This is a genomic window from Streptomyces sp. NBC_00390 (assembly GCF_036057275.1).
In the GTDB taxonomy this organism is placed as follows: Bacteria; Actinomycetota; Actinomycetes; order Streptomycetales; family Streptomycetaceae; genus Streptomyces.
In genome coordinates this window covers 7,607,505-7,722,847 of the sequence record NZ_CP107945.1, presented here as the reverse complement: position 1 = coordinate 7,722,847, position 115,343 = coordinate 7,607,505, and the positions used below count along the sequence as shown (strand labels likewise).

Below are 115,343 nucleotides of genomic sequence, written 5' to 3'. Positions count from 1 at the left end.
TTCTGTTCGAAGGCGGGGAACAGCCGTTCGTGGAGCGTTTCGATGATGAGGTCTGCGGGTTCCTTGTCGGCGGGCTTGCCTTCCGTCCCGACGAGGGATACGGCGGCGTGGTAGTGCCTGCCTTCGGCGAGGCGTCCGGCAAGGTAGGTCTCGTGGACGGCCTTGGCCGCGGCGTCGGCGTCGTCCGCGAGAGGTGGGGTGGCGTTGCCGGTGATCCATAGCTGGACGGTGACTCCGCCGAATATGGGGCGGAAGCCAAGGCGGCTGCCGTCGATGTGGAGGAGGTGCGCGGCGCCGTCGGCGGGGGCGTCGGCATCGATGTTCCATCCGCTTCCGAGAGTTCTGGCGACGGTTAGGCCGGTCTCCTTGACGGCTGCGTCGGTGATCAGCATGTGTGCCTCCAAGAGGTCGTTGCGGTCTTGCTGGCCAGCTCCGTGTGAACGTTGAGCTGGCCGAGGGCGGGGTTGGAGCTGGTGACCCTGCCTTCTTCGCCGGGCTGGAGCTCGGTCGGCAGGGTGGTTGTAGGTCTGGTCGGGTTGCGGGTTAGCGGCCTCCGCAGCCGGCGTGGCCGCAGCAGCCGCAGAAGCCGCCGCGGTTGCATGCACAGGGGCAGGGCGTGCGGTTCATGTGGTTCCTTTGGTCGCGAGGCTCCCCCGATTCACGCTTTAATTTTATATGCATTCCAGGAAGGGGGCAAGATTACACGAGAAGAACTCCCCCACCCTGTCGTCTATTTGTGCACGTCAGCTCCTTGCTTGATGTCCGCGAGCAGAGTCTGAACCTTGCGCACGGCAGCAAGGACGGCGGCCTGCCCTCGGAGCTGATCGCGGCGCTCGTACGCCTCGCGCTGTTCCTTCAGGGCCTCACCGATGGGGTCGACCTGGTGCAGCGTGTCTCCGCATGCGACCACCACGTTCGGCCCAAGGCCCCAGAGGATTGCGTTGGCTGCGGCGCCGGCAGCCGCCACGGGATCGATGTCCGTCATCGCCCAGCCGAAGTCCGCAGGGTCGAGTTCGCGCTCACGCAGCAATTGAGCCGCCGCGCGGAACATGCCGCCAGTTCCGCTCGTCGGATCGTTGAAGGTCATCCCCGGTTTCGGGTCCATGTCGTCGAGCAGGAACCGGGCCATCATCTCGCTGACCTCGGGCGGTGTATGGAACTCCGCGAGCGCGTCCTTTGCACCCGTCGACCGCATGAACGTCACGAGCGTGCCGAGGATGTCGGTGGACGAGTTGAAGTACGGATCAGCACCGCTGGTCAGATGGAGCAGCCCGTTGGTGATCGCCTCATGCACTACGGCGCGCACCGCTCGCGCTCGTGTCCGGCTGGGTCTCTCGTCCTGGATCCACGCATGCAGGGGACTGGCTCGGTCGATGAGGTCGGGGCGCCGGATCCACCAGTAGGCCCAGCACTCATCAAACGCGGCCAAGAGGTCTTTGTCTCCGAGGCCCAGCCACCAGTCGGCCAGGAGCGGAGCGTCGGGCCCCTTGAGTGGCCATAGCGCGAGGGCCGCGACGACGCCGACGGGTATCTGGATGCTTTCGCCTCCATGCTCGCCGTGCCAGGCGGTGCTGATCTCGGCCGCGATCTGGAGACATTGCTTGTGCGGGTTGCCGCCCAGCGGGCGGTAGGTGCGCGGCTTCGCTGCCGTGGACACCGCCTTGTTTTGCTGGGGTGCGACCGGGTGGATGGTGACTGGTGCGGGCGCCGGCGGAAGGTCTGCTATGCGCGTGTTCGATCTTGCCGTGAAGGTGGCGGGCACCTTGCGCTTGTCGGCTGCGCCGAACAGGTCGAGCTGTTCCACGACTGTGCTCCGTTCGGTATGCGCTCGGTGGCTGTGGCCCCGGCTCGTTGAGCCAGGGGCCACAGCCGGTGGTCATTTCTGTGTGCGGTCAGCTCTTGAGCAGGAGGTGCAGTTCGCCGGGTCGCTGCGCTTCGACGAGTGCGGCGTGCCCGATCATCGGGCGGAGCTCTTCGACAGTGGTGTGGGCGAGCAGGTCGGCCAGAGTGAGGTCGCGCATGTGGTGCGATCGGAACGGATAGCCGAGGCTCAGGTGGTAGGCGGCGCGCAGGACAACGCGGTCGGCTTGCTCGCCGGTGAGGCCGCACGGGGTCATGAGGCTGAAGAGAACTTCGGCGTTGCCGAACGGGGCGGTGGCCGGGACTGCGGCGAGAGCTTCTGCGGCGGTCACTACCTCCTGCCGCAGGTGCTTCCTCCACATCAGGTTGGCCTCGGCCGCACGCCCGGCGCAGTGCAGGGCGGTGTAGAGGTACAGCACGTGGAAGCGGTCGGTGGTGAAGAGGGTGCTGAGGTATTCCGTACGGCTGATTCCGGCGGCCCCGACTGCGCCGCGGCTGGCTTGCCGGACGGCGTGGCGGACGGCATGCGTGAGTCCGTGGCGCGCCTGGTCTGGGGACAGGCCGTGCTGCTTGCGGGCGTTCTCGTAGAAGCTGTCCCAGCGGGTGTTCATGACCGGCTCCAAGAGGTCGTGTGACTGAGGTTGGCCCTGCTCGGGCGATTGCGAATGGCGGATATGGACGGTCAGTCGGGGCTCGGATAGGCGGCCTGGAAGTCGGCCAGGTGCTGGGCCACGTGGTCCATGAGGGTGCGGATGGTCTTGATGTCGCCGCGCAGGAACAGGGCGGTGTCGAGGAGTTCGGCGTAGGCCCAGTGGTGCAGGACCTGCCGGTACTGGTCGAGGCTCAGCGCGGTGAGGGTGCTGGAGCGCAAGGCCCAGGCCGCCGTGCCGGCGCTGTCGAGGAGGTGCTTGGCGGAGTGGAGTTCGTCTGCGCTGGGTGCACGGGTCAGGAGGATGAGAATGACGGCGCTGATGTGGTGGCCGGGTATGTCCAGTTGGGCGGGGTCTCGGGGTACAGCCATGGCGTGCTCCTTGGATGCAAGGGAGAAGGCGCCCCCTTGGCTTAATTTTTATAGGCAGTCGGGATGGGGGTCGCCACGGAGAAAATTGAGCTGCGATCTACTCTGTTTCAGAACTCGGGAGTTGCGGTCACTGGAGTTCGCCGGCAGTGCGCGGAACGCTCCCGCGCGGGTTGGCGGGCAGGATGATGGCGCGGTCGCGCTCGTCCGGCAGCGGGTGCACGTAGTAGAAGCCGGCCGGGTGCCGGTAAATGTCTGCGAGCTTGGCCAGTTGGTTGGCGTCTCGCAGGACGGCGTTCCACTGAGGGCCCGGCCATACGCCGATCTCGGCGAAGTCGTGGATGCGCAGCCCATCACGGTCGTGCATGTGCCACAGCTGGAAGTTGGGCTTCTCCGCGTACGTGAGAGTGAGCGTGCGCACGCGCGGGTCAACCTCCCTCGCAGCGAGGGTCAGGCGGCCGAGCAGTGCTCTCGCGAGCCGTCTGGCGGCATCGCAGACCGCGCGGTCGCGGCGGCCGCAGGGGTCCTCCGGTCGGTCCATCAGCGTGTCCCTTCGATGGTTGGAATCCGTCCGCCGGGCTGGCGCCGGATATGGATGCCGAGTGGGGGCAGCCGCGTTCACGGCCGCCCGCACGCGTGCGCTTCGGCGTTGAGGAGGCGATCGCGCAGTCGGGCAGCCGCATCGCTGCAGGCGCTGCTCACTGCGCTCCCGGCGATCCAATGGACCCGGCGGCCAGGAACGCTGGCCGCCGGGCAGGGGGTGGGGCTACGGGTTGAGGCGCTCACGCAGGGCGATGAGGATGTTGATCGCGGCGTCCAGGTCGATGCCGCTGTGCGGGCTCGTGGTGACCGAGTCCGCAATGGGGGCGACTACCGCAACTGCCAGGTCCAGGGCCTCATCCGGGAGCAGGGAGGCCAGCACGTCCCCGTCCATGTGCGGAGCCGTCTTCTCGAGGCCCGTCTCGACGGCCTCGTGGATCACCCGCGCGACGGCGTCCACTTCGCCGGACGTGAGGGCGTCGATCTTGGAGACGCGAGCGTGGATGCCGGCGAGCGTGTAGACGTGCAGATCCTTCACGGTGACTCCTTGTGTACGGGCGGGGTCTTTCCCCTCCCTCCGTGCTTTAATTCTATATGCATTAGGGAGGGGGTCAAGATCGACAGGAAAATTCTCGAAACTATTTCCGCAGGTCAGACGGCATGTAGGGGCACAAGCTCCCGTATGTGCAGGACGAGCCTGTTCCCGGCGACGACGTGCCCGATGCGCATGTCCGGACCGATGAGTCGCGTGTGGTCGTCGTCGTGCAGGATCCCGCGGTCCACAAGCCCGTCGACGCACGCCTTGAAGGAGGGGTACCAGTTGGCCGCGTCTCGTCGTTGCTTGTCCTTGGGGTGCAGGACACCGATGATGTGCGCGCGTTCCAGAGGCGGTATCCGCTGGGCGGAGGCCCACGCCGCGCGCCGCAGTACCTTCGTGATCTCCGCCCGCGTGTGATGGTGCAACCGCTGGTTGGCGTTCAACAGGAGCAGTCTGGGCGGCAGTGCCACGGTGTAGCGTCGGCCGGGCATGGCTCCCGGAAGGGACGTCATCGCGTCGAACCAGTCCGCTGGCGGCCGCTCGTCCGTCGTCTCAATCGGCGGGGTGGGAACCGGCGGTCGGCCGTTCTCCAGGGCTTGGCTGGTGCCGCGCTCGGTGCCGCGCTCGGTGCCGGAACCGCGCGCCCTCACGCCTTCTCCCTCGCCGGCGGGTAGCCGATGAGTTCGATGGGTGTGACTGCGAAGGCGCCGAACGTCTTGCGGTGTGCTGGTTGCGAATCGATGAGGCGCGTGTGGGAGTCGGGGTTGTCGCTGCCGATGATGTTCGCCCAGCGTTCGTACACGCGGTCGGCGGGCTCGTGCAGGTGTAGGCGCACGCCGAGGCCGCGGTCCTCGCCGTCGGCGTAGATGGTGCCGATCTCGACGCCCGGTGCGGCAAGAGCAGGGTGGGCCTGGGCTATGAGTGCGACGGCGGCAAGCGGGGCGAGCACGTCGCGCATCGTCCGTTCGCTGGTGTGTGCGGGCATGAGTCCTCTGGTCACGTGAAGTCGGGGAGTTCGAGCTGTTGCCCGCCGACGAGTACGGGCGCTTTCGGCTTGATCGAGTCGAGGTATCTGGCGTGGAAGGGATCGCAGTTCTCGCATTGCTGCTCGACGGCCCTGCGATGGGCTCGCGCTCCTGCGGCGGTTCCGCATGCCTTGCGGATGACGGGAGCGGGCAGTTCCGTTGGCTTGGCGGCGTGGACCTGGTCGATGATCAGGCCGTCGAACCAGAGTCGGCCGCCGCACACTCCGGTGAATCCGCTCTTGTGCGGCATCACGTGGGCTATGCACTGGGCGCGCAGAGGGCATGGCGCGCACAGATGCAGTACCGGTCCGCATTGCTCGCGCGCGTGGCGTTCGGTGGGCGGGTCGTCTGCCGGTGCGAGCCCTGGAAGGTTGCGGCAGGGGGCGTCGGTGAGGCTGAGTGTGGTCATGGTTCTCCTTGGCCCCGGTCACAGCACCGGCTTGAGGCGCTCGCCGATCCACCGGGCGACGTTGCACGAGACCGCGTTGCCTGCCTGCATCGTCTGCTCGGCCTGGTTGCCGTAGACGACGTACTTCTCCGGGAACCGCTGGCCGAGCAGCTGCTCGCGCGGCTTGAGCATCCGGAAGTAGCAGTCCTCGATGGCCGGGGTGCTGCGCAGGACTGCGGCCGAGTCGCGGGTCGAGAGGGCGTGTACGGGGTCTGCGGCGGTCTTGGGGGTGGTCTTTCGATACGGGATGACGAGGGTGTTGCGGACGGTCTCCTGTGAGGGTGTGCCGTCGGGGACGACCAGGCCGTGGTGGTTGCCCTTGGCCGTGATTCCGCTCATGGGGTTGGTGACCGGGCTGGTGGTGGAGTTTCGCCGGAACTCGACGATGAAGGGGTCTGCGGTGACGAGGGCTTCGCTCTCGCGGGTCAGGCGGGTGCGCATGGGTACGTCGACCGGGGTCGGTTCGGTGTTCCAGCTGCCGCCGGTGGGGACGAGCAGGGCGTCGCCTTGCTTCGCTGTGCGAGTGGGAAGTGGCCGGTCCTCGACCGCGTAGGCGCGGTCGGTTCCGTCTTTGCCGTGGGTGAGGGTGATGGAGCTGGGGCGGTGCGGGAACTTGGCCAGCCCGGAGCGGATGCGGTCCATGGTGGTGGGGACGAGCGGCTTCTTGCGGTCTCCGATGCGCGTACCGATGTCCTTCCAGTTGATGATGTCGGCGGCCGGTCGGACGTACGGCTCAACGACGATCCGGCCGCAGCGGGTCTGCGGGCAGCGGTAGTCGTAGTCCCGCCGGTACTTGCCGATGCGGGTCTTGTCGTTGAACCAACTCTGTACGGCGGGGACGTCCTGCCCACAGGCCGGGCAGTGCGCGAGGGGACGTGGTGCCAGGTCGGGCTGGCGCATTGTCCTGCGTGTGAAAACGCAGTACAGGCGGTCACGCCACTGCGGGGCTCGTGGGTTGACGTCGTCGCCGATGTGGGCGCTGCTGACGCTGACGATCTGGACGCGGTAGCCCAGCTTGTCCATGGCGTCGAGCCAGACGGGGAAGAGGAGCCAGTCGGTGGCGAACTCGATGACGTTCTCGACGATGATCGCCTTGAACCGCTTGGCTTCGGCGGCCCGCACGACGCACCAGCCGGTTACACGCGTGCGCTCGAAGGCATCCTTGGTCAGAGCCTGCCACTCCTCCCACGTCTCGTCCGAGTCCAGCTCATCGAGGAGGTCGAGTTGCTTGCTCTCCCGTCGGCGTCCGCCCGCAGGGCTGATCTCGGTGCAGATGACGGAGGCCCACAGCACGTCAGCCTTCGGCAGGTGGCGCATGGGCAAGCCGGATATGTCGATGCAGGCGTGGTCAGCGTCTCTGTGGTTGGCCGCGTGGGTGTCGATGGCGAGTTGCCAGTGATTGATGCCCAGGATCAGCTCGTATCCGGCTTCAACGAGGCCGGTGCTGCTCCCGCCGGCGCCGCACAGCAGGTCGATCACTTTGATCACGATGGAGCTCCAAGAGGTCTGCACTGCGTCCCGGCCCCGCAATTCGGGGGCCGGGACGCAGTAGTGGGTCAGTGGACGCGAATGCCGCCGAGGTCGCGGGCGCGGCGCATGAACGCGGTCCAGCGCCCCCACGTCAGGTCGCCGACGGGCATCTCCGCGATGTCGTAGTGCGGGTGTGCCTCGTACGCGGTGAGCGCGGCGCCGAGTTCCGCAGGAGTGATCAGACGGCCCTCGTTGTAGCGGAGCTTGAAACCGGGGATGCCCGCGGGCTCAGGCTCGGCCCAGTCGCGCGCCTCAATGAGGGCGGCACGGAGCTTGTCGAGGGCCGCCTTCTGCTCGGCAGTGGCCTCGTCGCCCAGGTACAGCTCCTCGCCGGTCAGGCCGAAGTCGGCCATCCTGGGCCAGGCAGGGGCGGGGACGTCGGTGACCATGCCGAAGTTGGTCATGGCGTCGATAACCGTGGCGCCTTGGAATGCCCCGAGGCGGAAGTAGTTCTCGATACCCTCGAGCGGGCTGCCTTCGGGGTTCTGGGCGTAGATGTCGAAACCCATGGGTGTCTCCAAGAGGTGGTAGCGCGGCCTGTGTTGAGGCCGGCGGGAAGTCAGTGGGCGGCGTGTTGGCCGTGGTGCTGACCGCAGTGGGTGCAGCGCGGGCGCCGGAGGCGCATCTCGGTTCGCAGGTCGTGCAGGAGGACAGCGCCGAACCCGGCGGCCCAGACGGAGGCGCCGACCAGGACCCATGCGATGGCGGTCACGTCGTGCTCACGTCGCGGGCGGGACGGTCGCCGCGCCTGGGGCGGTCGGTCATGCCGGGACCTCCCCCTCGTCCTGGAGGAAGACGGTGAGGACTGCGCCCTCGCGCTCCCACACGGTCAGCGGCCAGTCCGTTCCGCCCTGCTCGTGAATGCAGCGCCAGCCGCTCTGCATGAGCGCGTAGGTCTCGTAGCCGTACTGCTTCACGGCCTCGTGGGAGTTGTCGAACGGTCCGACGAGGACCTTGCCGTGCTGCCGGTGATCCTTGCCGACGCCGAACTGGCGGACCGAGCTGAGGGTGATGAGCGGCGGCCGGAGGTTCCGCGCGGTGACGAAGGCCGAGATGGCGAGGAACAGGGGAACGATGTTGTTGCCGTTCGCGGCCTGCTCGCCGTCCGGGGTGGAGTCGTAGACGATCTCGTCCACGGTGGGGGTGTCCTCGTGGTGGCGTGCGACGAGGAAGCCCTGCAAGTCGCTGGGGTCCGTCGGCAGGTCGCCGACGGACGAGATCCACAGGTGTGATCCGTCCTTGAGCGCCACCACGATTCCGAACTCGCCACCTCCGCCGGTTTCGACGTCGGTGACGAGGTGCAGCCGACGCAGAGGGGTGATGACGGGCTCGTAGGTGTGCCACAGCTTGCGCCAGAGCGGATCGCCCGTCCGGTTGTGGTCGGGCATGGGGGCGAGCTGGGCGTTCGGGTGCGTCACGTGATCTCTCCAAGAGGTCATGTTCGTCAACTCTACAGAGTTGGGATCTATCTCAACAGATGGCTGTGCGCGCTACGGAAGAGCCGGTCGGGTGACAGGGTGGCCGCTCTCCACCGCGCGCTCTCCGCGAGCAATGACCGCCAGGCGGGTCAGCTCTTCGGCGCGCGCCTCCAGGGCGATGGCGAGGGTACGCGCCTCATGGGCCACCTTTCGCGCCTGCATGAGGGCGTGATGGGTGACGTGGGGGTCGAAGTGGAGCTCGGCGCCCCCGATTTCGTCGAGGAGCTGATTCACGAGGTTGTCACGGGCATGCTCGCTGTCGCCGAGGCCGTCGAGGTGGCGTTCACGTTCGGCCGCCTTGTCGAGTTCGGCGATGGTGGTCAGCATGTCGCCGACGCCTTCGGAGTCCTCGTAGTACAGGTCGGCGAGCTCCCGCAGGAGCGAGTGAGCCTGCTCGCCACCGTCCAGGACCGCACAGCCTCCGCGTCGTCGCCGCAGCTTGGGCAAGTACCCCATTTCCTACCTCCGTTCATGGGCGGGGTGCACCCCTTCCCTCATGCTTTAATTTTATATGCATTCTTGGAGATGATCAAGAGCCTGGGGAACTTTATAAAGTTGTGACCTATCTTTTGGGCTTGCGGATGCCTTCCCTCGTCCTGCGGGCGGCCTCCGCCGTGGCCTCGGATCGCTGCTGAACCTGCTGACGGCGTTCTTCTCTCTCGGCATGCCAGGCCTGCCAGAACTGCCCGTGCTCCTCATGCTCTTCGGCCTTGCGCGTAGCCGTCTCCCGGGCGCGCTCCGCGCGGGGGTTCGTGCCGCAGCCCCGGCAGGACGCTGCTGGCTTCCCTCTATGCCGCGTGCATCCGGCTCCATCGTTCGGCGCGCCGGACGGCTTGAGCGGCGAAGCGGCAGCGGGCTCCCCTGCGGCGTCAGCCGCGGGGGTAGGGGGGAAAGGAAGAGAGAAGGAAGGAACAGGAAAGGAAGGGGTTCCATCGGTGAAACCCTCTGGGTTCCCCGTGTGAAACCCACTGGGTTCCACAGATGAAACCCGGCAGTCGGCCTCTGCAGGGTTCCCCGCGTGGAACCCTGCGCCTTCCTGGCAGTTTTCGACCTCTCGCCGGCGGGCTGTCTCTCGCTCCTCGAGGTCCGCCTGTGTCATGGCGGGTGTGGCCGGGGCGGCCCTCCGCACGTCCGTACGGGCCTTGCGTGGGTTCTTCGGCGCCGCTTCGCGCGCGGCCAGTCGCTCCTTCAGCTCCGGCGTCGTGGGCGTTCTGGGCACCGACTTCGGAAAGATCCTGTAGACGGCAGCCCGGCCCGCCTTCCCGGTGTGCACGCGCTCCACCAACCCCTTGCGGACGAGTTCGGTGATGATCGTGATGGCGCGCTTGGCCGTGACGCCGACCCACGCTGCCAGCCGGGCGAGGCCAGGACGGGCGAGACGCGTCTCGTCATCGGCCGAGTCGCAGAGCTTCATCAGCGCCAGCTTCTGACCCTGGTTGACTTCGTCGTGAGGCAGGTAAGCGGCGGCAATCATGAGTTGAATGGACATGGCTCCCCCTGGAGCGGCGTTCGGGCAGGTCGGAGCGCCCTGCCCGGTGGCGGCCGGGCAGGGGCGGGAGAAAGGCTGCGGCTACGCGGCGGCGGGCGAGACGCGGATGATCCGTGCCGTCTTCTTGCCGGTTTTCCTCATGGGGACGGCGAGGCTGGCCGCCTTGAGGTTCTTGATCATCTTGTCGGCGTCGGGCGCCATGGGAACGGGGATGTCTGCCAGTTCGTGCAGGTCGACCATGGCTTGCACGTCTGGCTCTTCCGCATCGTTCTCCCCGCCCCACGACAACTCGTTGGGCCCGTAGATGCCTGCGGGCGACTGGTCGAGCTTCTTGCGGGCCAGCTTCTTGATCTTGTCGCCACTGCTGGTCAGTTCGTGCCCGCGCACGTAGTCGATGAGGGCCTGTGCACGGTCCCCGTCGTCGTGGATCAGCGCGGCCTGCACCGGCACCCCCGGCGCCGTTCCAGGCCAGCACGCGGTGAGGAAGGGGCAGTGGTCGCAGATCGGAGCCAGACCGGGGCCGTCGAAGTCCCGCTTCATCTCTTCGGGGTGGCCGGTCTCGCGCACCCGGTCCACCCACCAGCGGGCCTCGACAGCGCGCTGGGGGTCGTAGTCGATCTCCTGGATGTGCTCGGAGCCGTTGTCGCGGTTGATGAAGCGGAAGCGGATGCGGCGCACGTTGAGCGGCCCGAGACGGGCCAGGTATCGCTGACCGGGCACGTCTTGAAATCCGCGGTCAGCGAGCAGTCCGGCGTACAGATGAACCTGGCGCAGCTCGGCTTCGGTGGCCCCGTATCGCACCACTCTGTCCCACAGGTAGGTGGACTTGGTCTTGATGTCCTCGACCGTCAGCACGTCGGATGGGACCGTGGGACGGTGCCGCTTGGGCAGGCGCGCGGCTGTCGCGTCGTCGATCTGGACGACGTCGACGTGACCTCTGATGGTGTCGTCCTGGACGCTGCGTTCCACAAGCCATCCGTACTCGGTCCGGGCGGACTCAAGCAGGCCCATGTGGATGTATGTCCCGAGGATTGCTGCCTTGGCGTCCGGTCGATCGGTGCGCGGGGTGCCATGGAGGATGTAGGCGGCACGTCGACCGCACACGGTGTCGGACGCACCGAGCTGGGTCTGCTGCGATCGAGGCCGGCGGGCGTCGACGTCGTGCGCCGCGGTCCATATGGAGAGTGAGCGTTCGAGGATTGTGGACATGATTGTGCTCCAAGAAGTGTGGTGGCCGGGCGGTCGGCATGCGGGACGGCCCAGCGGGGGTCACTGTTCGGCGTCGGCGTCCTGCTCGGCTGCTTTGCGTGCAGCAGCGGCGCGCAACTTGTCGGCGTCCGACCTGGGCTTGTCGCCCATCTCCTGGGGCGCTGCCTCGAGTTCGGCTGCTCTGCGCTCGGCGGCGGCGCGGACCGTCAGAATCTCTTCGTGGCTGAGCTGGTTCGCCGGATCTGGGACGGCTCGCCAGATGGCTGCCAGGGCCTGCGAGTTGCTCTCGCCCTCGATGCGCTTCAGCCACGGTCCGACGCGGTCTCCGGCCAGTTCGGGCATGACGCGCGGCTGAGATGCCTGCGAGCAGCCCAGGCCGTTGAAGATCAGGTCCTCAATGGAGAAGTTCTTCAGGCGCAGGGGCTTTCTCGGCTCGACACGCAGCCGCAGTGAGCGCACTTTGATGACTTGCGGATCCTCGTCGCGCTTCATGCGCACCCATACGGTGGAGTCGAAGCCGAGGTCCTTCTGCGCGGAGACCTTCCACTCGGTCACTGCCCGCCCACGGTTGTCCTTCAGGGGCTGTCCGTTGTCGTCGGAGGCGCTGATCTGCTTGCCGCGGGCCAGCACGATGGCGATACCGGGCAGGGTGCGCAGCAGGTACATGACGCGGTTCCAACGCTCGGTGGCGTCGTTCCAGAGGTTCCGGCCGATGTCGTACGCCGCGTCGGGGTCTTCCTGGAGCAGGGCCTGGTTCTTCCTGGTGCGGCGGCCGCGCTCGTAGGTCCAGTTGCTGAGCATCCGCCACAGTGCGGATGCGGAGTCGATGACGAGGACTACGGGCGGCTCGCCGGCGGCAGCGGCGCGGCGGGCTTCGGCGTGGACTGCCTCGATCTGTTCGAGGATGTCGCGGTAGGTGCCGTCGTGCTCGATGATCAGGTAGTCCGCGCCGTCGATGGCGGCGTACTCGTCGGCCGACCCTTCGTCGAGGTCGATCCAGTACGTCTGGCCGACCTTGTCACTGGCGCTGAACTGGGCGGCGCTGAAGGTTTTGCCCGCTCCCTCCTCGCCTTCGAGGAGGACGAGCGGCCAGGGCACGATGCCAGTCGGCTTACGGGTCTTCAGCTTCGGGGCGGGCGGGCGGGTGCCGCTCGCGGCTTGCGTCACGGTCTTGCTCCAAGAGGTCGTTTCAGTCCGTTCGCAGGGCGCGGACTTCGAACAGGGGTGACCACTCCGGGTGTTCGTCGACGAGGAGCCGGACGTACCGGGAGCGGAAGTTGTTGTTCAGGCGGAATTCGTCACCGCGGGTGGCTTCGCCGTAGCGGTAGCGCAGGAGCTCGAAGAGCATTCCGATGCCGACGCGATTCCAGCCGTGCTGTGCACAGTCGGCCGTCATGCGTTCCAGCTCGCGGTGGACCCAGGGGTTGAGGGCGTGGAAGTCCTCGAACCGCTGCTGGATCGACTGGGCGTGTCCAGTCGCGGGCTGCCTGACTCGCGGAATGTCTCCGATGCCGAACAACGGCGGTTGTTCCAGAACCGACATGCGCCCCCCTCCGATGCACAACTCTTAAGAGTTGGAATCTATCTTTGGAGAGAGTGGAATGTCGACCACGGAGCGGCGCGGTGGAGCCCGAGGGGGACCGCCGAGGGCGCGCCGAGATGCAGCGGCGAGGCGAACTGCCGACCGCACCATCCCTCCCCCCACTCGAACCCCATCACCCTTCCCAATGCTCTAATTCTATATGCAAAAGGGGGACGAGTCAATCCGCACGCCGCTCTGACCTGCAGCTACGCGGTCTTCTTCGCTGCGGGGCCTCGAGGGATGATTACGGCGCCGGGTCCGGAGTAGGTTCCGGTTCGGAGCGCCTCCAGAACCTGCCCGTCGATCCGCCACGGCACAGACACCGCACCGGCCTGGAGGGCGGGAGCGTCGTCAACGATGCCGTCCAGCAGCCAGATGGGCGTCCCGGAGAGGGAGTAGTCGGCCGGCCGGAACCGGCCGGTCTCCTGCGCCTTGTTCAGCAGCGGCCGGGACGGCAGCCCGAAGAGGCTCACTACCTCTGCTGGTCCGACCAGAGGAGGGAGTTCACTGACGTCGTGAACCCAGTAGCCCGGGCCCTGGGACTTGATCAGGTCCGCGAGGGCCTGCTCATTGACATGCTTGGGGCGCGGCGTCGTCTCACCGAAGCCCTTGACGAAGCTGAGGAGCCAATAGGGCGATCCGCTGATGATCTTGGCGTGGCTGTAGTCGAGGACCCCGTCACGGCTGATCCACTGGCTGACCTGCAACCGCTTGACACCGTAGACGTCCGCGAACTCCTTGCCGCCCGCCAGGTACGGCTTCCTCACCGCCGGCCTCTCCGTACTCGACACCGTCAGCCTGTCCCCTCGCCCGACTCCCCTTGCCTATAGATAGTAACCGGGCTCGCCAGCGGCTTCGGGGCGGCCGGCTGTTGCTACAGTTGGCATTTCCAAGAGGTCGAAGGCCCTCGTCGCGACTTGAGACGGGGGCCTTCTTCCATGTGTCGAGTGGGTCAGTGGGACGGGAGCGGACTCCGGTTGCGCGGGTACTCCGGGGGCCGTGCGAACCCCAGGAGCCAACCGAAGCGCGGCGACAGGTACTTCTCCGCAAGTCGGAAGACGGCGTAGTAGACAAAGATGCACACCGGGGTCAGAACACCGGTGAGGGCCGTCGAATCGAGGCCGAGGCCGTAGCGGGTGGAAAGGGCAAGCAGCCACCCGGCGAGGGCGGGGATGCCCGTGCGGAGCAGCGAGGCGTACAGGTTCACATCATGCCTTTCGGTGGGAATGGTCAGGCGAAGAGGCGTCGCCAGGTCTCGGGGCCGGGGTAGCCGTCGGCGTCGGAGCCGCTCCAGTTCTGGGCGCGCTGGAAGGCCCGCACGTTGAGCCGGTCCGCCTCTCCCCAGCTGCGCGACGGCCCGACCTTGTAGTGGGTGCCGAAGCCCTTCTTCACGAGCTGGTGGCCGAGGCGCAGGATCGAGTCATTGACCTTGCCGGGGCCGAAGGCCGCCTTGCCGGGGAACGGGGGCGCTGTCGGCGTGGGCTTGGGCTTCCCGCCAATAGCGGGCCAATCCGGCATGGGTCCCGGGTCGTTGTGGCTGTTCTCCGGCACCTGGCCGTGGGCGTAGTGGCCACCGCGCGAGGCCCAAACCCGATCGCTACGGTTCGCCTTCCACGTGGGCTTGCCCATCGGCCAGTCGTCGGGGACGCCCCAGCTGCGTGCCCAGGTGAGGACCTTGTCGAGGCCCTTGGCCGGGGTGTCGCGGACCGTGGCGTACGACTTTCCGTTGACGCGGCAGTAGGGGAAGAAGAGCGTCTCAACCTGCAGCAGGACGCGTCCGGCCCGGTTAGTGCGAGTGCCACCCGGGGCGTCCGCGACGCTCTTGCTGCGCGAATTCGCCGGATAGAACTGAGCGATCCGGCCGGTGAACGGATCCCAGAGCAGGTGCGGCGCGGAAGCTCGGCCTGCACCGGTGAAGTAGCGGACCAGAGCGTCGAATGGCACAAGGTCGGCCGGCTTGGCCGCAGTCGCGTTCTTGTCCCAGGTGATGTGCCAGACCACCTTGGGCTGAAACTGAGTGTCGGTTGGTGCTGTGTCGCCAAGCGGATGCCTTTCGGCACCGGGCAGCCACAGATCGGGCATGGCGCGTCCTGCTTCTCCCCCGCGCCTGCTGAGTGTTCCTGCCGTTTGTCGTGTGCCCTATGGACCGCTGCGAGAGGTGAGCCAGACGGTGACGACGGCAACCAATACCGGTGCAATGAACGCGCTGACGGCGAGACGTCGATTGATTGTGCGCGCGGCGGCCTCGGCATCCTGCTGCCGCTCCAGAATCTCCAACCGCTGCTGCACAGCGCGCTGGTCGGCCTGGTAAACGTCCTTCGTGACCATCTTCTCGAGCTGGCTGGCGAAGGCTGCGAAATCCGAGCGCAGGTCCTCGCGGAGCTGCTGCAGTGCGCGGTGAAGCTCCCACAGCGTGGGGTCATTGGGCGTCGGCGCGATCACGTCGTTCCTCCGTGTGGCGTTCCCGCACCGCCGACCAGTTTACGTCGGACGACTGGCAAGCAAGCCGGGCCGAATCCTCTACGGGCAGTTACTCGTCCTAGCCGAGCTCAACAGACATAAACGTCATCGCCACCGTCTACACCCACGTCCGGCTCCGCCTCTAACGCGACGCCGTCGACACCCTCGGCACCGCACTCGACGGCCCGACGATCACCGAGACGGCCAACGGCGATGACGATGAGCCGACACCGGTGCCGCCCTCGTCCGCTGACGTTGCCGTCAACTACTGCCGTCAAGACCCGCTGAAGGCCCACCAAGCCTTGCCTGATGGGCCTTCAGATTTGCACTCATGACATCCAGAAAACCGGGCAGTGCTACCGCAGCGTCACTTATACGCCGAACTCTCTCAGAACACCCGGTCAGAGACCGTCTCAGATCTGACTGCTGGGCACACCAGGATCACGACCTTGCCGAAGAGTCTCTAGTTCACGAATCGGGAATGAGATGCCACCCCAAGCCCTTGAATACGCGTCACTGCCGCCACACTGAACCAGCACTTCGTCAGCCATGAGTACCACGCCGCGGATAAATGATCGGACGTCAACCCGACCGTGCCATCGCAGACTACCGCCGCTCCAGCGGCCGGACTCTGATTCCATGTCCACAAAATGGACGACCTGCAAGTACGCCTCTTCGTCGGCACCTGCAAAGAACAGGCAGGTACCCCCAGGCTCGGCAGGAAGGAAGGCGATTGCCGAGCTCGACCCCAGTCGCAGGTCAATGGCCGCTTGCACTACGGAACCAAGACCATCCCCCACGTATGTGGTGTGCACTTCGATGGCCTCTCGCGGAGAGAGTAGAGCGAGTGTAGCCGAGCCGGGATGACCCATCTTCCAATGAAGTGAAAATTCATCCATTGCCATCACCTTGGATAGGCGGTACGTAGAGTTCCATTTGGATTGAGAATCACTTCGACGCTTGTCTCACCTCGAGAGCCAACGGGATATTCGAAATCCAGGGTGTGAATTGTCCCGTCCCGGGGACGCCCGGTCACCGGATCGGGCCTATTCGGCAGACCTCGAGTTTTGGCGGCATCCTGAATCAATTCTCCAATATCATCCAAATCCATATAATTGGAGAATGTCGTGTTTCCTGGCACCACTCCTGGACTACCATCCACATGCTCATTCAGCACGTGTTGCCAGCCATCCCCCTTAAAGAGATTGCAGTTGCTGTTGTGAACGAGAACCGGGGTCTCGCCCGCCAGCACATAGTACGTGTGGACGCCTTCGATAGTGAGGTTGTACGTCCGGGCGTCGTCCTGGTACTGGCGCGTGGCGGTGACCTCGACCGTGCGGCCCTGTTCGGTGCGGAGAGTCACGCCGGGCTTGAGGTTGCCAGCTTCGATCCAGCGGCTTTCACTGACCGACCAGAAGGGGTGCTCGTGTGTAGCGACCAGCTTCTCTGAACCATCTGGCGTGGTGATCGTGAGCTCGGTGAAGTGCTTGTCGCTGTCGGTGACGATTGTGGCGGTTACTTCATGTTCACTGGTTTCACCGGTTTTGGGGTCCGTAGCCAGGACCTTGTCACCGATTTCGACGTCTTCGATGTTCTTCGTGGAGCCATCGGCAAGGAGGACGGCGGTTCCGGCGAGGAAGCACTGGCAGTCGCCGGGGAGTTTCTTGGTCCTTTTGAGTTTAGTGAGTTTGAGGATCTTGAGGGCCTTGAGAGGCGTCGGGAGGTCAGTTGCTGCCCATGCGCAGCTCGAGAGGCTTTCACCCTTGACGCACTTTTTCCAGTCGTCCACATCGGGCAGGAGAAGGGTCTTTGCGATTTGCCAGGCGTCAAGATCCTCGGCGTACACGAAGCCCGAATTCTTCATCAACTGGGCCACGTTGCACTGGTCAGCGAGATGGCCTCCGCCATATCCGCAGGACGGCGATTCGACGGTAATGACTACAGTGACTGGGCCGTCTCCGCCATTGCCGTTATCGCTACTCCCCTTGTCCTTCCCAGAATCCTTGGGCTCGTCTTCCTTCTTCGGAGGCTTTCGGCAGCTCCGCGGATCTGGTGCTCCACAGTCCTCATACAGTCCGGTCGGATCGGTGAAGGTGATCGGGCTGTTGTTGGAGTACGCGTAGCCATTGATCTGCTGTGGTTCCGCGGGGTTCATGATCGGGTCGACGGAGATGAATCGACCGATGGTGGGGTCGTATTCGCGGGCGCCGAGGTGGGTCAGGCCGGTGGCGTCGGTGGTACCGCCGACGAAGCCTCTGGTGGTGGGCCAAGTGCCGGTGGGAGTTCCACGGCTGGCTCCGAAGGGCAAAGACCGGCGCTGAGTCATGGCCAGGTCTGCGGTCTTGACGGCGATCTGACCGGTGCCGTGGTGGTCGGCGATGGTGATGGCGACGGCGCCGTCATCCGTCTTGACGGCCTGGTGGCCGTTGCCGAGGTCGGTGTAGCGGGTGGCTTTGGCCTTGGTGGCGCCCTTGGTCAGGACGAGTTCGGTGTGGCCGAGGTAAAGGGTGGTCTCGGTGGGAGTACGGGCAATGAGGCGGTTGCCGTCGGAGTCGTAGATGTAGCTGGTGACATCGTCGGGCTTGCCCTCGACGGGCTGGGTGAATTGGGTCAGGTGCCCTTCGGCGTCCCAGTCGAGGCCTTGGGTGTCGCCACCGATCAAACGGGTCTTGGTGTTGCCGGTCTCGTCGTAGCCGTAGGTGGACTTCGAGGTGCCCGACGGGCCGGTCTGGTTCACCTCGGTGACCGCGTGGGGTCGGGTGCTGCCCGCGGGGGGATAGGTGTAGGCGCGCTGGACGTCCTTGGCGCTGTCGCCGGCGGTGTCGTGGAGCGTTTCAGTGAGCCGGTTGCCGGTCTTGTCGTAGGTGTAGGAGTGCCAGTACGGGGCAACTCCGCCGATCGCACCGCCGGAGGGAGTCCCGGAGCAGGTGGTGTCGCCTTCGGTCCACGCGTCGGTCAGGCGTTGCAGGTGGTCGTAGGTGAAGCACTGGTTGTCGGTGCCGGGCCGGGCGACGTCGGTGAGGGAGAGGATGTTGCCGGCCTGGTCGTAGCCGTAGGTGACGTGGCGGTCGACGCCTGCGATGTCCTGGCGGTCCACGCGCGAAGTGGCCAGACGCTGGGTGCCCCACTCGTAGGAGTTGGTGACCTGGGTCACCTTCGCGCCGGCTGCGGTCGAGGCGAACTGCTGCTGGAGCGGCTTGCCGGTCAGTGAGTAGCTTGTGTCCGCCTTGAAGCCGTCGCCGAGCAGGGAGATGGGTCGCAGGGTTGCGTCGTATGTGTACGCATGGGAGCCGCCGGGCAGGGAGCCGGCTGCCGAGTAGGACATGCCGGAGACGAGTCCGGAAGTGCCATAGGTGGTGCCGGTTTGGTAAGTGCCTTGGAGGGCGCCTTCGGCTGCGGGGATGACGACTGAAGTGCGCAGAGGCCGGTAGAGGGAGTCGTACTGGGTGACGTTCGTCGTGTAGCGGGATCCACCGATGATGCGGCTGGCGGAGGCAAGTTGTCCCTTGGCGCCGGCGACGGTGTCGTACGTCCATTCTGCGCGCAGGGTGCCAGAGGCGTCGGTGTCGCGCAGCTGGGTCTGGCGGCCGAGGCCGTCGTAGCTGTGGTGGAGGGTCTTGTTGTTGTCGTCGGTGGTGGTGACGAGCTGGCCGCGGTCGTCGTAGGTGGAGTCGAGTGTTCCCTTGTCCGGGTCCTTCGCCTCGATTTGGCGGCCGAGCTGGTCGTACTTGTAGGTCCAGTTGTTGCCGGCGGAGTCGGTCAGTGTGGAGAGGTGACCGGCCGGTGTGTGGCGGTAGGTGGTGGAGTCGTAGGGGGCGGTGGCGCTGCGGGAGTGGTGCTGACGCAGTTCAGTAGTGCGTCCCCGAGCGTCGGTGAGGGTGGTGGAGGCGGTGCCGCCCTCGGGCGGGATGACGGTGGTGCGGTCGCCGCCGTAGATGGTCTGCGTGACGCCCAGGACTGCGCCGCCGTCGCCGTTGCCGGCGATCTGCTTTGTTTCGGTCTCGCGGCCCAGTCCGTCGTAGCTGTGGCGGGTCTGGGTCTCCACGCTCAGCGCCTGGTCGGGTTCGAACAGGGTTTTACTGGGCGGGGCCGCCGTGTAGTAGGTGGCGAAGGTCTTGATGATCCGGCTGCGTTCGTCGTAGAAGCGGTCGGTCAGCAGGCTTCCCCCATTGGGGCCAGGAGCCTGGGTCTGCCGCTCGCGCAGGAATCCGTCAAGGATGGTGTAGGAGGCGAGCTGCCCGCCCGAGTTGTTGAGCGTCTGGGTGCGGACGGCGACAGCCTTGTTCTCTTCGATGAAGTAGTCGAAGGCGTGCGACGGGGTGAGAGAGGTGGAGCGGTTGGGCAGCCAGACCTTGGAGGACCGTCCGAGGGCGTCGTAGGTCAGCGTGGTGACCCGGTTGTTGGTGTCGGTTTCGGTCAGCGGCAGGCCGCGCAGTGTGTCGAGGGTGACGACAGTGGTCTGGGCTGTGGTGGTGTCCAGCGGCTTGGCGGGCGGGGTCTTCGTGGTGATCTTCGTGGGGAGGCCGGTTGTGGGCTCGAACGTGGTGGTGATGGTGCGGCCGTCACTGCGCGGGGTGCGCACCGGTGTGCCGGTTTGTGTGGCGGTGACGTTGGCGGTGAGGTCGGTGGCGGTCAGCTCACGGCCGTAGGAGTCGACGGTGCTGCCGGTCTCGAGGTAGGTGGCGGTGGTGCCGTTGTGGGACTTGAGCGTGGCGGTCGCCGTTGCGTCGCCCTTGGTGGGTGCGGTGCCGTAGGCGCTGCCGTCGTAGGCGGTGCGGACATCGGAGATGACGTCCTTGGCCCGGTCAGGGGTGGCGTCACAGGCGACCGCAACGGTCTCCACACGGGACGGCAGGGTAAGGAGATTGTCGGTGGTGTTGGTGGCGTAGTTGGTGCGGGTGCACTGGTTGTCCGCGGCGGTTGTGGTGTCGCCGCGGTCGTCGAACTCGATCGCGCGGCCGGCGACGGTGTCGTACGTGGTGGACTTCGACGTGGTCCGCCAAGAGGCGCCGGTGCCGTTGTCCAGTGAGGTGTACGTCGTGGAGCTGGCGGTGCCGGTGAAGTTGGCTGTCACCGTGCCCCACGTGCGTTCCTTCTTCGCGGTCTCGTGGTGCCAGGGACGTTCGATGGTCTTTTCCAGCACCTTGCCGGCGGGCCCGGAGTAGGCGGCGGTCTTGTAGACGAAGCCGGCTGCCGACTCGTGGTCGGTGATCGGGTCGCCTTCGCCTGTGCCGAGTGAGACAGCGACCGTCTTGGTGCCGCCCGAAGGGGTTTTGCGGTCACCGTCCATGCCGCGCAGGAAGTAGCTGTCGGACTGCCCCGTCATCTCGGGGCCCTGGCCACCGGTCTTGACCCGCACGTGCCCGTAGCCGCGCCACTGCGACCAGGTCTTTTCCTTCTCCTTGGTCAGGCCGTCGTCATCGTCGTAGTGCCAGGCCGCATCACCGAGGTACTCGTAGGTGGTGACAGCGTCCGGCGCACCGCCGGTGCGGTCGGTGGCGGTCACCGAGGTAACCACGTACTTGTTGAACCAGTGCTCCTCCGCCGGCTCGGTGTCGGAGCCGCCCAGCATCTGAGGGAAGCAGCGGGTGGTGTTCGTCTCCGGTGTGGGCAGCGCCGAAGGGTTGCATGCTTCGTCGGAGTAGTTGACGTCGATCTGGCCGCCGTATTCGTCGGCGATGCCGGACAGTCGCTCCTTGACGAACGGGGCCCATCCGTCGCCAATCTGGTCCATGCGGTTGACCAGCTGGGTGTAGGAGAGGGTGGTCTTCGGCAGGGTGATCGCGGGGGTGGCGGTGTGGCCAGTGCGCTGGATGGAGTCGAGCAGCAGCTGGTAGTCGACGTCTGCCTGGCCCCAGCGGTGGTCCAGCTTCCAGGAGTCGACCGGGGTATAGGTGGTGCCCTTGAGGACCTGGGTGGTGATCCCGGTCAGGCGCTTACGGGTCCAGAACGTTGCTGCCAGACGGCTTTCATCGCAGTCCTCCGTGGCATCGCAGTTCATGTCCCACGGCGTGTCGTACCAGTAGAAGGAGTCGGTGGCGATCGAGCCGCAGGTGGTCTGACCGTTCGGGATGCAGCGTTCGGCGCTGGTGAAGTCGACCTTGGCCAGTGCCTGGGCGCTGTAGACGGAGCTGGACTTCAGGCCGTACTCAATGCGGTCGAGGGAGCCACCACGGGTGTAACGCGTGTTGTCGGTTGCTTTGAGGTTGCGCCCGTAGGAGTTTTCTTCCTTGTTGTAGTAGTAGGCGATCGCGTTGCCATGAGTGTCGACGGCGTAGTCGAGGTTCCATCGCCAGGCCTGCTGACACCATGAGTCGGCGAACGTCGCACCGTGGCACTTCTCGCCCGCGTCGTCGCCATAGACAGGGACAGTCCAGGTGGAGTCGGTGGCTTCCTTGCCGTCAGCCCAGCCGGGCAGGCGGTGGTAGCCGAAGTAGTAGCGGTTGCCTGACGGGTCGGTCAGCCGCCAGTACTCGCCGTCGTTGTCACCGTTACCCCGATCGGTGGAAGCCAGGCGGGCAATGCGGGTGCCGTCGTCCTTCTTCAGCTTGAACTCGTCGTTGCCTGCCGGGACAAGCTCGCCGCCTTTGCCGTTGAAGGTGATGAAGGCGTTGTCGTAGGCCCAGCACTGATCGGCGGGCTTGTTGCCGTCCGCGTTCTCCACGCCGTCGTCCGCACACGGCTTGTAGCGGCGTTCGATGTAGCCGGGCCACAGGTCGAACCCGTCGCCGACCCAGGAGGACTGGTTGTTGGTCCCACCGGTGCGGCCGTCGATGGCAGCAGACGAATAGGACAGTCCCACCTTGGGGGCCAGGTCGCCTGGCACCTCGGGGACCGGGATGTCGTACGACCACCCGAAATCACCCGAGCTCAGGTCGGTGTTCCATGCGGCCGACGCCGCCAGCGGGGTCGCCTTGTAGTCGCCGCCCTTGCCTTCGTCGCCGGCCACTGCGGCCAGGACCATCGGGCTACCCGCCGTGAGGGAGAGCGCGCGTGCGGTCAGGGTCTGCGCTTCAACATTGTTCTCCGTCGCCACCGGAGTGGCCTTCCGGCACGCAGCCTTGCCAGGTGTGTCGAGCACGCAGGCGGGCAGTTCGACGAGCGTCAGACGGTCGCCGTAGCCGCCGCCGAATGCCTCGGCGAAGGTGGAGTAGTCGACCGAGGCGCCCACCTTGCCGTTTGTGTTCTGTGACGGCTGGAGGGTGAACAGCTGCCCGTGGACACCAGCCTTGCGTGCCGCCGCTTGCGGCAGCACACGCGTGACGACTTGATCAATTGCGCGCTTCGCGTGCTTCTTGGGGGGAGTGATCAGCTTGAGCGGCTGGCCTTTGGCCTTCACCGGGGCACTGGCCTTCGCCGCGGGCGCGGCCAGTTCCACCACCGCGGAACCCGCTTTCGGCCAGGATGCCCTAGGCGCTTGGCGGGGCGTGCGCGGTCCCTTCTCTACGATGCGGGGCGCCACAGCACTGGTCCGCGAACCCTTGACGGGCTTCTCAGAACTCGGGAGCCCGGGAAGTCCGTCACCTGAGGCGGATGCGGCGGTTCCGAAGGCGACCGCCTGCAGCAAGGTGACCACCATGGCCATGGAGGCCCCGAGGGCAACCTTGCGCCGTAGCCTTGCGCCGGGGCGGCGCAGGGGTATGCCGTTCATGCGTGATTCCTATCGTGATCACTGCGCGGGCACGGGCGGTGCCGTCACGCATGCAAGTCTCATTCGGCGACAAGTCGGCTCCGCAGACGGGCTTGTTCACGCCTGCGGAGCCTTCTCATCACGGGTCAGTCGCCGGGCACCTGGGTGGGTACGTCGAACCAGCTGGCTGCCAGCTTTTTGACCTGGTCCTCAGTGAGGGCTCCCTGGAAAGCCCACACGTCGTCCACCAGACCGGAGAAGTACTCGCCTACCCGGCTGCCCGAACCGGAGCGACCAACCTGGAGGGAAGATGCCTTAAAGATGAGAGCGTTCTCCGCCCACGGCACTAGATCCGAGCAGGCAGGATCATCGGCCTGACCGTCGCCGTCGGCATCCGGGCAGGAGATCTCGGACAAAGAGCCGTTGACGTACAGACGGGCTTCCTTGGTGAAACCGTCGTAGACCAGAGCCAGGTGATTCCACTCTTTTGCGGAGTAGAACTCGCCATTATCGGTACGGGTAATGGCCGCGGAGCTGGCGTTGGTGTCGGCGACCGACAGCTGCCAGCGTCCCGGACTGCCTTCCGGGTTGGTCGCATCTGGCACGAAACGTACGGCGAACGCACTCTGGGCGCTGCCCTCCGCGCTGGCGAGCGCCACCGCTCCGTCAGGTATGGCGGCGGCTTGGGCCCATGCGGTTACCGTGAAACTTCCCGAGGTATCGACAGGTACGGTACCGGTCGATGCGTAGGCATCCACTCCGTCGAGCTCCATGGCACCGAAGTCGATCCATGCCATGTCGGACTTCTTCGCCCCGCCGTTGAGGGTGAGCGCGTTGCCCGTGCCCGAATCGTCGGGGGTGGTCGAGGGAACGGTGTCGGTGATCTCCTCGAACTTCCAGCGTGCCTTGACCAACGGGCGCTGCTTGAACAGCTGCTGAACCTCCCCGGCGGATACAGGTCGGTCGAAGAGCTTGACGTCGTCGATCTGGCCGGGGAAGAAGGAGCTCGGCGCGCCGTCGAACGAGCCTGCACCGATCTGCACGGCCCCGCTGGCGTACCAGGTCTGCGGCACCGTCGCCGTTCCAGCCTCGACGCCGTTGACATACAGCGTGAGCCGGTTGGCGACCGTGTCGTGCACGCCTGCGAGATGGACCCATTCTCCCGCTCGTGCAGTGGTGCCGTCTGGCTGCATGGCGCGAATCGGGGTGGCTTCGGGTGTGTCTGCGGAGTACTGGTTGAACACCCACCGGTCGTAGGCGCTCGAGTAATACAGTTCGAAGCCGGATTTGTGCACGCCCGCTTGGGTGGCGATCACTGCTCCGTGGTTGGGCTTGGTCGCGGAGAGCTTCGCCCATGCCGCTACCGAGAAGCCTCGCTGGTTGTTCACCTGCGGCGAGCCTGTGGTCGCGTAGTCGTCGACACCGTCCAGTGTCAGAGCTGCCTTCGTGACACCCGGTTCGCCCGGCTTGGCACCACCCTTGAGTACGGCTGCGTGCACATCCGCCCGGCCCGTGATCTGTGTGGCGTTGGCGGCTTCGTCCATCGGGAACACCGCGCGCGCCGGGCGGCCCGCGCCGATGGGCTGCTTCGCATGCAGCTTTGCCACATCTGCGTCGGAGACGGGCTTGTCGAAGATCCTTACCTCGTCAACGGCGCCGGGAAAGAAGGATCCGGGCGTGCCGCTGTAGGAGCCGGCACCGATCTGCAGACCACGTCGTGCATCCCAGGGGGTGGTGTGGGTGGTGGTACCGACCAGAGTGCCGTCGACGTAGAGCTTGAGGGCGCCAGTGGACGAACTGTAGGTGCCCATCAGGTGGGTCCACACGTTGGCTTGCACCCCGCCGGGCTGGGGCGCCATCGCGCGGACGATGCTCGAGCCTGCGGTGTCGGCGGCGTACTGGTTGAACACCCAGCGGTCGTACGTCTTGGAGTAGTACAGCTCGAATCCGGGACTGTGATTGCCCGGCTGGGCCGCGATGATGGCCGCGCCGTCGGGCATCTTCGACAGCTTCGCCCAAGCCGATACGGAGAAGCCCGTGTCGGTGGCGACCGTGGGGATGTCGGTTCGTGCGTAGTCGTCCACGCCGTCGAACGCGATGGCTGTGCCGATGGCTCCCTCAGTACCGGGTGTCGGCCCACCGAACAGCTCAGCCGTCTGCGCCGGCACGGTGCCCGTGGCTTCGGTGGCACCGGCCGCCTCGTCGAGCGCCCAGCCAGCACGTTCGGGCTGTCCCGCCTTGACCCGGAAACGGTAGCCCGTCGGCGCCGACTTGTTGCCGGCTGCGTCGAGAGAGGAAACGTACAGGGTGTTCAGGCCGATCTTGGCCGGGAGCAGCGGGATCGTCTTGGCTGCGCCGCCGGTCGTGAGGATCTCGTTCTTGGCGGTCGGATCAACGTTGAGCCCGTACCAGTACTTGGTCACTTGGCTGTCGTTCGCCTTGATCTCGAACGTCCCATACTTGCCCATCCCGTCGTACCACGGGTCGTTCGGGTCCTCCGAGTTCGATGCCGGGTACTCGCCCGAGGAGATCGAAGGCGACTTCGGTGCCTGTGTGTCGTAGTAGAAGTAGCAGCCGGTCGCAGCACCGGCGTTCGACCACGGCGAGGACTGAGCACCGTCATAGCTGCGGACGTACCAACTCACCTGCTTGTTCTCCGGAATGGAGGAGGGCAGGCTGACGGTGAAGTCTGAGCCGGACGGCTTGGATATGGTCCTGTCCGGCTTCCACCGCGCGACCATGCCCTGGCCATCTCCGCTGTCCCACGCGGCCTGGAACTGAACAGCGATGCTGTCACCGTCAGGGTCTACGATGTCGTTCGCGCTGATAGTCCCAAGAGAGCGGGTACGGACGGCGTCCTGCGGCTTCTTGCAGACGCCGCCGAACTGCATGGACAGCTGTGACATCTTGATCTGCGGAGGTGGCCGGTTGTACGTCACGCGCAGGAAAGCCTTGTCGGAAAAACGCTTCCACGCGTATCCGTCCGACTCGCTGGCAGCACGCAGACCGAACGTCATCGCATCGTCGCGATCATTCGCAGCCGCCTGCACGGCCGCCTTCACGTCGAACTCCGCATCCCTGGCACCGCAGCCGGTGAAGCCATAGGCAAAGGACTTCGACGCCAGCTCCTTCACCCAAAAGCCCGCGGCGTTCTGCGAGTTCCACGTCGTCGACGAACTGATCGGCTTGGTCTCCCACAGCTCCACCGTTCGGTCCGAGCACGAAGCGGACCAGGTGTTCCGCACGACGAACTCCGCCGACAGGATCGACTTGCCCGCGTACCTGGAGACCGGAATCTGGTAGAAGAGACGCTTCGTGTCATGCGGGGCGCAATAGGACCAGTTGCAGTAGCCAAGACCGGCATCCGAGTCGCCGTTGAACTTCCACTGCGGAGACCCTGCCCAGTACTTCGACGCCATCGTCCAGGCCGTCGCCCGTTCCGAGTACCACTGCGGATCGATGAACACGGGGTAGGTTGTGCCGCTCCCCTTCAACACGTCAGTGTCCGGCGTCAGCACCAGCTCATCGCCGTCAGCCGACACCTCAGCGCCCACCGGGGCAAGCTTGCCCGACTCCCCAGCACCCGGTTCCCCGTCCGACGCTGCTGCGGCGGCCATTCGCCCGGCCTTGAGCGACACTTCGCCGCCACCGGCGCTGGAATCCCACATGAAGGGCTTGGGCGCCTCGAAAACCGTGCCCTGAGCACCTTGGTCAACCGCTTCGAGACCACCCTCGTCCGTGGTCCGTACGTCGAGCCCGTCAGTAGCGAGCTGCAGCCGTAGCTCAGCAAGTGCGGGGTTGTTGGCTGCCTCCGCCGTCTTCACGACCAGCAGCTGAGTGAACCCATCTTCCTGAGCAGTCATGCGCAGGTCGACATCGGGGAGCACCGACTTGTACGTCGCCACCGCGCCATCCAGTTCGGGGGCTGGCAACGTGTCCGGCCAAGACAGGGACATCACCCGTCCAGCCTTCTCCATACTCACGAGCGGTGCAGAGTCACCGCCGCCGGAGAACGCCACCTCAGCAGTGGTCGCCTTGGGAGCGACAACCCCTCGATCAGTCACTGCAAGGCTTGTGTCAACGCGCTTCCAGGCGCCGGCGCCCCGCGTCCAGACCGGGCGGAGGTACTCGCGGGCCTCCAGCTCACCTTCGGGTGTCGCGAACACCTCGCGGCTCTCACCGCGCAGGCCCATGACCTCAACCGCTGTACCCGTCCGCTTGGCCTCGGCCAGGGCCTCGGCCTCGGTCAGCACCTTGTCCCCATCGGGTGCCTGACTGGAGGCATTGGCTGCCTGAACCGTCGGCTGGGGAGCAGCCTGGCCGTCCGGGGAAGGCAGAAGGCCCACTGCGAGGACCGCGCCAAGCGTCACGCCCGCGAACCTGCCCACGCCACGTCTTCGACTCCACATAACCCGCACTCCCACCCCACGACTTGCCCACTCAAACACCACATGGATCACATGAACCACTGGAGTGCGCTGAGTTAACAACGGCGACGGCGGGTAGTCCAGCGTGTCGCACATCACGTGATCGCGGGATGTCCTAATCGCCCATGTCTGCCTGACGAAAGATCCGCAATGTCGTTCCCCCCAGGTCAGGTCGCTGTCATGCACTTCCTTCAGATGTGTAGGGTTGCCGCGGCAAGTACGAGGCGGCCAAAAACCCAGCAGGCTCCGCAAGATGAGGAACAGACGGCAACCCTGAACGGTTCATCGGCTACCGGAACAACGCTTCTGGGCCGCAGCAGCCTCTAGACGAGCCGCGTGACCCGCATGTACGAGCCGGTGGCCAGGCGCGCGGCTGTGGCATGGGAGACGTTTTGAGCCCACGACAGTGCGAGTGTTCCCGCAGTCGTGGTCGTGAGGATGCCGCTCTCCACGGCGTGCGCGAGGTTCGTGGCGTGGTTGCGGGTGCCGTAGACGACTGTTGTGGCGGTGGCATGGACTCCACTTCTGACGGCCAGGTTGTCGGCGTTGCCCTCTGTGGCGGCGCTCCCTGGCCCCAGCACACTTCGGTTTCCGGTTGCTCCAGCGGGAACCGACCAAGTCGTTTTGAATGCGGCGGCCGACAGCGCGGCGTAGTACAGGTGGAATTCCACCAGGTACTTGGCATTCGCCTGGAGCTGCGTGATCAGGTGTGGGTCGGCGACGAGCGCCGTTGCTGATGGCCGGTCGGTGTTGCTGGGTTTGTGGATGGTGACAGGGATGTTCATGCCGGTCACCGGTCCGGCTGTGGACACTCCCCCGGCGGCAGTGACCCGCCCGGCCGCCGAGACAGTGAAGCGGTCCTCGCCCCCGACAGTAAGGCGGGCAAGAGCCCCGGTATGCGTGGCTCTTGCCGTGACGAGCAGGGCTGTCAGTGCCGAGGAAGGCGGCTCGATGAGTACCCGTCCCTCGTCAAACATGTACAGCCCAGGGTCTATCTGGAACAGAGTGGGTGGTTCGGCAGCCTTGTTGTCCGCGACGCCCATCACGACTCGCGCGGGCAGAAGCGCGAGATAGCCGCCGTTGATGACGGAGGTGTCGCTCTCCCGTGTCCGCAGAACGATCCAGCCGTTACTCTCTCCGTCGGCGCCCATGCGGTTGGCCCACCGCCAGTCACTGACCGATCCGTCGGTGAACCGGCCGCTGGAGACGACGAGTCCGGGACGGTTGTCTTCACCAAGGGCGTTCACGCTTCCGACAGTGGAGCCCAGACTGTCGAGGAAATCGATGACGGGAAGCGGCTGGGTGGGGTCGACCAGGATGCGGTAGCCGTTGGCGGCGGTTGCAGCGACAGTTCCGTTCTGGATGTCGACGATGCTTCCGGAACCGCTATCGCTGTGCAGGCTTCCCCCAGTGATGACCTTGCCGGTGATGGCGTCGGCGGCCAGGGCCTCCGCCGTGACGCTGCCCGTGACCAGGTTGTCTGGCCCGACAACGCCGGTGCGGACGGCTTCGATCTGTACGGCGTCCACCTCCATGACGGCAACCGAAACCGCCGACTGGGAGGTGTAGTTCAGCCAGAGGTACGGGACGATGTACCGCACGTCTGCGTGCAGACGTGCGGGCGCTCGCAGGTCGGGGTTGGTGCCGGCGTCGCCGCTCTGCCCGGAGGGGGCGCGGCCTTGGAAATAGCCGACGTAGGTGGTCCATCCGTCGGCTTCGGGGAGCAGTGCGTAGGAGGCTGCTGGGTAGTAATGCGAGTTCGGCGCGTCCTCACCGTTCCGATTCACCAGACGGACGCCGTCAGCTCCGATGCCGAGGACACCGACGTAGACGCTGTCCGGGCCGGTGGCTGCCTGCTTCGTTGCGCGGATGCGGGCGCTGATCCGGTACAGGGTGGAGGGATCGTGGGGCAGGGGTGTGTCGCCCCGGATGCGCACGTAGCCGGTTGCGCGTCCGACGGTGGCTCCGGTCTCGGCGTCGTTCACTCCAGAAGCGTGGGTCCACTCTGCGCCGGGCCCCGTGGCCGTCACTTTCCAGGCTGCGGGATCGCCCATGGAGTCGGTGTATCGCTGGGAGGCGGAGTCGGCGAGGGCTCCGGCCAGCTTGTCCAGTCCCACGGAGGCCGACGCAAGGTCGCCGCCTGTGGTCCTGCGGGGCTTTGCCGCAACGGCTTCGGAGGCCGCGCCCGGCGTGCCGCTGGTGTTCACAGCGACCAGCCGCACCCACAGCCCGTCGTAGTTCGACCGTGCGATGGTCACCGAAGCGCCCGATCCTGCTTCGATAGTTGCAGTCGGCCGGCGTACGTCCGGCTCAGCATCGGCGGCGGCGAGAAGGTGTACTTGGGCCCGGGCAAGGTCCAGGGGCCCGACCTGCGCATCGGTGAACTCGCCGTCCCAGGTGACCTTGAGACCGGCAAGTGCCGGTTCAACCACTGGTGCGGTGGGCGTCGGCGGCGGCGGTCCGTTGACGATCACCACTCCGGTGGTGCCATCGGGCTGCTGTCCGATCACTCCTCGGACGCCGCCGTCGTCGTCGTGGACGTTGATCGCCCCGCCTTCGATGCTGCTGTAGGCGAGCTGCGCGGTGCGGGAGGTGCGGGCCAGCTGCCGCTCGACCTGGGCGAGGCGGGCAGCGAACTGGCTGATGATGTCGGTCACGTCAGCCTCCGTACGTAAAGCGGTCGGCGCGCTGGAGGTGGACGACGGCTTGCTCCTGGGTCTCACCGCTGGACGGTTTGATCCGCCAGCCGACGATCCGGGCCCAGCCGTCGAAGTCGGTCCACTGGTCGTGCAGGCGCAGCCGTACCTCGTCGCCGATCTGGAAGCTGCCGATGGGGGCTGCCGGGTGATCGCGCAGCACCACCTCGGTCACCTCACCGATCACTTGGCGGGCGGTCCGCTCGGTTCGGGCACGCACCGCGAGGCGGTCGTTGCCCTTCTCCGATGGGATCTCCATCACGTGCTCAAGACGGAGGCGCCCGTCTCGAACCGCGTCGACAGCTCGCCGCCGGCTGCGTCCCTCTCCGGCGCCCAGGGCGATGACGACCTGGGAGTAGGAGTCCGCGTCGTACTCGACCGGCACGGCTGAGGCGATGTTGATGCCGCTGGTGAAGGCGATGTCCGTACGCCTCGTGCCGAGGCGAGGCCAGCCGAGCCGAATGCGCGCTGTCGGCTTTCCGTTCGCACCCCAACTGACGGCCTCGGTCCACTCGGGTGCGGACTCGACCGCGGTCATGTCGTCGATGACTGAACCGAGGGTGGGTGCCTCCCACCAGTCGACGGCGTACGGCTCGGCCGGCGTGCCGACTGTCGCTCGCGACGTGGTGGCGTCCACAGCAACGCGCAGGTTGCTGTCGGGCTGCTCCTGGCAGTAGGCCCACACATCCCGGATGACCTTGCACGGGTCCGCGTGCACGTAGGGTCCGCGGCCACCGAGGTTGCCGTGCAGGTCGTGGCGTCGATGAGGGTAGGAGCCGAAACCGGCTGCCTCGATGCGGAGTTGCTGACCTTCCGGGTCGGCTCGCCACACGATGCCGCCCCAGAGCAGGTTGGTGTCCCGCTCGGCGAAGATCAGGGACGTCCCCGGGTCGAGGTGTTCACGCGCCAGGTGCGCGAGACGCGGTTCGACTACGGCCGTGAGGGATCCGGACCCGGACAGCTCGGGCCCGAACTCGACCTGGGAAAGCGGCAGGTCTGGGGCGAGTATGGAGCTCGTGAGGGCATGTTGGGTCAGGTAGCGGTACGAAGGCATCACACGACGCCCTCGGTGAATTCCACATCGAGAATGAGCGTGGTGGCTCCGTCCACGACCAGGTCGCCGCTCTCGCTCTTGTGCATGTACGTGTCGAGCCAGATGGGCACGGTCGTGCCGCGCATGGCAGGAGGGATGAGGAGAGTGTCGGCGAGCACGACCGTGTTCCGGCGGGTGTTGTTGCCTTGGTCGTCATCGATGGCGATGTGCTGACCGGTGACTCCGCCGATGACGTTCCGCATGGCTGCGAACACGTCGGCGCGCTTCAGCCCCAGGCCGGCGACCATGGTGATCAGCTTCGCCTGCGTGGCCCATGGCGGGACGGCGATGTTCCATCGCGCCGCAGTCGGCCAGGTGTGCCATTTGTTGTCGGAGTAGCCCAGCGTCGCGGCGGCCGTGGGGAACGCGGTGAAGAGGCTGCGCGTGCGCCTCGGGTTGGCGATGACCCGGAGATCTTTGATCATCGCCGCGGTGATGGTCGCCGTGTTCGGCGGGATGTCGAGCCGTGCGAGCGGGATGGCGGTCATCCCTGCCGGTGGCGCCGCTGCGTTCGCGGACACCCCGCTGATCACGTGGAAGTAGCCGATGTCCTGCGTCGCCGGGTTGCGTGTCCCCTCGTACTCGGGATCCTCAACGCGCAAGCAGACAAGATCGGACCGGGCGGACGCTCCCGTTGGAGCTATGGGAACAGTGGCGTCTCCTACGTTGTACTGGGTGTAGCTGCCCTGGCCCCAGCTCGCGCCGCGTACGACGGCCGAGCCGTCGCCAACGCGGACGCCGGCGCCTGGAGTCGCAAGTGGGCTGACTCTGAGGTCGTTTCCTTCGGTCACGCCGGAGCTGCCGCGGGCGAGGTCTTGGATCATCATGCGCATCGCCCTGGCGGGGTGGGTGCCGCCGTGGACCATCATCGGGGGCTGGATCAGCGCCATGGGGAACTCCCTTTCACAAGGCGGTGTAGGCGTCGCGCCACGAGACGGCGAGGCGGCAGGTGTTCGTGTAATCGGTGGCTGTCCATCGCAACTCGGAGCGGCCGGGCGGGATCTGGAACAGATCGAGTCGCGAGCTGGTCGACAGGGACGAGTGGGCGTTGCCGCTGCCATTGCGCAGGACCCAGCGCGTGCCTGGCCGGGTGTCGATGTCGACGAACTCGCCCTCACCGAGCGTCATGGACAGCTCCAGCGAGCGCCCCGTCTCCACGATCCACAGGCGCGGGTCGGTGACCGGGCCAGTGATGCGAATGGTCGGGTAGGCGGGCAGGTCGCCACTGTTCGTCACCCAGCCCGGCCGGGTGGCGGGGTTGGCGACGCCCGTGGTGATCGGGGCGGTGAGCGGTGCCGTGAAGCCAGGGACGTTCTGTGAGATGTCCAGCGGCATGATCAGGGTCTGCTGCACGTCGTCGTGGAACCGCGGGTCGGTCGCGGCGAACTCCAGCTCCAGCGGGACCCAGCCGAAGATCGTGCGCGCGGTTGAGATGGCGTCGGCTCTGCGGACTCGCCCGTAGAGTCGGCGCACTTCGCGGCCGGGCCACTTCAGGCGCAGCACCGCGAGGGCTCCAGCTGCCTTGCGTACCGACGTGGCTGCCGCCACTTCGTGCAGCCGTGCCAGCGCGTCTGCCGCAGCGGCCGGGTCGCCGGGCGTCCGGATGGCCGCTTCAATGCGCACGACGCGCCGGCCGTAGTAGTCCACGCCTGGATATGCGCCGTCGTCCACCGGACTGTCCACGTCCTGGGTGCGCAGTTCGGGTGCTCCCAGGCCGGTGACGTCCGAGATCATGTAGGGGGTCTGCGGGCCGAGGAGGAGGCCAGCGAAGTCGATCTGCCAGTTCTGGCTGAGGGTCGCCATCAGATCCGACCTCCTCGCTGCGCATTGCGCAGCCGACGCATGATCTCCGCGCCGAACTCGTCTGCGCTGTCCCTGTCGCTGCGGGCGTTCACGGTGACCGGCATGTTCTCGATGAGGGCCTTCGGCTGCTCGCGGACGACGACGATCTGCACGCTCCCAGCAGGTCGGGCCTCCACCAGGCGCGGAGAGCCAGGGCCTGCGGCGGGGGCGAGCCGGTAGCCGAATCGGCGGGCGACGTCGGCGAGGACGGTGGTGGCTGATCCGCGCTTGCCGATTCCGAGGGGGATGAACGCTTCGCCGCCTGTTGATGGCTCGCTGAAGCGCACGATGCCGTTGCTCGTGGCGTAGAGGCCGGGGGTGAGGATGCCGCCAGACTCGTACGCCAGGCCGCGATTGGCCTTGGTGAGGTCGGAGAGGAACGTCGCGGCCTTGGTACCGAGTGCCTTCCGGATGCGGTCCAGGGCGAGGTTCGCGATCTCGATGACCCGGTCCTCGCTGAGTCCAGTGGTTTCGGCGACCTTGTGGATGCCTGTCTTGTGGTTCTTGACGGCCGAGATGATTGCCACGAGGTCGGGCAGGTCGGCGTCCGGAACGGTGCGACCTGCGGCGCGAGCCTGATCGTTGGCGGCCTTCGCCGTCTTCTTGTCTCGGACCGCCTGGTACGCCAGAGCCTCGGCGTCGGCGTCTCCCTGATTGGCGAGCGTCTTCGCGAGGTCGCCGTACCCGTGGGCAGCGAGCCGAGCCAGATTCTGCTCGAAGGCGGTCTGATCCTTCACAGCCTGCTTGAGCTGACTGGTGTACGAACCGAGAGTGGCTTTCGATGCCTCGGCAAGCTTGCGGAGGTCGGCGGCCATTTGCTTGACGTACGTCGAGCTGCCCGTCGCCATGTTGCGGGTCAGGGTTACACCGTCCTCACCCATGTCGGCTAGCGCGTCCGCCACGTCCTGACCTGCCCGGCGGGCCACGCTTTCCAGGTCCTTGCGCCACTGCCTGGCGATCTTCGACGACCGGTTGAGGTTCTTCGCGAACGCAGCGAGGGAGAACCTGCCCTTCTTGTCCTTGGAGTCGCTGGCGATGCCGGAGAGTGAAAACAGCTCCGGCGCCTCGTATTGGAAGCCGGTGAGGCCACCGCTTGCGTACCAGGCGACTTCACCTCCAAAGCGCCTGACAACCTCCTGGACGATCGCTTTGGAGCGCGGGCGCTTGGATTCTGCGAGAGGTACGTACGCTTCCCCGTGAGTCTCAGGCTCACCCCAGATGCGCCAACTGCCCGCCGGCGCGATCTGGGCGACATGCTCCTCTCGGCGGATACCGCCGTCCGCATAGAAGCTCAGCACGCTGCCGTCTGCTTGCTTGCTCGACCCGTACCGATATCCGCCTGCGTACGGGCCGTACGCCGAGTTCTTGGGCGTGAAGAAGATCGGGACGTTGACCTGCGAGGGCGCGTTCACGCTGACGCTGATGGACTTCTGTCCCGGGATGTTCTGCACTGACAGACCGATCGCGTCGAGCGTGGACTTCACGGCGGCCATGTCGCCGGACAGCAGTGCGGACGTGAGTGCCTGGGCGGCAGCGGTTCCCTTGGTTGCCGCAGCGAGCTGGATCAGGGACAACGCCCCGGACCATTCCTTGTTTGCCTCGCCGCCTGCCTGCCGGAACGCGGAGACGACGTTGGACAGGTCCGGCGCCTCGATAGGCAGGTCCGCGCCGAATGTGTACTGCAACTGTGTCCGGACGGCATCGAGGTCGCCCTTGAGCAGGCTGTTCTTCAGTGCTTCGGCGGCATCCTTTCCTCCGCGTGCAGCGACGTCGGCAACGAGCTTCATGCCCTGCTGCATGGTCGACCGGGCTTCCTGCGGCAGCTGCTTGGCCGCCCGGCCCATGTCGGCGAGTGCCATCTGCTGCATGACCGCGGCCAGCTTGCCGGGGTTGTTCGTCGCCGACGCGTCCGCCCATGCCTGCGCGATCTGCTTGCCGTACCTCTCGGCGATGGAGGGCAGGTGCTCCAGACCGGCGCGGAAAGCAGGGGTGGAGCGGGCCGCACCCTCCTGGATGATGCTCTCCAGCTCATCGGCAACCTTGGTGCTGCCCTTGCCGAGTTGCTTGACCAGCTCATCGAGCATCGGGGAAGCGTCGACACCGAGCGTGGCGAAGTGGTCGACGAGGTCGAGGCGGCCAGCGGCGGCAAGCTGACCGAGGTTCTTCTGCCAGTCTCGCTGGGCTGATAGCTGCTTGCGCAGTTGCTCGAGATAGTCCGCGAGACTGGCCTTGGCCGCGTCAGCGGAGCGGCCAGCCTTACGGTTGGCCTCGGCGACCTGGTCCTGCGCAGCCTTCCACGCCTTCGCCGGGTCCACGATGTCGGCCAGGGCCTTGCCCATGGCTTCCATCTCCTCGGTGAACTTCGGCGCACCGTTCTTGTCCGTGGGGAGTTGAATCGTCAGATCCCACAGTCCGGCCATCTCCAGCCGGTTGCTCTTGATCTTGGAGTTGACGATCTCCATGTTCGCGGCGAGCTCGGACTCCTTCTTCACCGCGTCGCCCCACACCTTGCGCTGCTTCTCCAGCACCTCGCGGGCACGGTCAAAGGAGATGTCGTAGGTGTAGACCCGGCCGGACACCTCCCAGGAAGCCGCCTTTCCGGCCTTCAGCTCGTCCAGAAGGTCCTGGTACTTCCTCCCCCCACTGGTCAGAGCGTCGATGGCCTGCTCGATGCTGACACCGGCGTCCTTCAGCGTCTGCACGTCACCGCTGTCAGTCAGCTGCTCGGTCAACTTGCGAAGACCGGCTCCCTGCTCACCCTCCTCACGTTCGGCGCGCAGCGCCGTGATCAGCTCCTCTGTTGCAGCCTTGGCCTTCTGCTTGGATGCCGAGTAGGCGGCGTAGGCGGCGACTCCGATCGTGAGGACGGCGGCCAGGCCGGCGACGGCAAGTCCGGCACCGGACAACACCGCGGGCAGGATGGCGCCGCCGGTGCGAGCAGCGGCGAGCTGGGTGCGAAACGTGGCGAGCTGTACGCCGAGCTTGGTGAACGCCGCACGGGCCAGCAGTCCAGCAGCAGCCAGCGCGATCAGACCCCCGGCGAACGACTTCACCGGACCCGGCAGGTCATTTATCGCGCCGGCCAGGACGTTCAGGTACTGACCGATGGTCTGCAGGACGGGCAGCAGGGCGCGGCCCATGTCGATGCCGAGCGCGGTGACTTGGTTGCGGAAGAGCGCCCACTGACCGGCAGTGGTGTCCATCTGGATCGCGTACGCCTTCTGCGCGGCGCCCGCCCGCTGCACCTCGATCGAAATTCCCTTGTACGTCGACGCGTAGTTGTCACCGTCGGCAGCCGAGAGAGCGAGCATCGCGCGGGTGGCGCGGATGTCCTTGAACATGTTGGCGATGGCGTCGGCGCTGCCCTTGGTCACGCCGCGCAGCTTGTTGACGACGACGTACAGGCCCTCCTGTCGGATGGCGGATGCGACGGACTCGTAGCCCAGTTCCTTGATGGCGTCGCGCATCTCCCGGGTCGGCTTGACCATCCGGGTCATCATCATGTTCAGCGCCGTGGCGGCCTCGGCGGTCGGGATGCCGGCGAGTGTGATTGCCGCCAGCGCGGAGCTGAGGTCGTCGAACTCGACGCCTGCCGCGGCCGCCATGGGGACGACGTCACCAAGCTGCTGGGCCAGCTCCTCGAAGGAGATGACGCCGAGGTTGACGGTCTGGAACATCGTGTCCATGACGTCGGCGGCCGCTGACGCGGGCATGCCGTACGCCTTCAGCACTCCCAGCAGAGCGCGTGCCGAGGTCTCCGTCGTAGTCAGGCCGGCTGAGGCTCCCTTGGCCGCTACCTGAAGGATGCCCATGGCCTGCGCCCCGTCGAAGCCGGTGGAGACGATCTGATAGAGGCCTTCGGCCAGCTGCTCGGCTGTCTGCGGGAGTTCCGTAGACAGCCGGACGATCTGATCGGTGAACTGCTCGACGTTCTCGCTGGTGATCTGCTGGGAAATCGTCATGACGTTGGCCATCGCCCGCTCCAGCTGGATGGCGTTCGCCACACCGACACCGAGCACGGCCCCGAGAAGAAGCCCGCCCTGAGCGAGAGTCGCTGCACGGGCGTTGGCCGCTGCGGCTACCTGCGCTTCGGCCCGTGCCACCTGCCGCGCCGAGGCTTGAGCGTTACGTGCTGCGGTGCGCTGCGCCTCATCGCGCGCTGCTACAGCGTTCCGGGCCCGTATTTCCGCATCGGCCAGGCCGACGGACGCCCGCTGTGCAAGTCCGCTCGCCCTGGTCGCGGCTTGCTGCGCGGCCATGGCCCTCGCTTGGGCGGCTGCATGTGCCCGGGTGGCACGGTCGGCGGCAGCCTGGGCCGCGGCAGCAGTGCGAGCCGCTGCCTGTGCCCCGCGTCCGGCTGTGGACTGGGCGCGTGCCGCCATGGTCTGTGCCAGAGCCTGAGCGCGAGCCGCCCGTTCTCCAGCCGCCACAGAAGCCGTCTGCGCGCCCTGAGCACGGGTGGCCAGGGAAGAAGCGAGTGCTTGAGCCCGGTTGGCACGAGCGACGACCTGCTGGGCGGCGGCTGCCCGCTGTGTAGCCTGCGCGATCTGTCCCTGCGAGCGAATCGTTTGTGCAGCGGCAGCCGCCTGCGCCTGAGCGAGCGCGCCCGTCGCAGTCCGCAAGGAGCCCAGACGCGCGCCAAGTCCAGCCAAGCCCTGGTCGAAGCCCCGCAGTTGCCCGGCGGCGCCTCGAAGCCCGGCGGTGAGGCCTCCGGTATTGGCCATGAGGTTGACGTAGAGGTTGTATGCGCCAGCCACGGCGTCAGTCCTTCCGGGGCCTGAGCCCGATCTTCATCCCGCGCCCCTCCGGACCCTCCGGAATCTGCTCCCGTTCCATCTCGATGAGCTCGCACCCTGGGCAGCGGTGCGGCTCCGGCACGTACGCGAACCGGTCACCGCCCAGCGCCTCGTCCCACTCGGCCGCGCGGGTACCGCATCCGTCGCAGACCGCTTTGGTGAACGCGAGGTAGGCCAGCGCCTTGGCCCGGTCGAGTGCTGACCACCGGCCCTCCCCTGCGCCCGAGAGTTGGCTGTGGGGAATGCCGTATACCGCGCACAGCTCCATCTCGGCGCGGAATGCGGGGTCGGTGATCAGCCTTTTCCCAGGTCCGCCCGCATGGTCTGGTTCACCAGGAGGGCCGCTGTGAACAGGGCCTTGGCCTCGGAGTCCGGCCACAGGTCCAGCAGTTCCTGTGCGTCGCTCTCCGTCATGCCGGGAACTTCGGTGCCCGCCCCATCACGCTCGATGTGGCATGCGGCGATGAGCGCGGCCGGGAAGGTCTCGACGTTGTACTCCATGCCGGCGTCGGCCTGCGCCTCTGTCGGCGGATGCTCTCGCAGCAGCTGTTCCCAGACCGGGCGGGGAAGAGCCCGGAAGGTGAGGGTCACGGTTGCTTCATCGAGAGCGCGTTGCGCGTCTTCAAGAGCGCCGGCCGCGGCCAGTACTTCGGGACGCGCTTGGACCCACTCATCGCGCTGGTCTTCCGGAACGGCCTGCTCGATCGATGCGCTCTGCGCCTCGGTACGTGCCCGGGCCAGACCGAGCGCGGCCTCGGTGACGTCGGCCTTGAGCACGGGGTCGTCGCAGATGGACAGCGTTCGCTCGGGAAGCTGCCGGGCGCGGAGCTTGGCCATCTTGGCGGACCAGTGCGGGTCTCGGGCGACGGCTTCCGGGGGCGGGGTGATCGTGGACATGCGACTCCCCCTGTCAGCCTGAGGCGGCGGCCGGAACAGCGGCGTCGAGGACGGGCTTGTCGGTGATGCCGAAGCTGACCTTGAACTTGGCGGGCTCGGTGGCGGTCGTGTAGCTGGCAGAGCGGCTTCCGACCCTGACTGGGAAGATGTCCATCGACTTGCTTCCGGCGACATCGCCCTTTCGAAGGATCACGACGTAGCCCTCGACGCCCTTGGACAGAAGCGTCTCCAAGGTGTCATCGACGCGGTCCTCGTAGAACGTGAAGCTGCTGTTGTCGGCCTTGTCCTCGCCGGGGATGTTGCTGGTGAACTCGGAGGACATGTCCGGGGTGTCGATGGGGGCGTTCTCAAGGGCCCAGCCTTCGATATCGCTGATCGCACCGGACAGCGCCGTGGCGTTGGCTTCCGAAAGTTCAGTACGGACAGGGATGTTGGCCGCGGCTGCAATCACCTTGAGAAAGTAGAACTTGGTGACGCCGCGGCGCATGAACCGCTGCTGTGTGGTGCCCATGTCTCTCGCTCTCAGGGGACAAGCTCCGAGAGCGCGCACCGGAGGCCCGTCCCCAACTGGTCGCGCAGATACGACTGATGTATGGGGAATCGGCCCGTACCGGCGTACTTGGTCGGGCGTCCGCGAGGGGCCTCCGCGGTGAGGGTGCGGTGCGGATCAGGTGTTGAGCGTGGTCACTTCGATCACGTACCGCTGTACGTAACTGTATACGCCGCTGGCGACAGCCACGCCTTCCTCCTTGTCCAGGGTGCGCTGCATGACCACGCATCCTGGAACCGTGATCTCCGAGGTGTAGGCACCACTCGTCTTACGCCCGAGCATCACGGAGCGGACCTTGTCAGCCATCCACTCGGCCTGCTCGGCTGTCGCGGCGACGCTGGTCAGCTGTAGCAGCACGCGAGCATCGGCGTCCGCTTCTCCGTAGGGCGGCCCGTCGGTGGTGACACCGAGCGGGTACAGCACGCTGTACGGCACCTGAGCGCCTGATGGGGTGCTGGACACTGTCGGCGCGGTGCCGTACCCGCAGCTGCGGGTGGTAGCAGCAGCCAGCATGCGCTGAACAGCCAGCGACACCTCACGTCCTGATACGGGCATCTATTCCTCCTCGTCGTCACAGATACGGCTGACGGTCGCGTTGGCTTACAGGTCGATCAGGCGGAGTGCAGCACCCCGACGCGGTTTCAGGCGGCATATCCGGCAACGAAGACCCGATGAGCAGAAGCCATAGGCCAACGCCGGGCAGGTGTCGTGAAGCCGGGGATCCACGGAATGCTTGCTGTGTACACGTCGGCAGGGAGGGACGATGGATTCAGGCACTGTGACGCAGCTGATCACTGTCGGAGCCACATTGGGCGGGGTGGTCCTGACTTCGGTAGGCAACGCCTTTCTTGAGCGGCGTCGCGCGCAGGACAGCCGCGAGCTGGAGTCCTTGCGCTCCGCGGCCGGCCATGCAGCGTGGCTCCGCGACGAGCGCCTCAAGGCTTACGCCGGGCTTTCGCTGGCGGGCGAGGAGGCACTGCAGTTCATACGGTCCGACCTGCGGCTCCTTCTCGGCTCGGATGCTGCCAGTCAGCGCGCCGATACGGAGGCTCGCTGGCGCGAGCTGCGCACGCAATTGCGAAAGGCATACAACCAAGTCGCCCTCTTCGGTGCAGAGCCAGCACGGCTGGCCGGTCGGGAGATCTGGCGGACTGCCCGCAACGGCGGCAATGACTTCTGGCGTGATCTGAACGCCGCCCCAGACAGCCGCGGTCTCCTTGAGCAGTACGAGCGGTTGGAGGCGATCGTGAAGGACCTTGGGACCGCAGGCGACCATTATCTCGAGGCCTGCCGCCGAGATCTTCAGAGAAGTGACTGAGTGGGGCTCGGCGTTTTGGGCTCGGTCGCTCACGGGCGGCGCCGAGCCGTGGTGCTGGCATACGTTACCTACGGTCTGATGCAGGTCCTCGTTCAGCAAGCTCACGAGCCGCCCACGAGTGACTCACCGAGAGCCGCCACGAACAGGGGCCGGATCTCCTCCACCGCAGGTCCGACATGGGGGAAGGGGGGCTGGTTGTAGATACGCCCGAGACTGTCAGCGCCGACGAAGCCGTACTCAAGCCGTCTCCCCTGCGGCTTGTTAGTGCCGACTGTCGCCGTGACGGTCACTCCGTCGGTGGCAATCTCGTGGGTCCAGCTGCGCCGGTAGTCACCGGTCGGCGCATTCGGGCCCGGCCTGCCAGAGGCCTTCGCTTTGATCCGGGTCTCCAGCAGCATGGCGTAGTGCTGCACCAGGCCGACCGTCTCCGGCAGTGTTCGCGCCGCACGGACATCCAGTTGGGCAGCTATCTGTGCCGCGTTGCTGTGTGCGCCGGCGCGGAGATGCGCGTTGGGGTTGGGGTTACGGGGTGAGGCCATCGGTCATCTCCTGGGGCTCCTCGAACTCGCCCCGCGCCCACTGCTGCAGCTGGGCGAGCACCGCCGCGGTGTAGCCGTACTGCTGGCCGCTGAGGTCCGAGCGGTTCATCGCGGCCTTCTCCAGCAGCGAGGCGTCGATGGCTGACAGGAACCGAGCAGCGGCCTCGCCCGGCTCGTATGGCTCACCGATGGCGACGCGCGCGTACCCGTTGAAGTCTGCACTGGTCCTGGCCGGTGAAAGCTGGAGCACCACCTGCGCGGGCTGCCCGGCGAGCTGATGCACTGTGTACCCCGACACGTATCGGGAGTAGTCGACGCCGCCGATCGTAAGCGAGCCTGCCGTGCCGCTGGTGGCTATCCGTACGTGCCTTACGTCGGCTGGTCGGGTGTCCGTGATCTTCATACGGCGAGCGTATGCGGGGTGTGGGACATCTCCAGCCGCTATGACGGTGCGGTGATCTCGTCCAGGCGGGTCACTCGCACCAGCTCCACGGTAGAGGCTTCGGAAGGGTCCAGGACTTGCCACGCGCGCCCGAGCGTCGCCGAGTTCTCGGCCCGCGCGGCAAGCACTTCCAATCGGTCGTACCGCGCTGGCACAGGTGCACCAAGCGGAGTCAGCAGCCGGTACCAGGAGACCGTGTCGTCGAGCCACTGTCGGCCGACGATGCCCTCAGCAGTCACCTGGCCGTGCCCGGACAGCACTGCCCCCGGCCCCTGATAGACGACGTCAACCGGCGCGCTGCCGAGCAGCCCTGTTTCCGGGTCCAGTGGCGCGCTGCCTGTAGGTCGGGTGATTCTCACCGTGTCCACGAGCAACTTGGTCTCCAGGTGGGCGCGTACCTCGTCAGGGTCAATGCCCGTAGTCACGGCTTCGCTCCACTCGTCTGCGCCTGCGTGTTCTGGTCGACCCATGTCGTACGGACGACGCTCAGCGTCGAGGTCTCGCTGATGTCAACCACGCGCCAAGTACGGCCGATTGCCGACTCGTCGCCAGACTCGATGACTTTGACGGTGTCCTCGCGCGACGCGACAGGAGCCGGAAGAGGAGTCAGCAGCCGGTAGCGAGACGGGGTGTCGTCGACGTACGCCTGTCCAGCCAGATGAAGAACGACGGACGGTCCACCTGCCGGGAAGATGGCTCCGGGCCCCTCGTACACCTTCACCGGTGGCCCGGGCTCGTACTGGCCAGTGTCAGGGTTGAACACGGGCTCACCCTTTCGCTCAACCCTGACCTTGTTGGTGAGGATCCTTCTCTCGACAATGGCGCTGACGGCCCCCAGGGTCAGCCCTTCAGCAGGCACGCTCATGCGTTCGAGCCTATCCGCGTCCGCTGACACCACGACCTCACGGCAGTACCCCACCAACACTCAGGCGATCCTGCCGAAAGCGACGAAGCCGTCCTGATCACGGGTCTCATCATGCCGGGGAAACGGCACGGCACTTCCGTGACCAGGGCGGGACCTCCCGACGACGCGAGAGCCTGCTTTGAGCTCGATGCCTGCCCGTACGCCGTCCGGCGTGCGGCGCCACCTCGGTTGGGGTGTTGGGCCGCGCCACGAAGTAGACCGGGCACTGAGACTCCGTGAAATCTGATAGTGCACCCGCCAGTCAAGGCAGCCGCGCATATGGGTGAATCGCTGGAGCAGACGTAGTCCGTTGCCGCCATGAGCGCAGCCCTCGTATGCTTTCGAGCAACGCGTCGACGGAGACAAGTAGCTGCGGGATCACGCGAGCCGAGAGAGCTGCCGGAAGCTGGAAAGGCAGCCTTGCGCCCCGGAGTGAAGACCCTCCTGAGTGCAGGGAGGAATGGCCCGATAGGCCTAATGCCCCGCCGGCTGGCCCCCGTCATCGGGCACGAATGAGGCCATCGCGTTCGCGCGGTGGCAAAGGCGTGGTGGCACCGCGAGTACCCTTCTCGCCCACGCTCCCAAGGGATCATGACGACGCCCCTGGGAGGGCTGCGATGATCCACACCACTAGCCGTGTACTGGTCTCCGACCTGCGAGAACATGTTGGCCGTACCGTTTCCGTCTGCGGGTGGGTGAACACGCTCCGCCTGCAGCGCAAGATGCAGTTCGTCATCGTTCGGGACCACACCGGCATGGTGCAGGTGACCCACAAGCGTGACGACGGGCCACTGGAGGCCCAGTTCGAATCCCTGACTCCCGAGTCCGCAGTCAAGATCACTGGCCGTGTCGTCGATGCCGCTCAGGTCAAGCTCGGCGGCCTGGAGATCGTCCCCGAGCGGGTGGAGGTCTTGAACCTGGCCGCTACGCCGCTGCCGATCGACGAGCACACTGGCCTGGAGCAGCGGCTGGACTGGCGCTTCCTGGACGTGCGCCGCCGTCCCGCCACCCAGCTGATGCTCGCCGTGCAGACCACCCTGGAGCAGGGCATGCGCGAGTACGCCTACAAGCTGGGCGCCACGGAGATGCACACCCCCAAGCTGATGGGCACTGCCTCGGAATCCGGCGCGGAGGTCTTCAAGCTCGGCTACTTCGACCGCAGCGCCTATCTGGCGCAGTCGCCGCAGTTCTACAAGCAGATGGCGATCTCGGCCGGGATCGACAAGGTCTTCGAGATCGGGCCGGTCTTCCGGGCCGAGCCGTCGTTCACCTCCCGGCACGCCACCGAGTTCACCGGCGTCGACGTGGAGCTGGCCTGGATCGACGGCGTCGAGGACGTGATGGCGTTCGAGGAGCAGATGCTCGCCCATGCGATCGCCAACGTCGCCGACGCACACGGTGAGGCAATCGCCGAGCATTTCGGCGTGGAGGTCAACGTCCCCACGACACCCTTTCCTCGCATCACGATGGCCGAGGCGCACGAGATCCTGCGCAAGGGTGGCTGGGACCCGGCGGGGGTCAAGGAGGACCTGGACCCGGAGGGCGAGCGGAGCATCTCGGCTCACATCAAGGAGGCCACCGGGCACGAGTTCGCGTTCATCACGCACTACCCGGTGAGCATCCGGCCCTTCTACCACATGCGGCTGGCCGACGACCCGAGCGTGACGTTGAGCTTCGACCTGCTGTGGCAGGGGCTGGAGATCACCACCGGCGCCCAGCGCGAACACCGTTACGACGTGCTGCTGAAGCAGGCCGCCGAGAAGGGCATGAGCCCCGAGCCGCTGCAGGACTACCTGAACGCGTTCCGGTACGGGTGCCCGCCGCACGGCGGGCTCGGCATGGGGATGGGGCGGGTGCTGATGGTGATGCTCGGTCTGGAATCCATCCGCGAGGCCACGTTCCTCTTCCGCGGGCCGAACCGGCTCACCCCGTAACCGGCCGCTGGCTGCGTCCCACGACACGGGCCCAGTGCCTCGTGTCGTGGGACGCGGTCTCAGTAGCGGACATTGCGCAGGTCATGCGTCCACGCTTCGCCCGGGTTCTTGTCCCAGTAGGCGCGCAGGGCCAGCTCCCGCTCACAGAAGCGGCCCTGATGGCACAGGCCACCGTGGGAGAAAGTGACGCTCATGGCAAGCGCCGACCCAGTGGTGACCCAGTGGGGTGTCAGCGCGTGACTCCACAGCTGGTCACCGGGGCGCATGGTGACGGACTGGCGATCGGCCGCATCGTGCTCGGGCGGCTCCTCACCGGTGGTCTCACCGATGACCGCCGCTTCGGCCGACAGGTGCTTGTCAGGGTTGAGGTAGCTGTGGAAGGTCTTGCTGCCGTGGACCTGCCAGACCAAGCCATGCGAGTTGTCGTTGTGGTACGTCGATGAGGCGGCCGCGGACCTCTCGACTCCGCCCGGGCAAGGAACTGCGCGACCCCCGTGCGCGGGCTCGCCAAGGCCCGCATCCGCTCGGCCGCCGGGCACGGGGGCTCGGCACTGGAGCCTCCCGGCGGGGGACGTAGCGCGTCAGTTGATCCTCAAGGTCGGAAGTCGACAGGATCCATCAAGCCGGTGCCCCGGCGTGTCAGTCCTCGTCCCAAGATTCCTCGAGTTCGATGTCCAGAGCTCCGATCCTCATCGGCGGACGGGACGCGGCTGCTCGGACGAGCCAGTCATAGGTGCGGATCTCAATGCGGGTCTCTTCCAAGAGCTCGTTGCGCATCGTCTCGGTTGGCGCAGCGGGGTCGTCCCGCCCAATGATGATGAGTCCGGGAGGATTGAGCCGGATACCTTCGAGCCCTGTACCTCCCCGGTCCTCGGGATCACCGGCTGTGTGGAAGTGCTCTGCGATCCACCGGCGCCAGTCCCGGATCTGCTGAACGGCCTTCCGCAGTGTCGCTGAGGGTTGCCCGTCGTTGAGGACGAGCCGGGCTGTGGGGCTTTCCAGCTCGACGAGCCGCCAGAGCATGCCCATGGACGTGACCCCGCCGATGACGAAGTCCGCCACGAACTTGTCAGCGAACCGCACCTGATGCCTGACGAAGGTGCGGTGATTGCCGCTGACCAGGTGCCCGAGGATCTGCGGGTGTTGCTCCAGGACCACCTGCATCGGCCGTTCGTCGGGAGCCTGGGCGAGAGCATCCTCCAGAGCCCGCAGAGCACCCAGACCGGGCAGGTCTTCCACCCTCCACTTGTTCAGGCGCTCCAGCTCTCCGCGGCCCAGCACATGCACGTTCTTCCGCCGAAGCGCGGTCTGCTGCTTCGACTTGGCGACGGCGTCCGTGTACTCCTGCTCGCCCGCCCGGATGATGCGCTGCACGTGCTGCGGCCACGCCCACTGGCCACCCCCGCCACGGAAGTACAGCCTTCCCGAGGCAGCGATCGAGGAGATCACATCGAAGCGGTCCCCGGGCCCACTGCGGCAGACGGTCACCTCGCCCGGCTCGGGCTTCCAGTGCTCAAGGCTCTCGGCGACACACTGGGCGTGCAGGGCACTGATCCACCCATCGGCGAGCTCACGGTCGACGCCTTCCTCTGGCACGGCAGCGCCGGTCAACTCCGCCAGGTCATTCAGATAGGAGGACTGCCCATAGGTGCACTCGCGTGCCCTGCGTAGCTGCAGCGGTTCCCGTAGATGCATGCGCAGGATGCCCGCTGCCACAGCAGCCGGCGTGTCTACTGCCAGACTCACATCCAGACGGGCAGCGAGCTCCAACTGCGCCGCTGTCGGGGCGGAGCGGTACCGCCTCAGTTCGGCCGCGACCGAGGCCCACCGTGGTGCGGCCACCGTCATCGCTTTCCTACTGTGCGCGCCATCGTCCAGATCACAGTGCTCTTCTTCTCCGGCCAGCAGCTGACTTGTGCCGTGTCCGCTCCGGGTTGTGTGGAAGACACTCTGCGCGAGCGTACCGATACCGCACCCGAGTGCGGCAAGGGTTCGCCAAAGTCGGCATGCGCATCTTTCTCGGTCTAGAGGGTGCGCTGGACTTCACCAACACCGAACCTCTAACCCCCGGCTACCAGACTCCGGCCGCCCTCCGCCGGATCTGCACGAAACGGCTGGAGCCCTGGCTCCGCAACCGCAAGCTCCGCGCCGACCGGCTCGCCGAGACAGCCGTCCAAGCCGCCGGCCGCCAGCACACCAGCCTGCCCGGGGAAGGCTGACCGCCCAGATGGTGCACACACGCTGGCGAAGGAAGTGATGAGCCTCAACCAGCAGGTCGCGGAGGTCGACAAGCTCATCGAGGCCCGGTTTCGCGACCACCGCTCGTTTGACGTGATCACCAGCATGCCGGGCCTTGGCATCATCTTCGGCGCCGAGTTCCTGGCGGCCATCGGGGCGACATGACCGTCTTCGGGACCCCCGACCGCCTCGCCGGCTTCGGCGACGTCGCCCCGGTCCCGCGCGACTCCGGCAAGATCAGCGACAACCTGCGACGCCCTCAGCGATACAACCGCAGACTCCAGCGCGTCTTCTACACCTCCGCGCTGTTCAGCGTCCGAAGGTGCGAGGAATCCCGCCGGTTCTAAGTGCGTTGTGGCAAAGGGAGTCCCTGTTCGATGAGCAGGGGCTTCGTCGTGTGCGGGGCATGATCGCGGAGGGGTAGGGGCAGGCAGCGGACGGCTTGTTGTGGATCGAGGAGGGTGCGATGCCGTCGGTGCTGGGGTTGATGGAACAGCGTGAGGCGCGGGCGAGGCAGGATCTGGAGTCCTGGACGGAGGTCCTGGAGCAGGCTCAGGCGGAGGTGGATGCCGCGCGGGAGCGGGTCGAGCGGGCCCGGGTGGGGCGTGAGGAGCTCGTGTCGGTGCTGGCCGGGGAGGGCGCGGTGAATACGCCGGTTTCCGTGCTGTCCGGTGGTGGGATGGCTGCTGCCGTGGGATCGGGCGGCCCCGGCGCGGGGCATGGCGAGCGGCCGCCGGTGTGGCGGTCGGGCATGGGCGAGGAGGTGCTCAGCGGCCTGTACCGGGAGGTGTTCGCCGCGGTGGTGGCTGCTTCGGGGCCGGTGAACGGGGTGGAGCTGACGCGGGCGGTGGGCCGGGAGGCGGAGATCAAGAACGAGGTGGAGAGGATCCGGCACCGTGCCTACGTGCTGGAGAAGCGGGGCTGGCTGGTGCGGGCGAAGGACGGACGGTTCATGCCCGTGCCCGCAGCAGTCGGGCGGGGCGTTTCTCCGGCCAGCGCGGAGCGTCTGCGGCCAGGCGCCGGGACAGCCTGATCACGGCGGCCCACCACACCATCTGGGCGTGGTGGTCGGGGCGGCGTTCGTGGTCGCGGTTGAGGCGGCGTGAGCGGGCCAGCCAGCTCAGCGTGCGCTCCACGACCCACCTGCGGGCCAGGACGACAAATCCGCGTTGTCCGTCGGAGCGGCGCACGACCTCGGTCCGGACTCCGTGGCGGGCGAACGCCTTCGCCAGCGCCGGACCCTGGTAGGCACTGTCGACCCACACCAGTTTCAGCAGCCGGCCCGGCTGGTCCATGAACGTCTCCAGCAGTGCGGGGGCGGCCTTGGAGTCGTGCACATCGGCCGTGGTCACGGTGACCTCCAGGAGCAGGCCCTCGGTGTCGGTCAGGATGTGACGCTTGCGGCCGTCACGTGACTTGCCGCCGTCGTATCCGCGGCTGTCCTCGCCGACGGTCTCGGAGGCGTCCACCGACTGACTGTCGATGACTCCCGCACTGGGCTCGGCGTTGCGGCCCGAGCGTTCCCTCGCCGAACGTCGCAGGCGTTCGTGCAGTTCACGCACATAGCCGTAGGACCGCCAGCGGCGGAAGAAGTCGTAGACCGCCCGCCAGTACGGGAAGTCGACCGGCATGGCCGTCCACTTCACGCCGTTGTCGACCAGGTAGCGCACCGCGTCGAGTATCTCGCGGTGGCAGTACGCCTCCGGACGCCCGCCCCGCTTCAGCAGCCAGGCCGGAACCGGCATCGCCGAGCCCACTCCGCATCCGTCATGTCACTGGGATAGCAGCCTGCCCGCAGCCCCGGAGCGATCGAACCGAACCGGTGCACGTAGCAGTCACACGCAGGGGTGACCGCGGTGGACGCAGGCACAGTGGTACTGCTCAACTGATCGGGCAACGGGCTTCCTTGGTCGTGCTGGTGTCGTAACCGCGTCACTACCAAGGGGCCCGTTCTTTCATGCCCGCGACCGCACCCGTACCTCTGTCCAGATGATCACCCGCGCCGCACGCCTCGAACGAAATCCGGTTAGCCACAACGCACTAAGACCGCAAACGCACCGAGGGCAAGCGCCACACCCAGGCCGTTCTCGCCCTCGCCCGCCGCCGCGTCAACGTCCTCGGGGCCCTCCTACGCAACGGCTGGCCTATGAGCGCACGCCGTCAGCCGCTCTCGCAGCTTGACAAACGGCATTAGGAGTCGGCGCGACAGGACAACAGGTCCGATCCGTCAAGCAGCCGCGCACGGAATGGGAAGCCTCGCCCTCGGTGATGCAGCGACCCAGATGACTGGGCCTTTATCCTCGCTGGATGCAGCAGCGAGGAATACGGCCTACAGTCCCCTCGGCCACAGGGACGCGACGCCGGATTGGGGAGAAAATTCCGGTTCAGGAAATCATCGACCGCTATGTCATAGCTGGCGAAACCGCCCGGGCGATAGCTGACGATTACGGACTGAATGAGCGATACGTCTTCAGACTCCTTGCGCGCCACGACATACCCCGCCGCGGGACGCGAAAGGTTCTGCCCCTGTCAAACGGGGAGATCGCACGCCGCTACGTTGAGGGGCGGGTGGAGATCCAGGCCATGGCCGCCGAGTTGGGTGTGAGCCGGCACACAATCGCCAAGCGTCTGAACGAGGCCCGCGTGCAGCGTCCCGTGGGCCACCGAGGACGAGACCTCCCGGACGCGGAAATTGCCGCACGGCACGACGCCGGGGAGTCCGCCCGTGCGTTGGCCGCAGAGTTCGGTGTTTCCCATTCGACGATCCTGAAGCGCGTGGCCCGGCACCGGGACGCAGAGCAGCCCCAGCGCACGAACAGTGGTTCACAGTCAAGTCGGTGAGACCGGCGTTCGATCCTCTGGATGGCCTCGCGAGCGGTCACCTGAGGCTGCTCACTGACAACTTTGAGTGATAGATCGAGGTCACCGTTTGGCGCGGTTGCGGATCATGGTTGGGCGTCCGTACACCCGGCGTTTCACCCCGGTCCGAGGGATAGGGTGGAGCCTTCCCACGACTCCTCCGGAGGTGCCGTCCCGGTGACCGACAGCTTTGTTCACCTGCACAATCACACCGAATACTCGATGCTCGACGGTGCGCAGCGGCTGAAGCCGATGTTCACGGAAGTCGAGCGGCAGGGCATGCCCGCGATCGCCATGAGCGATCACGGAAACATGTTCGGCGCGTACGAGTTTCAGCAGGTGGCCAAGAGCTTCGAGGGCGTCAAGCCGATCATCGGTATCGAGGCCTACGTCGCACCGTCCTCGCGACGCAACCGTAAGCAGGAGTTCTGGGGGCCCGGCGGCGTCCGCGCCATGTCGGACGATGGCGAAGGATCGAAGGACGTCTCCGGTGGAGGCCGCTTCACCCACATGACGATGTGGGCACAGAACGTAGAGGGCCTGAAGAACCTGTTCTTCCTCTCGACCGAAGCGTCGTACACGGGCCAGTTCCCAGCGGGCAAGCCGCGTATGGACATGGAGCTGATCTCCGAGCACGCCAGCGGGATCATTGCGACGACCGGCTGCCCTTCGGGGGCGATCCAGACCCGGCTGCGCCTCAACCAGTACGACGAGGCTCGGGCAGTCGCGGGGGCCTACCAAGACATCTTCGGGAAGGAAAACTACTTCCTCGAACTGATGGACCACGGCCTGGACCTGGAGCGCAACGTCCGCGGGGACCTGCTGCGCCTGGCGAAGGATCTCGACATCCCGCTGCTGGCCACAAACGACGCGCACTACGTCCTCGAGGAGCACGCGGACGCGCACGACAACCTGCTGTGCATCGGCGTGGGCAAGAACAAGGACGACCCAAACCGCTTCCGGTTCAACGGCTCCGGCTACTACCTCAAGACCGCAGCCCAGATGCGGGAACTGTTCTCCGAGCTCCCCGACGCGTGCGACAACACCCTGCTGATCGCCGAGCGCATCGAGTCGTACGACAACGTCTTCGAGAACGTAGACGAGATGCCGAACTTCCCTGATGTGCCCGAGGGCGAGACTCAGGAGTCGTGGCTGCGCAAGGAGGTCCTCAAGGGCCTCGCCATGCGCTACGGAGACCCAATCCCGACCGAGGTCCTGGAACGGTTCGAGACCGAGATGTCGGTCATCGGCCCGATGAACTTCTCCAGCTACTTCCTCGTCGTCGCAGACATCTGCAAGTATGCCCGCGACAACAAGATCCCTGTCGGCCCCGGCCGTGGATCAGCAACCGGATCGATCGTCGCGTACGCGACCCGCATCACCGAACTGTGCCCGCTGGAGCACGGTCTGCTCTTCGAGCGGTTCCTGAACCCCGAGCGCATCAACCCGCCGGATGTGGACCTGGACTTCGACGACCGTCAGCGCGACACCATGGTGCGCTACGTCGTCGAAAAGTATGGCGACGAGTACACCGCCATGGTGAACACCTTCGGCAAGCTGAAGGCCAAGAATGCGATCAAGGACACATCGCGGCTCCTGGGCTACCCGTTCTCGCACGGCGAGCGGATCACTAAGGCGCTGCCCGCCGATGTGATGGGCAAGAGCATCCCGATCAGCGGGATCTTCGACGAAAGCCACCCCCGCTACGGTGAGGCCGGCGAAATCCGGGCGCTGTACGAGAACGAGCCGGACGTCAAGAAGGTCGTCGACGGCGCCAAGGGCGTCGAGGGCCTGATCCGCAACACCGGCGTACACGCGGCCGCGGTCATCCTGTCGAAGACGAAGCTCACGGACCGCATCCCGCTCCACATGCGCGCCAAAGACGGCGTAAAGATCACCGGCTTCGACTACCCCAGCTGCGAGGACATGGGGTTGGTCAAGATGGACTTCCTGGGTCTACGAAACCTGGGAGTCATCGACCAGGCCATCCAGAACATCCGCGAGAACCGCGGGATCAACATCACGACCGATCCAGTCCCGCAGGACGGGTCCCAGCCGATCCCGCTGGACGACGCCACCACCTACCAGTTGCTGGCCAGGGGCGACACCTTCGGCGTGTTCCAGCTCGACGGCGGCGGCATGCGCACCCTGCTGAAGCTGATGGAGCCCTCCAGGTTCGAAGACATCGCGGCCGCGCTCGCCCTCTACCGACCCGGTCCCATGGCGGCGAACGCGCACACCAACTATGCGCACCGCAAGACCGGACGCCAGGAGATCGAACCGATCCACCCGGAGCTGAAGGACGCCCTCGAAGGCATCCTCGGCAACACGTTCCACCTGCTCATCTACCAAGAGCAGATCATGGCCATCGCCCGTGAGCTGGCCGGATACACCCTCGGCGGCGCCGACCTGCTTCGCCGCGCCATGGGTAAGAAGAAGCCCGAGGTGCTGGCCGCCGAGTGGGACAAGTTCCACGCCGGAATGAGGGGCAACAGCTACTCAGAGGAAGCCATCAAGGCTCTCTGGGACGTCATGCTCCCGTTCTCGGGCTACGCATTCAACAAGTCGCACACCGCCGGCTACGGGTTGGTCTCCTACTGGACCGCGTACCTCAAGGCGAACTATCCCGCCGAGTACATGGCCGCGCTACTCACCTCCGTGGGTGACGACAAGGACAAGGCCGCCATCTACCTGGCCGACGCCCGCAAACTGGGTGTCCAGGTACTCGCCCCGGACATCAACGAGTCCGTTGCCGACTTCACCGCCATCGGCGACGACGTCCGGTTCGGCCTTCGCTCGGTGCGCAATGTCGGTGAAGGCGTCATCGAGTCGCTGGTCGCCTCCCGCAAGTCCAAGGGCAAGTACACGTCCTTTGCCGACTTCCTCGACAAGGCTGACATCGGGGCGCTGAACAAGAGGGCCGTGGAGTCCTTGATCAAGGCAGGCGCTTTCGACTCGCTCGGACACACCCGCAAGGGCTTGTCCGCCGCGCATGAGGACGCGATCGACGCGATCATCCCGGTGAAGAAGGCCGCCTCCTTCGGGCAGGACGACCTCTTCGCGGGGCTCGGCGGGGGCAGCGACGAGGAACCCGCATTCGGGCTGGACTTCCCCATCGGTGAAGACGAGTGGCCACGCAAGCAACTCCTCGCCACCGAGCGTGAGATGCTCGGCCTGTACGTATCCGCCCACCCGCTGGACGGAACGGAGCACATCCTCTCCCGGCAACGAGACACCACGATCAGTGAACTCCTCGGCTCGGGCAGGACCGAGGGCACTGTGCAGCTCGCCGGTCTCATCACCAACGTCGACCGCCGCATGACGAAGCAGGGCAACCCCTGGGCGATCGTCAATCTCGCGGACCGTGACGGCGAGATGGAGGTCCTGTTCTTCCCCGCTGTCTACAGCCTGGTCCAACACGCCCTGATCCCGGACTCTGTGGTCTCCGTGCAAGGCAGGCTCAATGACCGTGACGGGGCAGTGAGTGTCTTCGGACAGGAGATTCAGACGCTGGACGTGTCCTCGGCAGAGAGCGGCGGGCGGCCCCCGGTCATGCTCGCGTTCCCCTCATACAGGGTCAACGAACCTGCGGTGGCTGAGCTGAAGCGCATCCTCAGTGCCCACAAGGGCGAGAGCCCCGTACGCATGCGCGTCCTGACGCCGCAGAAGACAGTGATCTATGAACTGGGGTTCCTGGTCGACCCCACCTCAGTCGCCTCCGACATCAAGGGAACCTTCGGACCGGACGTCTGGATGGGCGTCGCGTGAGCGATGAGCAAGAGGAGATCGTTCTCCAACTCGACGATCCACCCAACTGCACACGGTGTGATGGCCCTTGCCTGCTCTTGGCGACCTTCAGCCACTCGTGGACGAACGCACGCGGCGAGGACGTCTCCGGCCTCCGCGAAGCGGTGCTCTGCCCGGAGTGCGACCGCGGTGAACAGGCTGCAGACGAGCTGCTGGCCCTCTTCGCAGTAGACGACCAGGTCAGCCCGTCCAATGTCGAAGTGTTCGCCGAACTCGTCGCGGCCTGGGTGGAGTCCGTACGCCACCGCCACGTCGACATCGCACTGCTGGACGACGAACACGAACGCTGGCGGCGCGGACAGCTGTGACAGCCAATGGGGCCGGCCCGGGCTGTGGTCCGGGCCGGCCCCATTGGCGTGCGCGCAGGCTACTTCTCCTCGGAACTCTCGTCCGGGAGATCGTCCGGCACCCTGATGTCGCCGTTGTCGTCCTCGGCGGTGCCGCCGCCGTACTTGAGAACGGCGAGCTGCTCCACGAAGCGGTTGTCCTGACCGGTTCACCTCCTCTCTCTCACTGGAGCGGTGCGCGCAGGGGATCTAACGCGCATGACAGGGGGCTACTTGCCGGCGTAGTTGCTGTCGGAGCAGCCAGAGTGGCACTGCGAGCAGTCGGCGGCGTGGCCCCACAGTTCGTGGTCGGGCTCGTAGCCGATGCTGCGCATGGCCTCGACGGCGCGGAGCCGGGTGTCGCGCTTCGGCTCGTACGTCATGCCCGGCTCGTCAGCCGGGGAGTGGTGGATGAACCGGCCAGCTACACGCTGGCAGAACTCGGCGTAGGGCTCGGTGTAGAGGATGAAGGTGTGCCATCCGATGTCCACCTGCTCGCTCGGGCCAAGCGGGGCACCAGGGTTAGCGCCGCAGGCGGCGAGGAATGCGAGTGCGTCGGTCACGATCCTCTCGGCGAGGGGCCGCTCGATCCCCTCGTCCTTGACGATCCGGTTCACGAGCCGGCCGAACAGCTCTTCCGATACGAGGCTGCGGGCATTGGCCCGTACAGGTACCGCAGTGCTCATGGCGGTGTCTCCTTCTGTCGGTGACAGTGGCGGTTCGCTAGTTGGGCGCCTCTGCGAGCCGCGGCCCGCAGAGGAGTAGGTGGGTCGGCGCCTTCGTGAGCGACCTCTACACGACCGTCTGGCTGGCACTCATGGCGTCGAGCGCCTGCACCAGGGCGGGGATGTGCGATGCGGGGAAGTGGAGCAGAGCATCATGGTCGAGCGCGGCAGCGCCGTTCTGGCGGACCAGGGGAACGGTCATGCGCCAGCTCCGTTCCATCCACCTCCGCTGAACATGGGGCGCGAGCGAGGGGACGCACGCGAGCATGTCGAACAGTCGTAGAGCGTCCGCGAGGGGCAGCTTCAGCAGAGCCCATCCGCTGTAGTAGGCGATGAAGTCCTCGCCGCGGTAGCCCGCCGTGATGCCCTTCGCGTCGCGTACGGCGCGCGTTGCTTCTCCGACGTCCTCGCAGCACGCGGTGGTCTGGAACCGCATCTGCCAGAGGAGTTCGACGATGGGGACCATCTCGATGTCAATCTCTACCTGGTCGCCGGCGGGCGTGGTGAGGAGCTTGTACGGGTGGATGAGCGGGTCGTCGGCCATCGGGTGGACCCTTCACGAGACGGACTGGGAGGAGGGGGCTCGGGGGCCTCGTCGGGATGACAGGCCCCCGAGCCCGGTGGAGCGCAGCCCGTTAGAACGGGTTGTCGTTGCCGCAGCCGAGCATGACGTCGGTGCTGGAAATCGCGTCCAGGTCCTCGACGACCTCGATCGCGTCGTCCTCGGCCTTCGTGGTGATCTCAACGGTGGGGCTCATGGCGTACTCACCTCCTTCCTCTTCTCGGTGTGCTGGCAGTAGGACCCCAGGGGAGCCTTCGCCTGGCGGTAACGCTCGGCGAGGGGCATGCAGGTGCTGCACTCTTTGCTGAGCGTGCAGCCGGTGCACCCCCCTTGCCGCAGCAGAGCCTGGTCGGCGATTCCCCCGAGCTTGGAGAGCCCGGCAAGTCCCTCTTCCAGGAGAGGGATCTGCTTGCTCCGGGCGACCTTGCAGATGCTGGCCATGCCGAGCGGGTCCACGTGCAGGCTCGTGTTGCCGGCGTCGCAGCCGGTGAAGACACCGCGCTTGCTGCGACGGGTCAGGGCCTGGGCGGACAGCGTCTCGCCGGTCCCGAAGTAGGTGGGGGTCATGTTGTTGTACTCGCGGGTTCGTACGCCGTAGGACTCGGCGAGCGCGTACATGGCGTCGATCTCGTGCTCGTTGTCGCGCGTGACGATAAGGCTGAGTTCGATGGGCAACTGCGCGGCGTGCGCGGCGTCCAGGCCGCGGCGGAACGACTTCCACGCGCCGCGGCGCTGGGTGAGCCTGTCGTAGCTTTCCTCCGTGGCGCCATACAGGCTGAGCGTCAGCCGGTACGGACGGCGCTCGGTGAGGAGACTCAGGATCAGCGGGTTGTGCAACCGGGAGCCGTTGGTGAGGACCTCGATCATCATGCCGAGCTCGTACGCGCGGGAGTACGCGGCGGCGAAGCCCTTGTCGATGGTCGGCTCGCCGCCGGTGATCTGGAGCCAGACAACACCCGCGTCTCGGAGGACATGGAGGATCTTGTCGCGGTCCTCCCAGGGGAGACCAGCGTCTTCCTTCACGCCGAGGTAGCAGTGGGGGCACTCCCAGTTGCACGCCATGTTGAGCTCGTACGAGGCCCGCCCGTAGTCGAACGAGGAGGGCGTACGGACGAGCAGCGCCTCCGCGGCCGACCGATCGGTGAGGTCGAGCCCCCACTGCTTGAGCACGGGACGGCACAGCCAGTCGGGGACCACCGCTGCGTCCGCGACGGCCTGCTGGAGTCCGAGGTGGCAATGCTCCGGAATCTTCAGCCCTCTGGGATCGCCTGGACGTAAGACGTAGTGGGCGTTGAGAAAAGGGGCTGCGATCAGTTCGTGCATCGGTCCTCCAGCGGTCAGCAGGCGCGAGAGCGCAGTGGTCTGCGGGTCGGAAGTGCACGGCCAGATGACTTCAGGCCGGTGTGGCGGGCGCGGCAGCGCATTCGGCTGGTGGATCCGCCATCTCGTGCTCTTTGGCCTCCGGTTGGAACGCCCCGGAGATGAGGTGGTCCAACCCGGGTCGGCGCCGGGCCGCTGCCCTCAGCAGGAAGAGGCGGTTTCCGTGCGGATCGAGGGTCGCCCGCAGACGGTTCCAGGTGTACTGGCCGCCGACCCTGATGTTCATGAGATGGTCGGCGAGCGCACCAGGAGGAACGGCACAGCCCACCCACCTGCGGCCGATGGTCGCCGCGCAGTGGGCAAGCCAAAGCGTCAGCAGCTTGCTGGACCGGTCATGGCGACGTGCCGGGTCGGACCAAGCCGCCTCGACGTATAGGACCGACGTTACTTCGCCCCAGGCACGGTTCGCGGGCTGGAGGCTCAGCGCCATCGCCGCGACGATCTCGCCGCTGTCGGTCAAGGCCATGGGGAAGCGGCCGGTGTTGTCCTTCCCGAGCCAGCCGAGGAGGTACTCCGCGCTGCAGGGTGCTCGCAGGTCCCGCTCGCGCAACCAGGTCCCGCGGGCTTGGGTCAGACGCAGCAGCGGGTGCCAGTCGTCTTCGGTCAGCGGGCGGATCTCGTACACGGTGGCTCCTCGGTTGGCCCTCCACCCGGCCACTGTCGGCTCCTCGGGGAAGCCTTCAGGAGCCGTGTCGGCCGGGCGGAGGGCAGTTGTGGGTCTTCTCTGTTCCCCGAGTGGTGCGGGCCGCCGCGGCGGCCGGGTCTGCTCAGGGAACGGATGTGGGAGCCGTGCCTTCCGCGGGCATTGGAGGACGGGACCCGCGGAAGGCACGGAGATTGCGGATCGGCTACGACGGCAGCCATAGGCGTCCCCGGCCGAGCACCCGAAGAGAGCCCAGGGCTCTGCTCACTTCCATTCGGCAGCCGTGATGACCGAGGCGATGAGCAGTAGAAAGACCGCCAGGCGCAGCACGTTCAGGCCGGTCATAACCCACCCTGTCTATGGTGGAAGCCAGCGGCGTAGCGCGCAGTGTGTTCAGCGGCCTTGGCCAGCAGCCGGAGATTCGCCGCAGGATCCACGACGGCATCGCTCGCCACGGACTTCGCGTGCCGGATCGTGTTCAAGGCGATGTCGCGGGCCCGCGAGTCGTCGAGACTCTCAGCGAAGCCCTGCGCTGGTGTGGCGAAGGCAGTGATGTAGGACCGAAGCCGAGTGCGGAGCGCGTCGGCGGCCGGCCCGGTTGCTCGTCCCTGAGACAGTTCCAGCGCGAGGGCTACGTCCTCGACGACGTCGATCGAACTGGGGACGACTGAGGCTTCTGCGTGTGGATCCGTCATCGTGGCCTCGGGCAGGTAGACAGGTGTGTGAGCGGCGGTCCGCCGAGCCCCATGGGCGGAGACAGGGCTGGGGTCTTCCCCGGCGTGACGCGCAGCTCGGGGGATGCTGGGCAAGGCCCGCCGGGGAGGACACCGATGCGCAGGTCGGAGTGGTCTTGGATTCTGGGCGCACAGGTCAACCACCAGCAGACACGGGGGCATGGAGGGGAGCGCCGACCGCTGCGTCCCGGAGCGCGGCGAGGTGCCCCTGATCGATGAGGCGGCGCAGTTGCTGGGGTGGTACCAAGCGGTCACTGCGACACTCGCGCAGCCAATGAGGGCCCGGCGGATTCCTGAGGTTGAGTCGCGGTAGCTGAAGCGCCCACGGTGCACCGAACGCGACGCTGCACGGGTCGAGTGGCCACGCGGTGCTGGTGCTGGGCGGTACGAGCCAGAGCAGATACGACTGTTCGGGGTCCTCGATGACCGGTCCGCAGATGCCGAGCCGCACCTGGTCCATGTGGGCGACGGCGGCATGACCGGCGGGCCCGCCGGCGGTGACGATGACATCGAATAATCCGCCACCTAGTGGCACGGATACGTACTCGTCCTGCGTGTCGATACTGAGAAGTGCGCGAATGCGATGAGTCAGATCTTGCATGTCGCTACCCAGCGTTGAGGGCTCGGCAGTTCTCGGCACGACTCACTCCTGACGTCGAAATGTGATCAGGTCGGCACGCTCGGCAATTGCAGGCGATCAGAGTCCACCCGCGGCGGGTCGCTTCACCAGAGCCTCGCGGGTCGCTTCTGGCCCGCTTCCGAGCGACGGAAGAGCCCTCCGGGTAGCGTGCAAGTAGCTTCTGTGCAGGGGAAGTTGCATCGTCGGCAGTGCGCGGTATCCCCTCGAACGGCAGGGATTCGCCGGAGGTTCTGACCGGGATCGACGCTCGAGGACTGGGAGCCATGGTGGGCAACCCGAGGACGCTGCTGAAGGCCCTGATCGACCGGCGAAGATTGACGTGGGCGTCGTTCGAGGCAGAGTTCTTCAGGACGGCCGGGCAGTCGCTCGGTCCCGAAGCGCGCAACCTCACGCTTGGGGAGTCGCAGTACCGCCGCTGGACGAGTGGGCAGATCAAGACCCTGCCCAGTGCTGAGGCGTGCCGCGTGCTCGAGGCCATGTTCCACATCTCGGCCGAGCGTCTCTTCGCGCGTCCAGAAGAGTCGGCGGATCCCGATGTACCCGTGCTCGACCTGGAAGCCGAGATCGCAATGACCGCACATGAAGCACATGAAGACGCCGGCGGCGCCGCTGCCGCCTCGCTGTCCGACCTGACCGTGGACCAGCTCCGTGACGACATGTACGCGCTGGCCCGCGCGTACAGCCGAAGAGCCCCCCAGATCGTGTGGCAGGAGGCCAAGCTGCTACGCGAAAAGGCAGAAGCTGGCCGCGACCGCACCGCCGTGCCCGCCCAGCAACAGGCGCTGCTGATCCTCGCCGGGCAAGCATCGGCCCTCCTGTCGCAGGCGGCCTTTGACCTCGGCGTTCTCGACGGTGCGAAGCGCCTGGCTCGCACCGCGGCGCTGTACGGCGAGACGGCACGCTTCGAGCCGCTGCAGGCCTTCGCCGCCGGGAGCCTGGCCTACATCGCCTACTACTCCGGCGAGCAGTCCCAAGCAGTCAGGCTCGCCCGGCAGGCGCTCGCGTACGGCGGCCTGGGCGATGTCGCGATTCGCCGGCTGCGTGCCATCGAGGCCCGTGCCTACGGGCATCTTGGCAACATCGCCGCCGTTCATCGTGCGATGACCGCGGCCGAGGACATCGACACCGGCGCGACAGACGACCTTCATGACGCCGTCGGCGGTGAGTTCGCGTTCAGCCACGAGCGTCTGGCTATGTCGAACGCTTCCACATCACTGCTCATCGGTGATGGCCTCGAGGCGGAGGTATTGGCCCGCCGCGCGCTGGACCTCGCTACGAGCCGGCCAGCGCCGCAGCGATCAACCACCGTACTCGGGAAGGCAGCAGCCGACCTCGCGATGGCCCGGCTGCTCTCAAATGACCTCGACGGAGTGGCCGACGCGCTGCAGACCGTATTCTCCGTGTCGGGCGACCACCGAGTGACCGGACTCGTTTCCCGTGCGGCGGCTCTGCGCAAGCATCTCGCCCGGCCGCAGCTGCACGGCAGTGCCCTGGCGGCGGAGCTCGGTGAGCGCCTCGAGGAGTTCACCCGCGGGGCGCAACAGAGCCAGCTCGGGGCTCCGTACGGGCCCCTCGCGCTCGAGGCCTGATCAGAGCGAAGCGAGGATCTTCGCTTCCTTCTCCGGGGCGATCCCGTGCTCTGCCCACCGCGGGTGGTCCACGGGACGCCCGTCGTTCTCCAGCCAGGCCCATGTGTCACGAATCGTCTCAAGTAGCGGCCGGCAGCGCAGACCGGCGGCCACAGCGCGAGTAGCGTCCACGGACCAGACGCCAGGGTGCGTGCGCCAGAGCGGCAGCTCAGTCCACTGCTTCACTCCGTGCTCCACCAGTACCCCGGGTTCGGACCATACGGGCCGCCCTGCCCCGCCCGTCACCTCCAGACAGCCCGTGACGAAGTCCTCGAAGGTGATGCCCTCCGGGTGCGCGACGTTGAAGCTCCCGCCTTCTTCACCGGCCGCCTGGTCGAGCGCGAACTGCGCAACATCACGTACATCCACGGGTTGGATACGCCGACCGCCTGGCGAAGGCGCCAGGAAACGACCACCCTTGGCCGCTCGGTGCAGCCACCATGGAAGGCGTCCCACGTACTCCCCCGGTCCCAGGATCACGCCAGGCCGGAGAAACACGGCACGGTCTGCCAAAGCCTCGGCCACGGCCCGCTCGCCGCCCGCCTTCTGGAAGCCGTACTGCGTCGGGCTCCCGTCCGCTCCCGTGTAGCCGTAGCTCTCGTCCGCATCCGCAGGGCACTCCAGCAGCTCGGAATCGTCTGTCAGGTGCTGGTGAGGCCAGCCCGCATACACCGACACGGTAGAGATGTGCACCCAACGGGCCACACGGTCGCGAAGCGCCGACGAGGTCAGGAGCACATCCCTGGGGGCCAGGTCGGAACTCGATGTGTCGATCACTGCGTCCCACGTGCCGTACTCGGCCAGCCGCTGTACATCATCGACGACCATCCGGTCCCCACGGACAGGGTCAACTCCGGCCACATCCGTACCGGAGCGGCCGCGGGTGAAGGTTGTCACCTCCCATCCACGAGCGAGTGCGCTCTCCGCGATGTGCCTGCCTAGGAACCACGTGCCACCCATCACGAGAAGTCTCATGGTGCCCGATCCTGCCACGCTCGCTCTCCCGCGAAAGGGGGACCGAACACCGTTCACGCCGACCGGTACTGATGCCAGCATGGGGGCTGATCGTGATCGAGTTGACCGCTCGAGGAGGTGTGGAAAACTTGGAAGTCACGAGCTACGAGCACTGAGTTGCCCTCTCGCGGCGAAGCGAGCAACTGGGGGATAAGGCGCTACGGAGCCTGGAGGCTGACATGACCTCCCATCGGGGACAGCCCCCGGCAGCCGATGATTCTGCGCTGCCACTGCGCAGACCCGGCCGCTGGCACGGATTGTCCTTCCTGCTCGGCCTGTTCCTGCTCGCGGTGCTGCGGTTGATTGGCGCCACCTATAAGGGCCGGGGTTCCCCTCGATGGACTGCGGATACGGACTGGCCAGGATGGGTTCAGGGATTCTGGAACTCCGTGGCGCAGGTATTCAACGGCGTTGCTCAGGTGGTGACGTTCAAAGACACTGGCGCACCATTGGGCATCCGGCTTGCGTGTCTGGCTCTGCTGATTGCCTCCTTCTGGGCGCTGCGGCGGGCGCTGCTGGCCAGCAACGGCTACCAGCCGGGGCCTGTGGATGTGCAACGGCTCATCGACGCGACGCCAGAGGGGGCATCGAAGCCGCGGATTGAGGACCTGACTGCTCGGTTCCGGAAGCACTTGTCGGAGACCGACTTGTACCCACCTACAGCACTTCCTGCCGAATTGCCCGCGGAGAACTTCCTGGACCTGCTCGGAGATGTGAACCTTGAGTCTGGAAAGCTCGGGACAAGCCTGCTGAACCTGTTCAGCCGACTGCGGCCCAGAGTCGCCTACCGTGTCAGCGGCGTGTTGCAGGGAAACCCGCACGATCAGAATCGCAGCTGCGGTGTGACAGTGACCGTCACCGCATTCACCACCCGCGGCAGCCGCGCCCACACGGTGTGGGAGTCGACGTGGGAGGAGGCCGTGCACGAGGCGGGGTGTTGGGTGATGGCTACGATTCTGCCGGTTACTCGAGCGTGCAAGAGACCGCCGTGGCAAGCCTGGCAGGGACGGACTTTGCCCCCGGAGCTTTTCGCCGCCTACCAGAAAGGCAGGAAGCTAAGCAGGGAGCGAAAGTTCGATGAGGCTCTGCACCAGTTCTACAAAGCGGTTCGATGGGACCCAACGAACTTGTACCTGCGGACCCAAATAGCTGTGGTCCAGGAAAAGTTGGGGCTGTATCTCGACGCCTTGGAAACCTACCACGGAGCACTGACTCTCGGCAGGCTGAACACCGACGAGGAAGACACACGACTCTGGGTCGCCCCATGGGCACTGCGACGATTCACATACCTGTGGCATTGGCGGCAACGGCCCGGGATACTACAGGCTCGCCACAGGTACGCCGTCGTCCTCGGCACCCCGGAGAGGACTACTCGTCAGTGGTGCCATGAACCCGATGAGGAAACTCACAACCGCCGAGCGAATGTCCGCGATCAAATCCGAGAGGCACTTACGCCGATCATCGCAGAGCGGTACTGGCCGTCAGCCGTTGAGATCATTTTCGATAGTCAGCAATCCGACTATGAAAAATCCGCCAAGGAGTGGATCGCGGAACAATTGAAGGAAAAGAACGAGAAATTTGTCGGATTGATATTCCAGCTGGCCTGCCAGCAGGAAATACGACGACTTTCCCAGGACTACACCATCGCCAGCTTCTACCCCGGAATTCGAGCGGAGAAGAATATCATTACGCGATCCGCACTCCGGGTCAATCGGGATGTCTGGGCCCCGCTAAAGCTGGCAAAGTCCGTAAAGTTGGCGAGCATTTCTAGCTCTATCTCCAAATGGCGTCCACCTGGTGGATCGACATTCCTACTGCCTAAGGTAGTAGGCGCTCGCGATTGGCTCAGGGGTGGATACCACGCTTACGTGAAATGGCCAGCGAGCACGATGGAGTGGGCGCCTGCAGACCTGGAGAAACGCATAAAAAGAGCCCGGACTCCATTTATACGCGAGCGACACGAACATTGGCAAGATCATTACAACGCAGCCTGCGTGTACGCCGTCGCGATGGAAGCCCCCGATATCGACAGTGACAAACTTGCCCGCTTGGCCTACGGCGAGTTGGAGAATGCAGTGCGGGGCGCCGAGAGCGGCTCCGTTACGCTCGAGCGGTCCTGGTTGCTCAGCGAGGATCCCGACCTCACTCAACTTAGGGCGGAAGATCAGGTTCCTTACCTGGCGCGATTCGAGCGTGCGGCTTATCCACAGTCCACGCCCAATCGAAGGCGGTTCGATGATCCAAGGCCCATACATGTCGAGATGGCCATCAGCAACAGTCAGCTATTGACGCGCATCTCCGCCTTGATGGAGCTGACCTGGCATCGCCGCAATTCACTGAACCTAGTGGAGGTCCACGACGCAATTAAATGGTTTGAGGATGAAAAATGTATATGGGAGTGCATAAGGCGTGTCGCAGACGGTCAGGCTCGGAACTGGCCCGATCGGGAGAGACTGTTGCAAACGGTCCAAGCGATCGCCGACCCCTCACTGGTAGCGGAACTTCCCCCCGGAGTGCCCGAATTTAATGACATCCTGGACGACGACGAAGAATGGGGCGACGCCGGGAAAGCGAGGACACGAATTGACGGGCTGGATGCTCGCCTCACGCTGCTGGGCGGCCTACTGGCGGAGGAAAATTCTCCCACCAAATGCTGCACACATTGCCTCGACGGCGCAAAAGAGGCTGATATAGCCGGTGAAACCTGGATGCAGGAGGCGGCAGTCCGGCAGGTGTGCGCATATTATGCGGCAACCTGGCAGACACTGCGCGACGTAGTGATTCCAAGCGATATTGAGGACTCGGACACTAGCAAGGATGCTTTCGGAAAGGCATTGGACAGGCTAAGCGGTCTTCCCGCCTCTGTAACATGGCGGTGACCGGAGCTCAACGAGCAAGGCAGAGAGCGAATCCCGCACCACAGTAGGGCCGAGGCCGCGTCAGCGATCGGGGCTTGGAATCGCGCTTGCCACAGGCCACAGAGCTCAGACCAGCAAGTTCACCCCCTTTTAGCCGCACATTGCTCCGAATTGAGCACCGCCCTACCGAATTCGGCTCAGCCTCCCGGGACGACGCGCTGGGCTTCTGATCACAACCCAACTCTGTCGGGCCGCGGTCCGAAGGCGCGGCGGCACCGTGGATGGGAGATCGGCCACTCGGCCGCCTCATCGACCCTGCGCAGCGTCCGGTTCGCCTTGTCGGGATCCTGGTGACTGGTCCAGCCGCAGTCGAAGCCGTCGAAGACCTCGACGTGAGTGACGCCGGCCTCCCGGGTGCGGTTGAGCGTTCCCGCGTTGTACGCGACGGCCGACTTGGCGAGAGTCGCAGCTTCGGCCCAGGCGCGCACTGGCACACGGGCACCGTTCCGGTACACGACATGGGTCAGCTTGTACTCGGCTGCCAGCCTGTCGGCCAGGTTTTTCGCGGCATGCTTGGCGGTCATATTGCCAGCCGCGAGTAGCGGCACCTCGCGGCGCGCAGCCGCGCGGGCGGCACGGTAGAACTTGCTCGCCATGCGCTCGGCCTCCTCGGAGCGCCGCAGGAAGTCGGCGTAAGAGTCGGTGGCCAGCGAAAGCAGTGCGTCGCGGTGGAACGTCGTCCAGGTGAACTGCAAGCCCATGCTGCGGGCGGCGAATTGGGCGCCCTGCTCGTACAGGTGCGGCAGTTGGCGACGTACGAACGCCTGGGCCTCTGAGTCGACTTCGCGGCGGAACGCTTCGATCGCCCTCTTGAACTCCTCCAAAGTGATCACGGCGTGTCGGCCTCGCGGCTGCCGCTCCATCATGTCGAGCACGCGCTTCTGCTTTGCGGCGAGCCGCTGCCACGCTTCCTCGAGTACCGCCGCGACCCGAAGGGCGATCGCGTCCGCGTCGCCAGGGGTCAGCGGCGGCCAGTCGTAGGCCACCGCTACCGGCTCCGACGGGCCGGGATGATTGGGGCAGTCACCAGGTCGACCCCGGGTTCACCAGCTGCCGCATCATCCGGCGCGGGCACGTCGACGAGAGCAGCAATCTGGCGCTCCAGCCCGGCGAGGTTGTTGCTCTGGTCGATCGTGACCACTCCGTCGACCGTCATGCGCAGCGGATCGGCCAGCAGGCGGGCCCGGCGCTCGGACAGGACCTCATGGGCGACCTTGCGGGCGCTGCCGAGGCGCGCGTAGCGGGTGGCGAGGTCGGTCTGTTCGGTGTTCGGGCCGAGCTGGGCGAGCAGCCACGCGAGGACAGCGGTGTTCACGGTGTTCTCCAGCGGAGAGGGAAGACCACCGGCCCGGCGGGGGCCAGTGGTCGGGGGTCACTCGGCGGCCGGTGGCTTCCGTCGGCGCGGCCGGGCGGCCGGCGGCTCCGGCTCCGGCTCCGGCTCCGGCTCCGGCTCCGGCTCCGGCTCCGGCTCCGGCTCCGGCTCCGGGGCAGTGTCCTCGACTGTCACGATGTCCGGCTGCCCGTCGACGAGCCGGGGATCATCCAGCGTCACCGTCTCCGGATCCTCATCCCCCAGGTCCGGGTCGCCCATGGTCGGAGCATCCACCTCCCACGCGTCGGGATGAGTGATCAGTTCAGCGACCGCGTCGACCGGCTGGTCGCCTGGCTGGAGGATCACCGGCTCGTGCGTAGTCGGGTGGATGAGGTGCACCGCGGTGCGCAGTCGGCGGGCCATCACAGCACCTTCGCCACGAGGTGGGCCCGCGGGTCATGCATGACGGGCATCGCGGAAGCATTGACCTTGGTCCAGATACGGATCGGGTCAGCGTCAACGTCGCGGGTGACGACGATGCCCGGGGCTTCCTCCCGCTCGATCTCCGGGTTCTTGCCGGACGACAGGACAATCGAGTCGGCGTTCAGACCCCACTGCACGTTGGCCCACTGCTTGCGCTGCGGCGGTATGTAGATGTAGCGGTCGTCCGGAATCGGCTTGGTCCACACGCCGTCGACGCGCACCTGCCCCTTGTAGATGCGCACCGGCGGCAGCCCGTACTCAATGCGCACCGAGTTGACCTGGTCGGGGGTGAGCGAGGCGGTCGGCGTGGTGGACGGGTTCACCGACTTGTAGAAGGCAGCACGGTAGGTGCTGTTCGCGGCCCACGTGTTCACGACACGGCGGGAGGTGAGAGCGAACTCTGGACTCGGCGAGCCGATGTCCTCCAGGTACTGGAGCCACCCCAACTCGTCACGAATTGCGTCCGCCGTCGGGTCAGACCACAGCTTTGGCGCGGTCGGCATGTTCTCGGCCGGCACGCCGAAGTCGACTTCGGTGATGAAGTTGTTCTCGTTGACGGTGAGCTTGCCGTCGAGCAGAACATCGGCCGCGGCCAGTTCGATGCGACCCTTGGTCGCCTCGACGTGCCGCTCGGTGTCGTTGTAGAGGTTCTTCACCAGGCGCTCGGCGTCAGCGCCGCGCTGCATCTCGTCGAGGATGATCTCCTGCTCGCTCACAGTGAGCTTCTGCGAGATGACGGGCAGACCGCCCTTGCGCGTGGTCTCCCACACCTCTCGGGTCGCCAGCGGAGCCGAGGCGTCGTACGCCCGGAACTTCGCCGCGTTCACGTAGCGGCCGGAGTCCGTGATCTCCCACAGGGTGCTCTGAAGCTTGAGGTCGGGGAAGACGGCTCCCTCCCCCGTGGTGAGCGTCCACTCTGCCGGCGTCGGCACCGCTCGGGCGAACACCGTCAGGTCACGAGTGGTGACGTCCTTGATCAGATCCTGAAGGGACATGGTTCAGCGGCTCCTTACACGTACCGGATCTGGGCGTTGGTGGTCGTCACGTCTGCCGGATTGAATCCGCCCGGGACCTTCGCCACGCGGACGATGCCGTGCCACAGCAGCGCGGCGGGAATCTTCGTCGCAGTCGGCGCGAACAGGGTCTCGGCCATGACGAAGCCGGCGAGTACCTGGCGGCCGTCGGTCGCGGCCTTGTCGAACGGCCCGTACAGACCGCTTGCGGTGATCTTCCCGACCGGTACACCGGACTTGAACAGGCTGTATGGCTGCCGCGAGTCCGTCGACGGCGTGTAGTGAATACCGGTGGTGAACTTGGCGATGTCGAGGGTGATGGTGTCGGTGTCGTCGGTGCCGTGTCGGCCGCCGAGCCACTCGATGTTCGCCGTGACGTTGAGCTGCGTCGTGATCGGCTGAAGCATGGGAAAGCCCCTCCCAGGGACGCGATGGCGGTATCCGCGCGCTCACCAATCGGTGTCGCCGTCCACGGAGTTGGGAGGGGCGTGGTCCCCAGGTCCGGCCTTGTCCCGCCGGTGGGAGTGAAGTCTTTGGTCAGGTGGTGATGTAGCCGCGCTGCCTGGCCATGTCGAGTCCGGCAGAGCCTGGCTTCGACGGCTGGCTGCCCCGTGCGGGCGGGCCGCCGGCGGGCGAGCCTCCCGGCGCGGGCGGCGCAGTTTCCTGCGCCTGACAGAACAACTGGGGGCGGCGCTCCTTCAGCTGCTCGGCGGCCGCCGTCACTGCCCCCTCGTCAGCGTCGGGCTGGTAGGCAAGTGCTCGATCAAGGAGGACCGCAGCGTCGGCCAGGTCCTCGCCGCTCGCGCCGAGCCCGGCGAGCGCGGCGCGGCGTACGGCGGCGCGTTCTCGCGCGACGGCTTCGGCGAGACGCTGCTCTGCCTGCTGCTCCTTTGCCGCAGCGGCCTGCTCGCGGCGCTCGGCCTCGGACAGTGCAGCCTGATCCGCTTCACGCTTCGTGGTGATGAACTCCGACAGCGCCTCAGAGTTGTCGAAGCCCAGATCGCCCAGGAGCTTCTTCACGGCTGCTCGGCCGCCCTGAGTCTTCTCCCGGGCCAGCAGCCGCGTCAGGTCTCCCTGCGATACGGCACCACCGGCTGGCGGCACAGCATCGTCGCCCTGCGTGTTGGAATCGTCCTCGAGCGAGGCACCGAGAATCGGGAGAATCGGCCGACCATCGCGGCGGTACCCAACCGGCACAAGCGGAGAAGCAAGCAATCGGCGCGTCATGCGTGAACCATCCAGTGGTCTCCAGCGCCCCCGCACCGGTGATCAGTGTAGCGACCAGTCCAACCGGGCCGTTCTCTGATCGGGTTGTTTCCGTCAGCCGAGACGGATAAGGGGCCCGCTCCGCGGGCGCGGAATCACTCCGAAGATCACCCGATGTGGCAGCTCGCACTGGCTACGGGATAGACGCTGAACGCCACCAGAGCCTTCCCGAACCGGCCCTGCGCCGTCATCTATTTGAGGAGAATCTGCATCTCATCCTCAAACGATCAGTTATGGTGCGGATCATACTGAAGGGCGCGCCAACGCCGGTCGCGCCGGGGTGGGGGAGGCGGCCTTGGGTACACCTGGCACTGCACGCACCTATGTACGCCGTGCGCGCCACGACAACATCTCCCTACTGCAGGAAGTGCTCAACGCGCAAACGGATGAAGCATGGTTCGCCGCCGTCCAGCGTTGCCGCGCCGGGTTTCATCCGAGTCTCCTCGCAGAAGCGGACTACCGCGCGCGCCGCGCCCCCCTCGAAGGGGACGGGGAGCTACTGGGGCACATCGCTGTCTCCCTCTTCATGTTCACGATCGGTGAGAACCTGCGCCTACGCGACGCGCGTGGCGCGGTCGACCAACAGTTCGTCGCGTCCGCTCTCAGCACGTACACGAGCTTGATGTCCGACAGGGAGGGCGAGTCGCTCGCACTCCACGTCCGCACGGCGCGCGCCGCGCTCGGAGCGTCATTAGCTGTCCTGCCCGGCAACGAGGAGAGAGTCGACCGGCTGAGAACGGACCTCCGGGCTTCGCTCGAGACCTGCGCTGACAGGGAACACCTCCGCTCGATTATCGGCGAATCCCTGTGCAATTTATTCTTCCTGCTTTTGGACGGCCCGTCGACGCGGCTGCCCATGGTTGCCTTCACCCTCGGATCCAGAGAAAAGTGGGAGGACCTGCCCAGGCTGATGATGCCCTCATTCCACTTCGATACTCCCGAGAGCCTCGAACGTTATGTGGATGAACTGCGTGACTTCGCGGCGGAGCTGAGGGAAGGAGAACTGGGTAGCGGAGGCCAGGTGGTGGAGGACATCGCATCCGCCCTAGAGGCAGTGGACCTCGGCCTCATGCCCGCCGACTCAAGGGAGCGATGGCCAGTGGGGTCCGGGCCATGCGCGAACTGCGCCATGCTCTTCGCTTCGCGGAGTCCCTTGGTGCTCGACCAGGACAGTCCCAGCATCTCCGAGAATGGCGGAATCGTCTTCTTCAGGGACTCACTGAACCGCGCGCGGTGCCTATTCTGCAGTACGGATGCCCGCTTGGAAACTCCCGGCCTGCTCTACTGGAAGGAACGGGGAGCCATCTACTACCGCCTACCTCTGACGCCGAACTTGCGGCGGGACGAAGCCGAGGAGTTCTATCGGGAGGTTGTCACGGGTCTGCGAAAACAGTACAGGTCCCAACTCTCGAAGTCCGAGGCGGAAGAATTCGATGCCGCCATCGAAATCATCACGCACGGGTGGGGGCAGTGGGTCCATGCAGTGCACATGGGAGACGTCATCTGGGAGGACCACGTGCTGACTCTGGTGGACACGGGACCCGAATCCGGGGTCGTCGTCGACGTGACAAAGAAGTTCATGCAGGAAGTAAGCGGCCACGAGTACCTGGAATGGCGGGAAGGGGTGCGCAATCATCAGGAAATTCTTCACGGCGCGCCTGAACCGGACGGAACGAGGCCCGGCCGCCCGGACCTTCCGGGTAGGAAGTCCACCAGCAGTTTGACACAGGGGATCACGCGGCTGTTCCGCAGGAACGGAGGCAGCTAGGACGTGATGCGCAACTTGGAGAATCGAGTCCCGGAGTGAACTCGATCGTCGAATTCTTCACCGCCGAGGCTGGCGTCTTCGCGGCGGTCGTCGCCGTCATCGGCCTCCTGGGCGCGATCGTCGCTCTCCTACGGCCCTACTTCGAATCGCGGAGGAAAAGCTCGGAGGACGTCGGGCGGCTGGAGATCGCCGCACTGCACATCAGCGATCTTGCCGAGTGGAGCACCGCACGGGAGATGCGGTTCACGCTGTCCAACGCGGGCAACCGTCAGGCCATCCTCGTATCTCTGCGTCTGTGTGTGGAGTCGTCCTCGCCCAGCCGGACGATCCACCGAACAAGGACGGCCGCGCCAGTCGCGGTCTATCAGCACAGAGTTGAACTCTCCCCGGAAGGATCGAGTTTCGACATCCGGGGAAGGTCGTTTAGTGACCAAATCAAACCGCTCAACTTCGAGAAGGGAGAAACAATGGCCTTTGTGGTCAAACTGGTTTCCCCTGCATCCTACGTCTACCACATGCGCGTGGAGGCTGCGTGGTACGACGTCGGAGAGCCTCAGGCCATCCGGCAGTCGTACACGGAGTACGTCGACATCGACTTCCCCCAATCTGCGCCACGGTAGGGCTGCGACCGGGTGCTCCCGCATTAGGAGACGACAAGTCGGAGAACGTTGACGGATTCCACGTCGCGCCGGTCCATCTCGTTCCGCCCATCCGCGAGTACCCACCAGACCGCTGGCCCCTGCGGCCCTGCTGAGGTGCTGCCCTCGGTGGCTTGCAGGTGACGCCGGAGGCGGTTGATCCCGCACTCGACCGCGTGGCGCTCGCGGTAATCGACGCGTCGAAACGTGGCGGCCTGCCGCCGCGGGAGCCGAGCCCCGTCGGCTTGGCGGCGACCTCGGTCAGCCCGGCGTTGCACAAAGTGCCGATGATGGCCACTAACGAGCCCTTCGGCGAGTCAGGCGGGTTCGCAGGCGTCCGAGGTCATAAGTGACCAAAGGTCGGGCTCCCCTGTTGCTGTGTCCTTGGGTGCCGCGATCGCGGGTCGACGCTGCGGCGCCCCGGTTACGGCACCTGGCGTCGCGCTGCGCGTCGCCGTGCCCGCCAGGATGGCCGGGGCTCGGTAGCCTCGCGCACGGCCTGCCCGAACGCCTCCAGGGCAGTTTCGAGGCGGGCGGCGTTCTCGATGTCCCCAGCCGCGTTCAGCAGTTGCTCGGTAGCTGCAACGACAGCCGCGGCGCCGGACACCGCATCAGCGGAGCCGCTGCTGCGGCCACCCGGTTGAGCGGTTCACGCACGGTGACCGCGGTCTCCTTGGTGGCACGCCGTTCCCGGCTCAGGACCTCCGCTACCCGTCCGAAGCCCGCCAGGCTACTCAGCACATCCGTGCCGCCCGCCACCCGCGTCCGCGCGGCACCGCCCGCAAAGGCGAGCACGGTCAGCAGAAAGGTCCGGCCGCGCTCCGCTGCTCCTTCCCACAGAAGCCGGTTGGCGGACGCCGCCCCCTGCAGTTCCATGATGGCCACAGTCATCGCGTCTGCCTGGACCTGTAGCGCGGCGGTCTCGGCCTGGCGATCCGCGCGGTTGCGCGACCGTGTGGTCAACCAAGACGCCAAGACCGCGATGACCGCCCCGGACAGGAGCTGGGCCGCCAGCTCGATCAACTTCTCCATCCCGGCAGGCTGCCTGCTCCAGGCCCGGAGCGTCGCTCTGTTGCGCAACTAACGCACAGCGCGGACGGAGCTGTTGCCCCACTCCACCGTGTGGTCGTACCGGGCTGGGGCGCAAGTGTTGCTGCCGTCGGCTCCTGCCCTGGTGCAAGGAAACTGAATCAGGCCCTAGATGCGCTGCTCGGCTTGCCGGCGTGCGGGCCTGATGCTGGTTGTGGAGCCTCGGCGGAGCCGTCCCGGTTAGACGAATCAGCGGGGTCGTGACCGGGGTCTTCGTCGTCGGTCACGGCTCACATGGTGCACCCGATATTCCTGTTCCGGGTTAGTCGTCACCTGCGTCAGCGGGGATCAGGGGCGCTTCCGTGGAGTTCGGGATCTGCATCAGGGAGTCCCAGGTAAGCACGGACGGCAGCGTTGTCGCCGGTGGCGTCGGCGAGGCGGGTAGCGGCTTCGAAGGCCCTCGCCTCGATGAGATGAATCTCTTTCAGCGCGTCTTCGATTGGGTATCCGGCGTCCTGGAGCATCCGTACGCCGGTCTCCATCGACATGACTCCGGCGGACACAGCCTTGACCACCTCGTCGAGGACAGCAGCCCGGTCAGTGGGTGTGTGCGGTCCCCAAACCAGTCGGGCAGGCAGCGACTCGCCTGCGGGCCACCCTTCGGCCTGCCCTGCCTGATGAAGGCGCTGCACCATGCGCAGCAGGACCGCGTACTTGTGGTCGCGGGCCAGCCTCATGGAGGCGACGAGGGTGTCGAGGGGGCCCAGTGCAAGGTCGAGGGCGTAGCCGGAGGGCAGGGCGGTGGGGTCGAGAGTGCCGAGGCCGGCAGCAGTGATGCGACTGTTGGCTGCGAGGCGGTCGAGTAGGTGGTCGATGCGGGAGCGGAGTTCGGCGAGCTGGGCGGAGGTGTCGAGGACATCCATGCGACCGCCGTCGTTGAGCTGCCACACGGTTCCGGCCTTCACCTTCACCGGGAGGGGCTGGCCGGTGGTCCGGTCGATGGGCAGGCGTGCCCCGGCGAGGCCGACGATCGGTGAGCCGGTTGTGGCGCTGGCTGCGGAAGAGTCGGTGTCGGTGGCGGACAACTCGTCGAGAGCTTGGAGGACAGCAGCGAGAGTGGGTTTGCCCCAGTGGTCGCCGCTGTGCGGGATGTTGTTGGTGATGTGGATCAGCGGGATGAAGTCCACTCGCAGGTCGAGCCTGTCCAGGACCTCGCCATCCGAGCGGGTGCGGAACGTCGCCTTGTGCAGCGGCAGGTCGTACAGGAGGTCGGAGTGCTTTAGGTCGTCCAGTTCCCATTCGGCATCGGTGAGGTAGCAGGTGTACGCCGACGGCCTGCCTGCCGACCACGGGTAGGTGCGGGTGATCACGCCGCTGTCGGCGTGCAGTGAGTCACCGCGGGTGAGCACGGCGGTTCCGCCCTCGACACGGATCGCCTCCCGGATTGGCCTGCCATCCTTCGTTGTGCCACCCCGCGTCGCCGGGCCGATCGGCGCCAACTCGTACGTGATCCGCCGCAGCCGGGCCTTGGTTCCGCGCCGCTCGTCCTCGGGGATCTCCCAGGCCAAATGCACCCGGGGCGGGAACTCGGCGCTGTCCTGCTCGCTGTCGTCTGGCCACTCCGCGAAGTACAGTCCCGGATCCCAAGTGCGCAGAAGCACACGGCCCTTGGCAGGCTCCCACGCCAGGGTGTAGACGGAGTCGCCGAGAAGGATGGCGGTACGCTCGGCCTGCTGGAGGCGCAGCGGCAGCAGTTCCTTCTCCGCCCATGCCCGCAGCCGCTCCTGTACGGCAGCCGCCATGGTCTGGTCCGGCGTGGGCTCGCCGTCAGCGTGTTCCGCGCCCGGCACAGTGATGGTCTGTTCCGCGCCGAGCAGATAGCCAAGCGCGGTGTCGACGAGCTTGCTGGCATCGCCAAGCTCTCGCCGCTCCTCGCCGGCCACGTCGTCACCGGTGATCGCCGCGACCTGACCAGCCTGGTTAGAGTCGTAGGCGGCCAGCAGCCGGTACGCGGAGAGCCTTCGCAGGTCCTCGTCTGGAACCCACGACGAGGTCAGCTCGGACCAGGCGTTGCGTCCCGGCCGACGCGGGTCCGCCAGGACCGGCTTGTAGTCCAGCCAGCTCCAGGCGTCCGTGATCAGTTGACGCAGGCCCACCATGCCCTCCAGGCAGTCGGCCCCGCGCCGCATGATCAGGTTACGGCGTCAGCGATTCGCCCCGCGCATAGTCATAGTTGCTCAAGCATCCCCACAGGTTCGGGAAGCTCGACGGCTGCAGCCGCGCGGGAAGATCCCCGCGCGTCCGGGGAGCAGTGGCCCGCTCCTGGCGCCGCTGACGCCAGTCCGGGACCATCCCCGCGGGTGCGGGGAGCAGAGGGCGCCGTCGATGTACACGGCCCATGCGCTGGGACCATCCCCGCGGGTACGGGGAGCAGTCGGAGAACTGCAGCCGCACCTCGTAGGTGCCGGGACCATCCCTGCGGGTGCGGGGAGCAGCACGCCGTGTGGCTCGCCTGCCAGGCCGGCCTGGGACCATCCCCGCGGGTGCGGGGAGCAGAGGTCGAGGTCGTCGAGTCCGTCCTCGCGCTCGGGACCATCCCTGCGGGTGCGGGGAGCAGGCCGCCGAAGCCGTTGATGATGCTTTGGGCGTGGGACCATCCCCGCGGGTGCGGGGAGCAGCACCACACCAACGTCACGAACTCCGCCCGCTGGGGACCATCCCCGCGGGTGCGGGGAGCAGACGGACATGCCGGCCTCGGGCAGCGGGTGCCGGGGACCATCCCCGCGGGTGCGGGGAGCAGTGAAAGTCGTCGTACCGCAATTCCGGGTTGACGGGACCATCCCCGCGGGTGCGGGGAGCAGCGCCCGACGCGTCCTTGGACGACATCCGCACGGGGACCATCCCCGCGGGTGCGGGGAGCAGGCCGGGACCTCGCCGACCATCCGCACGTGCCGGGGACCATCCCCGCGGGTGCGGGGAGCAGGTGATGCCGTGCTGAGCCCGACCCGTGTCGAAGGGACCATCCCCGCGGGTGCGGGGAGCAGTCCCCCGTGATCTCGCTCAGGGGCAACTCGTCGGGACCATCCCCGCGGGTGCGGGGAGCAGACATACGCCAACATGACCCAGCGGAACCTGCAGGGACCATCCCCGCGGGTGCGGGGAGCAGTATCTGACGCTCACTCGAACGGGTTAATTCCCGGGACCATCCCCGCGGGTGCGGGGAGCAGCCCGCGCCCGGCTCCTCGGAGTCGGGCGCGGCGGGACCATCCCCGCGGGTGCGGGGAGCAGGGTGTCTCGCCGGCCAACCGGCGCAGTCGCTCGGGACCATCCCCGCGGGTGCGGGGAGCAGTTGCCGCGCCTCTTGCGCGGCTGGGGACGGCCGGGACCATCCCCGCGGGTGCGGGGAGCAGACCGCCGGCCAGTCCGTGGCGCTGCTGGCCCAGGGACCATCCCCGCGGGTGCGGGGAGCAGGCGCAGGCGGCCGGCGACGTGGCGACCGTACGGGGACCATCCCCGCGGGTGCGGGGAGCAGTTCGCCGCGGGTACGGCGCGGTACGTCTTGCCGGGACCATCCCCGCGGGTGCGGGGAGCAGCGGACCGGGATTGCCTGGTTCGGGTCGTAATCGGGACCATCCCCGCGGGTGCGGGGAGCAGACCCGGCGCACGGCATTGATCTTGGCCCGGTAGGGACCATCCCCGCGGGTGCGGGGAGCAGAAACTGCCGGAGTACTACCAGCCGTTGGTAACGGGACCATCCCCGCGGGTGCGGGGAGCAGCGCGCACCTCCGGCGCGGACGATGAGGCCCGGGGGACCATCCCCGCGGGTGCGGGGAGCAGCGCGCACCTCCGGCGCGGACGATGAGGCCCGGGGGACCATCCCCGCGGGTGCGGGGAGCAGGCATCCGGGTTGCGGCGCATGACCTGCCGGATGGGACCATCCCCGCGGGTGCGGGGAGCAGTTCCCCTGCTTGTACTTCGGGTTCTTCCAGAAGGGACCATCCCCGCGGGTGCGGGGAGCAGCTTGAGCCACGCTTCGAGGTTCCGCTGACGCTGGGACCATCCCCGCGGGTGCGGGGAGCAGCTCGAAACCGCGCTCGTGACCGGCCTGCTCGTGGGACCATCCCCGCGGGTGCGGGGAGCAGACCGCGACCCCGACGCACGTCATCAAGGCAAAGGGACCATCCCCGCGGGTGCGGGGAGCAGCCTGGGAGCTGGTCGCTGTACTTCTGGCCGTTGGGACCATCCCCGCGGGTGCGGGGAGCAGGTCGACGTCGACCGGGCCCTTGATGTCCCCGAGGGACCATCCCCGCGGGTGCGGGGAGCAGTCAGGAAGCCGCTCCGTCTTGTAGCCGAGACTGGGACCATCCCCGCGGGTGCGGGGAGCAGCTTGGATGTCCGCGGCCTCGGCCTGGCGGGGGGGACCATCCCCGCGGGTGCGGGGAGCAGAAGGGGGCCTGCGCGACGACAGTGTCGTCGCTGGGACCATCCCCGCGGGTGCGGGGAGCAGAGGGGGATCACAGCATCCCCGCCCCGTGGTCAGGGACCATCCCCGCGGGTGCGGGGAGCAGAGGTGGTGCAGCGCCGTCGCCCGGTCCTGGATGGGACCATCCCCGCGGGTGCGGGGAGCAGCTTGTGGCGATCCCCGGGAACTATCTCAGCGAGGGACCATCCCCGCGGGTGCGGGGAGCAGCTTGTGGCGATCCCCGGGAACTATCTCAGCGAGGGACCATCCCCGCGGGTGCGGGGAGCAGTCGGCGACGGCCAGGTCGCGGCCGATGTTCTGGGGACCATCCCCGCGGGTGCGGGGAGCAGTCGATCAGCCGGCGCCCCGAGGCGCGCTTCTTGGGACCATCCCCGCGGGTGCGGGGAGCAGCGAGTTGCCTGAGCAGGAAGGCGCGTCGGGATGGGACCATCCCCGCGGGTGCGGGGAGCAGTTGCCGCCGCGCTTGCTGGGTACGCCGGCCGTGGGACCATCCCCGCGGGTGCGGGGAGCAGCGCTTGTGGACCCGGGGCGCGGTGCCACGAGGGGGACCATCCCCGCGGGTGCGGGGAGCAGGGCTCGCCGTCATTCGGGCAGGCCGTCGGGGGGGACCATCCCCGCGGGTGCGGGGAGCAGGCCTTGTCGACACCTTGGATGGTCAAGTCGTTGGGACCATCCCCGCGGGTGCGGGGAGCAGATAACGAATGACTATGCCGGTGTGATTGGCCCCGGGACCATCCCCGCGGGTGCGGGGAGCAGGATCTCCTCCGCTTTCGCCTTGGCGGCGGTCTGGGACCATCCCCGCGGGTGCGGGGAGCAGAGGCACCCTTCCCGCGCCGACCAACCTCCGCAGGGACCATCCCCGCGGGTGCGGGGAGCAGCAGTCCATCGGCTTATCGTTGAAGACGACCCGGGGACCATCCCCGCGGGTGCGGGGAGCAGGCACTCAGCCCCTGACGCCGTACGAGTTCCAGGGGACCATCCCCGCGGGTGCGGGGAGCAGAGGCCCTCGTTCTTCAGCAGCCGGTAGGCCCTGGGACCATCCCCGCGGGTGCGGGGAGCAGTCGCCGTCCTCGGCCTTGTCACCCGCGGACAGGGGACCATCCCCGCGGGTGCGGGGAGCAGTCCCGGCCACCCAGCCCCGCACGTGGTCGTTCGGGACCATCCCCGCGGGTGCGGGGAGCAGGTCTGCCTCCTTGGGTCGTTCAGCTTCCCACTGGGACCATCCCCGCGGGTGCGGGGAGCAGGGAGACGCAGTGGCTCGCACCCGGCGGCGTCAGGGACCATCCCCGCGGGTGCGGGGAGCAGATTGCGGTGGCCATGGCAGAGTGCGGCGGCCAGGGACCATCCCCGCGGGTGCGGGGAGCAGACCGGCCGTGGCGAAGCGACCAAGGCCGAAGTGGGACCATCCCCGCGGGTGCGGGGAGCAGCTGCAGGAGCTGCTCACCGAGATGGAGCGACGGGGGACCATCCCCGCGGGTGCGGGGAGCAGCAGCTGCGATGATCTTCGATCTCGGGTGGGCAGGGACCATCCCCGCGGGTGCGGGGAGCAGTCCGAACTCCGCCCCGGCAAGGTCGTCGTCGCGGGACCATCCCCGCGGGTGCGGGGAGCAGCACCCGAGGCGCTTGCCGAGGAAGCGCGGGGCGGGACCATCCCCGCGGGTGCGGGGAGCAGCACCCGAGGCGCTTGCCGAGGAAGCGCGGGGCGGGACCATCCCCGCGGGTGCGGGGAGCAGCTCCACGACACCGCGCTCTACCACTCCGTCCTGGGACCATCCCCGCGGGTGCGGGGAGCAGGCGCCCCCGAGCCCGAGTCCCGCCCATGCCCAGGGACCATCCCCGCGGGTGCGGGGAGCAGGGCGGACGGCGGGCCAGACTGCGCCCTCACCAGGACCATCCCCGCGGGTGCGGGGAGCAGGAGGACGCCGGCACCTGCCGACTGACGGTGGAGTGGACCATCCCCGCGGGTGCGGGGAGCAGGCCACCGTGTCGACGTAGCCCTTGGAGGCCGCGGGACCATCCCCGCGGGTGCGGGGAGCAGTGCACACGGATACCTGCTCATGGCCGACCGCTGGGACCATCCCCGCGGGTGCGGGGAGCAGACCGAGATGGCCGACGCCGACCGTGAGCTGACGGGACCATCCCCGCGGGTGCGGGGAGCAGCAGCTCGGTTCGATCATTCTGCCGATGCTCGGGGGACCATCCCCGCGGGTGCGGGGAGCAGGAGTGCCTGCCCGGGATGTGGCGGCGCGTGCAGGGACCATCCCCGCGGGTGCGGGGAGCAGCCGGTTGAGGAGCTTGGCGTTGTCGGCCCGCAGGGACCATCCCCGCGGGTGCGGGGAGCAGTTGATCTTCCGGATCGTCCCTGCGGTGGCGTCGGGACCATCCCCGCGGGTGCGGGGAGCAGCTGGCCCTGCAGGGCGCCGAGCCGGTTGCCGAGGGACCATCCCCGCGGGTGCGGGGAGCAGTTGATCGGCCGCGTCCAGATCGGCACCAGCCCGGGACCATCCCCGCGGGTGCGGGGAGCAGACTGCGTGACCTGCGTCTTTAGCGTGGGTGCACACCGTTCTGGAGCACTTTCATCGATTCAGACAAGTCGCGCAAAAATGACTAAGAGGTCATTCAGCTTCTTCCGAAGCGTCGTCGCTTGGCAGCCTTGCTCCAGCCCGGTTTCGGATCGGTAGTCGTCGGTACCGGGTTGGCGTTCGGGCGGCGGATCAGGGTCAGGCCCTCGTGGTCGACTGGATGCCAGCCGTGGTCGTGGGTCCGGAAGGTGAAGCCTTGCTCGTTGTTGGTCGTGTGGGCGAGCAGGGCGCGGCCTTGGTCTGCGTACTGCTGCACTTCCTCCCAGAGGGCGTCGCGGATCCTAGCTGAGGGGTTGCCGATGAACACTCCTGCGGAGATCTCCAGGAGCCAGCGGGTGAGGAAACCTCGTAGTCCCGCAGGACAGTTGGTGAGGACGATCACGGTCACCAGGCCATCACCTCGTCCTCGTGGCCGCTGTCTCCGTAGTTGTGTCCGGCGGCGACCTCGATGCCGCCGTCGCTCTGGAGCGTGACAACGTCCTGGTCACTGGGCCCCGTGCTGTTCTTGGCCTCCGGCAGCAGGAGACGCTTGATGTCGTCGACGCAGCGGTCCAGCAGGGACAACTCGTTGATCCGGTCACGCAACGCGCGGCGGGTGCGCGGAGCGACGTCCTCCGGGTCTTCCGCCGCGATGTCGAAGGCCAGGGGAATGCCGAGTTCGGTCTTGTAAAGGTCGGCGATGTCCAGGACGAAGGACAGCTCATGGCCGGAATGCACAAAGCCCAGCGCGGGACTGCACCCCAAGGATGCGACGACCGCGTGGGCGATGCCGTACATGCACTGGGCGGCCGCGGTGACTGCCTGGTTGATCGGGTCGCTGCTGGCAAAGTCGCCCGGGGCGTATTTACGGCCGCGCCACGGAATTCCGGTGCGCGTGGCCTGCGCCTTGTAGCAGTCCTTGACTCGTCGGCCTTCGCGGCCGAGCAACTCGTGGCGGGTGAGCCCGGCAGGGTCCTCGTCGGGGAAGCGCAGCCGGTACATGGCGCGGGCGACGGCGAGGCGGTTGCGGACGTTGGCCCACTTAAGGGCCTGTGCCTCCGCGAGCGCCGACGAGCGGGTCAGAGCGCGGCCGCCGGCGTAGTAGCGCACACCCTGTTCCCCCACCCACGCGACGGCCGCGCCGGTCTCCCCCAGGACGCTCATCGCCTGGTGGGTGATGCGGGTGCCTGGGCCGAGAAGGAGCGTTCCGATGGTCGCCGACGGTATGTGGGTGGTGCCTTCGGCATCCTCGGCGGTAATGGCGTTTGCATCCCGGTGGACCGTGCATCGCTCGAGATAGATGAAGGACAGCCGTTCGCTGGTGCGCGTGAGGTTGCGCGGCGTGAGGGCTGCGCGCCGCGAGACCGTCGTCACCTGCTCACCCGCCACCGGGCAAGGAGGCCAGCGTCATCAGCCCGCAGCCGTACGCCTTGGCCTTGCCAAGTCCTTGGGTGAGCGTGCGCCGTAGTGCGTCAGGGTCGCTGACCTCGAGGCGGCCGTCGAAGGTGACGGTGACCAGGCTGACGGGGCGACGCCTTGAGAGGTTCTGGCCGCGAGACTTGTCGAAGGACAGGTCCCGCCTGTCGCGGACACTCAACTCGTACCGGTCGCCATGGTGTTCCTGCTGCCTGTGCGTCGTTCCGCCGGGCAGGAGCCGCTTGCTGTCGGGCTTTTCGAGGATGCGGAAGCCTCCGCGTTCCTGGCGATCAAGGAGCCAGGCCATCTGGTGAATGGGGGTGAGGTGAGCGGTGCGCTTTCGCGGTTCGTCGTCCTTGCGCCTGATGTGGTGGACGGGGTTGGCCGTCAGCCTGAACGCCCACGTGTCGCCTACGGCGAGGTGGTCCAGGAGAGGGGTGTAGGGCTTGCTCTGCCATCCGGGGGTGTCCGGATCGGTGGCCGCAGCGGGCCAGCCGGCCTGCTCGACGAGGTGGGTCAGGTCGGGCTGGGTGGGGCTGACGATGTACAGCATCACCTCGGCGCGTGTGTTGTGGTCGAGGCGCCACAGCACGCGGGGCCCGTCAGGGGCTGAGGAGTCGCTGGGCAGGAGTGAAGGGAACGATGACATGACGGCCGCGTGCAGGGCCTGAGGTGAGGAGAGTAGTCGGCGGGCCCCGGGGCGCGCTGTGTTCACTCGGAAGCGGGTCAGGAACATCGGGCGCTCTCTTCCTCCAGAGCATCGAACGGATCGTGCCGAGGCGCCGACCGGGTGGGCACGGCGGCCGGGTTGGGGACTTCCACGGTGTCGCCGATGATGCTGCGCAGGGCGTGGCGGCGGTGGTCCGCGGCGAAGCTGAGGGGCTGGTCGCGCAGGACGTCGGCGTGATCCTCGTGCTCGTCGGCCTCGCGCAGGACGGCCAGCGACACGGTGGCGTCGCGGCGGCGCTGCCTTCGGTACCAGGGCGCCGCCTGCCAGGGCTCGTCCTGCAGAACCTGACGAAGTGGGGTGGTGCCGTCGTGGAGACCGAGTTCGATGGGCAGGGCCGGCGGGCAGGAACGGCGGCCTAGGTAGGGCGCGTACACGGGTGCGCGAAGGGCGGCATGGAGTTCGGTGAGGAGTGCCCGGTCGCCCTCGAGTGCGGCAACGAAGACGGCGTCGGCGAGGTAGAAGCGTTCGGAGAGCGGCATGGACTTGCCGGTGACCGGGTGGTGTGCGGTCTGGAAGTCCCGTACGCGGCTGCCGGGCTGGTCGATGCGGACTCCGTACCGCAGGGCGCCGAGGCGGGCCAGTTCGGTGTCGTCGCCGCGTTCGATGCCGGCTGCTGCGGCGAGCATGCCGATGACACCGCTCTTGGTCGGTGCGGACTCGGTGGTGCGTCGGGTGAAACGGGCGGAGGCCCCCCAGGACTGAAGGGGGCCTGCGAGCCTGAGGGTGAGCACGCTCATGCGGGCTTCTCCAGGCGCTCGGCGACGGCCTGGCCGACCGAGGTCACGAGCTCGGTCAGGTTCGCCGACTCGGTTCCGAGGCCTGCGAGCTTCTGGGTGTTCGGGCCGACGCGCAGGAGCCAGGTGCGGGTCGTTTCCTCGTCCCCGTAGGCCCGCTCGATGTCCGGGATGTATTCCGCCAGGCGTGCGGACGCCTCGCGCACGTGGCCGCCGCTGTGCTCGCTGCGGACCGGTTCTTCGAAGGCGGCGACGAAGCTGACAGGCCGCGTGGTGCGGAGCTTGACGATGACGGCGTCGGGGAGGGTGTGGTGGCCGAACGTGTTGATCTTCCCGGTCGGCAGGGAGGCCACGAAGCCATGGACGAACGCTTCGACGGCGCGGCGCACGGGGTCGGTGAGGGGCTCGTCCTCCCGCAGTCCCTGGCCGAGGTTGTTGGCCAGCTGGTGGACGCCGAGCGCGGCGTAGCGGTAGAGGGTTGCGGAGTTGAAGTCGACGGTGCCGATCATTCCGGCGCCCGGCTCCGCGTCGGTGTTGTGGTCGTCGACGGCTGTGTAGTAGTCGGATTCGTTCTCGACGCGGTGGACGCTGATGGCGTGGGCGACCTGGACGGCGGCGTCGACGTTGATGTCGGCGGAGTCCGCCACCATCCGGCCGAACAGCGCGATGTCGACGGAGTGCCGGGTGTCCGCGATCTCCTTGGCGCGCGCCTTGTTGTCCTTGTCCTTCAGGTAGGCCTTGATGTCGGAGGCGCCGTCGACGGCGAGGCGCGCGAGACCGTCGAGCTGGCGGGCGCTGAGGAACATCAGGTACTTGGACTGCGGCGCCGGTTCGTCGTCGGCGTCCTTCGCCGCGGACGCCTTGCGCTTGGGGACCTCGATCTTGGAGCCGGTGGCCGTCTCGATCACCTCGGCGGCCAGACGCAGAGCGTCGGCCTCGGCAAGTGAGGAATCAAGGTCGGTGATCCGTGCGGCGAGGACCTCGGCGACCTTCTTGGTCCGTACGCCCAGCTCGCTCGGGTCCAGCAAGTTCTCGTCGCCGAAGTACTCCCGGGTGGCCCGCTTCCATGCCTGGCTGGAGACGCGGGCGCGCGGTACGCCTCCGTATACGGCCGTCTTCGGGGCTCCGGTGTCGTCGCGGTTGAGGTTGCTGGGCGGGACGGTCTGCAGAGCGTGTACGTCGAGGAAGATGCGGTTCACAAGGCGTCCTTATGCGGTGGCTGCGGTGTCGCTGTTGGCGGATGAGTCGTCGGAGGGTGTCTGCTGGTCCGTCCCGGGCTCCTGAGGGTCGCGCCAGGCGTGGAACGAGCGGCCCCATGCCCGGCGTACGGTGTCCGGGCCGCCGGGCCGTTGCCATGTGTAGAGCTGGCCGGCAAGCAGGGCGTAGTCGAGTGGGATGTCCTCGCGGCGCAGCAGCACGACGATGTCCCGCAGGCGCTGGGCGAGGGTGGTGAGGTCCGGTGCGGTACCGGCCCGCACCAGGCGCTTGCGCAACGCTTCGTCGATTTCGCTGCCGGGCATCATCTGCCGTACTGCTGCCCCCAGCCCCCGCGGTCTCTGGCGGCTGTCGCCCTGGTGCATGCCCGTGGGGCGGGACTGCTGGTGCAGGGCCCACAGGGTGAGGGCGACATGCACGGCGTCCTCTGCGCGGATCAGATCGCTCTCGCCCAGCGGCGGTGCTCCGTCAAGCGGTTGGTGCAAAGGTGCGGTACTGACGAGGTCCCACAAGTCAGGGAGTTGGCCGGCCTCCCGGCCCGCTCCGCGGCGGAGTCGGGCCAGGGCTGCCACCGCCCTCGGCTGGTCGCCCAGGTATCCCCTCTGCAGGTGAGAGATCTGTTCGCGGGTGATCTGTGCGACGCGGTCGGACGGAGGTGCGGTGACGGTTGTCATGCGTGCGCCTTCGTAGAGGTTGCGGATTCCGGTGCGGCATCTGCGGCCGGCTGATCGGTGGGGAAGGGGTGGCCCAGGCATCTGCCGAGGCGGGATCGGAACCATCGGTCTGCGAGGGCGGAGTTGAGCCACAGGGTGCCGCTCTTTGCCTCCACGGTCCGGCCCTGCCATGCGGCATCACCGGCGTCGGCGATCAGCCGGTCACCGAGCCTGCTCACAATGCCGTGCACCTGGCGCTGCCATGCGGTGCGCTGCTCGTACGGGTCGTCGGCGTCGGCCAGGTGTGCCAGCCAGGTGCGGTAGGGGGTGTCGAGGGCCGCGAACCCGAGGTCGCGTGCACTCGCGCGGGGCCCTTCGGTCTCGCTGCCTGTCGCGCGGGCCAGATCTGTGGCGAGGTCACCGAGGGCATGCACGGCGTGGTCGGCGTCGTTGACGGCATCGATGGCCTGCTGGGCGAATTCGCGGTTTTGCTGGTGGAGCAGGACCACGGCCATGGCCACCTGGTCGTCGACGACCTCGTCGATCACGGATTGCTGGGTGCCGTACTGCGGGCCGATCACCCTGGCCCGGATGAGGAAGCCCCGCTCCAGCTCCCCTTCGGTCACCAAGCGGGCGATCCACTCGAGGACTCCGGGCCGCAGATACTCGGCGGCGTCCGAGCCCTGCGAAGCTTCGCTCCGGTCGGCGATCAGAGAGGCGATCCCCCGCCACGCGGAGCGCGCCGGATCGTGCTCACGCGGCAGGTAGGCCAGTGCCTCGCCGTGCTTCTTCTCTTGTGCCTTGCTGCGACGCCAGGCGGTCATCGGCTCGACGGTGTGCTTATTGCGTGCGGTGAGGGGGTCGCCGTAGCCGAGGACGACACCGTGCACGCCCTCTGCATCGAAGTGGAGCCGCAAGCGGCGGGTCTGCCAGGTGTACAGGTCGCGTGGGCCCATGGGCTGCCGCTGCGGCGCAGCGCCGGGGCCGCATGCCTCGCGACGCCAGGCCGGACGGTCGTCGCGGTCGAACCGCAGGCCGCTGGTGTCGCCGGCGACAAGGTTGAGCAGCAGCGTCTCACGCAGGGTGCGCACCTCAACGAACACTCCGCCGAGGTTGCCGGCCCAGCCGACGCCGAGCGGGTACACCTTGCCACCCTTGACACGATCGTCGCCGTCCACGCCCGTCTTGATGCCGGAGGTGTCGTAGGCGTGGGCGTGGACGACCCAGCGGGCAGCCTCAGCGAAGGTGAGCCGGTCGACGGTGGGCATTCTCGAGCTGAAGAACGGCTCTCCGTTGGGGACGTCGGCGACGATCCGGTTGAGCGAGAACACTTCGTTCTTCGCCGTGTGTAATCCGGCGACCTGGAAGAACGGTGCATGCGCGTCGAGCAGGTCGAACAGGCCCCTGTGCTTGTTGAGGTAGGCCGCCACGGGGGCGAAACACTCCTCGTCCGCCCACAGGTCCGCCCATTGGTCGATGTCCTGAGGTCCGTCGAGGGCATCGTAGGTCAGGGCCAGCAGCAGCCGCATGAGCGCGAATTCTTGGGTGGGCAGGTCTCCGACGACGCGGCGCAGATGGCCTGCCTGTCCGAAGACGTCCCGCAGCGAGAGATCGTCCTGCGTGCCGTCGAGCCTGAGCACCGGAATCCACGGCCGAGTGGTGAGGTCGAACGACAGCACGCCGTCGCCGTCTGCTGTCACTTCGCTCGGATCAGGCACGGGTCACCTCAAGACCGTCGGTGGGGCTGTAGTTGAGTTGGAACCCTGCCAGTTGGGTCTGACAGTCCTCGTCGAGCGCGAGAATCAGCTGGCCGGCGAGCCAGTGGCTGTCCTTCACCTGCCAGGCAGGTACGTAGAGTTCCTCGAGTTCGCCGATCGCTCGGTCCATGACTTCGGGGTAGGAGAACTGAATCGGCAGGCGCAGTCCGCAACTGGCCGCGGCTCGTGCAGCCCGGAAGGACGGAACCTGGTCCTGGGACAGCTCCAGGCCCCCGAGCTCGTTTCCGTGGTGGTCGTCGGCGAGCCACGGCAGCGTGGCCAGTGCCCCGTCGTTGCGGCGCTGCACGACGACGACTTCCAAGCTCTCCCTGCTGTCCCGGACTTGGGCGCGCCCGGCCCGGGTATCGTCCGCGTCGCCCACTCCCGCCGCGACCCACCCGAACAGCGGCCTGCCCGGTCTGCCGACGGCATCCAGCCGGAAGACGGAAGCGCGCTCGGCCTGGTCGGCGCGGTGTCGTTCGTATCCCTCACGTGCCCCGGCCATTGCTTCGGCCCAGCTCGCAGGTCCGGCCGCTTCTTCGTCCGCGTAGGCGTTCTGCACGAGCGGACTGATGTCCTGCGGCAGCCGCACCGGACGCCGCGGGCCGTCGAGGTGGGGCAGCAGCCCGGCCGCGGAACGCAGCAGCGCGTAAGCGCCGTACACCGCTACCGATCCCCGTACCGGTGCCGGCACGTCGGCCTGCCAGTCGACCCCGGTGACCAGGCAGCGGGCGCTGCGCAGCTTTTGGGGACGGTCAATCTGATCGGGACCTCGCTGATGGCGGTGAAGCCTTCCCATCCGCTGCAGCAGCAGGTCGACCGGGCACAGGTCGGTGACGAGCAGATCGAAGTCCACGTCGAGGGACTGCTCGGCAACCTGGCTGGCGACCACGATGCGCGGGCCGCCAGGTCGGTGCGTGGCCTTACCGGGCGGGCCGAAACACTCGAGAAGACTGGCGTCCTTGGCTGCCCGGTCCACATCGACGAAGCACGAGTGAGCGACGGTCACCTGCTCATCGCCGAACCGTGTTCGCAGCACCTTGGCGGTCTCCAGGACCCGCTTGACGGTGTTACGGACGACCAGCGCGCACCCCCCGGCGTCGAGTTCATCGGCCAGCCGTTCGACCAGGGCGTCCAGGTCGTCGTCCATCTGTTCGAGTACGACGTCCGTCCCGCGGGCCGACGCCGAGGGGTGCCTCATGAGAGGTGCCCCTCCGTGCGTCACCGCGGTCAGCAGCGGATAGCCGTCAGCCTGGGCCACCGCTTCGAACGCCGAAGCACCGGATGCGGTGCCGGCGCCCGCGTACACCTCGACGAGCTCGCGTCGCCTGGCCGCCGGCAGAGTCGCAGACAGCACCACCACCGGCACCCGGTAGGCACCCAGCCACGCCAGCACCCGATCCAGGTAGGCGCTCATGTACGTGTCGTAGGCGTGTGCCTCATCGATGATGACGACCTTGCCGGCGACGGCGAGATGACGCAGTGCCAGGTGACGGCTCTTGAGCCCGGCGAACAGGAGCTGATCGACCGTTCCAGCGACGAACGAGGACAGCATGGCCTTCTTGCGCCCGCGCAGCCACGCGTGCGCGACGAGCTCGGCGGGGGCCGAACGCACCTGGTGCGAGGGCCGCCACGCCGGCTCAGGCGGCGAGTCCGTATCGACAGCGGCGATCCGCTGGCTGCCCTCGCGCATCAGATCGGCGAAATCCTCATTGAGAGCAGCCTTGGAGTGCGCGAGCAGAACCGAGTGCCGGGCACCAGGCGGTGAAGGCAGCCGCTCGAGCCAGTCGAGCAAGCGGGGGAACATCGCGTTGCCAGTAGCCATGGTGGGCAGCGCGAAGAACACGCCGCCGGCCCCCGAGCGGGCGGCGAAAATCTCGGCCACAGCGAGGGCGGCCTCCGTCTTGCCCTCTCCCATCGGCGCCTCGACCACCATCAGCCCCGGCTCGGCCATCGCCCGGGCCAACTCCACGGCCGCCTCCTGCACCGGCCGCACCTTGGCACCCGGCGGCAGATCGAAGCGGGAGGCGAACAGCTCATCAGCGTCGCCATCCGGCTCACTGGGCGACCAGGGCACCGGGAGGTCCAGCCCGCGCCACGCCGCGGCGACGCGTTTCTCACCGCTACGGGCCTCGTCTTGCGGGAAGTACGGAAAGAGGTCCGGGTTGCTGGCTATCCAGTCGGCGACGATCACAAGTGCGCTGAGCAACACCTGTACCGGCTGGGGCAGTTTGACCGTTCGCCATGCCCCGAGCCGATCCCGCACGCCGTATACATCGGCGCACGCCTCGAGTAACTCCTCCTGCACCCGGCGCCACACAGCACGGCTCTGTCCAGGGGTGCGCAGCAGGTGCTCATGCTTGTGCACGTCCACGATCTGCCCGTGCTCCGGAGGCACGCCGTGATGGCCACCCACGACGACGGTGAACTGCCCTGTCTGTTTCACCGTCCAGCCATGACGCTCCTCGAGCCACTCCCCCAACAGCACCTGACCGGCCAGTCCGTGCGGAGCGATCCTGCGATCCGGCCCCATGGCACGCGCCGAACGCATCTGAAGTCCCTGCTCACGCATCCGATCGGCAAGCGGGTCGACCTGACAGGCGAACGCCGGCGTCGCCTTCCCGATGTCATGCACCGCCGCCAGCCACACCGCAAGCAGCCGGGCGTCCTGCACACCGCTCGGCAAGGCATCGGCGATCAGCTTCCGTACACTCGCTGGCAGCCACGAGTCCCACAACAGGCCTGCCACGGCGGCGCTGTCCTCCATGTGCCGCCACAGGGGCAGCCACCCGTCAGACTGCCTGTCGTGCTTGGCCCACACCGTCAACACTGGTCCGCCAAGCCTGTATCCGAGCCCTGATCGGGGCTCCCCCTCACCCGTCATGCCAGATGAATACACGCAAAGCCCAGCTCTGGATGCGTATATGAGAAAAGCGAGCAATCTGTACCTGTTCTTGAGACAGATCTCGGTCAGCATGCGGCTGTGGCCGTATAGTGTCCGCTTCGCGCTGCCAGCCTCGACAGTGACAGCAGAACTCCGAGGAACCTATGGGCGATTTGCCGGAATCAACGAAACTATGCGAAACCCGCACGCCTCCGCGATGAACCTGCAGGTCGCGCAGCCTGCTCCCCGCACCCGCGGGGATGGTCCCTCCCCGAGCCCCGGACCGAAAGGACCCCCTGACTGCTCCCCGCACCCGCGGGGATGGTCCCGGCACCGTCATCGGCGGCCGCGTGCGATTGGCCTGCTCCCCGCACCCGCGGGGATGGTCCCGCCGCCCACCTGCTCGGCATCCGCCCCTGGGACTGCTCCCCGCACCCGCGGGGATGGTCCCTGCTGCGACGGAAGCGCCTGGCCGCCGAGTTCCTGCTCCCCGCACCCGCGGGGATGGTCCCGCGATGGCCTGCTGCTTGCCGTGCCCCGGGTACTGCTCCCCGCACCCGCGGGGATGGTCCCAGTTTCCCCGACAGCGACCCGGGCCCGTTGAGCTGCTCCCCGCACCCGCGGGGATGGTCCCCCTGGGCTAGCCCACCTTGTCAATGGGCTAGCCTGCTCCCCGCACCCGCGGGGATGGTCCCAGCCGGCGCCGTAAGACCCGGTCCGGGATTCACTGCTCCCCGCACCCGCGGGGATGGTCCCGGGAGCTCGTGAACCAGCACGGCAAGCCGTACCTGCTCCCCGCACCCGCGGGGATGGTCCCGCGATCGACGGTGGCCGGGCCATCAACTGCCGCTGCTCCCCGCACCCGCGGGGATGGTCCCGGACGCCCGTCGCCGCTGATCACTCCGGAGCACTGCTCCCCGCACCCGCGGGGATGGTCCCCGCACGTCGGTGACGCCGAGTCGAACCGTCCACTGCTCCCCGCACCCGCGGGGATGGTCCCGCGCGCCCCTCCGGGTCCGGTACTTCCTTGAGCTGCTCCCCGCACCCGCGGGGATGGTCCCGCCCTGATCCGCCAGAAGGCGGGACTGGGCTGCTGCTCCCCGCACCCGCGGGGATGGTCCCGCGCTGACGTTCTTTGCCGGATTGGAGGCTGCCTGCTCCCCGCACCCGCGGGGATGGTCCCTTCAGCCCGTACGCCTCGGTGTCGTCTTCCATCTGCTCCCCGCACCCGCGGGGATGGTCCACCCGGAGGCTTAGCCCGCGGTGACGGAGGAATCCTGCTCCCCGCACCCGCGGGGATGGTCCATTGAAGATGGAACATCCATCGCAACAGCCTCTCTGCTCCCCGCACCCGCGGGGATGGTCCCTACAAGGAGTCCTTCGTGGTGACGACCACGGCCTGCTCCCCGCACCCGCGGGGATGGTCCCGACAACCGCTACTCGAACATGCTGCCCGGCTTCTGCTCCCCGCACCCGCGGGGATGGTCCCTCGTTCACAACTCGCCGTAGATGGGCGCATCTCTGCTCCCCGCACCCGCGGGGATGGTCCCCGGCGCCCGACCACCGGCGACCACTTCGCCATCTGCTCCCCGCACCCGCGGGGATGGTCCCGTGCGGTAGGCGGCCATCAGCTCCGGCACGTTCTGCTCCCCGCACCCGCGGGGATGGTCCCCTCCTCCTGGCCGAGATCGTCCGCCAGGACGACTGCTCCCCGCACCCGCGGGGATGGTCCCCGGCGCCCGACCACCGGCGACCACTTCGCCATCTGCTCCCCGCACCCGCGGGGATGGTCCCGTGCGGTAGGCGGCCATCAGCTCCGGCACGTTCTGCTCCCCGCACCCGCGGGGATGGTCCCCTCCTCCTGGCCGAGATCGTCCGCCAGGACGACTGCTCCCCGCACCCGCGGGGATGGTCCCCCCCATGACGGCAGTCTGCCGTGCACGGGGGCCTGCTCCCCGCACCCGCGGGGATGGTCCCGAGAGGAGGGCGGCGTGACCGCCTACGACGCCCTGCTCCCCGCACCCGCGGGGATGGTCCCCTCGCGCGCATTATGCGCACGCGCGCACGAGGCTGCTCCCCGCACCCGCGGGGATGGTCCCGGACTGGACCGCTGTCGCGGACGAGTTCCTGCCTGCTCCCCGCACCCGCGGGGATGGTCCCCAGATGGCGGCCGCCCCCTCCGGCCCGTGCTTCTGCTCCCCGCACCCGCGGGGATAGTCCTCTTCGACGATGCCGGCCTTCACCAGGCCGCCGCCTGCTCCCCGCACCCGCGGGGATGGTCCCGATCAGTTCGCCGGCACCCTCACCATCCCCACCTGCTCCCCGCACCCGCGGGGATGGTCCCAACTTCGCGACGTCGGCGCAGGAGATCACTGTCTGCTCCCCGCACCCGCGGGGATGGTCCCTCGAAGGAGTGGCCGGGCTCGAGGAGCTGAACCTGCTCCCCGCACCCGCGGGGATGGTCCCACCACGAACGGCAGCCTGCCGGAGTTCACGCTCTGCTCCCCGCACCCGCGGGGATGGTCCCAGCGTGCGCAGCACGAGTTCGTTGATCTGCTTCTGCTCCCCGCCCCCCGCGGGGATGGTCCCTCCCACACCAGCGCCGTCGCGCCGTCGCTGGCCTGCTCCCCGTAGCCGCGGGGATGGTCCTGGCCCGGGACGCCCGGGTCTGCTCGACGGGCACTGCTCCCCGATCAGGCGGGGATGGCCTCGCCTTCGGTCCTTGGTGAGCGAGCAGTGCTCCTGCTCTCCGCGCATGCGGGGATGGCCCTCAACGTGCGCTGACACCAACCGGGAGTTGATCTGCGTCCACTCACTCGCATGAAGGTACCGACGCCGTTACGACGCAGTCGCCTCCGCTACCGCATCCGCGTAGCCTGGGTTCCCAGGAGTGGGAAAGCTCGAGCAGATGCTGATGAAGGTGTCCCGGTCACCGGGAGTCTGTTCCTTCTCCCCCAGGTCCGCCCACCGCGTCTCGCACTCGCCCTTGGTGGGCGTGGACGATGAGCGAGGCACGCCGTACGAGATCTTCTCGCGCTGAACGACCAGTGCCTCACGGCGCGCCAACTGCCCTACCTCCTTGAGGCGATCGAAGTGCGCCACGCGCTTCTCCTCGAACGTCGGCGTCGGCGCTGGCTCCGTGCAGGCCCCCAGTCCTGTAGCGAGCAGTGCGGCCGCACACAGTGCGAGCGGCGATCTCCCCCAAGTCCGCATGACCGGGAGGCTAACAGCACTGCGGATGGGCTGTTTCTTCATCCAGCCGTTTCACCGAGCACAGGGATAGTGATATCCACAACTGCCCGCGGGCGGCGGGGTGTCGCTGTCAGCGCCTGCCGTCGAACCGTTCGTCGTGAGTGCCAGCGGGGAGTGTCTCCAGCTGATCAGGATCCGCGAGCTCGGTCAGGCCGTGTACAGCGGCGTCCATGCGGTCTGGGCTGTCCATTCCTTCGACCCAGGTGACCATCTGGTCCTCAAGCTGGGAGTAGTCGCCGACGTGGTGGACGAGCTGCTGCTCGTAGAGCTGGGCTACAGGTGCAGCGCGCAGCCGCTTTCCGACCTTGGCGGTTACCTCCAGCACCATGGGCATGAGGAGGCCGCTGGTGACGCCTTCACGGCGAAGCTGTTCCCAGGCTTGGGTGATGACCTGGCGTGTCATGTCTCCGCCGTAGTTCTTCTCGACCACGATCGCGTCTGCCTTCAACTCCAGGGCAAGGCGGCAGGCGGTGAGGCCCCAGTCGTTGGCGCCCATGGAGCCGGAGCGGTCGGCGAGGAGGTACAAGTTGCGGTCGAAGTCGCGGGCGGCGCCGATGATGCCGGTTTCGTCGCCTACGGTGGACTCTCCGCCAGCAGGGTCGACGGAGACGACGATGCGGGCCATGTCGAGGCCGGCGAACTGGACGGCGTTGATGCGGGCGTTGTCGATCCATGCGCGCTGCCATACGCCTCCCTCTGGCGGTCGCGGCTTCTGCATGTAGAGGGCTCCCCATACGCGTTCGCCGACGCGCCTGCGGGTCTTGGCATGGTGGGCCTTGTTGAAGCGGGCGGGCCAGAGCGGTTCGCCGAGGGCGCGGCCGAGGGGGTCTTCGGGGTTGTCGGCGAGGGCGGGCAGGTCGATGACGCGCCAGGCGTCACGTTCGGTGGCGAGGATGCGTCCGGCGAGGTCGTCTTCGTGCCAGCGGGTCTGAATGAGGCAGATCGCGCCGACGGGTTCGAGGCGGGTCTGAAGAACGGAGGTCCACCAGTCCCAGGCGCGTTTGCGCATGGTCGAGGAGTCGGCGTCTGCCATGTCCTTGACCGGGTCGTCGACGATGGCAATGTGAGCGCCGCGTCCGGTGAGGCCGCCGCCGATGCCAGCGGCGAGGAGTCCGCCTTCGCCTCCTGCGATGTCGAAGCGGTTGGCGGCGGATGATCCGGTCTTGAGGTGGACGCCGAGGTCGTCGCCCCAGGTGTAAATGGCGTCCCTGATCCACCTGCCGTGGTCATCGGCCAGGTCGGAGGAGTACGAGGCGATCATCATGCGGTGGCCGGGATTGCGGCGCAGGTACCACAGCGGGGCCCAGCGGCTGGCTCGGCGGCTCTTGCCGTGCCGCGGGGGCATGGTGAGCATCACGCGATCGGCGCGGCCCTCGGCCATGTCGATGAATGCCTGGTCAATCAGATCGAGGTGCGGAGCCTGCAATTCGCGACCTCCGGTCAGTACCGCGGCGAGCGCGCCGGGCGACCGGTCCATGGCTATCTGCTTCTCGGCGCGGACGAGCTGCACGCGTAGCTCGGGTGACGCCTCCGCTGCGATGGCACGGCGTTGAGCGGCCGGCAGGGTCCGGTACCGGGCCAGGAGCTCGGTACGATCGCGAGCCGCCATTAGGGCGCGTCCGGGGCGGTGAGCGCGATCAGAGCGTTGAGCTCGTCGGCAGTGGAATTCTCGACCTGGACAGGACCGCCGTCCGGCCCGGACACCTCTGTCTTGGCGGGCATGTCGAGGCCGAGGAGTCGTGCCCGGCGCTCCATGATGCGCAACGTGCGGTCGATCGCGGTGAGGTCCTGGTCGCGGACGGCCTTCTTGTACGCGACGAAAAACAGCCTGTCGAGGCGGTCGGCCTCCAGCTGTCGCAGTTCGTCGACGTCGGCGTTGAGCTCGGTGCGCCGCTCATCGAGCGCCTTGCGTACGTCGCGACATGCAGCATGGATTAACGCCTCATCGGTGGGCGGCTCCTGGCCTTTCTGGTACCGCTCGATGCCGTAGCCCTGCGGGTATGCGACGCCATCGGAGTTGACCGCAGGGTCGGCAGCCAGCTTGCGCGCGATGGTGAGCCAGTCCACGCCGGCGAGGCGCAGGTCGATGGCGTCCGAGCGGCGGCGTGCGATCGCCGCACGCTTGGCTTTGTCGGGGCGTCCCACGGCGGGGGTCCTCCACAGCTCGGGTGCGCCCCCGCGCCCTCATCCATGATCGCATCAGACCAAGAGGTCCGTCGTCGCACGGAGCTTGTGATCACAATGCTTGCCGTACTAGCCTGCCGGTACTTGAAGGTGACTTAGCCAAGCACCTTCCGCTACCAAGCAGTTGGGGGTTTCAGGGACCCGCGACTATGGAGTCGCAGTGTGGGCCCGCCCATAGAGCACTTGGTGGCGTAATCGGGGGATTGCGGGCCCGACGTCCCGCTAGGGCGCCATCCGGCGTCAAGGCGCTAATCGAATACGCGGCCTGCGTCGGCAGGGCCTCAGTTGATCACCGTAGACTCAACGTCATGTGGTGGTCGATCTGAGACCTGCTACGTGCTCGCTCAGCTCGGCCACCCATAGAAGGGACCGGGCAAGTGGACTCTCAAGCCGTCCTCTGGGTACTGGCATGGGGTGGTGTCGTTTCTGTCCTCCTGTTTGTACTTCAGGGACTTGTGCATCAACTGTCCGCCTTTGTTGAAGCATGCCGCCCGCTCGTGGAGAAGGTGCGGAGTCGATCGACCACTCCCACACCTCCCTCCGTCGAAATTCCGGGCCAGCGTCGTTCCGCTGATCAGAAGACGATCGATGCGACAACGCCTTCGCCTGTTCAAGGTGGCGAATCAACCAGGGATAGCGAGTAGCCCATTGGTGGGGTCAGGCGTCAGCCAAGCCCCACCTCACAGAAAGGACAACTGATCCCCTTCGCCCGGCCTACGAGGCGGTACGCACTCAGGCGGCGCATCCGGTGCATTGCGGTTCTGACGCAGCCACCAAGCGAACTGGTAGTTGCGGCAGGTTCGGTACCGCCAGGAGCGGCGTAGCGGCTCGCCTTCGGGGATGGAGTGCTCGCCCCAGCCGGTGATGGGGCGAGCGTTGTGGAGACTGACGAGAAGGCCTGGCACGAGTGCCGGGCCTTCCCAGTGTTCGCCGGCGGCGGGCTCGAAAGCGAGGTGCGCGTTGGCAGCCCAGTTCCAGGGGATTGGCAGCGCACACAAGTACCAGGCGAGCGGCGGGTTCGTCGCGGGGAGGCACACCGTCTGGTTGCGGCGCGCAGGGTCAATCCGCGGGCGGTCGGGTTGCCCGAAAGCACGGAGGCAATGCTGGTCGAGGGCGACGTCGCGTATCCCGGCGAGCCACATGATGCGGTAGCTACTTCGCGTCGCTATGCGTACTTGTATTTGCTCTGCCATCCACGCGCCTCTTTCCATTTCAGCCCATTCGGGCCTCATTTCTTTCCAATACCAATTTTATCAAATTTCCCACCAATTCCAGGTGTCGCCCGTGACGGAAGTCATTCGGATAGGGCATGTTGAATTCCTCTTCGAATGCCTTCTGATAGTCGGCTTCCGGCAGGGGGAGCGGGTCGCGGCACACCGCCTTGAGATTGGATCCGCTGGGGTCACTGACCTTTACGTCTCCGAAGTACCGGCGAAGGAGGGCTTCGAGCGTGTCGGGGGTGTGGAAGCGGAGCTTCTGCCACTTTCCCTTGACGAAGTTCATCTCGACATTGTCGTCGTCGAGAAAGGACATCCGGGTCGTTGCGGCCTGGGAGGTGACGCGCTGGGCCTGCTCGTCCCGGAGTTCGCGCGCGAGGTTACGGGTGCCGAGGCAGACAAGTCCGTCGGCAGCGCACAGGGCGTTGACGGTGGTGAGGACCCAGTGCTGGTAGTCGAGGCTGGTGGTGGCGTTGATGACGGAGTCGAGGACGACGACTTCGTAGAGGCCGTTGGCGCGCAGGTCCTTGTCGATGTCGCGGATCATGCCGACGACGGCCTTGATGTCGACAGCGTACGAGCCGGGGGTGCACCGGTAGGGCTCGTAGTCGTGGACGTTGAAGCCCTTGGCTCGCAGGTGCTTGGCATAGTCGCCGTAGCCCGCGCCGAAGTCGACAACGCGCTGCGTGGGCTTGAGCCAGGGCACGACGAGCTGGTCCCAGGTCTCAGACCCGTACGAGAGCTTCCCCTGCTTGGCCTTGGAGGAGAACTGCCGCAGACGCTTGGGCTGGACGATGTGCTGATTCCATACGGGGGCCTTGTCCTCGATGGCGGACCAGTCGTAGACGCCGTACTCGCCAGTGAGGTCGGCGTGCAGCTGCGCGGCTTCCGAGGATGGGACTGTCCAGGCGAGGAGGTCGAAGCGGGAGGCTACGGCAACGACAGCGTATTCGGCGTTGAGGACGATGCGGCCCTGGTCGTCGATGACGACGCTGCCCCAGGGGCCGTGGCCGGCGGTCATGTGGCCGATGGCGTTGACGAAGGACAGGTTCTTGCGGTCGGCGACGCGGATGGTCTGCCAGGGGATCCATGACCAGGTGCCGAGTTCGCCAGGCTCGGCGTAGACGACTGACGCTTCGGTTTCGACGCGGTTGTGCAGGAGGTTGAACTGGATCTCGTCCTGGAGGCGGACCTTGGTGCCAAGCATGACTGCGGGGGTGTGGGTGATACCGATGGCCTTGAGGCCCTTGGTTCTCTGGTGGCCTGCGACGAGCGTGCCGTCGGCGTTGAGGATGACGGGCTTGACGATGCCGTGGCGGCGTAGTGATGTCTGGAGGCGTACGAAGGCGTCCTGGCTGAGGCGGCGCGGGTTGTAGTCGGCGGCACGCAGCTCGTCGAGTGGGTACGCCTCGTGGAACGTCGTGGTCGGTGCGCTCATGAGGCTTCGGTCTCCTCGTGGGCCTGCTGGAGGAGGTGCCAGCCGAAGCCGAGGTCGCTGTTGGTGTCGTCGACGAACTTGCCGTAGCGGGAGTTGAGGGTTTCGACCTCTTCGGAGGTGATCCGGACGCGGGTGGTCGACCACTGAAGGTAGCCCCACTGGAGGTAGTCGACGGTGGCTGCGGCTCCGGTGCCGGCGCCGTCGCTGGGCAGGGCGATGGGCTCGGGCAAGCTGGTGTCGTCGAGGAGTTCGGCGAGGGCGTCCTGGTCGTAGCCGGTGCCGTTGAGGTCGGGCAGTTCGGCAAGGATCTCGGCCAGGAGCACGGTGTCGTATCCGGCGAGGTCGGATGTGCGGTTGTCGACGATGACGATGCGGGCTGCGGCCTCGTCGTCTACGTCGACCCACGTCGCGGCGATGTGTTCCCAGCCGAGGTCGACGGCGGCCGCGTAGGTGTGGTTACCGGCCAGGATTTCGTTGGGGCGTCCGGTGTGGGTGCCTCGGTTGACGACGATCGCTTTGTACTGGCCGTTGACGGTCAGGGATTTGGCGATGGCAGGAACGTCGCCGTTGCGTGGGTTGCGGTGATACGGCTTGAGGTCCTGGGTGGGGACGACGAGCGGCTGGAGGTCCTCGGGGATGTTGGCGGGCGTCGCGGTCACGTGGCGGTTCCCTCTGTGTAGGCCGTTCCCCGCGCCCTACACCGATCAACAGTAGACGATCAACTGTCGGCCGGAGTTGGCCGAATAGCGCGGAGGCTGCGCGGACCAGCCAGAGACAGCGGCGCTTCGGGGCTGGTCTCATCCAGCACGTGCTCCAGCGATGCTCGGTATGCCTCTGCGCGGGCTCGCCGGTGGTCGGCCTCAGTGGTGTCTTCGGCCTGCAGGTCCGGGCCGGCACCGGTGATGAGAGTCAGGTATCGGCCGTCGGGCGTGGTGGCGTCGAGGGTTTCGATGCGGGCGCCGATGTCGTGTCGGTGTGTCGAGGTGAGCCATGACGCCTTGCCCTGTGCGGCCTGCCCGGCTTCCGGCTCGGCCTCGCTGGCGGACTGGGTCTGCTTCATGAGCTGGTCGAATCCGGCGCGCAGGCGAGCGGCTTCGTCGGCCGTGAGGGGGGTGCGCTCGGCGCGGTGGATGAGGTTGCGTATCTGCTCCGGGGTCACCGGTAGGGCGGTCAACGGTTTCTCCTGCGCTGCTGAAAGTGAGTGATCCCTGCTACGGCGAAGGCCGGGGTGTGCAGGACGAGGCTGGCGTAGAGGAGGGGCCAGCCGCTGCCGAGGGTGGTGAGGGCCCATACGGCAGCGGCGGTGGCCGCCACGAGGAGGGCGGCCACCGCGTAGGTGGCGAGGCGAAGCAGGACCATCACCGGTTGTTGCAGCCGCAGATTCCTGAGGGGAGGCACCAGGAGTCACAGGCTCGGCACCATTCGGCGCCCGGTACGGGCGGGGTGCGGCGGCTGGTCTGCTGATCGGGCTGGTCCGGGTTCATGCTGCGCGTCTCCTTGGGCGTGGTCGGCATAGGGCTTGCTCGAAGATGGCGATGCGTTCGTTGATCGCTTCGCGGTCCGGCTTGGGCTTCAGGTGCTCGGGCAGTGGGCCGTCGCGTTCCTGAAGGAGCCGTAGGTACAGCTCCCGGTCTTCGGGGTGTCCCTTGAAATCCACCGCGTCCATTTGGCTCCTTGTGCACGGGAGCCCGCCCCCTGGAGCGGGGGCGGGCTCGGTCGTGGTCGTGAGGTCTTGCGGCGTCCTGTGGTCTCGCGTCTGGTGCGGGACCGGTGCCCGACGGGTAGGGCGCGGGGGATTTGCCACCCGTCGGGCACCGAGGGGATGCCGCATGCCACGGCGTTGCTGGCGGGCCGGTGCCTCGGCTGAGTCCGTTCCCGACCAACACCGCGACCGTATCACTCTTCAGAGTTGGGATCTATCTTTTGGGCCTTGGGCTGCCATCCACAGCGTCCCGTTGAGGGCGCTCAGCCGAGTCCTTCGAGTGGCAATGTCCCGCAGACGTCGGTGGCCTGCGCAGCGAAGAGACCGGTCTGGGTGGCCGTGGGTCTTGCGCTGAACTGCTCCGGTCGCGCACGGGCCCAATCACGCGGTTGGGCTGGCGCGGGCTGCGTGAACTCGCGAACTGGTGTGCACACGAGGGCTGTTCGCACACTGGTTCCCGACTCCTTGAAGGCGTCATCCGGCAGCTCTTCGATGGTGCCGCGGGCCTCCCGGACGCGTGCGCGGAAGTCCGCACTCGTCTTGTCTGTACGGAAGATGATCCCTGCGGACATGACCGCGACGACCATGCCGCCCGGCTTGACGAAACGTTCGGCGCGCGTGATGTGCCGGATGTCCTGCTGGTTGGCGAAGGGAGGGTTGAGCAGTGCTCGTTCGTACTTCCTGACGACTGGCTGGCGGAGGAAATCCCCGGTGGTGACGTTGCGGGCCAAGCCGCTGGAGCGGAGGTATGCGGCGCGGTCGGGGTCGATCTCTACACAGTCGACGACGGCCCTGCGGGCGGTCGCCGGGCCCGCGATGGCGCCTCGGCCGGCTGAGGGTTCCAGCACCAGCATGCCCGCTGTCAGCTCGGCGGTGTCGAGGATGCGTGCCACCACAGCTGGCGGGGTGGGGAAGTAGCCGCTCTCTGCGTCGGTGGTGACCTGGCCTGTGGCGAGCATGCCGGCGATGGCGTCGGCTGCGTCGATCGGGAACAGGTGCGCGCCCTCGTACCGGTTCCATTCGCCGCCGACAGCGCCAAGGGCCAGGTTCACCCGCTCGTACAGATTGCGGTCCAGCTTCGCGTGGATGGTCAGTGCCTGGCCGTTCGTTTCGGCGGACCGGATGACGGCGAGGGCCTCGGGGTCTATCTGCATCTCCGTCCCCTTCAGGCCGTGCGGGGCAGGTTGTCGTTCTCGCCTGCCAGGAGGGCGTCGGCTTCGAGTTCGACCATGCGGGCGGTCAGCATCAGTGCGAAGCGGACGCTCACCGAGGCGCCGGCCCCATGGAGCAAGTGCGCGGCCGCGTGCCGAGCGTGGTTGTCGGCGGCCTGCCTTGCGGTCGCGTCGTCGTGGCTACGGGCGTGCGTGAGCTGCTTGGCGGCTTCACGGATCTCGCGCGCCGCGTCGGAGTCGTACTCCCCAAGGGCGTTCGCGTCGAGGGGGGTGTCGAACAGGCAGCGGTTGATGTTGCGCATCGAGTGGAAGTCGTTGATCACGGTGGGTCTCCTCAAGAGGAGGGCGGGCGGCCGAAGTTCGGCCGCCCGCCCTGCGGGGGTGGTCAGGCGGAAGCGAGTGCGGGCTCGCGGTCCGGCGCATCGCTGTCCGTCTCGGAGTCGGCATGCTCCGTGTCGAGGTGCGCCTGCTCGGCTACGGCGTTCGGCGCTGCCTCATCGTCGGCCTGCTCGCTGTCCTCCGGACCGTTGACATTCGCCTCGTGCGCGCGGGCCGCCTCGGCGAGGTCGGGGGCCTGGGCAGTGGGGCTGACGACGAGCTCGGAGGCGTCGGCGTGTGCCTTGGCCTGGCGCAGGGCCCAGCGAGCCTTCTGCACCGCTTCGGAGACGCGTTCCATCTGCTCCAAGCGGGCACCCACCTCGCCCTCCAGGTGGCGGAAGAGCTCCGCACCGTCCATCTTGCCGATCTCGACGAGCAGGCCGCAGATCTCCTCGATCCGGTCGAGGTCGGTGCGCGTCTTGGCGCGGGCCTTGCTCTGTGTGGCCTTCTCCTCGTCGCTGACCTCCTCGACCTCCACCATGGACTCCTGCTGCGCCTTCTCCTGCTTGCGCATCGCGTAGGCCACGTGGATCAGCGCGTTGTCGCTGCCGTTGAAGTCGCCCTTCTTCCACTTGTCGAAGAGGTTCTTCTGGCTGTCCTTGTTCAGGGCTGCGACCTGCACAGCCGCCGAGGTGCCGATGTGTCCGTCGTTGACGGCCTGTGCGAGCTCGGGCCGCAGGTCCAGCAGCGCCAGCCGCTGGTTGACGTACTGGACGCTCTTCTTGAAGTTCTTGGCCACGCTCTGGGCGGTGGCACCGTCCTCCTGGTCGAGGACCTTCTTGAAGCCGCGGGCCTCCTCAAGAGGCGTCATGTCGGCGCGGGTGATGTTCTCGGTCATGGCACGCTTGAAAGAGTCGAGGTCGGTGATCGTCTCGTCGGTCTCCGGCAGGAGGATCTTCGCCTCGATGGTGATGTTGCCCGCCATCTTGTTGGCCCGGTAGCGGCGCTCGCCGGCGACCAGCTCGTAACCGCTCGCGCCCTCCTTCTTGCGGACAACGATCGGCTGCAGCAGGCCGTACTCCTTGAGGGACTCGGCCAGCTCTGTCAGCTCTGCCTCGTTGAAGTGCTCGCGCGGCTGGCCCTCATTACGGTGAATCTGGGTCATCTTCAGCGTGGCGTACTTGTGCTGCACGTCGGCCTCCAAGAGGTCTGTCGAGTGGGGCCTCTCCCCCTCTTTATGCTTTAATTCTATATGCATTCGGAGAGGTGTCCAGATCTTTCTCGAAGTTTTTCCTGGTCAAACGCCTGGAGCGGACCTCCCACCTGGAAGTCCGCTCCATCACGCACCGGGCCTGTTCGCGCCGCAGGGGCGAACTCCCCCGCCTTGTTCAGGCTCCTCAAGTGCGCCAACCTTGCTCGGGTCGACTATCGCCAGCACGCCCAGCACCCTTCGCGCGACAACCGGATCCAGGCCCAACTCCCCACGCGCCGCTTCCTCGTCCAGCCGGACCAGCACCCGATCCGGATCAATGCCCACCGCGAGCCTCCCCGTTCTCCCACCCGTCGCAGGGTTAGATCCCCACACATTCGATTCTGCGGCACACCTCTAGCTCTACAAATGTCCGGCACACAACCGATCACGCGACCCGCAGCCGTCCGATAGCCAGATGCAGACTGCGGGCATCACCGACACCCGCAGCCTTTGGCTCTGGTGAAGAGTCAAGCAGGCCGAGCGGTAGGTGCTAGCCCCAGGTCGAATCGCCCGGGAGTGCCGGCGCGCTCGCCGACGAGACAGGTGGTTCGACCACAGGCACCACCTCCCACGTGCTGTCAGCGCGGACTGAGGCCGGCCGACTGGCGTCTGACGAAACGAACGCGCCGAGCGGGACAGCGGAAGCGAGGAGCAGGGCAACTACCGTCGAGCGCAGCCAATTTGCCTTGACCATTGAGGCCGTCCTTCCATGACAGCGGCTGCGGGCATGCGCTGATCTGACGACTGCCCGGGCCGCGAGGTTCGATAACAGGCACTCTTCCCGGCGTGCGAGGACAGAGCCGCACATCCTGGCCCGCCTCCGCCAACCACAACCTGCGACGACGGTCACACATTCGCGTGGCTGTGCGACTCCTGGAATGCCGATAGCTACGCTGACTGATCATCAACTCAAGATCAAGGATTGTCCCGTTGCGTTTGAACGCACTTCCACAAGAGGAAGAACGAGAGTGACTGAAAGGGTCGAAACCGGCGCTGCGGTACCACTGGCACTGTCGGCCGAGGCGAGACACGTCTACCGCGAGATCCTCCACGGCGGACTGGTCTCACCTGACGAGCCCGGCTTGATTGAGCTGCTCGGCATGGGCGTTGTCGTAGCCGAACCGCACAAACGTGACACCTACGTTGCTGCCGAGCTATCCAAAGTGGAGCACAACCTTCGCCGCAGCGCGGAGGAACGTCTGAACGAGGCCGTCGCCTACAGCTCCCAAATCCCCTCACTGCTCGAAGACTTGGCCACGGAGCTGCACCGTTCCAATCGGCACACGTACGAGGGTATGCCAGCCGTCTTCCTGCCGAGCGTTGAGCAGGTGCACGCTGCTATCGCCGTCGCAGCGGACCGTGTCGAGAAGGAGATCCTCACCGCGCATCCCAACCCCCGCAGTCCCGAGACTCTGGCCCGCTCCATCCGCCGCGACATGGAGTCGGTGGAACGCGGGATCAAAATGCGCACCATCTACTACGCGAGCGAGCGTACGAACCCGGCCGTGCTGGACTGGGCAGAGAAGATGGGAGCCAAGGGCGTTGAGGTGCGCACGCTCTCCACCTCCTTCATGCGCATGATCATTTATGACCGTTCCCACGCCTTCACCAACGACTACGTCGACTATCGCGGCACCCACTCCGGCGCCTGGTACTACCGCGACCCGGCCATGTGCGGATTTGTGGCTGGCCTCTTCGACGAGTACTGGGCCCGGGCAAGGCCGCTACTCGTCGGCAATCAGGCGGACAGCCTCGTCACGGAACAGCAGGAAGCGATCCTGACGGAACTCTGCGCCGGGCTGGACCAGGCCCAGATAGCCACGCGCATGGGGGTCAGCAAGCGGACAGTGCAGAATCACCTCTCCGACCTTCGCGCCAGGCTCAACCTAGAGACGTTGCCGCAGCTCATCTACTGGTGGGCGCAAAGAGGCTAGCTACTGGAAGCTCCCGGGCCCGAACCCCCGGAACGCCAGTGCAGCTTGACCCTGCCAGGCTCAATGGTGCGCACACCGCGGCTGCTGGCAGCGAACACCTCGAGCTTCTCCAAGAAGATCATCACGAGGGCGCGCTTGGACGCGGCGGGAGCCGTGTCCCACCACTTCACGAGGTCGTGAACACCGCCGAACGAAACAGAGGTCAGCTGCTCCGCATACCGCAGCCGATCGCGCAGAGCCTTCACCTGCATGCTGATCTCTTGGTCTGCAGCCACGAACGCGTCCCTGCGGATCTCTCCCCGGGCATACGGACCAGCAAGGTCCGCTCGCCGCGCTTCCATCACGTTGATGTCGTTCTTCAGCTTGGCCACTTGGCCATTGGCCGCATCAATGGCCTGCACAATCCGTTCGCCGACCTCCGGCTTCAGCAACTCGGCCAGGACGTACTCAGCGACGTAGGTCTCCAGCAGCTCGGCCTGGATACGTACCGTGCCACACCCCCCGCGACCGTCCTTCTCTGAAGGACGGCAGCGATATCCGGCGGTTCCCGTGTTATTCCGGGCACCCGTCAGTTCCTGACCGCAGTTCCCGCACCTGGCCAGACCAGCCGACAAGAAGTACGCATACGCGGGAACCCGGTCTGCCGTCTTGCGCTTCTTGTCCCGCTCCTGCAGGGCGCTGAACTCCTCGACGGTGATGATCGAAGGATGGCCAGCAGCGACGAGACGTCCAGAGTCATCACGCATGAGGCCCGCTATGGCCGGATTCTTAAACAGGCGCCCCACCGTCATGCTGGTCCAGCTGGACCCTAGCGTGCCCCTGTAGCCTTCGCCGTTCATCCACTGCGCAATTTCAGCGTTGGACTCACCCGCGACGAGCGCGCGGCTAACCGCCTGCCGGATCGCTCCAACCTCGCCGTCGCGGAGCCGACGCCGCGAGGGGTCATCGAAGCCGTAGAGCCGTGGCATGCGGTCCCGTCCCTTCTCTCTCGTGCCTCCCCCAGCGGCAGCCGAATCATAGGTCACAACACTGGCTTCGGGTCGAACCCAACTCAGATTTGCCGGTAGGGCACCTCACCGCTGCGGCAGCGTCACCCCGAGGACTGCCAAGAGTGCCGCTGTTGGCACTCTTACCGTGCGGCCAAGGGGCAGCACCCCCACAGGGAACTTGCCGTTCTTGATCAAGGCGTATGCCTTGTGCCCGCTGATACCCAGCGCCCGAGCCGCCGTCACTACGTTCACGGTCGGCGGCAGTGCAAGTAGCTCGTCCAGGGTCATGTTCGGACCCTTGGGCTTCTCGGTCGTATCCGTCATCTCATCGCCGCGTTCTCCCCCGCGCCAACTCGACTATCAGGATACGACAACTCTCCAGAGTTACGACATGATCTGCCAAGATCTACACAGAACGCCGCCGAGCTCCACAACCCTCGCCGAAACGCTGCCTGTCACCGCCGCCACGGGATCCACTCGAGAACTCGTCACGCCGACGGTCAGTCTGTTCTGCACTCACGGCGCAACCGAGCATCGCGGCCGCTCCGCAGCCGTGCTCCCACGGGAGCACATGGACGCACCGAGAGGTGCTCACTGACTCCCAAGGGCGCCGAGTTGTCCGCTTTTCAGTGCAATCCCTGGAAAGCTGCAGGTCAAGAGTGGTTCAAAAATCTGATACCGGTTTCGACATCCGCCGCGTCGGCGGCCGTATCGGCGCGGAGGTCCTCGGCGTCGACATCTCCACCGACCTCGACCCGGCCATCGTCTCGGAGATCAACGCGGCTCTGCTCGAGCACAAGGCGCTCTTCTTCCGCGGCCAGCAGCTCGACGACGCCGCGCAGATCCGCTTCGCCTCGCTCTTCGGCGAGCTGACGACGGCGCATCCCACGGTTCCTTCGGTGGACGGCCAGCCGCACATCCTGCCCGTCGACGGTGACGAGGGCATCCGTGCCAATCAGTGGCACACGGACGTCACGTTCGTCAGGACCCCGCCCAAGGCGTCCACGCTGCGCAGCCTTGTCGTCCCGCCATACGGCGGGAACACACTGATCGCCAACTCCGCGGCCGCCTACCGGGATCTGCCGGACGCGCTGCGTGAACTGGCAGACCGGTTGCGGGCCGTGCACACCAACGCCTACGACTACGCGGAGCCGAAGTCCGAGAAGGCGGCCGAGCACCGTCGGCGGTTCGTGTCCACGAGGTACCGCACCGAGCACCCGGTGGTGCGGGTGCACCCCGAATCGGGTGAGAGGGGTCTGTACATCGGCGGCTTCGCCCAGTCGCTGGTGGGGCTCTCTCCGTCGGAGTCCCGTGACCTCCTGCGCATCCTGCAGTCGTATGTGACCCGTCCGGAGAATGTGGTGCGCTGGACGTGGGCGCCGGGTGACCTGGTGCTGTTCGACAACCGCATCACGCAGCACTACGCGCCGGACGACTACGGCGACCTGCCGCGGCTGCTGCACCGGGTGACCGTCGCGGGTGATGTGCCGGTGGGTGTCGACGGGGAGACGAGCCAAGTTCTCGAGGGCGACGAGGCGGCGCACTACACGCCGGCCGCGGCCTGACACGGCGTGGGGCGGGCGGGACACCTCTCGGCGTCCCGCCCGCCCCACTCATTACTGCGTTGCGTCAGCGCTGGTTGTCAGCCCTGGGCGCTGCGGCGCTTGCGCGCGGCCCACATGATGCCGCCACCGGCCACGATGACGACCGCGGCAGCACCGGCGATCAGCGGCGTGGCGCTGGAGGAGCCGGTCTCGGCCAGGTCCGGCTCGTCGGGGCTCGGCTCCGCCGACGGCGTCGCGGGGGCGGGGGTGCTCGTGCTCGGCGTCGCCGTGGTGGGCGTGTCCGACGGGGTCGGAGTGGCGGTGGTGGGCGTGTCCGACGGGGTCGGAGTGGCGGACGGAGTCGGCGTCTCCTCCTCGCACACCGGGGCCGTCTTGGTCTCGTCACGCGAGAAACGGTCGCCGTCCTCGGCCTTCACGATGAGGCGGACGGACAGTTCCTTGTCGTGCTCGGGAAGTTCCAGCGTCTTGCTGAAGTCGTTCCCGAACGTCTCGGTGGGCAGCAGGTCCTTGCCGTCGACCGTGATGGTCACGGTGTTCTCGGTGTTGCGACCGTACGCCTTCAGCTCCACGTTGACCTCATCGCAGGTCACGTTCCACACGGGGGTGTGCGCCAGGGCCGGAGCGGCCGACAGGCCGACGCCGAGCGCACCGACGGTCGCGGCGGCTATGAGGGCCCCCGAACGCCGCCACGATCTTTTGACTTGAGTCACTGCTTTCCTCCACGAATTCGCGCACCACCCGACGGGCGGTGCGCGCACCCTACCGCCGACGCACCACGGGTCAACATCCGCCCCACGACTCGTAATGCAGCAGTTGGCTCAATCGCGTCATTCGCGGTCGGAATGGGTGATGCGAACCCAGGCCGGCAGCAGGAACCAGCACAGGACGAACCACACGACCATGCCGACGACCAGCCATGTAGCGGTCGTATCGGCGATGGCCACGCGCAGGATCAGCAGCAGTGCCGAGGCCATGGTGCACAGCAGGAGGATCAGTCCCAACTGGGTCAGCCGCGAGGCCCAGTCGACGGTCTGGGGCTTGAGCCGCCGCCCCGTGAGCAGCCGGTGGAACGACACCGGGCCGATGAGCGCACCGGTGGTCGCCGCGCCGAGCATCACCGTGACGGTGTAGATCGTCCGGTCGGTGTCGGACAGTTCCACGAAGCGCGGCTGGAAGACCACGGTGAGCAGGAATCCGAACAGGATCTGCACACCGGTCTGCGCGACGCGCAGTTCCTGGAGGAGATCGCCCCACCGGCGGTCCGCCCGCTCCTCTTCCGTCTCGTCGCGTCCACGGTCGGGGCGCTTGTCGCCATCCATCATGTGTTCCTCCCGTCAGTGCGTGCTGCGGCGAATCCCGGGCAGCCGCAGTGTGGAGGTGCAAATCATGGTTCCTATCCTGCTTGTTCTCCTCCTGGCTGTCGTCCTGTTCGGCGCCGGGTTCGCCTTGAAGGCCCTGTGGTGGATCGCCCTGATCGTGCTGGCGATCTGGCTCCTCGGGTTCCTGATGCGGAGCACGACAGCCGCGGGCGGACGGTCCCGCTGGTACCGGTGGTAGCAATACCGCCGGCTGCCGACCCAGTGGTCGGCCGCTCCGCACAGCGGCGGCCGGCGGGCTCTGGGCCCGCCGGCCGCCGCTGTGCGTTCAACTCCACCCGCTGTGCGTTCAACTCCACCCGCTGTGCGTTCAACTCCACAGTGCGCTCGCCTCGCACCCGGTCAGTGGTCATCGGCTGACCATCGCCTCCCCGACCAGCAGCCTCAGCGCCGCTGCGATCGACTCGGCGTCGATACCGGCCAGGTGGAGCTGCTCGGCGGGCGTCGCCGACGCCGGGGTGATACGTACGCCGAGGCGTACCAGCCTCGGCATCGGGCGGCCGTCGGCGAACGCCTCCGCCACGGCGTCGCCCACTCCGCCCTCGACGCGGTGGTCCTCGACCGTCATCAGGCATCCGGTGTCGTCGGCCGCCTCCTGAAGTGTCCGCGCGTCCACGGGTTTGACCGAGTACAGGTCGATCACCCTTACGGCGATGCCTTCCCCGGCCAGCAGGTCGGCCGCGCGCAGCGCCTCGTGCACCGTCACACCGGCGGCCACCACGCACACCTGGTCGCGCCCGGAGCTGCGGAGCACCTTCGAGCCGCCGGCCCGGAAGGTGTCGCCCGCCGAGTAGAGGACGGGCGTGTCGCCACGAGTGGTGCGCAGATAGCTGACGCCGGGCAGGTCGGCCATGGCGGCGACGATAGCGGCCGTGGAGGTCGCGTCGCAGGGGTAGAACACGGTGCTGCCGGGCACCGCACGGAACATGGCCAGGTCTTCGAGGCCCATCTGGGACGGGCCGTCCTCGCCGATGGCGACACCCGCGTGCGATCCCACCAGGTTGATGTCCGCCCGGCTGACGGCGGCCATACGGATGAAGTCATGGGCACGGGTCAGGAACGCGGCGAAGGAGGCGGCGAAGGGGACATAGCCCCTGGCCTGCAGCCCCACCGACGCAGCCACCAGCTGCTGTTCGGCGATGTAGCACTGGAAGTAGCGGCCGGGATGTTTCTTGGCGAAGTATTCGGTACGGGTCGAATCGCCGACCTCGGCGTCCAGTGCCACGACATCGGTGCGTGCGGAGCCGAGCGCGGCGAGCGCCTTCCCGTAGGCCGTACGGGTGGCGACCTGGTCGCCGACGCGGAAGACCGGCAGGGTCAGAGGGCCGTCGGGCCGTGCGCCGAGCACCCGTGCGGTGGGCGGCTCGCGGACCGCCACCCGGGCCGACCTGATGCCGCCGAGCTCCTGTATCGCCGCCTCCGCGTCGGGCAGGGGCTTGCCGTGGTGGCCTTCGCGGTCCGCCACGTCGGCCACGCCGTGTCCCTTCTCCGTGCGGGCGAGGATCGCGGTGGGCCGGCCGATCTCGGAGACGGCCTCGGTGAGCGCGGCGTCGATCGCTGCGATGTCATGGCCGTCGATCTGAACGGTGTGCCAGCCGAAAGCCTGCAGCCGGCGGGCGTAGGCGTCGAGGTCGTGGCCCAGGCGGGTGGGACCGCGCTGGCCGAGCCGGTTGACATCGACGATCAGCGTCAGATTCTCCAGATGCTCGTACGCGGCGTGCTCGACGGCCTCCCAGACGGAGCCCTCCGCCATCTCGCTGTCGCCCGCGAGCACCCATACCCGGCAGGGGACCCGGTCGAGCTTCTTTGCGGCCAGCGCCATGCCCACGCCGATCGGCAGACCCTGGCCCAGCGACCCGGTGGCGACGTCGACCCAGGGCAGCCTCGGGGTGGGATGGCCTTCCAGGCGGCTGCCCTGGTGACGGAAAGTGAGCAGTTCATCGTCGTCGATGACCCCCGCCGCCCGGTACAGGGCGTACAGCAGCGGTGAGGCATGGCCTTTGGAGAAGATCAGCCGGTCGTTGCCGGGCAGATCCGGCCGGTCGAAGTCGTAGCGCAGATGGCGCGCGAGGAGTACGGCGGCGATGTCCGCGGCGGACATGGACGAGGTCGGGTGCCCGGAGCCTGCGGCGTCGGCGGCGCGGACCGCGTCCACCCGCAACTGCTGGCCCAGTTCCGCCAGTTGTCCGTCCTTCAGTGATTGCAATGTCATCTCACGCTCCTTGGGGGAAACACCCGGAATTCGGGCGGTGGAGCGCTGTCCGGGTGCCCCCGGACCCGGCGGCCAAACCGCGGTGGTGCCGTGCGGCATGGCGGGACCGGTCAGGTGCGGTGGGGCCGCTCAGGTGTAGGGGTGCTGATTCCGCTGGTCATCGACGACGGGCGTCGACGGGGGCACGATGACGCGCCGCCGTTTGGCGATGCTGGTGAAGGTGGCGACACCTATGAGACCGACGGCCATCAGAATCATGCCGATGACATCGAGGTTGGCTCCCTCCACCTCCCAGTCGGTGGCGAACGTGAGGATCGCCCCGGCGGCGATCAGGATGATGCATCCGCCCAGACCCATGTGACTCACCCATTTCTCTCGTTTGTTTCTCTTGTTTGTTTCTCTTGTTTGTTTCTCTCGGTCGGCTGGTCCGGTTCGGGTACCCGCCCCAGGTACGGACATGCGGGCCGGGACAGGGCGTCGGTAGGGCACCGGGTGCAAAGGATCAAGTGCGGACCGGAGAGGGCAAGGTCACAGGCCATTCCCCTGCTGCACCTTTGGACGCGTGTCCTAGCATCTGAGCATGACGGTCCTCCCCGATGACGGGTTTTCTTTGGCCGCCGAGTTCCCGGATGCGACCCATGAACAGTGGCAGCGCCTGGTCGAAGGCGTGCTGCGCAAGACAGGTAAGGACGCCCAGGGCTCGGCGGCCGAGGATGTACTCTCCACGGCTCTCGAGGACGGGCTCGTCGCCCGTCCCCTGTACACCACTCGTGACAACGCCGAAGGCTCCGGTTTCCCCGGTTTCGCCCCCTTCACCCGGGGCGGCAAACCCGAGGGCGCCGCGGTGTCCGGCTGGGACGTGCGCCAGCGCCATGACCGGTCGGATCCGGTGCGCACCAACGAAGCGGTGCTGAACGACCTGGAGAACGGGGCCGCCTCGGTGTGGCTGGCCGTCGGCGAGGCCGGCGTGCCCGTCGACGGGATCGGCACCGCCCTCGACGGTGTGTATCTCGACCTGGCTCCGGTCGTGCTCGACGCGGGCAGCGAATTCGCCGCGGCCGCCAAGGAGTTGCTGCGCCTGTACGAGGAGCGTGGCATCGCGCCCGAGGCCGCGCTCGGCAGTCTCGGCGCGGACCCCCTGGGCCATGCCGCGCGCACCGGCCGGTACGGGAACCTTGCGGCGGATCTGGCCTCGGCCACAGAGCTGGCCGTGCTGTGCGACCGCACCTACCCGGGCGTCCGGGCCATCGCGGTCGACGCCCTGCCGTACCACGAGGCCGGTGCCTCGGCCGCCCAGGAGCTGGGCTGCTCGCTGGCGAGCGGTGTGACCTGGCTGCGCGAGCTGACCGCGGCCGGTCTGAGCGTGGAGGCGGCCTGCGGACAGCTGGAGTTCCGGTACGCGGCGAGCGCCGACCAGTTCCTGACGATCGCGAAGCTGCGCGCGGCGCGCCGGCTGTGGTCCCGGGTCGCCGAGGTGTGCGGCGCCGAGCCGGCCGCCGGTGCCCAGCGCCAGCACGCGGTGACATCGGCGGTGATGATGACCCGCCGCGACCCCTGGGTGAACATGCTGCGCACCACGGTGGCCTCGCTGGCCGCGGGTGTGGGCGGCGCCGGCGCGGTGACCGTGCTGCCCTTCGACCACGCGCTGGGGTTGCCGGACGCGTTCGCCCGCCGGATCGCCCGCAACACCTCGACGATCCTGCTCGAGGAGTCGCATCTGGGCCGTGTCATCGACCCGGCGGGCGGCTCCTGGTACGTGGAGCAGCTGACCGACGAACTCGCGCACGCGGCCTGGCAGTGGTTCCTGGAGATCGAGCAGGCGGGCGGTCAGTCGGCGGCGCTGCAGAGCGGTCTGATCGCGCAACGGCTCGGCGCCACGTGGGAGAGCCGCAGCAAGAACCTGGCCAAGCGCCGCGAACCGGTCACGGGCGTCAGCGAGTTCCCGTTGCTGGCCCAGACGCCGGTGGAGCGCGACCCCGCCCCGGCGCTGCCGGGCGGAGGCCTGCCCAGGGTGCGCCGGGACGAGGCGTTCGAGGCACTGCGGTCCCGCTCGGACGCGCATCTGGCCGCGACCGGGACCCGGCCGCGGGTGTTCCTTGCCGCGCTGGGGCCGGCGGCCGCGCACACCGCGCGGGTGACGTTCGCCGCCAATCTGTTCCAGGCCGGCGGCATCGAGCCGGTGCACGAACCGGTCTCCGTGGATGCGGCGAGTGCCGCGCAGGCGTTCAAGGACAGCGGGGCCGCGGTGGCGTGCATCTGCTCCAGCGACGCGCTGTACGCGGAGCAGGCCGGGCCGGTCGCCGAGGCCCTGAAGTCGGCGGGCGCGCAGCGGGTGTTCCTCGCCGGGCGTCCCGGCGAGCAGCGAGAGACGTACGAAAGAGCCGGGGTCGACGAGTTCGTCGTCGCGGGCGGCGACGCGGTCGCCGTGCTGACCTCGGTCCTCGACCGGATCGGAGTGGCGTGATGGGCATCCCGGATTTCACGGGGATCGAACTGGGCCCGGGCGCCGTGGCCGGTGTGAGCGAGGACCAGTGGCGCAGTGCCGTCAAGGAGTCCGCGGGCCGGGACGACGCCGACCTGGTGTGGGAGACCCCGGAGGGCATCCCGGTCAAGCCGCTGTACACCGAGCGGGACCTGGAGGGCCTCGACTTCCTGCGGACGTACCCCGGAGTGGCGCCGTATCTGCGCGGCCCGTACCCGACGATGTACGTCAACCAGCCCTGGACGATCCGTCAGTACGCGGGCTTCTCCACGGCCGAGGAGTCGAACGCCTTCTACCGCCGTAATCTCGCGGCCGGCCAGAAGGGTCTGTCGGTCGCGTTCGACCTGCCGACGCACCGCGGGTACGACAGCGACCACCCGCGGGTGACCGGCGATGTCGGCATGGCGGGTGTGGCGATCGACTCGATCTACGACATGCGCCAGCTGTTCGACGGGATTCCGCTGGACAAGATGAGCGTGTCGATGACGATGAACGGCGCGGTGCTGCCCGTGCTGGCGCTGTACATCGTGGCCGCCGAGGAGCAGGGCGTACCGCCCGAGAAGCTGGCCGGGACCATCCAGAACGACATCCTCAAGGAGTTCATGGTCCGCAACACCTACATCTATCCGCCCGGCCCCTCGATGCGGATCATCTCGGACATCTTCGCGTACACCTCGCAGAAAATGCCCCGCTACAACTCCATCTCCATCTCCGGCTACCACATCCAGGAGGCCGGAGCGACCGCCGACCTGGAGCTCGCGTACACGCTGGCCGACGGCATGGAGTATCTGCGGGCGGGCATCGACGCCGGCCTGGACGTGGACTCGTTCGCACCGCGGCTGTCGTTCTTCTGGGCGATCGGCATGAACTTCTTCATGGAGGTCGCCAAGCTGCGGGCCGCACGGCTGCTGTGGGCGAAGCTGGTGAAGAAGTTCGACCCGAAGAGCCCCAAGTCGCTGTCCCTGCGCACCCATTCGCAGACCTCCGGCTGGTCGCTGACGGCGCAGGACGTCTTCAACAACGTCACCCGCACCTGCGTCGAGGCGATGGCCGCGACGCAGGGGCACACGCAGTCGCTGCACACCAACGCCCTGGACGAGGCGCTCGCGCTGCCCACCGACTTCTCGGCACGTATCGCCCGCAACACCCAGCTGCTGCTGCAGCAGGAGTCGGGCACCTGCCGGGTCATCGACCCGTGGGGCGGCAGTGCGTACGTCGAGAAGCTCACGCACGATCTGGCCCGCCGCGCCTGGCAGCACATCGAGGAGGTCGAGGCCGCCGGCGGCATGGCCAAGGCCATCGACGCCGGTATCCCCAAGCTCCGGGTGGAGGAGGCCGCGGCCCGTACACAGGCCCGTATCGACTCCGGCCGCCAGCCGGTGATCGGAGTCAACAAGTACCGGGTGGACAGCGACGAGCAGATCGAGGTGCTCAAGGTCGAGAACTCCCAGGTGCGGGCCCAGCAGGTGGAGAAGCTGCGGCGGCTGCGGGCCGAGCGCGACGAGGCCGCCTGCCAGGACGCCCTGCGCGCCCTGACCGCGGCGGCCGAGGCCGGTGCCGCCAAGGGCGGCAGCCTGGAGGGCAATCTGCTGGCGCTGGCGGTCGACGCGGCGCGCGCGATGGCGACCGTCGGTGAGATCTCGGACGCACTGGAGACGGTGTACGGCCGGCACTCGGGCCAGATCCGTACGATCTCCGGCGTGTACCGCAACGAAGCAGGGGAGTCGCCTTCCGTGGACCGCACCCGCGCGCTGGTCGACGAGTTCGAGCAGGCCGAGGGCCGCAGGCCGCGCATCCTGGTCGCCAAGATGGGCCAGGACGGTCACGACCGTGGCCAGAAGGTGATCGCCACCGCCTTCGCCGACCTCGGCTTCGACGTCGACGTCGGCCCGCTGTTCCAGACGCCGGCCGAGGTGGCCCGCCAGGCCGTGGAGGCCGATGTGCACATCGTCGGCGTCTCGTCGCTGGCCGCGGGGCATCTGACGCTGGTGCCCGCGCTGCGCGAGCAGCTGGCGGCCGAAGGGCGCGAGGACATCATGATCGTCGTCGGCGGCGTGATCCCGCCGCAGGACGTCCCCACCCTGCGGGAGATGGGCGCGGCAGCGGTCTTCCCGCCGGGCACGGTGATCCCGGACGCTGCCCGGGACCTGGTGCGGACCCTGGCAGGCTCGCTCGGCCACGAGCTGTAGGCCCATGCCACCGAAGATCGACATCGACGCCTATGTGAAGGGCGTACGTGAGGGGTCGCGGGCGTACATCGCCCGCGCCGTCACGCTCGTGGAGTCCACCCGTCCCGACCATCGCGTCCTCGCGCAGCAGCTGCTCACACAGCTGTTGCCGTACTCGGGGACGGCGCGGCGGGTGGGCATCAGCGGGGTGCCCGGGGTCGGCAAGTCCACGTTCATCGACGCGCTCGGGACGATGCTCACCGGACTCGGCCACCGGGTGGCCGTGCTGGCCGTCGACCCGTCGTCCACCCGCACGGGCGGGTCCATCCTGGGCGACAAGACCCGGATGGAACGCCTCGCGGTGGACCCGGCGGCGTTCGTACGGCCCTCCCCCAGCGCGGGCACGCTCGGCGGCGTGGCCAAGGCGACCCGCGAGACGATCATCGTGATGGAGGCCGGCGGCTACGACGTGGTGCTGGTGGAGACGGTCGGCGTCGGCCAGTCGGAGACCACGGTCGCCGGCATGGTGGACTCCTTCCTGCTGCTCAGCCTCGCCCGCACCGGGGACCAGCTCCAGGGCATCAAGAAGGGCGTGCTGGAACTCGCCGACGTGATCGCGGTGAACAAGGCGGACGGCCCGCATGAGCGCGACGCCCGCTCCGCGGCCCGCGAACTGGCCGGTGCGCTGCGGCTGATGCATCCGGCCGACGCTGCCTGGACTCCGCCCGTGCTGTCCTGCAGCGCGCGCGAGAGCATGGGACTCGACGTGGTGTGGGAGCGGCTGGAGCAGCACCGCAAGGTGCTCGACTCGACCGGGCGGCTGGCGGCCAAACGCCGTGACCAGCAGATCGAGTGGACCTGGGCGATGGTCCACGACGCACTGCTCGACCGGCTGCGCCGCCACCCCGAGGTACGCGATCTCGCCCCGCAGCTGGAACAGCGGGTGCGGGACGGCGCTCTGACGGCGACGCTCGCGGCCGAGCGCATCCTCGAGGCGTTCCGGCAGCCGGACACTCCGCGCTGAAGGCAGGCCCGGGAAGGACGGGCTCGGGGCCGGACCGCCGTCCGGCCCCGAGCCCGTCCTGCGTTCGTCCCACGGCCGCTCGGCCGGTGCACCGGGGCCCCGTGTACGGCGCACCCAAACCTTGGCGGGACGCCGTGTCGGCTGCGGTCAGCCGGGTACTCGGCTGCGACACCGACCGGTGCCGGAGCAACCGAGGAGCATGGCCATGCTGATCGCATTTCTGATGGCTCCCCAAGGGGTCGAACAGATCGAGCTCACCGAGCCGTGGGAGGCGGTGACGGACGCCGGCGACAAGCCGCGGCTGCTGTCGACGAAGGCGGGTCGCATCCAGGCCTTCCACCATCTCGACAAGGCGGACACCTTCCCGGTCGACGAGGTGGTCGCCTCCGCGTCGGCCGACGAATACGGCGCGCTGGTGCTGCCCGGCGGGCTGGCCAATCCGGACTCGTTGCGCATGGACCAGGACGCGGTCGCCTTCGTGCGCGCGTTCTTCGACGCGGGCAAGCCGGTCGCGGCGATCTGTCACGCCCCGTGGACGCTGGTGGAGGCCGATGTGGTGCGCGGCCGCACGCTGACGTCGTGGCCGAGCCTGCGCACCGACATCCGCAACGCCGGCGGCAGGTGGGTGGACGAGCCGGTGCGGATCTGCACCGCCGCCCCTGGCCCGCTGATCACCAGCCGGAAGCCGGGCGACCTCAAGGACTTCTGCGCGGCGCTCACCACCGAGTTCGCCAGGGCGGCCGCCGAGATGGCGAGCCGCTGAACGGCTCCACCTCACCGGTGTCGCCGCTCATGCCTCACCCGACTCGCACTCCCCCCTCCGTGCGCCGGAGCGGGTGCGACCGGCGGCGACGGGGCGCTGAGGATGGCGCCGCAGGTACTCGGCCTCGAGTTCGGCCATTCGGACGTTGTGCGCGGCGAGCGCGGAGTCCGAGCCGTACAGCAGAGTGTCATGACGGCTGCGGTGGATGTTCTGCAGTTCACGCAGCAGATCCGGCTCATCGAGCCGTTCCGGGTCGACGCCCCGGTGCCCCTCGGTCTCCTTCACGGCGACCGTCCCCTTTCCGTGTCCGTGTCCCGGCCGTGGTGTGTGGCCGATGACCTTGTGGGTACCCGCTGGGCACGCGATACCCGGCTTTCTTGGAGGACGTCATGCGACTGTCGTTCCTCAACACTCTCTACGAACGGCCCGGCCCATGGGCCAGCGTCCACCTCGATACCGGCCGTACCGCCGAGTCCACCCCGGCACGGCGAGAGCTGCAAGCCCGCGAGGCGTGCGGCGCGCTGCGCAGGCAGGGAGCCGACGAAGCGACCGGGCAGGCGGTGTACGAAGCCCTGACCGGGGAGCCAGGCCCGGCGGGCGGGGCCGGACGTGCGGTCTTCGCCGCGGGCGGCCA

General features: G+C 67.2%; 100 protein-coding genes, 2 pseudogenes and 2 CRISPR repeat arrays (2 of these 104 cut by a window edge). Of the genes and pseudogenes, 20 read left to right on the top strand and 82 right to left on the bottom strand.

Annotated features, from left to right (window positions below):
- From OHS70_RS34325 to OHS70_RS34165, 33 genes are all read right to left on the bottom strand, one after another.
- Positions 1-392: the 5' portion of a hypothetical protein gene (locus tag OHS70_RS34325; protein WP_328404051.1), read on the bottom strand. It extends 325 nt beyond the left edge of the window; 392 of the gene's 717 nt are visible here — the first part of the coding sequence; its start codon is at positions 390-392; its stop codon lies beyond the left edge, outside the window.
- Between the two features lie 338 nt (positions 393-730).
- Positions 731-1,804, bottom strand: a complete 1,074-nt coding sequence (locus OHS70_RS34320) for an N-6 DNA methylase (protein ID WP_328404049.1) — start codon at positions 1,802-1,804, stop codon at positions 731-733.
- Between the two features lie 88 nt (positions 1,805-1,892).
- The gene (locus OHS70_RS34315; protein ID WP_328404047.1) at positions 1,893-2,471 is read right to left on the bottom strand and encodes a hypothetical protein; all 579 of its coding nucleotides are present in this window, start codon (positions 2,469-2,471) and stop codon (positions 1,893-1,895) included.
- Between the two features lie 71 nt (positions 2,472-2,542).
- Positions 2,543-2,881, bottom strand: a complete 339-nt coding sequence (locus OHS70_RS34310) for a hypothetical protein (RefSeq protein WP_328404045.1) — start codon at positions 2,879-2,881, stop codon at positions 2,543-2,545.
- Positions 2,882-3,008: 127 nt separating this feature from the next.
- A complete protein-coding gene (locus tag OHS70_RS34305) occupies positions 3,009-3,419 on the bottom strand; it encodes a hypothetical protein (RefSeq protein ID WP_328404043.1) in 411 nt (136 codons plus the stop codon).
- Between the two features lie 225 nt (positions 3,420-3,644).
- Positions 3,645-3,956 (bottom strand): hypothetical protein, encoded by a 312-nt coding sequence (locus tag OHS70_RS34300; RefSeq protein ID WP_328404041.1) that lies wholly within the window; start codon positions 3,954-3,956, stop codon positions 3,645-3,647.
- Positions 3,957-4,069: 113 nt separating this feature from the next.
- A complete protein-coding gene (locus OHS70_RS34295) occupies positions 4,070-4,606 on the bottom strand; it encodes a hypothetical protein (RefSeq protein WP_328404039.1) in 537 nt (178 codons plus the stop codon).
- On the bottom strand, positions 4,603-4,941 hold the full coding sequence (locus OHS70_RS34290; RefSeq protein WP_328404037.1) for a hypothetical protein: 339 nt from the start codon (positions 4,939-4,941) through the stop codon (positions 4,603-4,605). The genes OHS70_RS34295 and OHS70_RS34290 overlap by 4 nt, the downstream gene beginning before the upstream one ends.
- Positions 4,942-4,952: 11 nt before the next feature.
- Complete coding sequence (locus OHS70_RS34285) at positions 4,953-5,390, bottom strand: hypothetical protein (protein ID WP_328404035.1); 438 nt, start codon at positions 5,388-5,390, stop codon at positions 4,953-4,955.
- Between the two features lie 18 nt (positions 5,391-5,408).
- Entirely contained in the window at positions 5,409-6,917 is a 1,509-nt protein-coding gene (locus tag OHS70_RS34280; RefSeq protein WP_328404033.1) for a DNA cytosine methyltransferase, read from the bottom strand.
- A gap of 68 nt (positions 6,918-6,985) precedes the next feature.
- Complete coding sequence (locus tag OHS70_RS34275) at positions 6,986-7,468, bottom strand: hypothetical protein (protein ID WP_328404031.1); 483 nt, start codon at positions 7,466-7,468, stop codon at positions 6,986-6,988.
- 50 nt (positions 7,469-7,518) lie between these two features.
- Positions 7,519-7,671, bottom strand: coding sequence for a hypothetical protein (locus OHS70_RS34270; protein ID WP_328404029.1), 153 nt, complete (start codon positions 7,669-7,671; stop codon positions 7,519-7,521).
- 49 nt (positions 7,672-7,720) lie between these two features.
- A complete protein-coding gene (locus OHS70_RS34265; protein ID WP_328404027.1) occupies positions 7,721-8,377 on the bottom strand; it encodes a hypothetical protein in 657 nt (218 codons plus the stop codon).
- 72 nt (positions 8,378-8,449) lie between these two features.
- A complete protein-coding gene (locus OHS70_RS34260) occupies positions 8,450-8,893 on the bottom strand; it encodes a hypothetical protein (RefSeq protein WP_328404025.1) in 444 nt (147 codons plus the stop codon).
- A gap of 106 nt (positions 8,894-8,999) precedes the next feature.
- Positions 9,000-9,926, bottom strand: coding sequence for a helix-turn-helix domain-containing protein (locus tag OHS70_RS34255; RefSeq protein WP_328404023.1), 927 nt, complete (start codon positions 9,924-9,926; stop codon positions 9,000-9,002).
- 81 nt (positions 9,927-10,007) lie between these two features.
- A complete protein-coding gene (locus OHS70_RS34250; protein ID WP_328404021.1) occupies positions 10,008-11,135 on the bottom strand; it encodes a hypothetical protein in 1,128 nt (375 codons plus the stop codon).
- A gap of 60 nt (positions 11,136-11,195) precedes the next feature.
- A complete protein-coding gene (locus OHS70_RS34245; protein WP_328404019.1) occupies positions 11,196-12,302 on the bottom strand; it encodes an AAA family ATPase in 1,107 nt (368 codons plus the stop codon).
- Between the two features lie 22 nt (positions 12,303-12,324).
- Positions 12,325-12,678: a hypothetical protein gene (locus tag OHS70_RS34240; protein WP_328404018.1), complete on the bottom strand. Its 354-nt coding sequence runs from the start codon at positions 12,676-12,678 to the stop codon at positions 12,325-12,327.
- Between the two features lie 245 nt (positions 12,679-12,923).
- Positions 12,924-13,484 (bottom strand): hypothetical protein, encoded by a 561-nt coding sequence (locus OHS70_RS34235; protein ID WP_328404016.1) that lies wholly within the window; start codon positions 13,482-13,484, stop codon positions 12,924-12,926.
- Positions 13,485-13,669: 185 nt separating this feature from the next.
- Positions 13,670-13,924: a hypothetical protein gene (locus OHS70_RS34230; RefSeq protein WP_328404014.1), complete on the bottom strand. Its 255-nt coding sequence runs from the start codon at positions 13,922-13,924 to the stop codon at positions 13,670-13,672.
- Positions 13,925-13,947: 23 nt separating this feature from the next.
- Positions 13,948-14,799, bottom strand: a complete 852-nt coding sequence (locus OHS70_RS34225; RefSeq protein WP_328404012.1) for a peptidoglycan-binding protein — start codon at positions 14,797-14,799, stop codon at positions 13,948-13,950.
- A 57-nt stretch (positions 14,800-14,856) separates the two neighbouring features.
- Positions 14,857-15,159: a hypothetical protein gene (locus OHS70_RS34220; RefSeq protein ID WP_328404010.1), complete on the bottom strand. Its 303-nt coding sequence runs from the start codon at positions 15,157-15,159 to the stop codon at positions 14,857-14,859.
- Between the two features lie 922 nt (positions 15,160-16,081).
- Positions 16,082-22,756 (bottom strand): polymorphic toxin-type HINT domain-containing protein, encoded by a 6,675-nt coding sequence (locus tag OHS70_RS34215; protein WP_328406112.1) that lies wholly within the window; start codon positions 22,754-22,756, stop codon positions 16,082-16,084.
- Between the two features lie 197 nt (positions 22,757-22,953).
- A complete protein-coding gene (locus tag OHS70_RS34210; RefSeq protein ID WP_443062774.1) occupies positions 22,954-27,216 on the bottom strand; it encodes a LamG-like jellyroll fold domain-containing protein in 4,263 nt (1,420 codons plus the stop codon).
- Positions 27,217-27,557: 341 nt separating this feature from the next.
- The gene (locus OHS70_RS34205) at positions 27,558-29,891 is read right to left on the bottom strand and encodes a hypothetical protein (protein ID WP_328404009.1); all 2,334 of its coding nucleotides are present in this window, start codon (positions 29,889-29,891) and stop codon (positions 27,558-27,560) included.
- A 1-nt stretch (position 29,892) separates the two neighbouring features.
- On the bottom strand, positions 29,893-30,984 hold the full coding sequence (locus tag OHS70_RS34200) for a hypothetical protein (protein ID WP_328404008.1): 1,092 nt from the start codon (positions 30,982-30,984) through the stop codon (positions 29,893-29,895).
- Positions 30,984-31,913 (bottom strand): hypothetical protein, encoded by a 930-nt coding sequence (locus OHS70_RS34195; protein WP_328404006.1) that lies wholly within the window; start codon positions 31,911-31,913, stop codon positions 30,984-30,986. The genes OHS70_RS34200 and OHS70_RS34195 overlap by 1 nt, the downstream gene beginning before the upstream one ends.
- 13 nt (positions 31,914-31,926) lie before the next feature.
- The gene (locus OHS70_RS34190; protein ID WP_328404004.1) at positions 31,927-32,826 is read right to left on the bottom strand and encodes a phage distal tail protein; all 900 of its coding nucleotides are present in this window, start codon (positions 32,824-32,826) and stop codon (positions 31,927-31,929) included.
- The gene (locus tag OHS70_RS34185; protein ID WP_328404002.1) at positions 32,826-37,124 is read right to left on the bottom strand and encodes a phage tail tape measure protein; all 4,299 of its coding nucleotides are present in this window, start codon (positions 37,122-37,124) and stop codon (positions 32,826-32,828) included. The genes OHS70_RS34190 and OHS70_RS34185 overlap by 1 nt, the downstream gene beginning before the upstream one ends.
- Before the next feature lie 502 nt (positions 37,125-37,626).
- Positions 37,627-37,929: a hypothetical protein gene (locus OHS70_RS34180; protein ID WP_328404000.1), complete on the bottom strand. Its 303-nt coding sequence runs from the start codon at positions 37,927-37,929 to the stop codon at positions 37,627-37,629.
- 26 nt (positions 37,930-37,955) lie between these two features.
- The gene (locus tag OHS70_RS34175) at positions 37,956-38,558 is read right to left on the bottom strand and encodes a hypothetical protein (protein WP_328403998.1); all 603 of its coding nucleotides are present in this window, start codon (positions 38,556-38,558) and stop codon (positions 37,956-37,958) included.
- Between the two features lie 13 nt (positions 38,559-38,571).
- Positions 38,572-39,069, bottom strand: coding sequence for a phage tail tube protein (locus tag OHS70_RS34170; RefSeq protein ID WP_328403996.1), 498 nt, complete (start codon positions 39,067-39,069; stop codon positions 38,572-38,574).
- Positions 39,070-39,225: 156 nt separating this feature from the next.
- Positions 39,226-39,663, bottom strand: coding sequence for a hypothetical protein (locus tag OHS70_RS34165; protein ID WP_328403994.1), 438 nt, complete (start codon positions 39,661-39,663; stop codon positions 39,226-39,228).
- A 223-nt stretch (positions 39,664-39,886) separates the two neighbouring features.
- Here OHS70_RS34165 and OHS70_RS34160 point away from each other — a divergent pair, with 223 nt between their 5' ends.
- Complete coding sequence (locus OHS70_RS34160) at positions 39,887-40,426, top strand: hypothetical protein (protein ID WP_328403992.1); 540 nt, start codon at positions 39,887-39,889, stop codon at positions 40,424-40,426.
- Positions 40,427-40,527: 101 nt separating this feature from the next.
- Here the strand turns inward: OHS70_RS34160 and OHS70_RS34155 are convergent, their stop codons facing one another.
- Genes OHS70_RS34155 through OHS70_RS34140 form a run of 4 tightly spaced genes read right to left on the bottom strand, consistent with a single transcriptional unit; the run spans position 40,528 to position 42,332 of the window.
- Complete coding sequence (locus tag OHS70_RS34155; RefSeq protein ID WP_328403990.1) at positions 40,528-40,965, bottom strand: HK97 gp10 family phage protein; 438 nt, start codon at positions 40,963-40,965, stop codon at positions 40,528-40,530.
- The gene (locus tag OHS70_RS34150) at positions 40,949-41,368 is read right to left on the bottom strand and encodes a hypothetical protein (protein WP_328403988.1); all 420 of its coding nucleotides are present in this window, start codon (positions 41,366-41,368) and stop codon (positions 40,949-40,951) included. The genes OHS70_RS34155 and OHS70_RS34150 overlap by 17 nt, the downstream gene beginning before the upstream one ends.
- A 38-nt stretch (positions 41,369-41,406) precedes the next feature.
- Positions 41,407-41,832, bottom strand: a complete 426-nt coding sequence (locus OHS70_RS34145) for a DUF6093 family protein (RefSeq protein ID WP_328403986.1) — start codon at positions 41,830-41,832, stop codon at positions 41,407-41,409.
- Complete coding sequence (locus OHS70_RS34140) at positions 41,829-42,332, bottom strand: DUF6093 family protein (RefSeq protein WP_328403985.1); 504 nt, start codon at positions 42,330-42,332, stop codon at positions 41,829-41,831. Before OHS70_RS34140 ends, OHS70_RS34145 begins: the two co-directional genes overlap by 4 nt.
- 596 nt (positions 42,333-42,928) lie before the next feature.
- Here OHS70_RS34140 and aspS point away from each other — a divergent pair.
- Positions 42,929-44,245 carry an aspartate--tRNA(Asn) ligase gene (gene aspS, locus OHS70_RS34135; RefSeq protein ID WP_328403984.1) on the top strand — a complete coding sequence of 439 codons (1,317 nt, stop codon included), beginning with the start codon at positions 42,929-42,931 and terminating at the stop codon, positions 44,243-44,245.
- A gap of 59 nt (positions 44,246-44,304) precedes the next feature.
- Here the strand turns inward: aspS and OHS70_RS34130 are convergent, their stop codons facing one another.
- Complete coding sequence (locus OHS70_RS34130) at positions 44,305-44,655, bottom strand: hypothetical protein (protein WP_328403982.1); 351 nt, start codon at positions 44,653-44,655, stop codon at positions 44,305-44,307.
- Between the two features lie 229 nt (positions 44,656-44,884).
- Positions 44,885-46,087, bottom strand: a complete 1,203-nt coding sequence (locus tag OHS70_RS34125) for a Shedu anti-phage system protein SduA domain-containing protein (protein WP_328403980.1) — start codon at positions 46,085-46,087, stop codon at positions 44,885-44,887.
- A 170-nt stretch (positions 46,088-46,257) separates the two neighbouring features.
- On the opposite strand from OHS70_RS34125, the pseudogene OHS70_RS39185 reads away from it, so the two are divergent.
- Together OHS70_RS39185 and OHS70_RS34105 are read left to right on the top strand one after the other, a co-directional pair.
- Positions 46,258-46,827, top strand: a pseudogene (locus OHS70_RS39185) (transposase); the annotation flags it as partial.
- Between the two features lie 122 nt (positions 46,828-46,949).
- Positions 46,950-47,516 (top strand): hypothetical protein, encoded by a 567-nt coding sequence (locus OHS70_RS34105; RefSeq protein WP_328392304.1) that lies wholly within the window; start codon positions 46,950-46,952, stop codon positions 47,514-47,516.
- Here the strand turns inward: OHS70_RS34105 and OHS70_RS34100 are convergent.
- Complete coding sequence (locus OHS70_RS34100) at positions 47,434-48,228, bottom strand: IS5 family transposase (protein ID WP_328403971.1); 795 nt, start codon at positions 48,226-48,228, stop codon at positions 47,434-47,436. The two genes, OHS70_RS34105 and OHS70_RS34100, sit on opposite strands and share 83 nt — an antisense overlap.
- A gap of 299 nt (positions 48,229-48,527) precedes the next feature.
- Here OHS70_RS34100 and OHS70_RS39180 point away from each other — a divergent pair.
- The 4 genes and pseudogenes from OHS70_RS39180 to OHS70_RS34085 all read left to right on the top strand — a co-directional run.
- Positions 48,528-48,664, top strand: a pseudogene (locus OHS70_RS39180) (IS110 family transposase); the annotation flags it as partial.
- Between the two features lie 126 nt (positions 48,665-48,790).
- Positions 48,791-49,324 (top strand): helix-turn-helix domain-containing protein, encoded by a 534-nt coding sequence (locus tag OHS70_RS34095; protein WP_328403969.1) that lies wholly within the window; start codon positions 48,791-48,793, stop codon positions 49,322-49,324.
- Positions 49,325-49,519: 195 nt separating this feature from the next.
- On the top strand, positions 49,520-53,110 hold the full coding sequence (gene dnaE / locus OHS70_RS34090; RefSeq protein ID WP_328403967.1) for a DNA polymerase III subunit alpha: 3,591 nt from the start codon (positions 49,520-49,522) through the stop codon (positions 53,108-53,110).
- A complete protein-coding gene (locus OHS70_RS34085) occupies positions 53,107-53,457 on the top strand; it encodes a DUF6300 family protein (protein WP_328403965.1) in 351 nt (116 codons plus the stop codon). Before dnaE ends, OHS70_RS34085 begins: the two co-directional genes overlap by 4 nt.
- Before the next feature lie 248 nt (positions 53,458-53,705).
- Here the strand turns inward: OHS70_RS34085 and OHS70_RS34080 are convergent, their stop codons facing one another.
- The 7 genes from OHS70_RS34080 to OHS70_RS34050 form a co-directional block, all read right to left on the bottom strand.
- A complete protein-coding gene (locus OHS70_RS34080) occupies positions 53,706-54,161 on the bottom strand; it encodes a glycine-rich domain-containing protein (RefSeq protein WP_328403963.1) in 456 nt (151 codons plus the stop codon).
- A gap of 106 nt (positions 54,162-54,267) precedes the next feature.
- The gene (locus OHS70_RS34075; protein WP_328403961.1) at positions 54,268-54,744 is read right to left on the bottom strand and encodes a hypothetical protein; all 477 of its coding nucleotides are present in this window, start codon (positions 54,742-54,744) and stop codon (positions 54,268-54,270) included.
- 91 nt (positions 54,745-54,835) lie between these two features.
- Complete coding sequence (locus OHS70_RS34070; protein WP_328403959.1) at positions 54,836-54,958, bottom strand: hypothetical protein; 123 nt, start codon at positions 54,956-54,958, stop codon at positions 54,836-54,838.
- The gene (locus OHS70_RS34065) at positions 54,955-56,085 is read right to left on the bottom strand and encodes a radical SAM protein (protein WP_328403957.1); all 1,131 of its coding nucleotides are present in this window, start codon (positions 56,083-56,085) and stop codon (positions 54,955-54,957) included. Before OHS70_RS34065 ends, OHS70_RS34070 begins: the two co-directional genes overlap by 4 nt.
- A 70-nt stretch (positions 56,086-56,155) precedes the next feature.
- Entirely contained in the window at positions 56,156-56,767 is a 612-nt protein-coding gene (locus tag OHS70_RS34060) for a hypothetical protein (RefSeq protein WP_328403955.1), read from the bottom strand.
- A gap of 359 nt (positions 56,768-57,126) precedes the next feature.
- Complete coding sequence (locus OHS70_RS34055; RefSeq protein ID WP_328403953.1) at positions 57,127-57,480, bottom strand: hypothetical protein; 354 nt, start codon at positions 57,478-57,480, stop codon at positions 57,127-57,129.
- Positions 57,481-57,655: 175 nt separating this feature from the next.
- Complete coding sequence (locus tag OHS70_RS34050; protein ID WP_328403951.1) at positions 57,656-58,120, bottom strand: hypothetical protein; 465 nt, start codon at positions 58,118-58,120, stop codon at positions 57,656-57,658.
- Positions 58,121-58,422: 302 nt separating this feature from the next.
- Between OHS70_RS34050 and OHS70_RS34045 the strand changes: the two genes are divergently transcribed.
- Positions 58,423-59,748, top strand: a complete 1,326-nt coding sequence (locus OHS70_RS34045) for a DNA-binding protein (RefSeq protein ID WP_328403949.1) — start codon at positions 58,423-58,425, stop codon at positions 59,746-59,748.
- Here the strand turns inward: OHS70_RS34045 and OHS70_RS34040 are convergent, their stop codons facing one another.
- Positions 59,749-60,762, bottom strand: coding sequence for an NAD-dependent epimerase/dehydratase family protein (locus OHS70_RS34040; RefSeq protein ID WP_328403947.1), 1,014 nt, complete (start codon positions 60,760-60,762; stop codon positions 59,749-59,751).
- Between the two features lie 218 nt (positions 60,763-60,980).
- Here OHS70_RS34040 and OHS70_RS34035 point away from each other — a divergent pair, with 218 nt between their 5' ends.
- Positions 60,981-63,680: a hypothetical protein gene (locus OHS70_RS34035; RefSeq protein WP_328403945.1), complete on the top strand. Its 2,700-nt coding sequence runs from the start codon at positions 60,981-60,983 to the stop codon at positions 63,678-63,680.
- Positions 63,681-63,889: 209 nt separating this feature from the next.
- Here the strand turns inward: OHS70_RS34035 and OHS70_RS34030 are convergent, their stop codons facing one another.
- The 6 genes from OHS70_RS34030 to OHS70_RS34005 form a co-directional block, all read right to left on the bottom strand.
- On the bottom strand, positions 63,890-64,705 hold the full coding sequence (locus tag OHS70_RS34030; RefSeq protein WP_328403943.1) for a hypothetical protein: 816 nt from the start codon (positions 64,703-64,705) through the stop codon (positions 63,890-63,892).
- Between the two features lie 2 nt (positions 64,706-64,707).
- Positions 64,708-65,034: a hypothetical protein gene (locus OHS70_RS34025; RefSeq protein ID WP_328403941.1), complete on the bottom strand. Its 327-nt coding sequence runs from the start codon at positions 65,032-65,034 to the stop codon at positions 64,708-64,710.
- A gap of 57 nt (positions 65,035-65,091) precedes the next feature.
- A complete protein-coding gene (locus OHS70_RS34020; RefSeq protein WP_328403939.1) occupies positions 65,092-65,454 on the bottom strand; it encodes a hypothetical protein in 363 nt (120 codons plus the stop codon).
- Complete coding sequence (locus tag OHS70_RS34015) at positions 65,454-66,509, bottom strand: major capsid protein (protein ID WP_328403937.1); 1,056 nt, start codon at positions 66,507-66,509, stop codon at positions 65,454-65,456. The genes OHS70_RS34020 and OHS70_RS34015 overlap by 1 nt, the downstream gene beginning before the upstream one ends.
- A 14-nt stretch (positions 66,510-66,523) precedes the next feature.
- On the bottom strand, positions 66,524-66,934 hold the full coding sequence (locus OHS70_RS34010; RefSeq protein ID WP_328403935.1) for a head decoration protein: 411 nt from the start codon (positions 66,932-66,934) through the stop codon (positions 66,524-66,526).
- A 130-nt stretch (positions 66,935-67,064) separates the two neighbouring features.
- Positions 67,065-67,754: a hypothetical protein gene (locus OHS70_RS34005; protein ID WP_328403933.1), complete on the bottom strand. Its 690-nt coding sequence runs from the start codon at positions 67,752-67,754 to the stop codon at positions 67,065-67,067.
- Positions 67,755-68,160: 406 nt separating this feature from the next.
- Between OHS70_RS34005 and OHS70_RS34000 the strand changes: the two genes are divergently transcribed.
- Positions 68,161-69,561 (top strand): hypothetical protein, encoded by a 1,401-nt coding sequence (locus tag OHS70_RS34000; protein ID WP_328403931.1) that lies wholly within the window; start codon positions 68,161-68,163, stop codon positions 69,559-69,561.
- Positions 69,562-69,596: 35 nt separating this feature from the next.
- Positions 69,597-70,181, top strand: coding sequence for a hypothetical protein (locus OHS70_RS33995; RefSeq protein WP_328403929.1), 585 nt, complete (start codon positions 69,597-69,599; stop codon positions 70,179-70,181).
- A gap of 579 nt (positions 70,182-70,760) precedes the next feature.
- Here OHS70_RS33995 and OHS70_RS33990 read toward each other — a convergent pair.
- The 21 genes from OHS70_RS33990 to OHS70_RS33890 all read right to left on the bottom strand — a co-directional run bounded on the left by OHS70_RS33990 (position 70,761) and on the right by OHS70_RS33890 (position 100,136).
- Positions 70,761-71,231: a hypothetical protein gene (locus tag OHS70_RS33990; RefSeq protein WP_328403927.1), complete on the bottom strand. Its 471-nt coding sequence runs from the start codon at positions 71,229-71,231 to the stop codon at positions 70,761-70,763.
- Between the two features lie 335 nt (positions 71,232-71,566).
- Positions 71,567-73,417, bottom strand: a complete 1,851-nt coding sequence (locus OHS70_RS33985) for a hypothetical protein (RefSeq protein WP_328403925.1) — start codon at positions 73,415-73,417, stop codon at positions 71,567-71,569.
- Positions 73,418-73,511: 94 nt separating this feature from the next.
- A CRISPR array of direct repeats spans positions 73,512-78,237; the repeat unit is 29 nt; unit sequence GGGACCATCCCCGCGGGTGCGGGGAGCAG.
- A 93-nt stretch (positions 78,238-78,330) separates the two neighbouring features.
- Positions 78,331-78,681 carry a type I-E CRISPR-associated endoribonuclease Cas2e gene (gene cas2e / locus OHS70_RS33980; RefSeq protein WP_328403923.1) on the bottom strand — a complete coding sequence of 117 codons (351 nt, stop codon included), beginning with the start codon at positions 78,679-78,681 and terminating at the stop codon, positions 78,331-78,333.
- The gene (cas1e, locus tag OHS70_RS33975; RefSeq protein WP_328406108.1) at positions 78,678-79,646 is read right to left on the bottom strand and encodes a type I-E CRISPR-associated endonuclease Cas1e; all 969 of its coding nucleotides are present in this window, start codon (positions 79,644-79,646) and stop codon (positions 78,678-78,680) included. Before cas1e ends, cas2e begins: the two co-directional genes overlap by 4 nt.
- Positions 79,647-79,650: 4 nt before the next feature.
- Positions 79,651-80,424, bottom strand: coding sequence for a type I-E CRISPR-associated protein Cas6/Cse3/CasE (cas6e, locus tag OHS70_RS33970; RefSeq protein ID WP_328403921.1), 774 nt, complete (start codon positions 80,422-80,424; stop codon positions 79,651-79,653).
- A complete protein-coding gene (gene cas5e, locus OHS70_RS33965; protein WP_328403919.1) occupies positions 80,415-81,155 on the bottom strand; it encodes a type I-E CRISPR-associated protein Cas5/CasD in 741 nt (246 codons plus the stop codon). Before cas5e ends, cas6e begins: the two co-directional genes overlap by 10 nt.
- Positions 81,152-82,351: a type I-E CRISPR-associated protein Cas7/Cse4/CasC gene (gene cas7e / locus OHS70_RS33960; RefSeq protein WP_328403917.1), complete on the bottom strand. Its 1,200-nt coding sequence runs from the start codon at positions 82,349-82,351 to the stop codon at positions 81,152-81,154. Before cas7e ends, cas5e begins: the two co-directional genes overlap by 4 nt.
- 9 nt (positions 82,352-82,360) lie before the next feature.
- Positions 82,361-83,041, bottom strand: coding sequence for a type I-E CRISPR-associated protein Cse2/CasB (casB, locus tag OHS70_RS33955; RefSeq protein ID WP_328403915.1), 681 nt, complete (start codon positions 83,039-83,041; stop codon positions 82,361-82,363).
- A complete protein-coding gene (casA, locus tag OHS70_RS33950) occupies positions 83,038-84,738 on the bottom strand; it encodes a type I-E CRISPR-associated protein Cse1/CasA (protein ID WP_328403913.1) in 1,701 nt (566 codons plus the stop codon). The genes casB and casA overlap by 4 nt, the downstream gene beginning before the upstream one ends.
- A complete protein-coding gene (gene cas3, locus OHS70_RS33945) occupies positions 84,731-87,661 on the bottom strand; it encodes a CRISPR-associated helicase Cas3' (protein ID WP_443062696.1) in 2,931 nt (976 codons plus the stop codon). The genes casA and cas3 overlap by 8 nt, the downstream gene beginning before the upstream one ends.
- Positions 87,662-87,900: 239 nt before the next feature.
- Positions 87,901-90,188: a CRISPR direct-repeat array (repeat unit 29 nt; unit sequence CTGCTCCCCGCACCCGCGGGGATGGTCCC).
- Positions 90,189-90,499: 311 nt separating this feature from the next.
- Positions 90,500-90,763: a hypothetical protein gene (locus OHS70_RS33940; RefSeq protein ID WP_328403909.1), complete on the bottom strand. Its 264-nt coding sequence runs from the start codon at positions 90,761-90,763 to the stop codon at positions 90,500-90,502.
- Positions 90,764-90,983: 220 nt separating this feature from the next.
- The gene (locus tag OHS70_RS33935; RefSeq protein WP_328403907.1) at positions 90,984-92,522 is read right to left on the bottom strand and encodes a terminase large subunit domain-containing protein; all 1,539 of its coding nucleotides are present in this window, start codon (positions 92,520-92,522) and stop codon (positions 90,984-90,986) included.
- Positions 92,522-93,058, bottom strand: coding sequence for a hypothetical protein (locus OHS70_RS33930; protein WP_328403905.1), 537 nt, complete (start codon positions 93,056-93,058; stop codon positions 92,522-92,524). The genes OHS70_RS33935 and OHS70_RS33930 overlap by 1 nt, the downstream gene beginning before the upstream one ends.
- A 1,251-nt stretch (positions 93,059-94,309) precedes the next feature.
- Positions 94,310-95,752: a methyltransferase domain-containing protein gene (locus OHS70_RS33925; protein ID WP_328403903.1), complete on the bottom strand. Its 1,443-nt coding sequence runs from the start codon at positions 95,750-95,752 to the stop codon at positions 94,310-94,312.
- Positions 95,749-96,411 carry a ParB N-terminal domain-containing protein gene (locus tag OHS70_RS33920; protein WP_328403901.1) on the bottom strand — a complete coding sequence of 221 codons (663 nt, stop codon included), beginning with the start codon at positions 96,409-96,411 and terminating at the stop codon, positions 95,749-95,751. The genes OHS70_RS33925 and OHS70_RS33920 overlap by 4 nt, the downstream gene beginning before the upstream one ends.
- A 59-nt stretch (positions 96,412-96,470) precedes the next feature.
- Entirely contained in the window at positions 96,471-96,911 is a 441-nt protein-coding gene (locus tag OHS70_RS33915; RefSeq protein WP_328403899.1) for a hypothetical protein, read from the bottom strand.
- An 11-nt stretch (positions 96,912-96,922) separates the two neighbouring features.
- Entirely contained in the window at positions 96,923-97,111 is a 189-nt protein-coding gene (locus OHS70_RS33910; protein WP_328403897.1) for a hypothetical protein, read from the bottom strand.
- 121 nt (positions 97,112-97,232) lie between these two features.
- Positions 97,233-97,418, bottom strand: a complete 186-nt coding sequence (locus OHS70_RS33905; RefSeq protein WP_328403895.1) for a hypothetical protein — start codon at positions 97,416-97,418, stop codon at positions 97,233-97,235.
- A 299-nt stretch (positions 97,419-97,717) separates the two neighbouring features.
- The gene (locus tag OHS70_RS33900) at positions 97,718-98,608 is read right to left on the bottom strand and encodes a class I SAM-dependent methyltransferase (RefSeq protein ID WP_328403892.1); all 891 of its coding nucleotides are present in this window, start codon (positions 98,606-98,608) and stop codon (positions 97,718-97,720) included.
- Between the two features lie 11 nt (positions 98,609-98,619).
- Positions 98,620-98,949 (bottom strand): hypothetical protein, encoded by a 330-nt coding sequence (locus OHS70_RS33895; RefSeq protein ID WP_328403890.1) that lies wholly within the window; start codon positions 98,947-98,949, stop codon positions 98,620-98,622.
- Between the two features lie 62 nt (positions 98,950-99,011).
- Positions 99,012-100,136: a ParB/RepB/Spo0J family partition protein gene (locus OHS70_RS33890; protein ID WP_328403888.1), complete on the bottom strand. Its 1,125-nt coding sequence runs from the start codon at positions 100,134-100,136 to the stop codon at positions 99,012-99,014.
- 1,028 nt (positions 100,137-101,164) lie between these two features.
- On the opposite strand from OHS70_RS33890, the gene OHS70_RS33885 reads away from it, so the two are divergent.
- The gene (locus tag OHS70_RS33885; protein ID WP_328403886.1) at positions 101,165-102,130 is read left to right on the top strand and encodes a helix-turn-helix transcriptional regulator; all 966 of its coding nucleotides are present in this window, start codon (positions 101,165-101,167) and stop codon (positions 102,128-102,130) included.
- Here OHS70_RS33885 and OHS70_RS33880 read toward each other — a convergent pair.
- Positions 102,127-103,098 carry a recombinase family protein gene (locus OHS70_RS33880; protein WP_328403884.1) on the bottom strand — a complete coding sequence of 324 codons (972 nt, stop codon included), beginning with the start codon at positions 103,096-103,098 and terminating at the stop codon, positions 102,127-102,129. The genes OHS70_RS33885 and OHS70_RS33880 overlap by 4 nt on opposite strands.
- Positions 103,099-103,203: 105 nt before the next feature.
- Positions 103,204-103,443 (bottom strand): helix-turn-helix transcriptional regulator, encoded by a 240-nt coding sequence (locus OHS70_RS33875; protein WP_328403882.1) that lies wholly within the window; start codon positions 103,441-103,443, stop codon positions 103,204-103,206.
- Positions 103,444-103,778: 335 nt separating this feature from the next.
- Between OHS70_RS33875 and OHS70_RS33870 the strand changes: the two genes are divergently transcribed.
- Positions 103,779-104,684 (top strand): TauD/TfdA dioxygenase family protein, encoded by a 906-nt coding sequence (locus tag OHS70_RS33870; protein ID WP_328403880.1) that lies wholly within the window; start codon positions 103,779-103,781, stop codon positions 104,682-104,684.
- A 77-nt stretch (positions 104,685-104,761) separates the two neighbouring features.
- Here OHS70_RS33870 and OHS70_RS33865 read toward each other — a convergent pair whose 3' ends face one another.
- Positions 104,762-105,394, bottom strand: a complete 633-nt coding sequence (locus tag OHS70_RS33865; RefSeq protein WP_328403878.1) for an LAETG motif-containing sortase-dependent surface protein — start codon at positions 105,392-105,394, stop codon at positions 104,762-104,764.
- 117 nt (positions 105,395-105,511) lie between these two features.
- Positions 105,512-106,006, bottom strand: a complete 495-nt coding sequence (locus OHS70_RS33860) for a DUF6328 family protein (protein WP_328403876.1) — start codon at positions 106,004-106,006, stop codon at positions 105,512-105,514.
- Positions 106,007-106,070: 64 nt separating this feature from the next.
- On the opposite strand from OHS70_RS33860, the gene OHS70_RS33855 reads away from it, so the two are divergent.
- On the top strand, positions 106,071-106,241 hold the full coding sequence (locus OHS70_RS33855) for a hydrophobic protein (protein WP_328403874.1): 171 nt from the start codon (positions 106,071-106,073) through the stop codon (positions 106,239-106,241).
- 168 nt (positions 106,242-106,409) lie between these two features.
- On the opposite strand, the gene OHS70_RS33850 is transcribed toward OHS70_RS33855, so the two are convergent.
- Together OHS70_RS33850 and OHS70_RS33845 are read right to left on the bottom strand one after the other, a co-directional pair.
- Positions 106,410-108,272 (bottom strand): transketolase, encoded by a 1,863-nt coding sequence (locus tag OHS70_RS33850; RefSeq protein WP_328403872.1) that lies wholly within the window; start codon positions 108,270-108,272, stop codon positions 106,410-106,412.
- Between the two features lie 129 nt (positions 108,273-108,401).
- A complete protein-coding gene (locus OHS70_RS33845) occupies positions 108,402-108,629 on the bottom strand; it encodes a DUF6458 family protein (protein ID WP_328406106.1) in 228 nt (75 codons plus the stop codon).
- A gap of 223 nt (positions 108,630-108,852) precedes the next feature.
- On the opposite strand from OHS70_RS33845, the gene OHS70_RS33840 reads away from it, so the two are divergent.
- The 4 genes from OHS70_RS33840 (at position 108,853) to OHS70_RS33825 (ending at position 114,709) form a co-directional block, all read left to right on the top strand.
- Positions 108,853-110,736 (top strand): methylmalonyl-CoA mutase family protein, encoded by a 1,884-nt coding sequence (locus OHS70_RS33840; protein ID WP_328403870.1) that lies wholly within the window; start codon positions 108,853-108,855, stop codon positions 110,734-110,736.
- On the top strand, positions 110,736-112,943 hold the full coding sequence (gene scpA / locus OHS70_RS33835) for a methylmalonyl-CoA mutase (protein ID WP_328403868.1): 2,208 nt from the start codon (positions 110,736-110,738) through the stop codon (positions 112,941-112,943). The genes OHS70_RS33840 and scpA overlap by 1 nt, the downstream gene beginning before the upstream one ends.
- Positions 112,944-112,947: 4 nt before the next feature.
- Entirely contained in the window at positions 112,948-113,946 is a 999-nt protein-coding gene (gene meaB / locus OHS70_RS33830) for a methylmalonyl Co-A mutase-associated GTPase MeaB (protein ID WP_328403866.1), read from the top strand.
- A 205-nt stretch (positions 113,947-114,151) separates the two neighbouring features.
- Positions 114,152-114,709 (top strand): type 1 glutamine amidotransferase domain-containing protein, encoded by a 558-nt coding sequence (locus OHS70_RS33825; RefSeq protein WP_328403864.1) that lies wholly within the window; start codon positions 114,152-114,154, stop codon positions 114,707-114,709.
- Positions 114,710-114,736: 27 nt separating this feature from the next.
- On the opposite strand, the gene OHS70_RS33820 is transcribed toward OHS70_RS33825, so the two are convergent.
- A complete protein-coding gene (locus OHS70_RS33820) occupies positions 114,737-114,994 on the bottom strand; it encodes a DUF6158 family protein (RefSeq protein WP_328403862.1) in 258 nt (85 codons plus the stop codon).
- 104 nt (positions 114,995-115,098) lie between these two features.
- Between OHS70_RS33820 and OHS70_RS33815 the strand changes: the two genes are divergently transcribed.
- Positions 115,099-115,343, top strand: partial view of a baeRF2 domain-containing protein gene (locus tag OHS70_RS33815; protein WP_328403860.1) — the 5' portion only. It continues 880 nt past the right edge of the window; only the first 245 of its 1,125 coding nucleotides appear in the window; it begins with the start codon at positions 115,099-115,101; its stop codon lies beyond the right edge, outside the window.

Excerpts from the sequence above, each read along its gene's own strand:
- OHS70_RS34315 (WP_328404047.1), bottom strand. The coding sequence starts at position 2,471 with ATGAACACCCGCTGGGACAGCTTCTACGAGAACGCCCGCAAGCAGCAC.
- OHS70_RS34310 (WP_328404045.1), bottom strand. The coding sequence starts at position 2,881 with ATGGCTGTACCCCGAGACCCCGCCCAACTGGACATACCCGGCCACCAC.
- OHS70_RS34305 (WP_328404043.1), bottom strand. The coding sequence starts at position 3,419 with ATGGACCGACCGGAGGACCCCTGCGGCCGCCGCGACCGCGCGGTCTGC.
- OHS70_RS34290 (WP_328404037.1), bottom strand. The coding sequence starts at position 4,941 with ATGCCCGCACACACCAGCGAACGGACGATGCGCGACGTGCTCGCCCCG.
- OHS70_RS34285 (WP_328404035.1), bottom strand. The coding sequence starts at position 5,390 with ATGACCACACTCAGCCTCACCGACGCCCCCTGCCGCAACCTTCCAGGG.
- OHS70_RS34275 (WP_328404031.1), bottom strand. The coding sequence starts at position 7,468 with ATGGGTTTCGACATCTACGCCCAGAACCCCGAAGGCAGCCCGCTCGAG.
- OHS70_RS34260 (WP_328404025.1), bottom strand. The coding sequence starts at position 8,893 with ATGGGGTACTTGCCCAAGCTGCGGCGACGACGCGGAGGCTGTGCGGTC.
- OHS70_RS34255 (WP_328404023.1), bottom strand. The coding sequence starts at position 9,926 with ATGTCCATTCAACTCATGATTGCCGCCGCTTACCTGCCTCACGACGAA.
- OHS70_RS34250 (WP_328404021.1), bottom strand. The coding sequence starts at position 11,135 with ATGTCCACAATCCTCGAACGCTCACTCTCCATATGGACCGCGGCGCAC.
- OHS70_RS34240 (WP_328404018.1), bottom strand. The coding sequence starts at position 12,678 with ATGTCGGTTCTGGAACAACCGCCGTTGTTCGGCATCGGAGACATTCCG.
- OHS70_RS34225 (WP_328404012.1), bottom strand. The coding sequence starts at position 14,799 with ATGCCCGATCTGTGGCTGCCCGGTGCCGAAAGGCATCCGCTTGGCGAC.
- OHS70_RS34215 (WP_328406112.1), bottom strand. The coding sequence starts at position 22,756 with ATGGTGGTCACCTTGCTGCAGGCGGTCGCCTTCGGAACCGCCGCATCC.
- OHS70_RS34210 (WP_443062774.1), bottom strand. The coding sequence starts at position 27,216 with ATGTGGAGTCGAAGACGTGGCGTGGGCAGGTTCGCGGGCGTGACGCTT.
- OHS70_RS34200 (WP_328404008.1), bottom strand. The coding sequence starts at position 30,984 with ATGCCTTCGTACCGCTACCTGACCCAACATGCCCTCACGAGCTCCATA.
- OHS70_RS34195 (WP_328404006.1), bottom strand. The coding sequence starts at position 31,913 with ATGGCGCTGATCCAGCCCCCGATGATGGTCCACGGCGGCACCCACCCC.
- OHS70_RS34190 (WP_328404004.1), bottom strand. The coding sequence starts at position 32,826 with ATGGCGACCCTCAGCCAGAACTGGCAGATCGACTTCGCTGGCCTCCTC.
- OHS70_RS34185 (WP_328404002.1), bottom strand. The coding sequence starts at position 37,124 with ATGGCCGCGCAGCAAGCCGCGACCAGGGCGAGCGGACTTGCACAGCGG.
- OHS70_RS34180 (WP_328404000.1), bottom strand. The coding sequence starts at position 37,929 with ATGGAGCTGTGCGCGGTATACGGCATTCCCCACAGCCAACTCTCGGGC.
- OHS70_RS34175 (WP_328403998.1), bottom strand. The coding sequence starts at position 38,558 with ATGTCCACGATCACCCCGCCCCCGGAAGCCGTCGCCCGAGACCCGCAC.
- OHS70_RS34170 (WP_328403996.1), bottom strand. The coding sequence starts at position 39,069 with ATGGGCACCACACAGCAGCGGTTCATGCGCCGCGGCGTCACCAAGTTC.
- OHS70_RS34165 (WP_328403994.1), bottom strand. The coding sequence starts at position 39,663 with ATGCCCGTATCAGGACGTGAGGTGTCGCTGGCTGTTCAGCGCATGCTG.
- OHS70_RS34155 (WP_328403990.1), bottom strand. The coding sequence starts at position 40,965 with ATGGCCTCACCCCGTAACCCCAACCCCAACGCGCATCTCCGCGCCGGC.
- OHS70_RS34150 (WP_328403988.1), bottom strand. The coding sequence starts at position 41,368 with ATGAAGATCACGGACACCCGACCAGCCGACGTAAGGCACGTACGGATA.
- aspS (WP_328403984.1), top strand. The coding sequence starts at position 42,929 with ATGATCCACACCACTAGCCGTGTACTGGTCTCCGACCTGCGAGAACAT.
- OHS70_RS34105 (WP_328392304.1), top strand. The coding sequence starts at position 46,950 with ATGCCGTCGGTGCTGGGGTTGATGGAACAGCGTGAGGCGCGGGCGAGG.
- OHS70_RS34100 (WP_328403971.1), bottom strand. The coding sequence starts at position 48,228 with ATGCCGGTTCCGGCCTGGCTGCTGAAGCGGGGCGGGCGTCCGGAGGCG.
- OHS70_RS34095 (WP_328403969.1), top strand. The coding sequence starts at position 48,791 with ATGCAGCAGCGAGGAATACGGCCTACAGTCCCCTCGGCCACAGGGACG.
- OHS70_RS34080 (WP_328403963.1), bottom strand. The coding sequence starts at position 54,161 with ATGAGCACTGCGGTACCTGTACGGGCCAATGCCCGCAGCCTCGTATCG.
- OHS70_RS34075 (WP_328403961.1), bottom strand. The coding sequence starts at position 54,744 with ATGGCCGACGACCCGCTCATCCACCCGTACAAGCTCCTCACCACGCCC.
- OHS70_RS34070 (WP_328403959.1), bottom strand. The coding sequence starts at position 54,958 with ATGAGCCCCACCGTTGAGATCACCACGAAGGCCGAGGACGACGCGATC.
- OHS70_RS34065 (WP_328403957.1), bottom strand. The coding sequence starts at position 56,085 with ATGCACGAACTGATCGCAGCCCCTTTTCTCAACGCCCACTACGTCTTA.
- OHS70_RS34055 (WP_328403953.1), bottom strand. The coding sequence starts at position 57,480 with ATGACGGATCCACACGCAGAAGCCTCAGTCGTCCCCAGTTCGATCGAC.
- OHS70_RS34050 (WP_328403951.1), bottom strand. The coding sequence starts at position 58,120 with ATGCAAGATCTGACTCATCGCATTCGCGCACTTCTCAGTATCGACACG.
- OHS70_RS34045 (WP_328403949.1), top strand. The coding sequence starts at position 58,423 with ATGGTGGGCAACCCGAGGACGCTGCTGAAGGCCCTGATCGACCGGCGA.
- OHS70_RS34040 (WP_328403947.1), bottom strand. The coding sequence starts at position 60,762 with ATGAGACTTCTCGTGATGGGTGGCACGTGGTTCCTAGGCAGGCACATC.
- OHS70_RS34035 (WP_328403945.1), top strand. The coding sequence starts at position 60,981 with ATGACCTCCCATCGGGGACAGCCCCCGGCAGCCGATGATTCTGCGCTG.
- OHS70_RS34020 (WP_328403939.1), bottom strand. The coding sequence starts at position 65,454 with ATGGCCCGCCGACTGCGCACCGCGGTGCACCTCATCCACCCGACTACG.
- OHS70_RS34015 (WP_328403937.1), bottom strand. The coding sequence starts at position 66,509 with ATGTCCCTTCAGGATCTGATCAAGGACGTCACCACTCGTGACCTGACG.
- OHS70_RS34010 (WP_328403935.1), bottom strand. The coding sequence starts at position 66,934 with ATGCTTCAGCCGATCACGACGCAGCTCAACGTCACGGCGAACATCGAG.
- OHS70_RS34005 (WP_328403933.1), bottom strand. The coding sequence starts at position 67,754 with ATGACGCGCCGATTGCTTGCTTCTCCGCTTGTGCCGGTTGGGTACCGC.
- OHS70_RS33990 (WP_328403927.1), bottom strand. The coding sequence starts at position 71,231 with ATGGAGAAGTTGATCGAGCTGGCGGCCCAGCTCCTGTCCGGGGCGGTC.
- OHS70_RS33985 (WP_328403925.1), bottom strand. The coding sequence starts at position 73,417 with ATGCGGCGCGGGGCCGACTGCCTGGAGGGCATGGTGGGCCTGCGTCAA.
- cas6e (WP_328403921.1), bottom strand. The coding sequence starts at position 80,424 with ATGTTCCTGACCCGCTTCCGAGTGAACACAGCGCGCCCCGGGGCCCGC.
- cas5e (WP_328403919.1), bottom strand. The coding sequence starts at position 81,155 with ATGAGCGTGCTCACCCTCAGGCTCGCAGGCCCCCTTCAGTCCTGGGGG.
- casB (WP_328403915.1), bottom strand. The coding sequence starts at position 83,041 with ATGACAACCGTCACCGCACCTCCGTCCGACCGCGTCGCACAGATCACC.
- cas3 (WP_443062696.1), bottom strand. The coding sequence starts at position 87,661 with ATGACGGGTGAGGGGGAGCCCCGATCAGGGCTCGGATACAGGCTTGGC.
- OHS70_RS33935 (WP_328403907.1), bottom strand. The coding sequence starts at position 92,522 with ATGGCGGCTCGCGATCGTACCGAGCTCCTGGCCCGGTACCGGACCCTG.
- OHS70_RS33925 (WP_328403903.1), bottom strand. The coding sequence starts at position 95,752 with ATGAGCGCACCGACCACGACGTTCCACGAGGCGTACCCACTCGACGAG.
- OHS70_RS33910 (WP_328403897.1), bottom strand. The coding sequence starts at position 97,111 with ATGGTCCTGCTTCGCCTCGCCACCTACGCGGTGGCCGCCCTCCTCGTG.
- OHS70_RS33905 (WP_328403895.1), bottom strand. The coding sequence starts at position 97,418 with ATGGACGCGGTGGATTTCAAGGGACACCCCGAAGACCGGGAGCTGTAC.
- OHS70_RS33900 (WP_328403892.1), bottom strand. The coding sequence starts at position 98,608 with ATGCAGATAGACCCCGAGGCCCTCGCCGTCATCCGGTCCGCCGAAACG.
- OHS70_RS33880 (WP_328403884.1), bottom strand. The coding sequence starts at position 103,098 with ATGCCACGGCTCTACGGCTTCGATGACCCCTCGCGGCGTCGGCTCCGC.
- OHS70_RS33875 (WP_328403882.1), bottom strand. The coding sequence starts at position 103,443 with ATGACGGATACGACCGAGAAGCCCAAGGGTCCGAACATGACCCTGGAC.
- OHS70_RS33860 (WP_328403876.1), bottom strand. The coding sequence starts at position 106,006 with ATGATGGATGGCGACAAGCGCCCCGACCGTGGACGCGACGAGACGGAA.
- OHS70_RS33855 (WP_328403874.1), top strand. The coding sequence starts at position 106,071 with ATGGTTCCTATCCTGCTTGTTCTCCTCCTGGCTGTCGTCCTGTTCGGC.
- OHS70_RS33850 (WP_328403872.1), bottom strand. The coding sequence starts at position 108,272 with ATGACATTGCAATCACTGAAGGACGGACAACTGGCGGAACTGGGCCAG.
- OHS70_RS33845 (WP_328406106.1), bottom strand. The coding sequence starts at position 108,629 with ATGGGTCTGGGCGGATGCATCATCCTGATCGCCGCCGGGGCGATCCTC.
- OHS70_RS33840 (WP_328403870.1), top strand. The coding sequence starts at position 108,853 with ATGACGGTCCTCCCCGATGACGGGTTTTCTTTGGCCGCCGAGTTCCCG.
- scpA (WP_328403868.1), top strand. The coding sequence starts at position 110,736 with ATGGGCATCCCGGATTTCACGGGGATCGAACTGGGCCCGGGCGCCGTG.
- meaB (WP_328403866.1), top strand. The coding sequence starts at position 112,948 with ATGCCACCGAAGATCGACATCGACGCCTATGTGAAGGGCGTACGTGAG.
- OHS70_RS33825 (WP_328403864.1), top strand. The coding sequence starts at position 114,152 with ATGCTGATCGCATTTCTGATGGCTCCCCAAGGGGTCGAACAGATCGAG.